Below are 115,343 nucleotides of genomic sequence, written 5' to 3'. Positions count from 1 at the left end.
ATCAACTGGCCGAGCCGGTCGAACACGCCGTCCGGCGTGTAGAGATCGGCAAAGGCATCGGCCTGGCCGCTGTCGGCCAGCTCGCCATAGGCGTTGCACAGCGCCACGCACTCGGCAACGGCCTGTGACCTTGCGGGTTCTTGCATGATCCAGTTCTCAGCGGGGAAACCAGCCCCATGATGCCGTGCGGGACTCGCTAGAGCGACACAGTGACGGCGGCGTTGGCCCAATAGCCGTGACTTGCGCAGTGCCGGTGACCGCACCGCCCGGAGAAGGCCGGCGACTCGCGGACGGGTTCTGGCGACAAGCACAGCCCTTAGCGGCCTTCGGCTCCAGCGTTTAGGTGTCGGAGAGAGGACGCTTCCATCAACTTCGTGAGACCGCTCACTTTTCCTGGCGATTTCGGATCGCCGCGCTACTCGATGCACTCCCGCTCTCCAGCAACGTCCATCACGCGAGTCCCCGTTCCAGACCTTCGACGAACCGGTGCAGACCGCGCTTGACGCGGCTATGGAAGTCCGGGTTCACGTAAGGGGCCAAGGTCATCGCAATCTGTTCCAGCCCGTGAGCGATCGCGGCCGGGCTGACGCGGGCGTCCACCCGGTAGTGCTCGGCATGGCGCGGCCAGCCGTTCCACAACACCCACATGTTCTCCGCGAGGTTCTTGCAGTCGCGCGGGCTGGCTGCAACCGGACCCGGATGATGCTTGACCACATTACGGATGATTCGATTGACCCAGTCGATGCCCGCGATCGTGAATTTCCGGTAGTCGGCTTCCAGCTCGGCATTGCCCGTGGTCAGTTCCAGCGCCGATGACACCATGAACCGGTAGCGCCACAAGACCATGGCGCCATTCGAGTAGTAGCCCACCAGTCGAGCCACGTCGACGATCTCGTCGGGGTCGATCGCCAGCGTCTCTTCCAGCTCCTTGTGCAGACGCAGCAGGATCTCGTGGACGATCGCCTGCATGTTGCTGAAGTGGTAGTAGAGATTGCCGGGGCTGATGCCCAGGTGCTCGGCGATCTGGGTCGTTCCAATCACGTTGCCGCGCGCGTTCATCAGCTCGATCGCCGCCTCGACGATGCGCTCGCGGTTGCCGACCCGCTTGGCCCCCGGACGGGTCGTCGCGGTGACTGTTGAACCTTTGTCTAGAGTTTCAAAGACGGTCATCCAATTCATTCCTTCGGGTCTCTCGTCGCCGGCAATCGCGGGGACTTGACAGCCCCGCAATAATAGATGAGATACTCTAATAGACGAAACACTCTAATAATCGACAAGCTCTGATTTGTCAGATCGAAGGTAGCGCGGTACGGAGAAGAGAATGAGCAACGAGCTGCAAGGGAAACGCGTCGTCGTGACCGGCGCCGCAACCGGAATCGGTCGGGCGAGCGCACTCCGGCTGCTGGAGGCAGGCGCGCGCGTGGCGCTGTGGGATCGCAATGCAGCCGCGCTCGGCGACACCGTTCGGGACGCGGGTAGCCGAAGATCAGCAGCGGTCCCGATTGAAGTCGACGTCTCCAAGGCGGATTCGGTGCGGGAGGCGTTCATCAGGACGCTGGATCAGCTAGGCGGTGTGGACAGTGCGTTCAACAATGCCGGCATCGGCGCGCCGACAACCCCCATCGAGACGATCGACGAAGCCGATTACGACGCGGTGCTGGGCGTCAACCTCAAGGGCGTCTGGCTGTGCATGCGCGAGCAGATCCGCCATTTCAAGGCTCATGGCGGCGGCGTCATCGTCAACAACGCATCGGTGGCCGGCCTCGTGGCGCTGCCCATGCAGGCCGCCTATGGCGCGGCCAAGCACGGTGTCGTCGGCCTGACCAAGGTCGCCGCTGTCGAGGGTGCCGCCTTTGCGGTGCGCGTCAACGCGATCTGTCCCGGCGCGGTGCAGACCCCGATCCTCGCCCACCTCGAAAAGGTAGGCATCGATCAGGCCGCGCTGTCGGCGATGTCGCCACAGAACCGCATCGCCGACCCGCGCGAGATCGCCGAGGTGGTGCTGTTCCTGCTGTCCGATGCATCGAGCTTCATCACCGGTGCTGCCGTCCCGGTCGACGGTGGCTGGAGCGCTCAATGAGCAACGAGGAATCGAACATGAACGAAGTAGCTAATGCTGTCCCGGTCGGCGACTGGTGCGGAGCCGACCCTTTCGAGCCCAGCTTTCGCGACGATCCATATCCGGCGCTGCACGGCCTGCGCGAACGCGATCCGGTCAACCTGACCCCGGTCGGCACCTGGCGCATCAGCCGCTACGACGATGTCGCCGCCATCTTTCGCACGGCCAAGACCAGCCAAACGCTGTCCACCGGCGAGTCGCCGAATTTCGACCCGCTCGACAAGCGCGGGAGCTTCCTCGAGTTCATGCTCAACAAGGATGACGCCGAGCATCTGCGGCTGCGCCGCCTTGCCACGCTGACCTTGAATCCGAAGACCGCGCGTGTCATGGAGGACGAGGTCAAGCTGACCGTCAAGGACGCGATGGACGACGCGCTCAAGCGCGGCGGCATGGACGTGGTACCGCACATGGCGCACAACGTGCCCTCGCGCATGGTGTGCAAGATCATGGGCATTCCGGAGTGCGACCGGGAAAAGTTCAACGAATGGACGGCGGCGCGCACTAACGCCTTCTTCGCCAAGTTCCTCCCGCCTGAGGTACAGCAGCGCACGCGCGACGCCGGCAACGCCATGGCGGACTATTTCGAGGCGCTGATGCGCGAGCGCCGCAAGCAGCTCGGCGACGATCTGATCAGCACCATGATCCGCGCCAACGACTCGGCGGATCAGCTCGGCGACGACGCGCTCGTGATCCAGGCGATTGGCATCATCATCGCCGGCTACGAGACCACGATCGGACTGATCGGCAACGGCATGCGTGCGCTGATGGACCATCCGGAGCAGATGGAAAAGCTGCGCGCGCGCCCTGAACTGATCGACAACGCGGTCAACGAATGCTTGCGCTACGACACGCCCATCCTGTTCAACTGGCGTGTGCTCAGGGAGCCGTTTGAAGTCAGCGGCAAGACCCTGCCCGCCGACGCCGTGATCTGGCAGATGCTCGGCTCGGCAAACCGCGATCCGGCGCGCTTCGAAAATCCCGACGTGTTCGACATCGAGCGCCAGGATGTCGCCCACCAGGCCTTCGGTGGCGGCGTTCATTTCTGCATCGGCAATGCGTTGGCACGAATGGAAGCGCGCCATGCCTTCAACGAATTTGCACAACGCACGACCGGGCTGCGCATTCAGCAGGGCAAGCTCGAATGGTCACATTCCTTCTTCCGCGTGATGGCGTCGCTGCCGATCACGTTCCACTAGCGGGCGACACCAAGATAACCCTGCTCACATCTCAAGTGCCGCTTTTGTACTGCGTCCTGAACTGGCCGAGAACGCCGCGCGCTGCATCCCGAAATCTGCCGTTCAATCGAACGAATCAAGGAGAGAGAACATGTCCGAACCCACGCTCGATACCCGCTGGCTGATGAGTCTGCACGGCAGCATTCCGCAGCCGGTGGTCATCTCGCCGTCCCTGATGATCTTCAATGTGCTCGATGCGCGGATGGAAAGCCCGCGCATCAAGGCCAAGGTGCTCGGCCCCAGCGGCGACTGGGTGCAGGTGCAGGAGAACGGCAACTGGAAGCTCGACGTGCGCCTGCTGATGGAGGCCGATGATGGCACGCCGATCTATACCAGCTACAGCGGCGTGCTGCGCATGGACCCGGGTCTGGGCGAGCGCCTGGCTTCGGGCCAGGAAATTCCGGGCGAGCAGATGTACTTCCGCAGCGCGCCGTATTTCCAGACGCCGTCGAAGAAGTACGCCTGGCTCAACAACATTCTCGCAATCGGCAAGATGCGCAGCTTCGGCGGCGGCAACGTCGTCTACGACATCTTCGAAGTCCTGTGAGCGACACACGCGATCCGCGAGTGCTGATCGTCGGTGCCGGCATGTCCGGCATGCTGATGGCGATCAAGCTGCGCGAGTCGGGGAAGCAGAACTTCCAGATCGTCGACAAGGCCAGCGAGATCGGCGGCACCTGGCGTGAGAACACCTACCCGGGCATCGGCTGCGACGTGGCCGCGCATTACTACACCTACCAGGGAGTCCCCAATCCGGAGTGGAGCACGCGGCTGCCGCAGGGTGCCGAGATCCAGCAATACCTGCTCGGCGTGGTGGAAAAGCACGACCTGCGCCGGCGCATCGCGTTCAACAAGGAGGTCGTACAGGCCGATCACGACGGGCAACGCTGGACGGTGCGTTTCAAGGACGGCGAGGTCGAAGTGGCGGACTTCGTGGTGGCCTGCTGCGGCCTGCTGCATCACCCGCGTTATCCGGACATCCCCGGCCTGAAGGATTTCGATGGTGCCGTGTTCCACTCCGCGCGCTGGGATCATTCGGTGCCGCTGGAGGGCAAGCGCGTCAGTCTCATCGGCACCGGCTCCACCGGCGCGCAGATCAGCTCGAAATTATCCGAGCGCAAGCTGGATCTGAAAGTGTTCCAGCGCACGCCGCAATGGGTCTTTCCCTTGCCGGACCGGCGCTACACGCAGGTCGAGAAATCGCTGCTGCGCGTGTTCCCCTGGATCGCGCGCGTGGTCCATCACGTCTATCGGGTGGCCTTCGAAAATCTGTTCGCCGCGGCCGTGATCAAGCCCTGCTGGCAGCGCCGCCTGATGGGCTGGCTGTGCCGATGGAATCTGAGCACGGTCAAGGACCCGGAGCTTCGACGCAAGCTCACGCCGGACTATCAGCCGCTGTGCAAGCGGCTGGTAATGAGTATGGAGTTCTATCCAGCCATCCAGCGCCCGAACGTTCAGCTGATCACCGAGGGCATCGATCACATCGTGGCGCGCGGCGTGGTGACGAAGGATGGCGTGCTGCACGAAGTCGATGTGCTGGCCCTGGCCACCGGCTTCGACGCGCATGCCTATTTCAGGCCGCTCGAACTGCGCAACGCGCAAGGCCGAACCTTGAGCGAGGTCTGGGAGCAAGGCCCCTACGCGCTGCGTACCGTCGCCGTTCCGGGCTTTCCCAATTTCTTCTTCACGCTGGGTCCGCAAAGCCCCATCGGAAATTTCTCCGCAATCAGCATCTCCGAAACGCAGATCCACTACATCCTGCGCTGCATCGAGATGGTGCGGAGCGGACCCTGCCAGACCCTGAGTCCCACCCCCGCGGCCACCGAGAAATTCAACGCCTTCGTGCGCGCGGCCATGCCCGACACGATCTGGGTGACGGGCTGCACGAATTGGTACATGAGCAAGAACGGTGTGCCGTCCGCGTGGCCGTACAGCGGCGCGCGCTTCCGCCGGGAACTGCGCGAGCCGGACTTGAGCGAATTTGACGTGGCGGCCTGATCCATCCATCGAGAAAGCGAGATGAACAATCAACGCGTTGTATTGGCGAGCCGTCCGAGGGGCGCGCCGAGCCTGGACAACTTCCGGGTCGAAAGCGTGCCAGTGCGAGACCTGAAGGACGGCGAGGTGCTGATCAAGAACTTGTATCTGTCGCTCGATCCTTACATGCGCATGCGCATGAACGACGCCAGTTCCTACGCGGACCCGGTTCAGATCGGCGAGGTGATGTTCGGCGGAACGGTTGGGCGAGTTCTCGCGTCGCGGCGCCCGGGATTTTCCGAGGGCGATCTCGTCACCGGCTATACCGGTTGGCAATCCCTTGCGGTGACCGATGATCCGACCCTGGCCCGCCTGCCGCGCAACATGGCGCAACCCTCGCTGGCCCTGAGCCTGGTCGGCATGCCCGGATTCACGGCGCACTACGGACTGCTCAATCTCGGCAAGCCGCGGCCGGGCGAGACCGTCGTCGTCGGTGCTGCAACCGGCGCGGTCGGGTCGGTGGTCGGCCAGATCGCGAAGCTCAAGGGCTGTCGGGCCATCGGCATCGCAGGCGGAGCGGAAAAGTGCGCCTACGCCGTCAATGAACTCGGCTTCGATGCCTGCCTGGATCACGGCTCGCCGAGCTTCTCATCGGACTTGGCCGCCGCCTGTCCCAAGGGCATCGATGTCTATTTCGAGAACGTCGGTGGCGATGTCCTGCGCGCGGTGCTACCGCTGCTCAATGACTTCGCGCGGATGCCGCTATGCGGCCTGATCGCCTGGTACAACGGCGATCGTTCGGCCAAGCCTGTTCTCGCTGCCGAAGTGCTGCCCGCGCTGCTGGTCAAGCGCGTACAGATGCAGGGTTTCGTGATCATCGACCAGTACCTTGAGCACCATGACGGCTTTCTGAAGGACATGCAGGGCTGGCTGGCCGCAGGAAAGATGAAAGTCCGCGAGGACGTTGTCGAGGGCATCGAGAACGCGCCCGCAGCTTTCATCGGCCTGCTCGAAGGGAAGAACTTCGGAAAGCTCGTGGTGCGCGTGGCGCAGGACGACAACAGCGACTGAAGAGGGTGTTGCAGATGGTCCACGTGACTTTCATCGATCACGATGGCAGTAGCCACGCCGTCGAAGCCGAAAGCGGGCAGACGCTGATGCAGGCGGCCACCGCAAATGGCGTGCGCGGAATCCTCGCCGAGTGCGGCGGCTCCCGCGTGTGTGGCACCTGTCACTGCTACCTCGACGCGCCCTGGATCGACATTGCCGGTGCGCCCAGCGAGGACGAGAAGATGCTGGTGGAGTTCTCCGAGCATCACCGCCCCAGCAGTCGCCTGAGCTGTCAGATCCAAATCTCCGACGCGATGGAAGGCATGGTGGTGCATCTCCCGCGTTCGCAGCCCTGACCGAGCACACTCCATGACCGGCACGACCTCTCTGCTGCTGTCCCGACGCGATCTTGAATTCATGCTGTATGAGTGGCTGGATGTCGGTGCGCTGACCCGCGCATCGCGCTACCAGGATCACAGCCGCGAGACTTTCGACGCGGTGCTGGAAACCTACGAGCGCATCGCGACCGATCTGTTCGCAACGCACTACCAGAAGTCTGATCGCGAGGAGCCGGTCTTCGACGGCAAGACGGCACGCGTGATTCCCGAGGTCGCCGTCGCGCTCAAGGCGGTGGCCGAGTCGGGCTTGTTTGCGGCGACGCAGGATTACGCGCTCGGCGGGATGCAACTGCCCTGTGTCGTCGAGAAGGCGGGGATGGCCTACCTGCTGGCCGCCAATGTCGGCACCGCCGCGTATCCTTTCCTAAGCATCGGCAACGCCAACCTCTTGCTCGCCCACGGTAGCCCGGCGCAGATCAAGACCTTCGTCGAGCCGACCTTGCGCGGGACGTTCTTCGGCACGATGTGTTTATCCGAGCCTCAGGCCGGGTCTTCGCTTGCCGATATCGCCACGCGCGCCGACTACGAGAATGAGTCTGCCTGGGGCCCGCAGTACCGCCTCAGCGGCAGCAAGATGTGGATCTCGGCGGGCGAGCACGAGCTGTCTGACAACATCGTGCATCTGGTTCTGGCGCGGACCTGCGGTTCGGACGGCAAGCCGATCGCCGGCATCAAGGGGTTGTCGCTATTCATCGTGCCGAAGGTCCTGGTCAACGAAGACGGATCGCTGGGGGAGCGCAATGACGTGGCGCTGGCCGGCCTGAATCACAAGATGGGCTGTCGCGGCACCACCAACTGCCTGCTCAATTTCGGCGAAGGCACTCAATACCGGCCGGGCGGCCGCGCGGGCGCGGTCGGCTATCTGGTGGGGCGGCTGCAACAGGGCATGGCCACGATGTTCCACATGATGAACGAGGCCCGCATCGGCGTAGGGCTCGGCGCGTCCGCGCTCGGATACACCGGCTATCTGCACGCGCTGGATTACGCGCGCAATCGCCCTCAGGGCCGCGCGAGTAAGGATCCGCAGACGCCGCAGCAGCGCATCGTCGAGCACGCCGATGTGCGCCGCATGCTGCTCGCGCAGAAGGCCTACGCCGAAGGTGCGCTTGCGCTGAATCTGTATTGCGCGCGACTGATCGATGAGATGGAAATCGAGTCCGACGACAAGGCGCGCGCGGACCTGAACCTGCTGCTCGAACTGCTGACGCCGATCGCCAAGAGCTGGCCTTCGCAGTGGTGCGTCGCGGCCAATGATCTGGCGATCCAGGTACACGGCGGCTATGGCTATACCCGCGAATACAAGGTCGAGCAGATCTACCGCGACAACCGCCTCAATCCGATTCACGAGGGCACGCACGGAATCCACGGCCTCGATCTGCTCGGGCGCAAGGTCGTGATGCAGGGAGGCGCCGCCTTGGAGCTTCTGTGCGGACGCATCCAGCACACGACTAATAGGGCCCGCTCGGCCGAGTCCGCCGAACTGATCGAACCTGCCGAGAACCTGGAACGTCGAGTGGGACGGCTGATGCAGGTGACGCACCGACTCTACGAGTCGGACGAGATCCGCGTGACCTTGGCCAATGCCAGTCTCTATCTCGAAGCCTTCGGCCATGTGGTGATGAGCTGGATCTGGCTCGAACAGCTCGTCGCAGCGCAAGGCAAGGACGGCGACTTCTACAACGGAAAGCGCGCAGCGGCGGGCTACTTCTTCCGCTGGGAATTGCCGAAGGTCGATGCGCAGTTTGACCTGCTCGCGAGTCTCGATACGACGGCGCTGGACATGGCGGACGCCTGGTTCTGAGTCCCGGCCGACAAGACCTTCGTCCTTCCTGCTGCGCTCATTCTGATGTCCGACAAGCAACGCCATGAATAACCGACGATCCCCTTTCGATCTCAACGGAAAAACAGCCCTCATCACCGGTGGCTCGCGCGGTCTGGGGTTGCAGATGGCGGAAGCATTGGGCAGTCACGGTGCCCGGATCCTGCTATCGGCCCGAAGATCCGAGGAGCTGCGCAGCGCGCAGGCGCAGCTCGCATCGCAGGGTATCGACGCCGACTGGATCGCTGCCGACGCGTCTAGGGAAAACGATATCGTCGAGCTTGCCGAGCAGGCCATCTCCAAGTTCGGTCACGTCGACATCCTCATCAACAATGCAGGCGCTTCCTGGGGCGCCGCAGCAGAGGACTATCCGATCACGGCCTGGGACAAGGTATTCAATCTGAACATCCGCGGCCCCTTCCTGCTCACGCAGCTGATCGGCAAGCACTCGATGATTCCCAACCGCTACGGACGGGTGGTGAACATCGCATCCACCGCCGGCTTGCAGGGAACGTCACGCGACGTGCTCCAGGCCATTGGATACAGCAGCAGCAAGGGCGCGCTGGTTAACTTCACCCGGGCCTTGGCTGCCGAATGGGGCCACTACGGCATCACCGTCAACGCCCTGGCACCGGGCTTCTTCCCGTCAAAACTGACCCACGGTCTGATCGACTCGGTAGGCAGCGACCGGATGGCGGCGCTGTCGCCGCTGAACCGGCTGGGTGACGATGAAGATCTGAAGGGCGCGGTGCTGCTCTTCGCTTCCGATGCCTCCAAGCACATCACCGGACAAGTTCTGGCCGTGGATGGAGGGGCGACCATCGTTTGATATCAAGCATGCGACGCGAGGGGCGCGCAGCGGTGTTGAAGCATGCAAAAAACCAGGGCAGCAGAATTGGTGACAAGGTCCAGTAAATTACCTTCGCAAAGCCGCCCGTCTTGACCGTCATGGACTTCCGCTGTTGACACAGAGCCGCCGTCACGATGAGCGCAATTCGACCTGCATGTATGCCGCCAGTTGCCGACCCGCGGCGACGACGGGTGGCCGGCGACCCCGGCGTCAACGCCCTTTGAACGCCGCCTCTCGACGCTCCATGAAGGACCGCACGCCTTCTTGCGCGTCCTCGCTGCCCATCACTTGGGTCATATCGTCGAAGATGTGTTCGGCGGCTACGGCTTCGCCCTGGGTCAGGGCCAGGCGAGAGGACTTCAGGATCGCGCTGACGCCGAGTGGCGCGGCGGCGGCGATCTTGTCCGCCACCGCGCGCGCGGCCCGGTATTGCTCGCCAGGTGCGACCACTTCCTGCACCAGGCCGGTCCGGTGCGATTCGGCGGCGCTCCAGGCGTCGCCGGTGAGCAGGTAACGCTGGGCATTGGACCAACCCATCTGCTGCGGCAATCGCAGGGTCGCGCCACCGCAGGGATAGATGCCGCGCTTGACCTCCAGCATCGCAAAACGAGTGTCTTCGGCAGCGATGCGCACGTCGGTGGTCAGCATCATCTCCACCGTCCAGGTGTAGGCGTAGCCCTGCACCGCCATCACCAGCGGCTTGCGACAGCGCGGACCCGACAGCGCGAACAGGTCGATGCCGCCCTCGGGCAGCGGAAATCCGCCGCCAGCGGCGAAGATCGGCGCCCACTTGTCCAGCTCGATTCCCGCGCTGAAGTGCTTGCCTTCGGCGTGGATCAGGCCCACGCGCAGATCGGGCGAACGGTCCAGCTCGCCGAGCGCCAGGCAGATGTCGACGTACATCTCCGGCGACAGCGCGTTGAGCTTGGCAGCGCGGTCGACCTTGATCTCAAGTACGTGGCAGTCGGCAAAGGTCTTGATGTGGGACATGCGGATTCCTCGGTCGGGCGTCGACACCGATGCCGGCTGACGCCGACTTGGGCAGCAGAACAGTAATGGACCGGCATTGTCGCCGCCTGTGGCCGTTCAGTGCATCCACGGCGATGGCGACGCGCGCCCGCGCTAGATTGATCGCTGATTCACGCGCTTCGATAGCGCCTCGGCGGATTCCCGGCGTTCGCTGTAGCGATCGACCAGGTAGTCGGCCACGTCGCGCGTCATCAGGGTGAATTTCATCAGTTCTTCCATGACGTCGACGATACGGTCGTAGTACGCCGACGGGCGCATGCGGTCGTTGTCGTCAAACTCAAGAAAGGCCTTGGCTACCGAGGACTGGTTTGGAATCGCGATCATGCGCATCCAGCGCCCCAGCACGCGCATCTGATTGACGGCGTTGAACGATTGCGAGCCGCCACTGACCTGCATCACTGCCAGCGTCTTGCCCTGCGTTGGCCGCACCGCGCCGAGGGCGAGCGGAATCCAGTCGATCTGCGCCTTCATGATGCCGGTCATCGCGCCGTGCCTTTCCGGCGAGGTCCAGACCATGCCCTCGGACCACGCCGCCAGTTCGCGCAGCTCCTGCACCTTGGGGTGCGATTCCGGCGCCCCATCCGGCAGCGGCAAGTCTGCGGGGTCGAACACGCGGGTTTCAGCGCCCAGCGCCTGCAGCAGTCTCTGCGCCTCGTAGCTCACCAGGCGGCTGAACGAGCGCGGGCGCAGAGACCCGTACAGCAGCAGGATGCGCGGCGGATGCGCGGCTCGCAGCGGCGCGTGCAGCTTGGCCAGATCGGGCCGCGCGAACAGGGCGGGATCGACCTGCGGCAGATCAGCGAACACGACGGCCCTGGGTGTCGATCACCACCTCGCCGTCTTCCTTGGCGAACGCTGCTTTCTGGTCGGCTGGCAGCAGGTCGAGCACGGCTTCGGACGGACGGCACAGTCGCGCGCCCAGCGGCGTCACCACGATCGGTCGATTGATGAGGATGGGATGCTGCAACATGAAGTCGATCAGCTCGTCGTCGCTCCACTTCGGATCGGCCAGTCCCAGCTCGGCATAGGGCGTCCCCTTCTCGCGCAGCGCTTCGCGCACGGCGACTCCCATGCGCGCGATCACTGCCCTGAGCGTGGCGCGGTCCGGCGGCGTCTTCAGGTATTCGATCACCGTGGGTTCGATGCCGGCGTTGCGGATCAGGGCCAGGGTATTGCGCGAGGTACCGCAGGCGGGGTTGTGATAGATGACGATGGACATGGCATTGCGGACCAGGTGAGAAAAACGGGTGGCTTGTCGGCGGGCTTTTCCGACCGTTGGGCAGCGCTGAGGCGAGCATTGATCTCGACCTGATCGCCATCCGGGTCGCTCAGCGATCGCTCGTGCAGCGGTGTGCCCTTCCAGGTGGTGCGCGGCGGCTTCTCCATCGCGGTCACCGCCAGCGGACTGAGTCGCGTGGGTGTGGCCCTGGCCCCGGCCCTGGCAACCTCGAATTCGGCGCCGACCAAGGCGCGCGCCGGATCTTCGGCCATCTGGCTGCGGGCCGCATTGGCCAGGCGGAGAAAGAGGATCTTTCCGAAATCCACGATCAGCCTCTTGTGTCGGGCGGCGCCGCGCAGATGCCGGGCTTGCGCTCATACCAGCTCTGCGAGGCGTTGACGATCTTGACCACCGACAGCATCACCGGCACCTCGATAAGCACACCGACCACGGTGGCGAGCGCCGCACCGGACTGGAAGCCAAACAGGCTGATCGCAGCAGCCACTGCGAGCTCAAAGAAATTGCTGGCGCCGATAAGCGCCGACGGCCCGGCCACGCAGTGCGCCTCGCCGGCGGCGCGATTGAGCAGGTAGGCCAGACCGGAGTTGAAGTAAACCTGGATCAGGATCGGCACCGCCAGCAGCGCGATGACCAGCGGCTGCTCGACGATCTGCTGTCCCTGAAATCCGAACAGCAGCACCAGGGTGGCAAGCAGCGCGAACAGCGACAGCGGCTGCAGGCTGCCGAGCAATCGGGCGATCACGGCTTCGCCGCCCCGTGCCAGCAAGTGCCGACGCAGCAGCTGCGAGACGATCACCGGCACCACGATGTACAGCCCCACCGACAGCAGCAGCGTATCCCAGGGCACCACGATCGCCGACAGTCCCAGCAGCAGCGCCACGATGGGCGCAAAGGCCACGATCATGATGGCGTCGTTCAGCGCCACCTGGCTCAGCGTGAAGTGCGGCTCGCCGCGGCACAGATGGCTCCACACGAACACCATCGCGGTGCAGGGCGCCGCCGCCAGCAGGATGAGCCCGGCGATATAGGATTCGATCTGATCCGCCGGCAGGTAGGGCCTGAACCAGTAACCGATGAACAGCCATGCCAGCGCGGCCATCGAGAACGGCTTCACCGCCCAGTTGATTGCCAGGGTGACGCCGATGCCGCGCCAGTGGTCGCGCACTCCCCCCAGTGCGCCGAAATCGATCTTCAATAGCATCGGCACGATCATCAGCCAGATCAGGCCGGCCACCGGCAGGTTCACCCTGGCCACCTCGGCCGCACCCATCGACTGAAAGAACCCCGGCAGGGCGTGGCCCAGAACAATGCCGACAACGATGCAGGCTGCGACCCACAGGGAAAGATAGCGCTCGAAGATGGACATGAGCTACCGGCAATCCTGCGGAGCGCAGGTGCTCTCGACGCAGCAGTTCTCGGTGAGATAGTCGACCAGACTGCGCATGGCCTTAATGTCGGGGAAGTAGTAGATGTAGCGGCCTTCCTGCCGCGACTTCAGCAGACCGGCATGGCTCAATTCCTTGAGATGAAACGAAAGTGTCGCCGGCGGAATCTTCAGCTTGGCGGCGATCTCGCCGGCTGGCAGACCCTCCGGCCCGCGTCGCACCAGCAGTCGGAACACCGCCAGCCGGGAGTCCTGCGCCAGCGAAGCCAGCTTGATCACGGCAGATGCTGAATTCATGTTTCCAAGTTTATCGAACTAATGCACGATGACAACGGGCGGCCCTGGCATCCATGACCTCGGCGGCCCGGATCGACGCCGCCGGATGGCCGGGAAAGCTCCGAGCCGGCATAGTCCGGTCTTCGCCCCGGTTCGTATGCCCATTCAATGATGCCTTTCGAGCCCGTCGTCGCCGTCGAGCAGATCACGCCCGAGTGGCTGACCCAGGTCCTGACCCACGCGGGACGCCTGCGCGGCGCCCGGGTCGCGAGTGTGCAGCGCGAAACCTGCGGCACCGGCCAGCTCGGCGACAGCTATCGATTCACCCTGACCTACGATCCGCCTTCCTCCGGACCCGCCACCCTGGTGGGCAAGTTCGCGTCCAAGGACCCCACCAGCCGCGAGTTCGGCAGCCGCTCCGGTTACTACCGCAGCGAGATCGGCTTCTACACCGACCTGGCGCCGCAGCTCGCGATGTCGATTCCCACCGCGGTGCACGCCGCGCTGGCCGACAACGTCACCGACTTCGTGCTGCTGATGGAGGACTTGGCGCCGGCGCGACAGGTGGACCAGTTGCTCGGCTGCGACGCCGACGAGTCGGCCCGGGTGCTGACGCAGGCCGCCGCGCTGCATGCCGCCAGCTGGCACGACCGCAAGCTGGCCGCACTCGATTGGCTGCAGGGTCCGGTCGGGATCTTCGGTCAGGTCACCGACAACTTCGCTGGCGTGCTGAAGACCTTCCCGGACCTCTGCGCCGATCTGGTGCCGGACGCCGACCTCGCCGTGGCGGCGGGGCTGATCGACCATGCGGCGGCCTGGAAAGGCGTGTTCAGCGAACCGCGATGCCTGTGGCACAGCGATCTGCGCGCCGACAACGTGCTGTTCGACGCCGTTGGCGGCACCCGGCCGGTGGTTGTGCTCGACTGGCAGGGCCTGGGGTTTGGCTGCGGCAGCATCGATATCGCCTACTGGATGGGCACCAGCATGACGGTCGAGCAACGTCGCGTGCACGAGCGTGCCCTGGTCCAGCACTACCATCGCGAACTGGTGGGACTCGGGGTGAGCGGCTACAGCGCCGAGCGTTGCTGGGACGACTACCGCCTCCACGCGATTCACGGACTGCAGGTCGGCGTGTTTGGTCTTGGCGCGGTCAAGCGCACGCCGCGCGGCGACCGCATGTGGAAGCTATGGATAGAGCGCACCGCCGCCCAGGTGCGCGATCTGGACAGCTTCGAGGTGCTCGGAAGAATCGGATAAGCCACCCGAAGGCAGCGCTCATCCCGGCGGGTCAGGCCTGGTGGTCCGCACCGCCTCCAGCACCGCGTCGAGGCTGGACGCATCTTCCAGCCCGGTGGCGTCGCCGGTGATGCGGCCGGTCTCGACCGCCTCGCGCAGCAGTCGGCGCATGGTCTTGCCGGCGCGGGTCTTGGGCAGCGCGCGACAGGGGATGATGCGCGCCAGCCGCGCGATGGCCCCGATCGACGCGATCACCGCCTGGTCGATGGCGCGCAGCACCGCGTCGCGATCCGCGTCCGCGCGCAGCACCACGAAGGCCACCGGCACCATGCCCTTGAGCGCATCGTTGACGCCGACCACCGCGCCGTCGCCGACACCGGTCTGGCCGCAGACGATGGATTCGATCTCGATGGTGCTGATGCGATGCGCGGCGACATTGATCACGTCGTCGGCGCGGCCGAGCACCCAGAGATGACCGTCGGCGTCCTCGACCGCCTCGTCGGAGCTGCTGTAGTGACCGGGGAAGCGCTCGAAGTAGGCGCTGCGATAGCGCGCCGGATCGTCCCAGATGGTGCGCGCGAGCGTCGGGAAGGGATGGCACAGCACCAGATTGCCCTTGTTGCCCGGCGGAACCGGCTGACCGGCGTCGTCGAGAATCGCGTAGGCGTGGCCAGGCACCGGCGTGCCGCAGGAGCCGGGTTTGAGCGGCTCCACGCCGTAGACCGGATAGGTCCAGGTGGAACCGGTCTCGGTCTGGCCGTAGGCGTTAACCACCGGCACGTCGAAGGCCTCGACCGTCCATTGAAACGTGGCCGGGTCCAGCGGCTCGCCCTGCACGGTGATCAGGCGCAGTTGCGGCAACGGGTGTGCGCGCCGCATGTCGTCGCCCAGCGCACGCAGCATGCGCAGCGCGGTCGGCGCGCTGAGGATCTTGGTCACGCCGTGTTGCTCGGCGATGCGGTAGAAGCGATCCGGCGTCGGCGTGTCGAACGCGCCCTCGTAGCAGACCAGCGTCGCGCCGTGGGCCAGACCGCCGACCGCGGCCTGGATCGGAAACGTGAGCCAGCCGATGTCGGTGGCGCACCAATACACGTCGTCGTCCTGCGGCCCGATCTGCCACTGCACGTTGGCCCAGGCCCCGAGCAGAAACCCGGCGCTGCTGTGCACCACGCCCTTGGGCTTGGATTCGGTGCCGCTGGTGAAGATCAGGAACGCCGGTTCGTTGGCCTCCATCGGCTCGCAGGGGCAGTCGGCGGACTGGCTGTCGACCCGGTCACGCCATCCATGCTCGCCGGCTTGCAGGTTCGCGGCCTCACCGCTTCGCTCGACCACCAGCACGTTCTCCAGCGCCGGGCACGAGGGCCGGGCCTTGCGTGCCTGCGCCAGCAAGGGCAGGGCACGACCGCGGCGCCAGCAGCTGTCCGCCGTGATCAGCAGCTTGGCGCGTGCGGTCTGCAGGCGCAGGGCCACAGCCTCGGGCGAAAATCCGGCGAACAGCACAGTGTAGATCGCGCCGATGCGGTTGCAGGCCTGGATCGCGACGATGGCCTCGGGCAGGTTGGGCAGGTACAGCGCCACCACGTCGCCCTTCGCCACGCCCAGCGACTTGAGCGCATTGGCGCAGCGCGCGACCTGGTCACGCAGCTCGGCATAGCTCAGGCGAACGACGTCGCCCGGCTCGCCTTCCCAGATCAGCGCGGTGCGACCCTTTCGCGCCGGGTCTTCGGCCCAGCGATCGACGCAGTTGTCGCAGACGTTGAGACGGCCCTCCTCGAAATAGCGGAAGTCCGGAAAGCCGCCACTGACCACGCGCGACCAGGGCTGCATCCAGCGCAGATGCCGCGCCGCCCAGGCCCAGTAGCCGTCCATGCCCTCGCGTTCCTGCACCGCGCGCGCTTGCGTGAGCAGGGCTTGTTGCGAGGGGACCTGCCAGTTCGCCTTCAGCGGGACCAGGGGCTGGGAGATCAGTTTCTGCAGGGCGTCGTCGGTGCTCACGCGGGCTCCGGGGTCGGGGTGTGGGGGCGGTTTTCCTGCGCGCGGATCGTCAGCAGTCGCTGGTGCTGGCTCACGCTGTCGCCGACGGCGCAGGCAAGGTCATCGGCGCAGCCGTCGTGCGGGGCGTTCAAGGTCAGCAGCAGCTTCATCGCTTCCATCTCCAGCACAGGCGCGCCGGCGCGCACGGCTTGGCCGCGCTGCACGTGGACGCGGGTGACCACGCCGGGCATCGGTGCGCTCACTTCGCCGCTGCTCGTCGCCGTCGCGCCGCCGACGCATGCCAGCGAGTCGAGCAAGGATTCGCTGCGCAGCCGACACTGCTGGCCGAGCCGCCCGATCAGCCATTCGCCGGCGGCCAGCGGGGTCAGCGCGTAGCGATCCGGGGTCTGGCCGCGGATGCCCAGCGCCCAGTGCCAAGCGTCGAGGCGCTCGATGTGCCAGCGCTGCGGTTCGCCGTCGAGTTCGATCAGCCAGTCGTCGCCGTCCGGTGCGAGCGCGACATCGAGCGGGCGGCCATCGGCCATGTTGTACACGCGTCGGCGCGCAAGGCCCTGCCATCCGGCACCGCCCAGGTTTCGGAACGCGGCCGTGTGCGCGCTGCCCTGCGCGCGAAGGTCGAGCCCCGCATGCGCTGCGAGCACCGCCGCCGCATGCGCGTGACGGGACTCGCCGGTCCAGCCCGCCCCGAAGGCCTCGTCCAGATACCCGGTGTGCAGCGGCGCGGCGAGAAACGCCGGCCGCCGCAGCAAATCGAGCAGGAAGGCTTGATTGGTACCGGGGCCGCTGATCTCAAGCTGTTCGAGCCCGCGGCACAGCCGTTGCAGCGCGGTGCTGCGGCTCAGACCCGCGCCGATCAGCTTGAGCAGCAGCGAGTCGTAGTGCGGCGAGACGGTGCTGTGCGCGTCGATGCCGCTGTCCACGCGCAGGCCCTCGAACTGCGGCTCGCGGTAGTGCAGCACGCCACCGGGGCGCGGGATGAAGCCGTCGGCTGGGTCCTCGCAGTTGACGCGCGCCTCGACGGCCCAGCCCTTCGGCTGCATCGGCTGCGCCATAGGCAAGGCCTCGCCCGCGGCCAGGCGCAGTTGCAGCTCCACCAGGTCCAGCCCGGTGACCTGCTCGGTGACCGTGTGCTCCACCTGCAGCCGCGTGTTCATCTCCAGGAAGTAAGGCGTGTCCGCGCCGGCTTCGAGAATGAATTCCACCGTGCCCAGCGAGTCGTAGCCGATCGCGCGACCGAGCCGCAACGCGGCCTCGTGCAGTTGCTCGCGCACCGAGGCGTCGAGATGCGCGGCCGGGCTTTCCTCGATGAGTTTCTGGTAGTGACGCTGCACCGAGCACTCGCGCTCGAACAGGTGGATCAGCGCGCCGTGGCGATCACCCGCGAGCTGCACCTCCAGATGGCGCGGCCGCAGGATGCAGCGTTCGAGCAGCACGCGCGCATCGCCGAAGGCACGCAACGCCTCCTGCTGCGCAAGTTGCAGTTGCGCTGCGAAATCCTCGATGCCGTCGACGCGCCGCATGCCCTTGCCGCCACCGCCGGCGCTGGCCTTGATCAGCAGCGGGAAGCCGACGCGCTGCGCCTCTTGCCGCAAGCGTTCGGGATCCTGCTCGTCGCCCTCGTAACCCGGCACGCAGGCGACGCCCGCGGCCTGCGCGATGCGCTTGGATTCGATCTTCGAGCCCATCCGGCGGATCACGTCCGCACGCGGCCCGACCCAGATCAGCCCGGCCGCGACACAGGCCTGCGCCAGCTCGGCGCGCTCGGAGAGAAATCCATAACCCGGATGGATCGCGCGCGCACCGCTGTCCAGCGCGGCCTGCACGATGCGCTCGACGTCCAGATAGCTCTGCGCCGCGGCGGCCGGGCCGATGCACACGGCGTGGTCGGCTTCGCGCACATGGCGCGCATCGCGATCGGCCTCGGAGTACACCGCGACCGTGGCGATGCCCAGGCGTCGGCACGTGCGGAAGATGCGACAGGCGATCTCACCCCGGTTGGCGACCAGCAACGTGTGCATCAGCGGCGGGGTGTGTCGTTCGTCCACGTTCAAGGCCGGGCTCACATCCGGAACACCGGCGAGGGGCCGGTGTTCGGCGGCAAGGCCGCGGCGAGCGCGAGGCACAGGCCGATGACCTCGCGCGTGTCCGCGGGTTCGAGGATGCCGTCGTCCCACAGCCTTGCGGTCGCGTAGTACGGGTCGCTCTGCTGCTCGAACTGCGCGTGCGTGCGGGCGCGGATCGCCTCGATCTCGGCTTCGCTGCCTTCGCCCTTCAAGCTGGCGCGGCGCAGGTCGGTGAGCACCGAAGAGGCGATCTCCGGGCTCATGGTGGCGATCCGCGCATTGGGCCAGGCAAACAGGAAGTTGGGCGCAAAGCCGCGGCCGCACATGCCGTAGTTTCCGGCACCGTAGGAGCCGCCGATGATCACGGTCAGGCGCGGCACGCGCGCGGTGGCCATGGCGTACACCAGCTTGGCGCTGTGGCGTGCAATGCCGCCGCGCTCGGCGTCCACGCCGACCATGAAGCCGGTGATGTTCTGCAGGAACAGCAGCGGAATCTGGCGCTGGTTGCACAGCCCGATGAAGTGCGCGCCCTTGACCGCGGACTCTGAAAACAGCACGCCGTTGTTTGCGAGAATTCCGACCGGATGGCCGCACCAGTACGCCGTGGCGCAGACCAGCGTCGAGCCAAAGTCCGGCTTGAATTCCTGGAAATCGGAATCGTCGACCAGGCGCGCAATGAGCTCGCGCACCTCGTAGGGCTGGCGCGGATCGGCGGAAACGATGCCGGCGATGTCGCTGGCGTCCAGTCGCGGCGGCCGCGATTCGCGCAGTGCGCCAAAGCGCGGCGTCTGCCGGTTGAGCTTGTCCAGGATCTCGCGCACGCGCAGCAGGGCCTGCGCCTCGTTGTCGGCGAGGTAATCGCTGACGCCGGAGACGCGCGTGTGCATCTCCGCACCGCCGAGCTGCTCGCCATCGACGACTTCGTTGATCGCCGCCTTGACGATCTGCGGCCCGCCGAGATGGATGCGCGCCTGGCCGCGCACCATCACCACCTCGTCGGCCAGCGCCGGAATGTAGGCACCGCCCGCGGTGCAGCCACCGAACACCGCGGCGATCTGCGGGATGCCGGCCGCCGACATGCGGCACTGGCGGTGGAAGGTGTTGCCGAAATGATCCTTGTCCGGAAACACACGATCCTGTTCCGGCAGGTAGGCGCCGCCGCAGTCCACCAGGTAGATCACCGGCAGACCGTGCTGCTCGGCGATCTCTTGCGCGCGCACGTGCTTCTTGACCGTCTCGGGAAAGAACGACCCGCCCTTCACCGTGGCGTCGTTGGCGATCAGCATGCAGGCCACGCCGCGCACATGCCCGATGCCGGTGACGATGCCGGCCGCCGGCACTTCGTTGTCGTACAGGCCCCAGGCCGCCAGCGGCGAGAGTTCCAGAAACGGTGACAGCGGATCGAGCAGCAGATCGATGCGCTCGCGCGCCAGCAGCTTGCCGCGCTCGCGGTGACGCCGCGCCAGCGCCTCGCCGCCGCCGCGCAGCACGCGCGCATGGCGCTCGCGCAGCGTCTGCAGCAAGCCGTCGTGATGGACACGATTGGCCGCGTAGACGGGGGTGTCGTTTGCAACGCGGGTTTGCCACTGCGTCATCGGTGCGGCTGTCTCCCTCAGATCCGTTCACGCCGCAACTCGATACCGCGATACCGCTGCAGCCGGTTGCGGCGAAGCCCGGCAGGCGTTAATTTCTACCTAACGACTGTTAGAAGTCAACGACGGCCCCGCTCATGAAACCGCCAAGCGACGACGCTTTCTCCCCCGCGACCTTCCCCTTCGGCGCCGAACACGAGCTGATCCGCAGCTCGCTGCGTCGCTTCGTGGAGCAGGAGGTGAAACCCCACGGCGAGCAATGGGAGGAACAGGGCTTCGTGCCGCGCGAGGTGCTGCGACAGATGGGCGCGCTGGGCTTTCTGGGCATGCGCTACCCGGAAAGATACGGCGGCGCCGGCATGGATACGCTGGCCACCCTGGTGCTGTCGGAGGAGCTCGGCCGTTCCACCTTCGGCGGCTTCGCGGTGACCGTGCTGGTGCATACCGACATGGCCTGCCCGCACCTGCTGCACGCGGGTACGGAGGCGCAGCAGCAGCGCTACCTGCCGGCGCTGATCGCCGGCGAGAAGATCGCAGCGGTCGCGATGACCGAACCCGACGCCGGTTCGGATCTGGCCGCCATGCGCAGCACCGCGCGCCGCGAAGGCGATGATTGGGTGCTGAACGGCTCGAAGATGTTCATCACCAACGGCGTCCACGCCGACATTTATTTTGTGGCCGCCAAGACCGGCGATGCTGGCCGCTCGCATGGATCGATCTCGATGTTCGTGGTGGAGAAGGGCGCGCCGGGATTCCGCGTTTCGCGCGCGCTGCGCAAGCATGGCTGGCTGTCGTCCGACACCGCCGAGCTGGTCTTCGAGGACTGCCGAATTCCGGCGCAAAACCTGCTCGGTGAAGAGGGCAAGGGCTTTCTGGCACTGGTCAAGAACCTCCAGAACGAGCGCCTGACCCTGGGTGCGCAGGCACTGGGTGAATGCGACGCGGCACTGTCTCTGGCCTTGTCCTGGGTCACGCAACGCAAGGCCTTCGGCGGGCTGCTGTGGGACAAGCAGGCCATTCGTCAGCGCCTGGCGATGCTGGCTTCGCGTGTCACAGCGGCGCGCTCGCTGCTGTATCTCACCGGCTGGCGCGTGGCGCAGGGTGAATCCATGGTGCGCGAGGTGTCGATGATCAAGGCGCTGTGCGGCGAACTGGTCAACGAGGTGATGTACGACTGCCTGCAGTTCCACGGCGGCGCGGGGTACCTGCGCGACAGCGCCATCGAACGCATGAGCCGGGATGCGCGGGTGCAGTCGATCGGCGGCGGTGCCACCGAGGTGATGCTCGAGGAAGTGGCCAAGCGGATGCACGCATGAGCTTCGCGCGGCGCAAGGGCGGCGCCGAGCTGTCGCGGCGCCATATCCTGGATACCGCGGCGCGCCTGTTCCGCGAATCCGGCTACGCCGCGGTGTCCTTGCGCAGCATCGCGGCGGCCTGCGACATGAAGGCCGGCAGCCTGTACTACCACTTCGAGTCCAAGGACGAGATCGTGTTGGAGATCCTGCGGCTGGGGGTGGAGCACGTGTACCTCGCGGTGCGCACCGCGGTGGACGCGCTGGGGCCGGAGGTGCCGCCACAGCAGCGCATTGCCACTGCGGTTGAAACCCATCTGCGCGTACTGCTGGAGCTGCAGGACTACACCTCGGCCAACATCCGCATCTTCGGCCAGGTGCCGCGGGCGGTGCGCGAACGCCACATCGGCCTGCGCGACGAGTACGAGGCGTTCTGGACTTCACTGTTGCGACGTTATCTGAAGGACAGCGGCCAGGGCGGTCGCCGCTCGCTGGCGATGACGCGCTTCTTTTTGATCGGCGCGATGAACAGCACGCTGGAATGGTACCGGCCGGCCGGCCAGCCGATCAGGAGTGTGGCACGCGAACTGACGCGCATCCTGCTGCACGGGCTGCACGGCGCCACGACGGAGCCGGTGGCGAAGCGCCGGTTGTCGCGCCCATCCGCAGGATCGCCCGGGCCGAACCGCTTGGCTGCGGGCTAGCAAGGCGCCGCGCCCCCTTCGCAAGGGTCCGGCTCAGCGGCCCAGGATTCGAGCCCGGTACTCGCTCGGCGAGCAGCCCGCGTAGTCGCGAAATACCCGGCTGAAATGCGCAAAGTTGTTGAAGCCGCTGTCGAGCGCGATCTGGCTGATGCGCAGGCCCTGCAGTGCCGGGTTTGCGAGCGCCAGCCGGCAATGCTCGCTTCGTCGCCGCAGCAGATAGCGCCCGAAGCTGAGCCCGTCGAGCTGAAACAGGCGGCTGATCTGGCGCGTACTCACGCCGGCAGCGGCGGCCACCTGTTCCAGGTCCAGGCCCGGCTCGTGCAGGTGGGCGCCAACGTACTGCTTGATCCTTGCCAGCAATACCGCCTGATGGGTGCCCACGTCCGGGCGCTCACCCATCTCCTCGGCGAGCACGCTGGAGAACAGATTGAGCGCCATATCGGCGAGCAGCGGACGCTGGCCGGGCGACAAACTGGCGGCCTGCGCCAGACAGGACTGCAGGAAATCGCCCGCGACGCGGCTCAGGCCGCTGGATCGGCCGAGCTTGCGTCCGCGCGCGCGCGCTCGGGAACCCGGAAGCGATCGCGCAGCACATCGTGAGGGACGTGCAGCACCAGGGACGTCACCGAATCTTCGTACTCGGCAGAATACGGCTCGCAGTTGTCGAGCAGGATCATGTCCCCCGGGCCCAACAGGTTTTCGGCGTGACGCTCGCGATACCGCGCATGCCCGCTGGCGTGGTAGCACAGGTAAAAGCGCGGCTTGCATGTCCTGGCGATGTCGACCGCTCGCCGGTGTATCCGCTGCGGTCCGGCGTCGATCCGCGAAATCTCGGTGCGGTCGAAAGTCTCGGTACTGATGGTGGCGCGAAACGCCTCGCCGACACTGGAGTCGCAATGCGCCTGGACAAAGGTCTGCGACACCATCTCCTGCCAGAACGCCACCCTTTGGCGTGGCGCCACCACATCGGTTGTCAGGACTTGGGTCATGGGCGAACTCCAGTGCGCTCGACCGGAACACCGGCGCAGCCTTGCAAACGCTACCGAGTATCGCTCCATCGCCAGGCGGACAAAAGCGCTGAATGCCGGCTCGGAACAGCAATCGGTCCACCTCGGGCAAGCACATGCCGGTCGATTTGCCGACCCTGTCGGAGCTCACCCATGGGCGCGCGCTCGAGCGCGGCCCTTGAAACCCCGACAACACAAGCTACAGACCAGGAGATAACCATGGGCGTCAACGACAACGTACAGGTGGATTCCACCGCCAATCACAAGGTCCACGGCGGCACTCAGAATCCGGCTCCGGATCAGTGGGTGCCGTTTGAATGGGAAGAGCCGCGTCTGGGCAAGCAGGTGCAGGGCGAAATCGCCGTGATCCGCACCCACGGCACCTCGGGCACGCTGATGGCCGGGTTCTGGCGCACCGGCCCGACCTCGCCTGGCGGCGCCAAGGACGGCTCGCACACGGTGGTCTACTCCGCGCCGCTGGGCGACGAGACCGCCTGCGTGATCGAGGGTTCGGCCACGCTGACGGTGAACTCCACCGGCCAGAAATTCCACATCGCACCCGGCTCCATCGTCAGCAGCCCGAAGAATCTGGAAGTGACCTGGGAGATCAACGGCCCCTACTTCAAGAAGTACTGGTGCATCTTCAATGGCACCCAAGCCACTGCTGCGCCGCCGGGCGAGCTGCTGGTCACCAACATGAACGACAACCCGGCGGATTGGGAGGCGTATCACTTCGTCGAGCCCAAGGAAGGGCCGCAGGTGGCCGGCGAGCTGTTCTTCATCCGCCCCAGCGGATCGACCGGCACCATGATGAGCGGCATCTGGAGGTCCGGAAAAGGCATCCCCGGGACCAACGTCGATGGCAAGGGCGCGCTGATCACGCCCTACACCGGCGTGCTGGGCGACGAGACCATCCTGCTGCTGGAGGGCGAGGTGGATGTGGTCGAAACCCTGACCGGCAAGCAGCACCACTTCCGCGCCGGCGACGTGATCGGGCTGTCGTCGGGCATGCACATCACCTGGACCTCGCGCGGCCCGTTCTCGAAGAAGCTCTGGGTCATCACCAGGGATCAGCTGCCCGAGTAAGTTCACCGCAATCGCGTCGGCAGCTGCCGCAGGGTCGAAAGGCTCTGCGGCAGTTGCCATTGATTCCGGCCGCCCAGGCTCCTAGGCCGCCGCGCGGTTCACCTGTCGACGCGGGTCGGCCGACCGCCGCGGATCGCCCGTTCGTTTCTCGGCTTGCTGGAAGGCCTCGAACTCGGCCTTCATGCGCAGCACGGTAAACACGCTGAGCATGATGCGGCTGCCCGCCTCCGCCATGGCCGCGCGTTCTTCGACCGGAAGATCCGCCTCGATGCGGTTCTGGAACAGCTCGATTTCCGCGAAAGCGAGTTCGCGGGCTGCCTTGAGATACATCCCGACCGTCGTGGCATCGAAGCCCCGCGCCTCGGTGTAACCCGCGGCGCGCGCCTCACCCCAGAGCCCGACCACCTGCGCGTCCATGCGCGACAAAAACGCGCGGCCGTTGCGTTGATGGATCTGGATGGCGCCGATCTCCTGCAGGACCTTGGCATCGGTCTGCGCCATCGGGCTTTGCGTCTCCAGCGAATCCAGCGCCACCAGCTGGGTGTCGACACCGGTGCGCAGCGCAAACAAGGTATCCAGGTGCGGCAACGACGCGACGTCGTTACGCAGCGCCGCAGCGGACCCGTTGAGCGCCTGCTTGATCTCGTTGATCTTCAGCCGGCCCTCGGTCTGCAGGCGCCGGATGGCCTCGATGGCGCGCACATGCTCCTCGCTGTACTCGGCCACATTGGGCTTGGGGCGCACCGGTTCGGGCAGCAGTCCATGCGCTAGATAAAACTGGACCATCTGCCGGGTCACTCCGGTACGGCGTTCAAGTTCCCGCATTTTCATGGGCTTGGACCTGGATTGCGACAAGGGTGCCGCGCTTGTACGAACTGTACGTTAGCGCATTATTCATTGTTGCCTACCCGGCGCAACGCCATTCGTCCGCCGTTCGTCGGCAACTTAAATTGCACTATTGATTTATGCATTATCTCACTGTACGTTAATACCAGACCCGCGGATGACTTCCGGTCGGACCCGGGCATCAACTCAGCAGGCAGTGCAACTGGAGGAATGTCATGGACTACTTGAAGTATTGGACCCCGGTGGCGGTATTGGCCGCGAGCATCGCGGGTCTCATCGCTGGCGGGCAGTGGGTGTGGGTGGGCATTGCCTCCTTCCCGATCCTGGCCATTCTCGACACCATCGTCGGCCCCGATTTCAGCCAGCGCCGCATGTCGAACGGCTTTGTCGCCAACCTGCCGATCTGGATCTGCTCAATCGGCCCGCTGGCGCAGTATTTCGTGCTGGCCTGGGCCGTGGTTGCGCATGACCTGACCGCCTGGCAAATGCTTGGCGCGGTATTGAGCGTGGCCTGGTTGGGCGTGGTGCCGCTGGTGCCTGCCTCGCACGAGCTCTATCACATGCGCGGCAAGCTGCCACGTCTGGTGGGCCACTACGTGCAGCTGTGCTACCTCGACTGCACCCGCGACATCGGCCACGTGATCAATCACCACATCGACGTGGCGACCGAGGAAGACGGCGATACCGCCCGGCGCGGCCTTGATCTCTACACCTTCACCGGCCGCTCGCTGGTCGAGAGCACCCTGTTTGCGCAGCGCATGGAGGGCAAGGCGCTGAAGAAGCGAGGCCTGAGCGCGTGGAACATCCGTCACCGCGGCTATCGCGCGCTGTTGGCCCTGGGTCTGTTCCACATCGCGATCTTTGCCGTCGGCGGCTGGATGGCGGTGGGACTGGCCCTGGCGGCGCAGCTGGTCGCGCGGCTGTGGGTGGAATCGTTCAACTACTTCCAGCACTACGGGCTGATCCGGCTCAAGGGTGCGCCCATCGGCCGTCGGCACGTATGGAATCACCTCGGCTGGTTCTCGCGCACGGTGGCGTTCGAGATCACCAATCACGCCGACCATCATCTGAATTCCTACCAGGTCTATTACAAGCTGCGGCCGCACAAGGAAGGCATCGTCATGCCCAGCGTGTTCGTGTGCTTTCTCACCGCGCTGATTCCGCCGCTGTGGCACGAGCTGATCGTCAAGCCGGCCCTGAAGCGCTGGGATCTGGAATTCGCCACCCCGGAGGAACGAGTGCTTGCGGCGAAGCAGAACGAAGCTGCCGGCTGGCCGGATTGGCAGCATGAATCCGGCGCCGCGGTTGGCAAGGCCGCCACGGTCGGGATCTGAGAACGCGACCACACCGCGCGAGCCCGCTCCGACCCCCAGCAGCCGCGTAGTCGGATGCGGGCCGCGCACGAAGAACGGAGTCGCCCGGGTTGCCGCCGCCAGGCTGTGCCGGCAATCCGGGTGGCGTGCGGCACCGGCGGCGCCCGCCGCAGCGCGCTCTGCGTCGATCCACGATGGTCTGCCGCGCCGCTCGCAGATAATCGGGCCGCACTCAACCAGACGCCCGCGGGAGGAGAACCCGATGTCGGAAACCCAGGACCCGAGCAGCCCGCGCATCCATCCCGAAGGCCTGGCCGAATGGCTGCGGCGCCGCGCCATGCGGGCGCCGGAAAGGCCGGCCCTGAGCTTCCAGGGACAGACCTGGTCGTACGGAGAATTCCAGGCCCGTATCGAACGCACGGCCGCGATGCTCGCCGCCGGCGGAGTCGGACGCGGTGATCGTGTGGCTTATCTGGCCTTCAATCACCCCTGCATGCTGGTGACGCTGTTCGCGACCACGCGCATCGGCGCGGTGCTGGTGCCTTTGAATTACCGTCTCTCCGCGGTGGAACTGCGCGACATCGTCGCCGACGCCGGTGCCCAGACCCTGATCGTGGACGAGCGCAACCGTGCCGCGATCGAGACCGTGCGCGACGCCATGACCTGCACACGCTATCTGCTGTTTGGCGGCCAGAGCGGAAACTGGGAGTCCCTGGACGCCGCGCTGGATGCGGCCCCCGCCTCGGTGCCGCCGGTCGACGGTCAGCCCGACGACATCGCGGTGCTGATGTACACCTCCGGGACCACCGGGCGGCCCAAGGGCGTGATGCTGTCCAACCGCAATTTCTGGATCAACAACGTCAACTGGCTGCTGAGCTCCGACTACACCTCGCGCGACGTGGCGCTGAACATGGCACCGCTGTTTCACGTCGGCGGACTTTGCGTGGTGCTGCTGGTCACCTTCATGGTCGGCGGCCACAACATCCTTCACGACGGTTTCGATCCGCAAAACTTCCTGGCCGACATCGAGCGCTACGACGTCACCGTCACCTTCACTGTACCGGCGATGATGCTGTTCGCTTCACAGCATCCGAAGTTCGCGCAGACCAACCTGTCCAGCCTGCGCATGATCGTGGCCGGTGGCGCACCGGTGCCCGAGCCGCTGCTGCAGACCTACGCCGCGCGGAAGGTGCCGGTCAGCCAGTGCTACGGCATGACCGAGGCCACTGCTGGCGTCACCTTCCTGGAAACCGAGCGCGCCACCACCAAGCTCGGATCCTGCGGCCGGCCCGGCGTGCTCACCGAGGTCAAGCTGATCGATGCCGAAGGCCGGGAGATCGTCGCGGCCGATGTTCCCGGCGAGCTGTGCATGCGCGGCGGCAATGTGACCCCGGGGTACTGGCAGATGCCGGAGGCCACCGCCAACGTGCTCAGTGCCGATGGCTGGTTTCGCAGCGGCGACGTCGCGCGACGCGACGCCGAAGGCTTCTACACCATCTGCGATCGCACCAAGGACATGATCATCAGCGGCGGCGAGAACATCTACTCCGCCGAAGTGGAAAGCGCGCTCTACGCGCACCCGGCGATCGCCGAAGTGGCCGTCATCGGCATTCCCGACGACAAATGGGGCGAGACGGTCCTGGCAATCGCGGTACTCAAGACGGGACAGACGCTGAGCCTGGAGAGCCTGCGCGATTTCGCCGCGCTCAGCCTGGCGCGCTTCAAGCTTCCGCGCGCGCTAGAGATCGTCGATGCAATGCCGCGCAACTCCAACGGCAAAGTGCAGAAACCCGAACTGCGCCAGCGCTTCGCCAAGGCACGGCTCCAATCCACTTCTGCCCCACCACCGCTTCGGTAGCGGGATACACACGACCGGCCGGAGTAGTGCGCAAACGGTCTGACGCATCCTGCTGTCACGATCTGGTGCCTCACTCCAGCCCAGGCATTCCGCGCCGCGGAGCAACACGTTCGGCATGAAAGCCTGGCGCTGCCGGGAGCCGTCGACGCCGCCAAGCTTCGTGCTGCGGGGATGGTCAGGCGCGAAGCGACATCGTCCTACTGCATCGCCACTTCCGGCAAGGGACACAGAATTCTGCGCGTGGCTTCAGGATCGGGATCGAGCTTGGACAGCGCGATCTTGGTGCGGTACATGGCCGCTGCGCGCTGCTCGGTGTTCACGATATGCGCCGACACCCGGCGCAACCACCGGTTGCGCAGCTTCTGCGAACGAATATCGCGGCGATTGCAGGCCCACGCCGTTTGCTGCTGCCGCCACGCCGCATGCAGGGACTCCCGCTGTTGCGGGTCGGCCATCATGATGGCGGTCTCCTTGATGGCGTAGAACTGCAGCGTATTGACCACGCGCGCGTCCTGCGACAGCGAAGCGATGTACGCTTGCACGTCGTCGCGCAGTCCGTTGCCGTCCCGATCCGCACCGAGCAACGTGGTGTCGTTCTCCGACAGCGCCACCGAACGCGGGCGGGTGAACCTGACCTTGACCAGCACCGGCGTGCCGTCCTCGGTGAACTCGGCCACCTCGACCACGTGACTGGCGATCTCGTCCGGATTCGGCGGGACCGGGCAGGCCAGCTTGGCGTTGGTCTTGCCGGCACGCACATTGTGGCGGTCGGCCTCCTGGATGCGGTGCCAGGTCTCGCGCAGTTCCGGCCCGATGATCGCAGCATCGATCTTGGTCATCAGCGCCTGCTGGTACAAAAAATCGTCGACGTCGCGCGACACGCAACCTTTGGCCAGGAACACCTGATCCAGCGCGCGCTTCACTCCCTGTGTATCGCGGGGGCTGACGCGCAGCGCATCGAGTTTGGCGGTGGCATAGAAACGCAGGGATTTTTCGATCTGCGGGTCCTCGGAGATCGACGCGATCAGGTCGCTCAGCGTTGGCGACAGGCTCACCGCATCGCCCGCCACTTCGCTGGCGGCCTCCGCATCCACCGAGCTTTCCACAGCGGTAGCGGTCGCGTCATCGGCCCGGCTTCCAGCCGACACGTGGAGCGCCACCGCGCCTAGTGCGTAAAACAGCAAGACTGCTTTCGATGTCATCGGTAAAACCCGCAAGCCCCCGAGCCGTCTCGGCTCGCCAAAAAAATAACCTTGACGCTTCGTCCTCGACCCCGTCGTGTGCAGCCGCTAGCCCGCATTTCTCACCGGGGGATCGAGCGAAGGCCGTAGGGCGAGGACGTGCAGGGCGCCGGGGTGGAGCGAATCCCATAGTGGTTCTATGGGGTGAGTGAACCCCAGGCCCTGCGCGCCGCAGACAGGCCAGCGCCGATCCAGCCGGAGAATCCTTCGACAGTCTGTATTCCGAGCAAACTCCAACAACATTGTGAGGATGGGAAATGGCAATGGATTCTCCGGCGACCTGTGAGAAATGCGGGCTAGACCGTCGATGTTGTGGCTCGATCGAAGCTAAACGTTGCGCGCATCGAACCGCCCACCGCGGATGAACACCGTCATGCAGAGCACTTTCAACAGGTCACGGCGCCAAACCGCGGTCCCCGGCGCCGCACAACTGCGAACCCTGCGGATTCAATCCTGCCCGAGCCGCAGCACGTTATCCATGCCGCCGACTGACCTGCTGCCCATGCCCTTGGCCACTCACTCGGCCAAGCACCCGAACCGTGGTCCAACCGACTTTGAACGTCAGCCTCGTTGAATCGCTTCCCGTTCCGTTACCTCCTCTGACCGAACAACACCATATAGTCGCCAAAGTCGACGAACTGATGTCCCTCTGTGACCAGCTCGAAGCCAGCCTGGCCCACGTTGAGAACACCCGCAGCCGCCTGCTCGACGCGCTGCTACGCGAAGCGCTCGCGCCTGCGAGCAGCATCACGGAAATGGAGGCCGCCTGATGCTCACCCACGCGCCGTCGCCCACCGACACGGTCGATATCGTGGAAGTACCCGGCCGGGCCGAGCAGGGTCTGTCTCGTCCGCTCAGGTGTGTGGGTGCCGATGGCTATCTGTACTACGTCAAGGGTCAGCAGCCGAAACGATCCAGTCTGTGGCGAGGGTGGATCTGCGGGCATCTGGCACGGGCCTTGGACGCCGACCGGGCTGGACTGCATACCCCTTCCAGAAGGTCTTCGAGGTCGAGGCTGAAGTCGATATCCGGCCGATCCAGATCTTTTCGTACGTAAGGCAGTCGCGCTGACGGGCGGCTCAAGCTGGCACGAGCCGGGACCGGGCCCTGTCGCAGCCCAATTAGGTACCGCCGGCGGCAGTGCTCGACGCGGCAGGCTTGCTGTCTGCCTTGGGCGCGGCCTTGCTCTCGGTCTTGGCTTCGGCCTTGGTCTCAGCCTTGGCCTCACCCGTCGGCTTGGCGTCACCGCTCCCCGCCTCTCCGGCCAGATTGCGCTTGCCGCCCGACTTGAAGTCGGTTTCGTACCAGCCTTCGCCCTTGAGGCGGAAGCCGGCAGCGGAGATGAGCTTGCTCAATTGCGGCGCGCCGCAGGCGGGACAGTCCACCGGTGCCGGGTCGGCCATGCGGTGATTGATCTCGGACACTTCACCGCAGGCGCCGCAACCGTATTCGTAAAGAGGCATGGCTGTTGTTCTCGACCTCGGAATCAAAGCGGCGCAATGGAGGCCGCCGCGCAGTTTTCAAGTATTGCGGCGGCGGTGCAAATCCGGGAACAGCCTGAATGCAGCCGGCACCGACGGCTGAACCCTGCGGCGATCAGCGCACCAGCATGCTGGAAGCTGGCGACGACGGGGCCTTGCGCAAACGTTTTGCGGCGCCCTGACCTACCGGGATTTGCCTCGATCCGCCGTCAGGCGCCCGTCCTCGAACACCAGGGTGCGACGCCGCTTGCTGCCGGTGCCATAGGTCCAGGTTTCGCGGCCTTCTGCGCGCTCGATGTCGTCGGGGCTGCCCAGCGCGCGGCGCACGTGATCCACCCCCATGCCTTTGAGCACGCGCTTTTCGCGAACTGCGGCATCGAAGCGGGCCGTCTCTTCCTTGCGCGCACGATGCGACTGCAGCCAGCGTGCATCTTCGCGCTTGCGCGACTCGCGTCGACGGTCCATCCGCTCATCGTAGGCGTCGGCCAGGTCGGACGCCTCGCCCGCCGGCACGCGGCCCAGCGGCGGCAGTGCCACCGGCTCGGCGCCGGCCGCGCAGGGTTGGTCGGTGTACACGGTCTTGCCGTCGGCCTCGCAACGGTAGACCTCGGCCAGTACCGGCCCCCTGGCGATCCCGATCAGGATCAAGGCCAGCGTCGCGGCGATCATCGGCTTGCGGGTGAGAATCACGGCCTGCTCCGGCTGCACTGCGCTTGGAGCTTACGCCCGCTCACCCAGGGATCAAGCCGCTGGCTGACGGCAAATGGGCGATAATTGCCGACCTTCCCCAGCAGCCGTGAATCCGCCGTGGCCCAGTACGTCTACACCATGAACAAGGTGGGCAAGATTGTCCCGCCGAAGAAGGAAATCCTTCGCAATATCTCGCTGTCTTTCTTCCCCGGCGCCAAGATCGGGGTGCTCGGCTACAACGGCGCGGGCAAGTCCACCCTGCTCAAGATCATGGCCGGCATCGACCCGGATTTCGTCGGCGAGGCGCGGCCGCAGCCGGGCCTGAAGATGGGCTATCTGCCGCAGGAGCCGCAGCTCGATCCCACCAAGAACGTGCGCGAGAACGTCATGGAGGCGCTGTCCGACGTCACCGACGTGCAGGCCGAGCTGGACGCGGTGTACGCCGCTTACGCCGAGGAAGGCGCGGACTTCGACAAGCTGGCCGCCAGGCAGGCCGAGCTGGAAGCCAAGCTCGCGGCCGGCGGCGGAGAGAACATCGATGTGGTGCTCGACAAGGCCGGCGAAGCGCTGAACCTGCCGCCCTGGGATGCGGATGTCACGCGCCTGTCCGGCGGCGAGCGCCGTCGCGTCGCGCTGTGCCGGCTACTGCTGAGCAAGCCGGACATGATCCTGCTGGACGAACCGACCAACCATCTGGATGCCGAGTCGGTGGCCTGGCTGGAAAAATTCCTCAAGGACTTTCCCGGCACCATCATCGCGGTCACCCATGACCGCTATTTTCTCGACAACGTCGCCGGCTGGATCCTGGAGCTGGATCGCGGCCATGGCATTCCCTGGCAGGGCAACTACTCGTCCTGGCTGGAGCAGAAGGGCAACCGGCTGCAGACCGAGCAGAAACAGGAGGACGCCCACGCCAAGGCGATGAAGGAAGAGCTCGAATGGGTACGCAAGAACGCCAAGGGCCGGCAGTCCAAGTCCAAGGCGCGCCTCAAGGCCTACGAAGAAATGGCCAGCCAGGAATTCCAGAAGCGCGCCGAAACCCGCGAGCTGTACATCCCACCCGGACCGCGTCTGGGCGACCTGGTGATTGAGGTCAACGACGTCGGCAAGCAGTATGACGGCCGCTGGCTGTATCAGGGACTGAACTTCGCGGTGCCCAAAGGCGCCATCGTGGGCATCATCGGCGCCAATGGACGCGGCAAGACCACCCTGTTTCGCATGCTGCTCGATCAGGAAAAGCCGGATAAGGGTTCGATCCGCATCGGCGAGACCGTCAAGCTCGGCTACGTCGACCAGAGCCGTGATGCCCTCAATGGCGACAACACCGTCTTCCAGGAAATCTCCGGCGGCAGCGATCTGCTGCGCATCGGTAACTTCGAGATGCCCGCGCGCGCCTACATCGGCCGCTTCAACTTCAAGGGCGAAAGCCAGCAGAAGCGCGTGAAGGATCTGTCCGGCGGCGAACGCAACCGCCTGCACCTGGCCAAGATGCTGATGAGCGGCGGCAACGTGCTGCTGTTCGACGAACCCACCAACGATCTGGACGTGGAAACCCTGCGCGCACTGGAGGAAGCGCTACTGGACTTCTCCGGCTGCGCGCTGGTGATCTCGCATGACCGCTGGTTCCTGGATCGCGTTGCCACCCACATCCTCGCGTTCGAAGACTCCGGCGAGATCGTGTACCTGGAAGGCAACTACCGCGAGTACGAGGACGACTTCCGCAAGCGCACCGGCAGCGAGCCCGGCGTGAACCGCAAGGCGCGGCACAAGAAGCTGGCCTGATGCCGTAAGCGGCATCAGGAAGCTGGCCGGAGCCGCCTGGTTGGGGACTTGTTTCCGATCAGCGACAGACGTAATGTCGTAATACCGCATTACGGAATACCGATCATGGACTCTTCATCGAGCCGACTGACCGTCAAATATCAAGCCACGATTCCGGCACCGGTTCGGGAAGCCCTCGGCTTGTCGTCTGGAGACTCGGTGGTTTTCGAGGTCCGGGAACCCGGTGTCGTGGTCCTGCGCAAGCAGCAGCCAATGGACCTCGATTACCTGCGCGCCGTCTCCAGCACCCTCGAATCCGAGTGGCTGTCGGACGAAGACGAGGCGGCTTACGCCCATCTCTAAGGCCGCGCCGCGCCTGCCATGAGCTACGAGTGCGGGGAAATCGTGGTCGTCCCTTTCCCGTTCGCCGACCGCAGCGCAAGCAAACGCCGGCCTGCGTTGGTGCTGTCGTCCAGGCGCTGGTTCAACGAACCCTGTGGCCACTCCGTCATGGCCATGATCACGAGTCAGCGCGACGGCAAAACTGCGTGGCCCCTGGACATGCCGATCAAGAGCCCCGCCACCACCGGCCTCACGGTGCCTTCACTGGTGCGTTTCAAGTTGTTCACGCTCGATCATCGGCTGGTCGTTCGCAAGCTGGGGTATCTGTCCGGCGACGACGGCTCGGAACTCGATCGCATCCTCCACAAGTGGCTGTTCCGGTAGCTGCGGCAGGCGTTTTTTCCGATGCCACTGAGCTGGAACGAAATCAAGAACCGCGCCCCCGCCTTCTCGCGCGACTGGACGGACGCCTCCGAAGAGCGCGCTCAGGTGCAGGGCTTCTGGGTCGAGTTCTTCAACATTTTTGGGGTTTCCAGCCGCCGCGTCGCGAGCCTCGAGGAGCCGGTGAGGAAACTCGGTGAACGTCGGGGCTTCATCGATCTGTTCCGGGAAGACACCCGCTCAAAATTCCCCGAAGCCTCGCTCGCCGATCTCCACAACCGGCTGACCATGACGCCGCCCCTGATCAAGGCGCGCCAAGCACTGGTCCGGACGCTGGACGCGGCCTACGTCCCGAGCGGTGGCAAGCGAAACTGGACTTCGGATGCCGGGCGCCTGGCCTTCCTGTTCACTCTCTACCAGCGACTGACCAGCCTGCCGTCTGCTGCAGCATCGGCGAAACCGGCGCGCCGTCGGCGCCCGCAGCCCAGGGGCGCGGAGTGAGCAGGATCGAGTCGCCGCTGATCGATCTCAACGCCGATCTCGGCGAGGGCTTCGGCCGCTGGACCCTGGGCGATGACGAAGCGCTGCTGGACGTGGTCACCAGCGCCAACCTGGCCTGCGGCTTTCACGCGGGCGATCCCGGCATCATGCGGCGCGTGTGCCGTCAGGCATTGCTGCGCGGTGTGCGCATCGGCGCGCAGGTGAGCTATCGCGATCTCGCCGGCTTCGGTCGGCGCGAGATGGAAGTGCCCGCCGACGAGCTCGCCGCCGAAGTGCTGTACCAGATCGGTGCGCTGTCGGCTTTCGGGGAGGTGGCCTACGTCAAACCGCACGGCGCGCTCTACAACCGCTGCATGCGCGATGCGGTGCAGGCGCAGGCGGTGGTCGACGCGCTGGTGGCCTGGCGTCAAAACATTGCCGTGCTGGCGCTGCCCGGCTCGGAGTTGCAGCGCGTCGCCGTCGCTGCCGGCCTGGTGTGCGTCGCCGAAGGCTATGCCGATCGCGCCTACACCTCCGCGGGCCGCCTGCTGCCCCGCGACCAGCCGGGGGCGGTGATCGAAGATGCGGAAGAAGCCGCGCGATCGGCGCTGAGACTGGCGCAAAGCGGCCTGGTCAGAACGCTGTGCGTACACGGCGATACGCCCGGTGCTGTGCAGATAGCGCGGCGGGTGCGCGCGCACCTGCAGGCTGCGGGCATCCGCATCCAGGCGTTCGCCTGAGTGACGGCCGCGAACCGATGTCCGGCCCCTCGCCATCGCTGACTTGCCGGCCTGCCGGCCGCGACGGCTTGCTGGTGGAACTGCACGATCCTGCCGACGTCATGCCCCTGTACGCCGAAATCCACCGCCGCAAGCCGGACGGCATCATCGAGGTGGTGCCGGCCGCGCGCACCGTGCTGATCGCCGGCCCTGGCGCCGCGGCACTGGCACGTGAACTGCCGCACTGGACTCTGACGCCGGATGCGCAGGTTGAGTCACGCGAGATCGAAGTGCCGGTGATCTACGACGGCACCGACCTGCAGTCGGTGGCGACAGCCACCGGTCTCACAACCGCGCAGGTGATCGAACTGCACAGCCAGGCCGACTATCGCGTCGCGTTCTGCGGTTTCGCGCCCGGTTTCGCTTATCTCAGCGGCCTGCCGCAGGCCCTGCATCTGCCGCGGCGAGACACGCCACGGACTGCGGTCCCGGCCGGTTCGGTCGCCATCGCCGGAACCTACAGCGGGGTGTATCCGCGCGCCCTGCCGGGCGGCTGGCAGCTGCTGGGCCGCACCGACCTGGCGTTGTGGAACGCGGCGCGTCAACCTCCGGCCCTGCTGCTGCCGGGCACGCGAGTGCGCTTTGTCCCCCGCACTGGGTAATGGGTACGCCATGAGCCTGCGCGTCCACAAGGCCGGCCCGCTGACCACCGTGCAGGACCTGGGGCGGCCCGGCCACGCCCACCTCGGCGTGCCGGTGTCCGGCGCGGCGGATCGCCCGGCCCTGATCCGCGCCAACCGCCTGGTCGGCAACGCCGACGGCGACGCCGCGCTGGAAATGACCCTGCTGGGCGGACGTTTCGAGTTCACCGTCGCAGCACGAGTGGCGATCAGCGGCGCGGCCATGCCCGCCACGCTGGACGCGACACCGGTGGCGCCGGAACAGGCCTTCGAGGTCCGGCCCGGACAGGTGTTGAGCCTGGGCGCCGCCCGCCGCGGCGTGCGCGGCTATCTGGCGGTGCGCGGTGGCATTGACGTGGAACAGACCCTGGGCAGCCGCGCAACGGATTTGCTGTCGGGCCTGGGGCCACCGGCGCTGCGCGATGGCGACGAGCTGCCGCTGCGCTCCTGCAGGTCAGTAGCCCGCGAGCCGGCCGCCGCGGCCGCCGACATCGTCGACGAAGCGGTCCTGCACTTCATGTCCGGGCCGCGTGCGGACTGGTTCGAGTCGGCTGCGTTGCAGGCGCTCACCGCCACGCCCTATGCGGTCAGTCCGCACAGCAATCGCATCGGCGTGCGCCTGGAAGGTACGCGCTTGGCGCGATGCGTAGCAGGCGAGCTCGACAGCGAAGGCCTGCTGCCGGGTGCGATCCAGGTCCCCGCAGACGGCCAGCCGCTGGTGTTCCTGTACGACCATCCCACCACCGGTGGTTATCCGGTGATCGGCGTGGTCGACGCTATCGACCTGCCGCGGCTGGCGCAGGCGCGGCCGGGCAGCCGGGTGCGTTTCGTTCAAGTCTGACGGCGGGCACGGCCGCCCGACACCGCGAACGGCAGGGCAGTGGACTTGCACAGGGCTGAGATTGAGCCGCACAGCGTTCCGTGGCGGTCGTGTGCACTCAGCCCAGGCCGAGCATCCGCCGCCGGCTGGCGCCTGTGTTTACCACACCCAGTTCCTGCAGCAGTTCGCGCGCGGTGGTTTCGCCGGATTCGACCGCACCTTCCATAAAGCCCTGGTTGTCCCCCGAACAGTGCTCGCCGGCAAAACGCAGGCGTCCGACCGCCTCGCCGATGGCACCGCCCAGCCGTGTCCACTGGCCGGGCTTGGGACACACGTAGCTGCCCCGCACCCAGGGATTGCTGGGCCAGTGAAAGCGCGCTTCGGTCATGTCCTGGCGTTGTGCGGCGATGCCGGGAAACACCTGCTCCAGGTCGGTCACCGCCCGCCGCGCCTGCTCGGCCGCACTGCCCTGGCCGACTTCCAGGCCATGACGGCCGCCGGTGAAGTTGGTGAGGATGCCGGCCTCGCCCACCTGCTGGCGACTGGTTTCCCAACAGCTCTGGTAGCGCAGATCGGAGAATGTACTGCCATCGCATCCGGCGCCCTGCGTCCAGGTGCGCCGGGCAAAGCCGATCATCAGCTTGGCATTGCTGCCGTACGCCAGCTCGGCGATGGCCAGGCGTTTGATCTCGGGCAGCTCCACGTCCAGCTTGACCTCGCGCAGCAGACTCACCGGCAGCGCCAGCACCACATGACTGGCGTGCACGTCCGTGCTCGCGCCGTCGCGACGCAGGCTCAGGCGATAGCGACCGTTGTCGGACTGCGCCACCGCTTCCAGCACCGCGCCGGTCTGAATTGCGCCCTCGAGCCTGCGCGCCAGTTCGGACACGAAACGGTCGTTGCCGCCACGGGTATGAAAGCGCTCGTCGCTGTCGCCGAAAACGTGAAAAGGGTCGGCCTGGGTGGAAATGAAGGTGAGCAGATTGAGCGAAGATTGTTCGCTGGTCTCCAGGCCCATCTCGGTGGTGTAGGCCACGCTCAGCAAGGTGCGGATCCAGCCGGACACGCCGTGACGATCAAACCAGTCGTCGATGCTGAGCCGGTCCAGGTCTTGTGCGTTCTGCGGCTCGCGCCAGGAAATGTCGCCGCTGCCCAGACGCCCGAGGTCGGCGTCGATCAGCGCCGCGATCGGCCGGAATGCTTCCACCACTTCGGCCTCGCTGCGGCGCCGGCCCTCGAACCAGTACAGCGCCCGCGCCAGCTCGGGGCGGTAATCGTTGAAGTCGTCCAGCTCCAGGCTCAGCTCGACCGCCAGTTCGCGCATGTGGCGGTGACCGGTGTCGATCAGTTCGGCACCCAGTTCCGCCACTTGCCGATCGGCGAAATGATCGCGCAGGCTCAGCACGCGACCCCCCAGGCGCGTCTGCGCTTCGTACAGGCTGACCGGCACCCCGGCCTGCCGCAGCCGCCATGCCACGGTCAGTCCGGCCAGGCCGGCGCCGATGACCGCCACCTCGGCGCCGCTACTTGGCGCGGTCGGCACTGAGGCGTCGCGCAGGCCGGCGCAGCCCGCCGCCGCGCCGGCCGCCGCCAGGGTGGCGCTGCGCAGAAAAGCGCGCCGACCGCGGTCGGGCGCGGCGTGCTCCCAGCGTTGCAGGGCTTCGGCGGCGCCGAACCCGGCGTGATTGGACGCATGCGCCAGGCGCATCGCGCGTCTCAGGCGATGAAACAGATCGGTGTTGGCCATGCCGAAGCTCCTTTGGTCAGCTGCGCCGGAGCATGACGGGGCGCCCCTGCGCTGTCATGCACGTGTCGGCGAGTGCGGGCGCCGTCCCACCTTAGGGCGGCGGGCTTGCGGCGGGAGAAAAGCGTTTCAGCCACGGATCGCGCGGATCGCGCCGATTGAATCGAGCGCTTGTCGCAGGCAACTCATGCGCCCGTCGGGTGATGCAATGAGTCTCGGCAACCCGTTCGACGTATGCGTGTTCGTCGGTGTAATGGGTGGCTGAGCGGCTTCTTGATTCAGACCACCAGTCCCATCGCGCGCGCCGCGTTGGTCGCTTGCAGGCGGCTGTTGACGGCCAGCTTCGAGTAGATGTTCTTGAGGTGAAACTTGACCGTGTTGCGCGACACGAACATGCGTGCGGCGATGTCGTCGTTGGTGGCGCCGTTGGCGAGCAGGATGAGAATCTTGCGCTCGCGTTCGGTCAGGGGCTCCAGCGCCTGGAACTCGGGAAGCTGGGCGGCGGGCCGTTCGCGGCCGGCAAGTTGCAGCAGGCGCGTGGCAAAGCGCAGCGTGTCGGGTCCGACGCGCTCGCCTTGGGTCTGCAGGCGCTCCAAGAGGCCAACCACCGCCTTGCCCTCGTCCAGGATGCAGCGCACCAAGCCGCCCGGTCGCGCCTTTTCCAGCGCGATCGCGAGCCTTTGCTGCGCCTGCGCAGTGTCGCCCTGGAACTCGTGGGCCAGCGCCAGCAGCACGTTCAACTTGACCTGGCGCCGCACCCATACCCCTTCCGGATCGGCCGCGCGTTCGGGTTGCAGAGTCGCCAGCGCCTCCAGCGGCTGCTGCTGGTGGATCGACAGGCGCGCACGGGCGAATCGCTCGCCTTCGTGGTCTTCAGAAAACACGATCCATCCAGCCGGTAGCGGCAGGCTCGCGCTCGCCATGCGGCTGGCGGCGGCCATCGCGCGATCGACCTCGCCGCGCAGCAACCAGCGCCGCACGCGCTCCCACTCCACCATCCGCGTCAGCCGCGGCCAGCCGCTGGCCAGTGCGACCTGTTCGGCCTCGTCGAGCATTTCCACCGCCTGCGACGGCCGCCCGCGCAGCTCGTGGATGCGCGACATCGTCAGCAGCGCCAGCGCGCTGAAGTCCAGCGGCGCGAACTGCAGAATGGCCTCGTGCGACTGTTCGAATTGCTGTTCGGCGGCACCGACGTCGCCAGCCTCGTAAAGCGCTTGCACATAGCTGGCGAGAATCACCGCCGAGGCCACCGAATCGTCCAGGCGCATCCATGGCAGCAGGGCCGCCTGGCGATACAGTTCCAGCACGTCTGCCAGGCGCCCCTGGACCAGCAGGCTCATGCCCTGCAGCGCGATCGAATAGCCCAGGCTGAACCCCGATTCGGCGATCTCACCGTGGCTGCGCGCCAGCGCCAGATACTGCCTGGCGCCCTCGAAGTCGCTTTGGAAAATGGCCAGATAGGCGCGCAGATTGGCGGCCGCAGCGATCTCGAACGCACGGAAGCCGGACAGCCCGGTCACCTGCACATCCACAGTCCGGATGATGTCGCGACTGGTTTCGAGTCGGTCGCCGAGCAAGGCCAGCATCGCTCGCACGATGTCGGGCTGCACCTCGCCATCCGCGCTTGGCGCCACCGTCTTGAGCAGCGCGGCGATCGGCGGCAGCTTCTGGCTGCGGCGCAGGAAACACAGCGCCCAGGCGATCTTGACCACCAGCTCCGGGCGCGCGCCGACCTCGTCCAGCGGCAGCGCCTCGTACCAGTGTTCCACCGTGACCAGATGTCCCAGCGCCACCAGGCGCGAAGCCCAGACATCGAGCACGTCGGCCGCCAGCGCATGCTCGCCAGCGGCCATCGCGTGGCCCATGGCCTCTTCGTAATGCCCGCGTGCCTTGAACCAGCGTGCTGCGCGCTCGTGAATTTGCTGCAGCCGCGCCGGCGCCTGTGCGCGCAACTGATCCTCCAGAAACGAGGCGAACAGGGCGTGATATCCGAACCAGCCGGCCTCGGCATCGAGACTGCGCACGAACAGTCCGGAGCGCTCCAGTTGCAGCAGGATGGCCTGGGAATCGCAGCGTTCCAGCACCTCATCGCAGAGCGGACCGCTGAGGCGTCGCAGCGGCGCGCTGTGCAGCAGAAACTCCTGAACCTGCGGCGTTTGCAGCGCCAGGACGTTGTCGGCCAGGTAGTCGGCCAGTTCGCGCGGCCGGTACACCGACAGGTCGCGCAGCGAGCCGCGCACGTTGGGACTGGCCAGCGACAGGCGGAACAACTGCAAGGCCGCAGGCCAGCCCTCGGTCTTCCGGTAGATGGCCTTGAGCTCGTCTTCGCGCACGCTCAAATCCTGCGCACCGGCAAAGAAGCGGCGCACTTCCACGGGCGAAAAGCGCAGCTCTTCGGCGCGCAGCACCAGCGCCTGATGATTCACCACCTGTCGCGCCAGACCGATGTCCGGCACCGAACGCGACCCGAAAAACATCCGCACCCGTTCCGGCAGGTGATCGATCAGCTCCTTGAAATAGGCCAGCACCGAGCGGTTCGAAACGGCCTGGAAATCGTCGAAGAACAGCGCCAGGGGGCGCTTGAATTCCAGCAGACGGGCGATGAAACCATCGGCACGCGAGCCCTGATCGTCGCGATCCTCGGCCGCCGGCGTCGACTCGGGGCGATCGGTCGCCTCGTCTTCGAGCATCGACAGCATCGCCTGCAGATGCATCGACAGACGGCGCAGATCGTTATCGGCTTCGTCCATGTTCAGCCATGCGGTGAGCATCCCGGAACGCCGGCACTGCACCATGGCCTGCTGCAGCACGGTGGACTTGCCATGCCCGGCAGGGCCCTGCACCAGCACGATGCGCGCCGGTTCGCGTCCGAAGATACGGCTCAGCAGGTCATCGCGACTGATGGCACCGGCATAGGCACGCGGCTCGTACAGCTTGTGGCCGTAGCGATAGACGGGAGGATCGGGATCGGCGTGCGGGGTGCGCATGACCGGAACGAGGTTAGCAATTTCCACGCGCGGGCACGGCACCCTCGGGGCCGGTCAGGAGCCATCAGACGGTCGCGCGTGGCGAACGACCTCAGCGCTGGTCGCGGATGGCGCCAGTGCGCAGGCGCAGGTCGTTGAGGCGGATGAAGCCCTCGGCGTCCTTCTGGTCGTGCGAGTTGCCGCACCCGGCGGGGTCCTTTCGCGACAGCGAAGGGTCGACGGCAGCGGCAACACGCGTGGCGTACAACCTCAGCGCTGGTCGCGCAGGGCCCCGGTGCGCAGACGCAGGCCGTTCAATCGGATGAAGCCCTCGGCGTCTTTCTGGTTGTACGCCCCCCGGTCATCTTCGAAGGTGGCGATGCTGGCGTCGAACAGGCTGTCCGGCGAGCGCCGCCCGGCGTTGTAGACGTTGCCCTTGTAGAGCTTGAGGCGTACCTCGCCGTTCACGCGCTCCTGCGAGGCGTCGATCATCGCCTGCAGCATGCGGCGTTCCGGGCTCCACCAGTAGCCGTTGTAGATCAGGCTGGCGTAGCGCGGCATGAGTTCGTCCTTCATGTGCGCGACCTCGCGATCCAGGGTCAGCGACTCGATGGCGCGATGCGCCTTGAGCATCAGGGTGCCGCCCGGGGTCTCGTAGCAGCCGCGCGACTTCATGCCGACGTAGCGGTTCTCGACGATGTCGAGGCGGCCGATGCCGTGACGACCGGCGATCTGGTTGAGCCGGGTCAATAGCTCGTGCGGACTGAGCTTTTCGCCGTCGATCGCGACCGGATCGCCCTTGGCGAACTCCAGGGTCAGGTATTCGGGCGCATCGGGTGCGTCCTCGGGGTTGGCGGTCCAACGCCAGATGTCGTCGGGTGGGCACCACCAGGGGTCTTCCAGACCGCCGCCTTCATAGGAGATGTGCAGCGAGTTGGCGTCCATCGAATACGGACTGCCGCCATCCTTTTTCTTGGCGATGGGAATGTCGTGCTGCGCGGCGTAGGCCAGCAGCTTTTCACGCGAGTTCAAATCCCACTCGCGCCACGGCGCGATGACCTTGACCTCCGGCCACAGCGCATAGGCGCCCAGCTCGAAGCGCACCTGGTCGTTGCCCTTGCCGGTGGCACCGTGGCTGATGGTGTCGGCGCCGGTGAGCCGGGCGATCTCCACCATGCGCTTGGCGATCAACGGCCGGGCGATTGACGTGCCGAGCAGGTATTCGCCCTCGTAGATGGCATTGGCGCGGAACATCGGGAAGACGAAGTCGCGCGCGAATTCCTCGCGCAGGTCGTCGATGAAGATTTCCCTGACGCCGAATTGCTCGGCCTTGGGCCGCACGTGGTCGAGTTCTTCGCCCTGGCCGATGTCGGCGGTGAAGGTCACCACCTCGCAGGAATAGGTGTCCTGCAGCCACTTGAGGATGACGGAGGTGTCCAGTCCACCGGAATAGGCGAGGACGACTTTGCGGGTCTTGCTCATGAGGCGCGAGGCGTGAAGAGGGAGGAGTGAGGCGCGAAGGAAGCGCGGATTATAGAGCCGCTTCCGCTATAGTTCCGCGCCCATGAGCGATCCCTCCTCCCCCCCCGCGCCACGCGTCGGCCATCGTTTCCGCGGCTTTCTGCCGGTGGTCGTGGATGTCGAGACCGGCGGGTTCAACAACGCCACCGACGCTCTGCTGGAAATTGCCGCGGTGATCCTGGGGGTGGACGAGCACGGTCAGCTGGTCCGCCGCCAGACCGTGTTCGCCCACGTGGAACCCTTTCCCGGTGCCAACATGGAAAAGGCCTCGATGGAGGTCAACGGGATCAGAATCGACAACCCGCTGCGTCTGGCCAAGCGGGAAACCGAGGCGCTGTCGCACATCTTCAAGCCGATCCGCCAGGCCATCTCCGAGAACGGCTGCACCCGCGCCGTACTGGTCGGTCACAACGCGCATTTCGACCTGGGGTTTCTCAACGCTGCGGTGACGCGCACCGGCATCAAGCGCAACCCGTTTCATCCGTTTTCGTGCTTCGACACCGTGACCCTGGCCGGCAGCCTGCTGGGCCAGACCGTGCTGGCGCGCGCGGTCGAGGCCGCCGGCTTGACCTACGATCCGCGCGAGGCGCATTCGGCAATCTACGACGCCGAGATGACTGCCGACCTGTTCTGCGTGCTGATCAACCGGGTGCGGCCCTTGTTCGAGGCCTCGGCCACCGCTGCACCGATTCCCGACTGAGCGGCCCGGATCAGGGCCCGCGCTCTATCGCGGTGAGCATCACCCCGATCACGCGCAGATACAGGCGCTTCAGAGTCGGCTTGAGGCCGCGCTGGCGCCCTTCGCCGAGAAAGTGATCTTCGGTGAATGCGCGCCAGTTGGCGCGAGATACCGAATTCCAGGTAATAGCCAGCGACGGCGACAGGGTGCGCGTGAAATGCCACCAGCCGCTCGGGACAAACACCGTGTCGCCAGCATTGACGCGGAAACGGATCGGCGTCGCATTGGCGAAACGCGGGAAGCGGGCAAGGTCCACGGGATCGAAGCAATCGATGCGCGACACCTGCCTACGGTCTTCGCGCGGGTACAGATTCTCGGCCTCGCCGGGCGGAAACACCGTGAATTCCTTGTCTCCCTGTAGCTGGGTGATGAACGCGTGCAGGTGATGCAAGTCGTAATGCAGAACCGGGAAGAACGTGCCCGGCCCCGAGATGAGCAGTTCCGGCGGCCCGGCCTCGTTGCGGTACGCGTCCCCCAGCGGCACTAGCCGGCTCTGCGTACGGTTGCGCGGCTGCCCCGGAATCGGACTCAGCTCGGGCAACACCTCAGGCAGCACCTTGGCCAGGTAGCACTCGCGCAGATAGCGGCAGGGCCGTTCCGGGGTCGCTGCGAGCACCTCGTCAATGAAGGGTCCGAGCGCCACCATGCTCCCGTCCACGCGCACCTGGAACCGCGGGAATCGGTCACGCAAGTACGGCAGCGTCCAGGTCTTGAATGCCGGCCAATCCGCGCACAATCCGGGCACGACCACCGGGCGCAGCGGCCACTGGTACTCCCGCTCTATGTCTTCGTAGCGCAAACCTTCACGACGTTCGACGACAATCGCTGGCATAAAGTCTCCTCGTCATTTTTACCGCGACTCGCCTTGATTAGCGTGCCACCGGCCTGCGGAGCCGAAGGGCGCGCGTGCTTGCTATGAAGGTGTCCTCATGCCGTCGGGCCGGCAACTGCGATCAATCGCAGCCAGCGCTGCGCGGCGCCGTCGCGGTAGTCGGTCTGGTGCAGGATCGAGAATCCAGCATCGCGCAACAGCGCGGGATACGGATGGGAGAACGACTGCTCTATGCCGTAGGTTCGTGATCGGGTGTCGGCCTCGAGATCGTGATCCGGGCTCAGCGGCTCGACCAGCGCGATGATCGCCGGTCGCAGCGTGCCGTAAATGTGCGCAAACAACTCGCGCAATCGTTCCGGAGAAAAGTACTCGTACACGCCGCCGTTAGTCAGGTAGACGCATCCGGGCTTGCCGCTGACTCGCAGCCAGCCGAGCGCATCGTTGCAAGCGTAGGAAATGCGCGGGTCGATCGTCGCTGCGCGCGCTATCGCGAGCAGCCCCGCGCTTAGATCGACGCCGATCCCGGCCGCGAAAGGGCCGGTGCGAAGGAAATGCTGCAGAACCTCGCCACGTCCACAGCCGAACTCGACGAGAGATTCGATGCCGTGCACCATCGCCGCAGCGCAAACCTCGTCGACTACGTCCACATGATGCATCAGGAATTCGCCGCTGTGGCGATTCTCATGGTGGCCGTAATGCAGCACGCCTTCGCGGCTTTGCCAGAACCGCCGGTGAATCGGCTGCAGCATGGCCAACCGCCCGGAACGCGCGCCAACCCAGCCGAGCGCAGCGAGCATCCAGCGACCTGATCGACCGAGGGTAGCGAAGTCGTCAATGTCTCCCGCCAAAAGGCGCGACCTTCGTGCCGGGCACAGCGCGAGCAGGCTCAGCCCCATGCACAGCACGAGACCGCGTTTGAATGGCGACGACGGCAGGGCAAACGGAAACCAGTCCCGCCCACCAGCGTTGACCCCCGGACGATCCGCTTCGACGGCCGCTTCTCGCATCAACTTTCCCCAGCGCGACACGCCACGCTCGGCGCGTCACCCGCGATAACGATCCTACCTGTTTGTTCCGGGCGTAAACCAGCCGCCGCCCAGCGCGCGATACAGCTCCACCGAGGCCAGCCGCGCATTGAGCCGCGCCGCGGCCAGCGCCAGCTTGGCATTGAACAGGTCGCGGTCGGCGTTGATGACGTCGAAGTAGGACGAGTAGCCCCCCTTGTAGCGCGCGGTGGCGATCTCTTCGGCGCGCTGCTGGGCTGCCACCAGTTGCTGTTGCGCGCGCTCGATCTCGCCCAGCTTGTGGCGCGCCACAAGCGCATCGGCGACCTCGCGAAAGCCGTTGCGTACCGCCTTCTCGTAGGCGGCCAGGGCCTCGGCCTTGCGCGCATCGGCGAGATCGACGCGATACCCGTTGCGGTCGGCATCCAGCAGCGGCTGCAGCAGCCCGACGCCCAGCGACCAGGTCTCGGCGCCGCTGCTGAACAGGTCGGTCATCGCGGCGCTGAGCGAGCCGAAGCTGCCGGTCAGCGACAGGGTGGGAAACAGCGCCGCCTTGGCGCTGCCGATGCGGGCATTGGCCGCCACCAGCGCCTGCTCGGCCTGCAGGACGTCTGGGCGCCGCTCCAGCAGGCGGCTCGGCAACCCGGGCGGCACCGGCGGATTCATCGCGGCGGTGGTCTGCAGGTCGGGCGGCTCGAACGCGCCGGGGTTGCGCCCCAGCAGCAGCGACAGCGCGTGGCCGGTCTGCGCCAGCTGGCGTTCGAATTCGGGAATGCTGACGCGGGCCTGCGCCAGCTGCGCCTCGGCAGTGGCCACGTCCAGCCCGCTGACCACGCCGCGCTCGAACTGGGCGCGGGTGAGTTCCAGAAACTGCTCGCGCGTGACCGCGGTGGCGCGCGTGACCGCGAGCTGTTCGTCGAGGCTGGCCAGGCTGAACCAGGCGGTGGCGACCTGCGCCACCAGGCTCACCTGCACGCCGCGTTGTGCGTGCTCGGCCGCCAGCAGCTCGGCCTGAGCGGCCTCGTTCTCACGTCGCAGGCGGCCCCACAAGTCCAGTTCCCAGGACAGGCCCAGGCCCGCCGATTCGGTGGTACGCAGGCGCTCGCCACTGCCGATGGCGTCCACGCTGAGCTGTTCGCGCTCGACTCCGGCTTCGGCGGATATCTGCGGCAACAGCGTCAACCGCGTCGACCCTCGCAACGCCCGCGCCTGCTCGACGCGCGCCACCGCCATGCGCAGATCGAGATTGCGCGTCAGCGCCTCGGCGATCAGGGCCTGCAGCGTCGGGTCGCGGTACAACCCCCACCACGCCAGATCACGGTCCGAACCCGGCGCATCGAGCGCCGCGGCGCTGGGATAAGCGGCCGGAATCTCCAGCGGCGGCCGCGCGTAGTCCGGGCCCAGCGCACAGGCCGATAACAAAAGCCCGGTCAGGGCCGGCGCCAGCGTCCTCACAGGTTCGCCTGCGGCAGCGGCCGCCGTCCACGCCAGCGATCGACCGTGCCCTGCAGCAGCACGTAGAAAACCGGCACCAGGAAGATGCCGATCAAGGTTGCGCCGAGCATGCCGAACACCACCGTGGTGCCCAGCACCTGGCGCGCCGCGGCGCCGGCGCCACCGGCCAGCACCAGCGGCGTGGTGCCGAGAATGAACGCAAACGAGGTCATCAGAATCGGCCGCAGGCGCTGACGCGCACCGGTCACCGCCGCCTCGGCCAGCGGCACGCCACGCTCGTAGGCCAGCTTGGCGAATTCCACGATCAGGATGGAGTTCTTCGCAGCCAGGCCGATCAACATCACCAAGCCGATCTGCGCGTAGACGTCGTTGGCCATGCCGCGTGCGGTCAGCGCGGCAAAGGCGCCCAGCACGGCAAAGGGAATGCCGAGCATGACCGAAAACGGCACCAGCCAGCTCTCGTAGAGTGCCGCCAGCACCAGGAACACGAACACCAGACTGCCGGCGAAGATGTAGACCGATTGCCCGGCCGCCTTGCGTTCCTGGTAACTGACGCCGCTCCAGGTATGTTGGTAGCCCTCGGGCAGTTCGTCGCCGACTCTGTCCATCGCCGCCATCGCCTCGGCCGAGCTGTAGCCGGCCTGGGCACTGCCGTTGATGGTCACCGCGCGAAAGATGTTGAAACGCTCGATGTAGTCGGGCGTTATCCGCGAGCGGATCGATACCAGCGTCGACAGCGGAACCATGTCGCCGGCCGCCGAGCGCACGTAAAGCTGGTTGACCGCGTCGGGCGCGGCGCGCGCGGCGCCATCGGCCTGGGCGGTGACGCGGTAGGTGCGGCCGTAGAGATTGAAGTCGTTGATGTAGCTGCCGCCGAGAAAGGTCTGCAGCGACGAAAAGATGTCGGAGATCGGAATCCCCAGCGTCTTGGCGTGTTCGCGATCGATCACGTACTCGATCTGCGGCGTGCTGGCATTGAACTGGGTAAATACGCGCGTCAGCTCCGGCTGCCGGTTGGCGGTGCCGATCAGAGCGTTGATGTTGCCGGTGAACTGGTCCAGCGTGCCGCCGCCACGGTCCTGCAGCACGAACTCGAAGCCGCCGCCGGTGCCGATGCCCGGAATCGACGGCGGATTGAGCACCAGGAAGTTGGCGCCCTCGATGCCGCGAGTGGCCTCCACGACCTGTTGCAGGATGCGCGCCGCGCTCCGGTCGTCGCCGCGTTCGTCCCACGGCGCAAGGCTGATGAAGGAAAAGGCGGACGCCGGATTGGTGATGCCGGCAAAGATGCTGAAGCCGACAATCTCCACCGCGTCGACGACGCCGGGGATCGCATGCACTTTGCGGTCGAACTCCAGCACCACCTCGTCGGTGCGCTGAAACGAGGCGCCCGGCGGCAATGAGATCGCCACCAGCAGATAGCCCTGGTCCTCCTCCGGCAGAAAACCGCTGGGACGCGACAGCACCAGCCAGGCAGCGACCACGGTCAACACGCCGAATATGCCCAGTGCCACCCCGCTGCGGCGGACGGCGCGCTGCACGGTTTCGCTGTAGCCCTGCGTGGCGCGCGCGAAGCCGCGGTTGAACAGCCCGAAGAAGCGTCCGATCGGTCCCGGTGCCCCCCCTTCGGCACCGGGTCTGAGCAGCAGCGCGCACAGCGCCGGAGTGAAGGTCAGCGCCACCAGGCAGGAGATCATCACCGACACCGACAGGGTCAGCGCGAACTGGCGGTAGAACTGCCCGGTCAAGCCCGGCAGGAACGCGGCGGGAATGAACACCGCCGACAGCACCAGGGCGATCGCCACCACCGGACCGCCGACCTCGGCCATCGCCTCGCGCGTGGCCTCGCGCGCCGACTTGCCGGTGGCATCCATCTTGGCGGTCACCGCCTCCACCACGACGATGGCATCGTCCACCACCAGCCCGATCGCCAGCACCATCGCGAACAAGGTCAGCGTGTTGATGGAAAAGTCCAGCATCACGAAAGCGGTAAAGGCGCCGATGATGGAGATCGGCACCGCCAGCATCGGGATCAGGGTGGCGCGCCAGCTCTGCAGAAAGAGGAACACCACCGCCAGCACCAGCAGGGACGCCTCGAACAGCGTCTCCACCACGCTGTCGAGCGACTGCTCCACGAACTGCGTGGTGTCGAACGGGATCGAATACTCGATGCCGTCAGGGAAACTACGCTCCAGCTCCGCCATCGCCTGGCGGATGCCCTCGCGCACCTCCAGCGCGTTGGCGTCCGGCAGCTGATAGATGCCGATGCCGGCCGAGGCCTCGCCGTTGAGACGGTTGGTGCGCGTGTAGTCGGTGGCGGCGAGTTCCACCCGCGCGATGTCCTTGATCCGCACCAGACTACCGTCGCTGCGTGCGCGCACCACCACGTTCTCGTATTCCTCGACGTCGGCCAGACGCCCGCGTACGTACACCGCGTACTGTTTCTCCTGCCCCTCCGGCGCCGGCTCGGCACCGATGGTGCCGGCCGGTGCCACCACGTTCTGCTCCTGCAGCACCGCGCTGACGTCCTGGGTGGTGACGCCGAGCTGGGCCATGCGTTCGGGGTTGAGCCAGATGCGCATGCCGTAATCGCGCGCACCGAACACCGTCACCTGCCCGACCCCCGGCACGCGCGCCAGCGCGTCGACCACGTTGAGCGTGGCGTAATTGCTCAGGTACAGAAAATCCAGCGCCGGGTCGCTGGCGGTGATCGCCACCAGCAGCAGGATCTGCGGCTGACGCTTGTTGACGCTGACGCCCTGGCGCACCACTTCCTGCGGCAACTGGCGCTGTGCGATGGCGACGCGGTTCTGCACCTGAACCGCGGCGATGTCCTGGTCGGTGCCGATGTCGAAGGTCACGGTGAGCGAGTACGAGCCGTCGTTGCCGCTCTTGCTGCTCATGTAGAGCATGTTCTCGACGCCGTTGACCTGCTGCTCGATCGGCGCCGCCACCGACTGCTCGACGGTGACGGCATCGGCGCCGGGGAACGTGGTGGTGACCACGATCGACGGCGGCACGATCTGCGGGAAGCGCGCCACCGGCAACTGCGTCAGCGAAACGACGCCGGCCAGCGTGATGATGATGGACAGGACCGCGGCAAAGATCGGCCGGTCGATGAAGAAGTTGACCATGCCGGCCTCAGGACTCCGTCGCTGCTTCGCCGCTGGCGGCGTCGGGCGCCACCACCGTCACCGGCGCACCGGGACGCAGCTTCTGCATGCCCTCGATCACCACCCGCTCGCCGCGCTCCAGGCCCTCCTGCACGAGCCACTCGGTGCCGATGCGCGCGCCCATGGTGACGTTGCGCGGCTGCGCGATGTCGTCGTCGCCGATCACCCATACGCTGGTGCGGCCCTGCACCTCCTGCACCGCGCGCTGCGGCAGCAGCAGCGCATCCTTCACCTGCTCGGTCTGCACCAGCACACGGGCGAACTGGCCGCTCACCAGCAGGCCGTCGGAGTTGGGCACGGACAGCCGGATCGGCAGGGTGCCGGTGTCGGCATCGACCGCGGCATCGACGAAATCCACGTGCGCCGGGTGGGGATATTCGGATCCGTCGGACAACTGCAGACGGAACACCCGCTCGCGGTCGGGTTTCTCGCGGGTGATGCCGTAGAGCCGGCCCAGTTCCAGCATGCGCTGCTCGCTGATGCTGAAGTTCACGAACATCGGATCGGTCGCATACACCGTCGTCAGCAGCGAGGTATATGCCGTCACCAGGCCTCCTACGCGCAGTTGCGCGCGACCCATCACGCCGTCGATCGGCGAGGTGACGCGGGTGTATTCCAGATCCAGCTCGGCGGTGCGCACCGCGGCCTGTGCCGCGTCCACGGCCGCCGCACCGGCCTGCTCGCGCGCCCGCACGGCGTCGTACTCCTGACGGCTGACCGCATTGAGTTCCAGCAGCGGCTCCACCCGTGCCAGGTCGCGCTCGGCCTGCACCTGGCTGGCGCGGGCCTGGGCCACCGCCGCACGGGCCTGCGCCAGGGCCTCCAGATAGGGTTGCGAATCGATCTCGAACAGCAGTTGTCCGCGCCGCACGCGCGCGCCTTCTTCGGCCGCCAGCTTTTCCAGCAGGCCACCGACCCGTGGACGGATTTCCACCGTGCTGGAAGCCTCCACCCGGGCGACGTAGCCGGTTTCGACCGCCGCCGGCTGCGGCCGCAGTTCCAGGACGCGCACTTCCGGCGGCGGCGGCTCGGGAGGCGGTGGCTGCGAGCACGCGGCCATCCCGGCCGCCAGCATCGCACCGACCGCGGCGGAGCAGGCACGCAGACGCAACATGGTGGGGTCCCCGGAGAGCAATATTTGTCGGACAATAATTAGCATGCTAGCTTTTCGTCAAGCAGTTGCTTTTTACTATCGTCCCACCCCCACTCCGTCCCTTGCGCACGTGAACCAGCCCTCCCAAGCGCCGGATTTCCGCTTCGTCAGCCTGCTGCGCGAGTCGTATTGGCTGCTGCGCGAAGTGATCGACGCGCGGCTGGAGCCGCTGGGCCTGTCGCAGGCACGCTGGCGCCCGCTGCTGTGCCTGCACTTGAATGGCGGCCCCATGACCCAGGTCGAACTGGCACGCATGCTGTCGGTGGAATCGCCGACGGTGGTACGCCTGCTCGACCGCCTCGGCGAATGCGGTTGGATCGTCCGCCGTGCCTGTCCGCAAGACCGCCGGGCCTATCACGTGGAACTAACCCCGCGCGCGCGGCGTCTGTGCGTCCAGGTCGACCGCATCGTGTCCGAAATCCGGATCCAGGGTCTGACCGGCATCTCAGCCCGCGACCTGGCGGTGGCGATCTCGGTACTCGAACGTGCGCGCGACGGCTACGCGCAAATGGCCCGGCAGGAACTGCCGGGGTCCGCCCGCAAACGCGGCCGCAAGCCGCCCGTTACACGCCGCACAGCCGCCAACGGAAAAGCGCGCGCCATCGAATAGAATTGCAGGATCACGCCACATGACTGGCCCGGATCGTCCCCCAATGAACCTACGCATGCGCCGCGCCGCCGGCGTCTTGCTTGCGCTGCTGATGCTGCCTTGTGGCCAGCTCCTGGCAATCGATTTCGAGTATGTGGCCAAGCGGGCCCAGGACTTGTCCGAACGGCCATACGTGGCGCCGCCGGACACCGCGCTGCCGCGGGAGCTGATCGAGCTGGAACCGAGGCAGTACCGCGACATCCGCTTCAAGCCGGAGCGCGCGATCTGGGCCCAGCGCGGGCTGCCGTTCGAGCTGCAGCTGATCCACCCCGGCCAGCACTATCGCAAGCCGGTGCGCATTCATCTGCTGACCGCCGACGGGGTCGCCCCGGTGGCGTTTCGCGCCGAGGATTTCGACTACGGCAAACGCAACGGACAGCTCGATCCCGGTCGCTATGGCGACATCGGCTTCGCCGGCTTTCGCGTCCGTCACCTCGGCAAGGGCGCGCAAGACGGCCGCGAGGTCATGAGTTTCCTCGGCGCCAGCTATTTCCGCGCGCTCGGCGCCGGACAGCAGTATGGACTTTCGGCGCGCGGTCTGGCGGTGGACACCGGACTGCTGTCGGGCGAGGAATTCCCCTACTTCACCGAGTTCTGGATCGCCTGGCCGCGCGCCGAGGACCGCCACCTGACGGTATACGGCCTGCTGGATTCGCGGCGCATGGCAGGGGCCTATCGTTTCGTGCTGCGTCCCGGGATCACCACCACGGTGGAGGTGACCAGCCGCGTCTACCTGCGTGAGGGCGTCACCAAACTGGGCTTGGCGCCGCTGACCAGCATGTTCCATTTCGGCGAAAACCAGCGGTCCGTCAGCGAGGATTATCGGCCCGAGGTCCACAAGTCCGACGGCCTGATGGTGCATACCGGCAACGACGAATGGGTGTGGCGGCCGCTGATCAACCCCCGTCGCCTGATCGTGACCTCGTTCGCCACCCGCAATCCCAAGGGGTACGGGCTGATGCAGCGCGACCGGGACTGGAACAACTACCAGGACCTGAACCAGCGCTACGACCTGCGTCCCAGCGCCTGGGTGGAGCCGCGCGGGGCCTGGGGGCCCGGTCGCGTCGAACTGGTCAGCATCCCCACCCCCGACGAGTTCAACGACAACATCGTCGCCTACTGGGTGCCGGAAACGCCACCCCCGGTGGGCCCGGGCCTGGACTACAACTACCGCCTGTCGTGGCAGATGGAGGAGGAAATCCGTCCGCCCGGCGGCTGGGTGGTGCAGTCGCGGCGCAGCCGCGGCTGGGTAAGCCAGGCGGACGAATCCCTGCGCATGGTGGTGGACTTCGACGGCCCGCGGCTGCGCGAACTTCCACCGGACGCCAAGCTGTTGGGCGCGATCTGGCTCAACGAAAACGGCGCATTGATGGAACGCGAAGTGATTCGCAACGAGGTCAACGGACAATGGCGGCTGAGTTTCCGTTTTCACCGCCTGAACGCCGCCGAGCCGGTGGAGATTCGCGCTTTCCTGAAGAACGACGAGGACGTGCTGACCGAAACCTGGAGCTATCTGCTGGCACCGTGATGGCCGCCGCACCGCCGCACCGACCGGAAATCCCGTTGCGGATGGGGTGTTCGTGTGGCTTGCTCCGCCGGTACGTCGGCCTAAAACTCGACCTATAAGTCCGACCAACCTGGACCCATGCAGAGTTTCGACACCGCCGCTCCGCCCGCCAACACGCCCCCCGATCCGCCGGTGCGAGCGATCGACTATCTGGCGCGGCTGCCGCTGGACGAGGAACAGCGCCGGACACTTGCCTGCGAAACGGCAGACCTGGGTCCGGAGCAAGGTTTCGAGCACATCCACCGGGTCCTGGCCAACCGTGGCGACACCCCGGCGGCAGACGGCCTGTGCTCGGTGCAGCCGCGTCTGCGCAGACACTGGGCACAGCGTCACCAGCGCGGCGATGCGGGCCTGGAACTGGCCTTGCAGGAGGATGTGCACGGACATTCCCGGCTGGTCACCATGCCGCCGCTGGCGCGCGCGTCGATGACGCCAGTGCCATGGAACACCAACGTGCTGGGCCGCTGGGTCAAGGCGTTGCGCACGCGCTGGTTCGGCCAGCGCGGTCGGTTGGCCAGTCGTCATCCGGATTCGAAGGACCAGCCCGACCAGCCCGAGCGCGAGGTGCACTGGCTGGCCGCGTCACGGCTGCGCCGGTTGTTCCTGGTCTCGCTGGTGCTGGGTCAGACCTGGCTGGCCTCCTACTTCATGACGGCGATCCTGCCCTACCACGGCAACCACTGGCTGGAGATGATCATCCTGGCCATCTATGCGGTGCTGTTCGCCTGGGTCGGTACCGGTTTCTGGACGGCCTTGATGGGATTCTGGGTGCTGGTGCGCGGTCGCGACCGGTTCTCCATCAGCGCCACCGCCGCACCGGATCTGCTGATTCCGGTCGGGGCCCGCACCGGCATCCTGGTGCCGATCTGCAACGAGGATGTCGGCCGCGTGTTTGCGGGCATCCGCGCCACCTACGACTCGCTGGCACGCACCGGCAGCCTGGATCGCTTCGCGTTCTTCATCCTGTCGGACAGCAGCGAGGCCGACACCCGCGTGGCCGAACTGGAGGCCTGGCTGCAGCTGTGTCGCGAGGTCAACGGCTTTGGCCACATCTTCTACCGTCGGCGCACCAACCGTATCCGGCGCAAGTCGGGCAATGTCGCCGACTGGTGCCGACGCTGGGGCAGCCTGTATCGCTACATGATCGTGCTCGATGCCGACAGCGTGATGAGCGGCGCCTGCCTCAAACGCCTGGTGCAGCTGATGGAGGCCAACCCGAAGGCAGGCATCATCCAGACCGCGCCGCGCGCCGCCGGACGCGAAACGCTGTACGCCCGCATCCAGCAGATGGCCACGCGCGTCTACGGACCGCTGTTCACCGCGGGCCTGCATTACTGGCAGCTCGGCGAGAGTCACTACTGGGGACATAACGCCATCCTCAGGGTGGCGCCGTTCATGCGCCACTGCGCGCTGGGCAAGATTTCCGGGAGCGGCCCGCTGGCAGGCGAGATTCTGTCCCACGACTTCGTGGAGGCCGCGTTGATGCGGGCCAAGGGCTGGAGTGTATGGATCGCCTACGACCTGCCCGGATCGTTCGAGGAAATGCCGCCCTCGCTGCTCGACGAACTCAAGCGCGACCGCCGCTGGTGCCAGGGCAATCTGCAGAATTTCCAGCTGTTCACCGCGCAGGGACTGCATCCGGCCCACCGCGCGGTGTTCATGACCGGCGTGATGGCCTACCTGTCGGCGCCCCTGTGGTTTCTGTTCCTGGTGCTGTCGACCGCACTGCTGGCGATCAACGTACTGGCCGAACCGGTGTATTTCCACGAACCCAATCAATTGTTCCCGCTATGGCCCCAATGGCATCCGGAATGGGCCATCCGGCTGTTCGGCGCCACCGCCACGCTGCTGTTCCTGCCGAAGCTGCTGGCCGCACTGCTGCTGCTGATCCGGCCAGCCGAGCTGCGCGGTTTCGGTGGCCCGCTGCGCATGCTCGTCAGCGTGTTTCTAGAGACCGCGTTCTCGGCCTTGCTGGCGCCGATCCGCATGCTGTTTCACACCAAGTTCGTCGCCGGTGCGCTGCTCGGCTGGAAGCTGGTGTGGAAATCGCCGCCGCGCGGAGACACCGAGACCGGCTGGGGCGAGGCCTTGTCCAAACATGGCGGCGGCACTGCGGTCGGCGTGGTGTGGGCGGCGGGCGTGTACTGGCTGCAGCCCGATTTCCTGTGGTGGCTGGCGCCGGTGGTCGGCAGCCTGATGCTGGCGATCCCGCTGTCGGTGTGGTCGTCGCGGGTGAGTCTGGGACGGCGCTTCCGTCAGGCGCGCCTGTTCCTGATCCCGGAGGAATCGATGCCGCCGCGCGAACTGCGCTGGCTGTGGACCGCGGTGAAGAAGCAGAAACCGCTGCCGGGATTTCGCGAGGCGGTGGTGGACCCGGTGGTCCATGCATTGGTATCGGCTCACGGCATCCCGCGACCGCGCCGGCCGCAGGCTCTGATCGAGCAGCGCCAGCAGTTGCTGGACCGCGCGCTGCACGAAGGCCCCGCCAGCCTGTCCGAAGCCTCCCGCAATATCGTGCTGGGCGATCCGCTGCTGCTGAGTCAGCTGCACCGTCGCGTATGGACCGCCAACGCCGCGCACCCCGACTGGCGGGCGCCCTGCGGACCGGCGTGATCCGGACCCGCTCGCGGCTCGGCGCAAATCCAAGGTCCGCGCGCCGGACCGCGACGATGAAGCCGCTGCGATCGACGCTGCGGTCTCCGTAAAACCGCAGGCCTTGCGGGTGTCGGTTTGTTCGCGTGCGCTCATCCCCTGCGTTTTTTGATGTCGCGCATCGGGTCGGCAGTGTCACGCAACCGTCACCGCGACTTCATTTTGCTTCCACGCGCGTTTCATAGATTGGCGGGAGTCGAAATGGAGAAAACACGATGTCGGTCTTCATCGAGAAGTCCACCGTACTCGCCGATACCCCCTTCGCGGCGGCACCGCGATTCGCCGTTGCCTTTGCCCGCACCGCCGAAGAGATTCTGGAAACGCAGCAGTTGCGCTATCGCATCTTCGCCGGCGAACTGGGCGCCGAGATCGATGGTGGCGAACACGGGGCGGACCGCGATCAGTACGATCCTTGGTGCGAGCATCTGACCGTCCGCGATACCGACAGCGGCCGCATCGTGGCCTGCACGCGCCTGCTCACGGATGCCATGGCGCCCAACGCCGGCGGCTTCTATTCGTCGGGGGAATTCGACCTCGCCATGGTCGATTCGCTGCCCGGCAGGGTGATGGAGATCGGTCGCACTTGCGTGGATCGCGATTACCGCAGCGGCGCGGTCATCGCGGTGCTGTGGCAGGGCATCGCCGCGTACATCACCCAGCACGGCTACGACTATCTGTTCGGCTGCGCCAGCATCGGGCTGGAGGACGGCGGAGCGCAGGCACATGCGATCCTGCAGCAGATCAAGGGACGCTACATGGCGCCCGATTACCACCGCGTGCGTCCGTACTATCCGCTGCCAGCGGCAGACGGCCGTACGGCGGAAAAAGTCAGGATGCCGCCGCTGCTCAAGGCCTATCTGAGCCTGGGCGCAAAAGCCTGCGGCGAGGCCTACTGGGACCGCGAGTTCAACTGTGCCGACGTCTTCATGCTGCTCAATGTCAGCGACCTGAATCCGCGCTACGCCCGCCACTTCCTGGACCGTGCCCCCAGCGTGGAAGCCACTGCCGGCCACGCCTGAGCAACGGCGTCGATGATGTCGCTACCGCAGCGGCACCGCCCTGCCGCGCAGACCTTCGCCGTCAATGCGGCGACCTCCTTGCATGGCCATCTCCGATTCGCGTGGCGTGCGGCCCTGTTGTGCGTGCACGTGGCGTACGGACTGCTGCTGGCGCTGGCGATACGCCTGAATGCCGCGCAACGTGTGCGGGCGGAGCGCCTGGCGCAGCAGTGGTCGACGCGGCTGTTGCGCATCCTCGGCCTGCGTCTGCGCGTGCACGGCGTGCCGATCGATGGGGGCGGCCTGATCGTCGCCAATCACGTGTCCTGGCTCGACATCCCGGTGCTGTCGGCCTGCCTGCCGATCCGCTTCGTATCCAAATCCGAGGTGCGCCAGTGGCCGGTCGCCGGCTGGCTGGCCGATGCCGCCGGCACCTTCTACATCCGTCGCGGCAAGGGCGGCTCGCGGCCGCTGCTGAATCGCATGGCGCCCTATCTGGGCGGCGGCGGCGTGGCGGTCGTGTTTCCCGAAGGCACCACCACCACCGGCCAGGAGGTGCTGAGCTTTCATCCGCGCCTGTTCGCCGCGGCGATCGAGTCGCGCACGTCGGTGCAGGCCGTGGCACTGCGCTACGGTCGCGGTGATCGGGGTGCGGAGCTGGCACCTTTTGTCGGCGATGACGATCTGGTCTCGCACCTGCTGCGGCTGTTGCGAAACGCCTCCGGCCTGAGTGTGGAGCTGCATTTCTGTCCCCGCGTGGCGGCGGCCGACCGCTCCCGCGAAGAGCTGGCCCTGCAGGCACACGCGGCGGTAAGCCAGGTTTTGGACCCGGCACCCAACCGCGCAGCCCTGGGAACGGCCGGTCCCTGACTGCTATGAGTCATTGACCTGCGTGGCCCGCGCGCCGCGCGCGACCGCGTCGACGCGGCGTAAAATACGCAGCATGAATACACCCCCACCCCTTGCGCCCGCACCCGTTGTCGCCGGCGTCAAGCTGCGCGGCGCCGAGAAGATGGCGCGCATCCCGGTCAAGTTCGAAGCCACCACCCAGATGCCGCGCAAGCCTTCGTGGATTCGCGCGCGGCTGGGTCATTCCGCCGAGGTGGACCGCATCAAGTCCATCCTGCGCGAGCAGAACCTGCACACGGTGTGCGAAGAAGCCAGTTGCCCCAACCTGAGCGAATGCTTCGGCAAGGGCACGGCCACTTTCATGATCATGGGCGACATCTGCACGCGGCGCTGCCCGTTCTGCGATGTCGCCCACGGCCGTCCCAATGCGCTGGACACCGATGAGCCGCGCAAGCTGGCGATGACCATCGCCGCGCTCAAGCTGCGCTACGTGGTGATCACCAGTGTGGATCGCGACGATCTCAAGGACGGCGGCGCGGCGCATTTCGCAGGCTGCATCCGGGAGTCGCGTGCGGCCTCGCCCACGCTCAAGATCGAAGTGCTGGTGCCGGATTTTCGCGGCCGCATGGACCCCGCGCTGGCGATCTTCAAGGACACGCCGCCGGATGTGTTCAACCACAACCTGGAAACCGTGCCGCGGCTGTACCGGCGCGCACGGCCCGGCTCGGATTACGACTGGTCGCTGGACCTGCTGCAGCGCTTCAAGGCGCTGCATCCCGCAGTGCCGACCAAGTCCGGCCTGATGCTGGGCCTGGGCGAAACCATCGAAGAGATCGAGCAGGTCATGCACGATCTGCGCGCGCATCAGGTCGACATGCTCACCTTGGGCCAGTACCTGCAGCCGTCGAAGAATCATCTGCCGGTGGAACGCTTCGTTCATCCCGACGAGTTCGAGCGACTGCGCATGGTGGGCGAGCAGATGGGTTTTGCGCACGTGGCCAGCGGTCCGATGGTGCGGTCGAGCTACCACGCCGACGTGCAGGCACACGAGCTGGTGGGCGACCGGAACGCGCAATGAAAACGCTCGCGCTGCTCGCGGCCGCGGCGATCGCCGGCATCAGCGGCCTGGCCCGTGCTGCCGAGATCTCCGAGTGCGCCAGGATCGATGACGACATCGTGCGTCTGTTCTGCTACGACCGTGCCGCCGGCCGGCCGATGCCGGCCGCGGCACAGACCGATCCAGATTCTGCCGAGCCCCCGTCGGACGCGGCGAAACCCGAGCCGCAAGCCGCAAGCGGACCTGACGATACGGCCGCGACCGGCGTCATCGGACCGACTCGGCCCGAAGCCGGAATCGAAGTGGAAGCGGCGCCCGACCTGCCGCCGAAGGACCCGATCGACGCCGATGCCGGTGCCGGTTCCAAGGGGGCGACGGCGGCTGACCGTCCCGCCGAGCGCGTCGATGCCCGCATCGTCGGCGCGTTCCAGGGCTGGTCGCCGGGCACGCGCTTCATTCTGGACAATGGCCAAGTGTGGGAAGCGGTGGGCGCCAGTACGCACTATTCGAAGTCCGACGCGCCGGCCGTGACGATCCGTCGCGACTTTCTCGGCCAGTACCTGATGTCGGTGGAAGGCGTGAAGTCCAAAGCGCTGGTGCGACCGGTGGAGCCCTGAAATCCGCAATTGCGGATCGCTCAGCGCACCAGCTCCACCCGCAGCTCGCGGCGGTCGGCGCGGCCGCGCTCGTCGATGGCGCTGATGCGGTAGACGCCCGGTCCCTGCGGCACCCAGCCCAGCGCCACCCCGGGCGCGGATTGGCCGACGAAGGCATCGTCGACGAACCAATACAGCTTGCGCACGTCGCCCTCGGCATGGGCGTTGAATGCCAGACGCTCGGAACCCAGCCGAGCCTCGCGTACCGGATAGCTCACGCCCGCCAGCGGCGACACGATCTGCGGCGGCGCGCCGGCCGCAGCATCGTCGGCGCAATCGCCAGCGGCAGGCGGCGGTCGCCGCGGAATGCCAGCCTGCGCGAACAGGCGCATCAGGTCGGACGACCAGAATTCATGCAACTCCCAGCGCACATCCGCCGGGTCGAAGGGCGGACAGGCGCGGCGGCCGCTGCGCCGATCCACTGCCACCCGGCGATGCACCTGCGACAGGCGGATCGGCGATGTGCCGGGGATGAACCACGTCGTCACCCGCTGCGGACAGTCCACGTTGGGTAGATCGCCGGACGCGGCGCAGACCTCGACACTGGCCAGATCGGACGGCTGCGTCGGCGCCGGCTCCACGTAGCCGGGCAGCGCACGCACGGCGTCGACCATGCGGAAGAACAGCGGCGTGGCAGCGCGCACACCCACGAAGGCGGGATTGGAGCGACCGTCGAACTCGCCGACCCAGACCGCCAGCACATAGGGCCCGAACACGCCCGCGGTCCAGGCATCGCGATAGCCCCAGGAGGTGCCGGTCTTCCAGGCTACACGGCCGCCGCCGCCCACACCCTGGATCACGAGGTCGTCCGGCCGCGGATTCTGCCGCAGCATGTCCAGCAGCATGAAGCTCGCGGCCGGCGACAACAGCGGCGCGCCGTCGGCAGATTCGGCGTCGCCCTGAAGGTAACGCAGGGCACGCAGGCGACCGCGATTGGGCAGCAGCGCGTACAGGCGCAGCATTTCCGCCATGGTCACCTCGCCACCGCCCAGCACCAGAGCCAGACCGTAGTGCTCGGCCGAGGCCAGCCGGGCCACGCCACCGGCGCGCAGAAAGCCGTGAAACCCAGGCGGCTGCAGCCGCGAGGCGAGTGTGACCGCCGGCACGTTGCGCGAGCGGATCAGCGCTTGGGTGGCGTCGATCGGCCCCACGAAAGCGCCGTCGAAATTCTCCGGCGAGTAAGGGCCAAACGCAGTCGGAGCGTCCTTGAGGACCGAACGCGGATGGATCAGACCCTGGTCAATGGCCAACCCATAGATGAAAGGCTTGAGCGCCGAACCCGGCGAGCGTTTGGCCAGGGTGCCGTCGACCTGTCCATGCAGGTCGGGATCGAAGAACGCCGCCGAGCCCAGCACCGCGCGCACGCTCATGTCGCGCCAGTCGACCAGCATGGCCGACGCATTGCGCAGACCCTGGCGGCGCAGGCGTGCAAGGTAATCGCGCATCTCGCGTTCGAGCGTACGCTGCAGGCCCAGGTCCAGCGTGCTGCGGATTTCGCGCGCCGCGCCGGCCTGGGCCAGCAGGCGCGTGCTCAGATGCGGCGCGTGGAACGGCAGGTCCGCCACCCGCCCGTAGCGCAGCGGCAGCGCGACAAGACCGCGTTCGCGCTCGTCGCCGGGCCGGGTCTGCACCCAGCGTTCGAACAGGCGGCGACGCGCGGCACGCAGGTTGGACGGCTCGTCGCGCGACGGCGCGCGGGCGCCGGGCGCCTGCGGGATCAGCACCAGACTCAGCGCCTCGGGCAAACTCAGGTCGGCCGCGGACTTGCCGAAATAGATGCGCGCCGCGGTGCCCACGCCCTGAACGTTGCCGCCGTAAGGCAGGAGGTTCAGATGCGCCTCCAGCAGCTCGTGCTTGGAGTAGCGCGCTTCCAGCCACAGCGCGTGCGCGATCTGGCCCAGCTTGCCGGGGATGCTGCGCGTATCCAGCCCGTAATACAGGCGCGCCAGCTGCATACTCAGCGTGGAGCCGCCCTGCCGCGCACCGCCGCTGGCCAGGGCCCAGGTTGCGCGCAGCAGCGCCGCCGGATCGACTCCGGGGTGAAGATAGAAGTGCTGGTCCTCGTGCAGCAGCAGCGCGTCGAGCAGGATCGGCGACACCTGCTCCAGATCCGCCCACAAGCGATATTGCTGGTCCGGCGCCAGGGTCAGCCGCAGCAGCCGGCCGTGAACGTCGAACAGCGCACGCGACTGCCCGATGCGCTCAGCCAGCGGCGGCCTTGGCCAGTAGCGCACTGCGACCAGCAGCAGCGCGACCAGCAGCAGACCCAACGCAAAACGCCGCCCGATCCCGAACAGGAGCGCGCGGCGTTTCGAAGCAACCGGGGTCGCCGCCCGCGGATCGGCGGCCGGCACGGCGAGGACTCAGACCGAGAACGAGGATCCGCAGCCGCAGGTGGTGGAGGCGTTGGGATTGCGGATCACGAATTGCGCGCCTTCCACGCTTTCCTTGTAGTCGATCTCGGCGCCGGCAAGGTATTGCATGCTCATCGGGTCCACCACCAAGCGCACGCCGTGATTTTCCACCTGGACGTCGTCCTCTTCGGCGGCATCGTCGAACTTGAAACCGTACTGGAATCCCGAGCAGCCGCCGCCGCTGATGAACACGCGCAGCACCTGCTGGGGATTTTCTTCCTCGTCCAGCAGCTCGCGCACCTTGCGTGCAGCCGAATCGGTGAACAGGACGGGGGTTTCGGTAAGGGTTTCAGCTTCCATGGGACTAAACCTTCAATGAATCGTTCAGGACGCGATGACCTTGGGCCGGCGCAGGTCATGAATGGCGCCACTGGCACTGGCAGCTTCCCCGCGCGGCTCGCCGATGGCGGACGGCGCACGATCGCCGGAGGGATCATGCACCATCTGACCGTTGACCTCCGCTCCGGGTTGCACTTCCAGCACGCTGTAATACACGTTGCCGGTCACCCGTGCGCGCGCGGCCAGCGTCATCTTCTCGCTGGCGTAGACGTTGCCGGACACCGTACCGTTGACCGTCAGAATGGGGACGCTGATGTCGCCTTCAACTGCGCCCTGCTCGCTGATCGACAGCGAGGCCGGCTCGCCGACGGTTGCAATCACCTTGCCGCGGATGCGGCCATCCACGTGCAGGCCGCCGGAAAACAGCACATCGCCGCGGATTTCGGTCAGTTCGCCCACCAGGGTGTTGACCGCAGTGGCCTTCTTGCGCCCGGAGGCGTCGCCGCTGCCGAACATGCTCATCGCCTTTACTCCTCGCCGGCTTCCACCAGCCGCGACCAATCGTAGGGTTCCTTGACCACGCCGCCCTTGGGGCCGTCGTTGTCCAGGGACAGGGTAACGGTTACTCGCGACGGCAGGAAACCTTCGGGCAGCCTCATCCGGCCGCCGAACTCCTGGAATGCGCGAAACGAGAACTTGCGGACGTCCTTGTCCGCCTCGCCGACCTGCAGCTGGTCCAGCCGATAGGTCTCCAGGGTGCCGTCATCCAGGCCTTCGACCGCAAAGTCGTAGGTGCCGCTGGCGGTGCGATCGCGCTGCAGGGGCTGCACCAGGATCAGGTCGTAGCGCCAGATCCGCGCGCCGTCCTCGGGTCTGAGTTTGAGTTGCAGCACGCGAATCCCGGTGCTGGCCTGCTCCGGCGACAGGATGTTGCGGTACAGCGCCAGTTGTTCGCGCAACTCGGCGTTCTGGGATTCCATGCTGGCCACGGTGTCGCGCAGCGCCTCGCAGGCCTGTGCGTCGATCTCGCAGGAGCGCGCCGCAAAAGTGCTCTGTCCGCGCAGATCGTCGAGCTCGTTGCGGGCCGCCCGCAGATCGCGGACCAGCCGCTTGCGCTCGTCGCGCAATTGCACGATCTCGCTGTCCGGATCGCGAAACCAGGTGGAGTTGGGATCGGTGGCCTGGTGATAGATCACGTAGCCGATCACCACCACCGCCACCGCGGCCAGCGCCCACAGCAGCAGGGCCTGCCGCGAGCGCTGGCCGCGGACGACGACGTGATGACGCTTCACCGGGCCGCCATCATGGCGCCAGCGGCGGCGATTCCAGTCCCTGCGATTCGGGGAAGCCGAACATCAGGTTGAAGCACTGCAACGCCTGCCCGGAGGCGCCCTTGATCAGGTTGTCGATCACCGACAGCACGATCAGGGTCTTGCGATCCGGCGCACGGTGCAGCGCGATGCGGCAGACATTCGAGCCGCGCACGCTGCGCGTTTCCGGATGCTCGCCGGTCGGCAGGATATCGATGAACGGCTCGCCCTGGTAACGCTGCTCGAACAGATTCTGGAAGTCGTAGTCCGGATCCTTGGGCCGCACGTAGATCGTCGCGTGGATACCGCGGCTCATCGGCACCAGATGCGGGACGAAGGTCAGTCCCACCGGTTGCTCCGCGTACAACGCGAGTTGCTGCTCGATTTCCGGCTGGTGCCGATGTCCGGACACACCGTAGGCCTTGAAGCTGTCGGTCGCCTCGCAATACAACGACCCGATCCTGGCCTCGCGCCCCGCGCCACTGACGCCGGACTTGCAGTCGGCGACGATGCCGTTCAGTTCGATCAGGCCCATCTCCAGCAGCGGCATCAGCGCCAGTTGAACGGCGGTGGGATAACAGCCGGGACTCGCCACCAAACGGGCGTTGGCGACCGCAAAGCGCTCCCATTCCGGCAGGCCGTAGACCGCTTCCTGCAGCAGGTCGAACGCCGTATGCGGCTGCTTATACCAGCGCTGGAAGACGTCGCGATCCTTGAGGCGAAAGTCGGCCGACAGGTCCACGATGCGCACGCCGCGCTCGATCAGTTGCGGCGCCATCTGCATGCAGGTGCCGTGCGGTGTGGCGAAAAAGACCGCGTCGCACCGGGCCAGCCGCTCGATGTCGGGCGACTCGAACACGGCGTCGCTGCTGCCGCGCAGAAACGGGAAAAGCTGGTCGGCGCGTTTACCGGATTCCTGACGCGAGGTCAGCACTTCGACATGCGCGGCCCGATGCTGGGCCAGCAAACGCAGCAGCTCGGCGCCGGTGTAGCCGGTGCCGCCGACGATTCCAACCTTGATCATGAGCATTGCACGCTGGGAAAGACGACTATTCTAGCGACCCGCCTGTTCATTCATACGCGCCGCCATGCTGCTTTGGATCAAGGCCCTCCACGTCGTCTTCATGGTGACCTGGTTCGCCGGGCTGTTCTACCTGCCGCGCCTGTTCGTCTATCACACCCAGGTTGCCGCCACCGGCCCGGAGCATGAGCGCATGTGCACGATGGAGCGCAAGCTCTACGCGATCATGACGGTCGGCATGGTGCTGACCTGGGCATTCGGAATCTGGCTGCTGACCTTGCTGCCGGGCTACATGGCGCAGGGCTGGATGCATGCCAAGCTGGCGCTGGTGGTGGCGCTATCGGGGTATCACGGTTGGCTCAAGCTGCACCTGCGCCGTTTCGCCGCCGGCACCAACACCCGCAACCACGTATTCTGGCGCTGGGCCAACGAGGCGCCGGTGCTGGCGTTGTTCGGCGCAGTGATCCTGGTGATCGTCAAGCCGTTCTGAGGGCGCAACCGTTACGGCCGATACCCCCGCGTTCATCGGCGCGCCGGTCAATCCGAGCCGAAGATCACCATCCGTAGGGCGGCCCGTGGCCGCCAACGCGCTTGATCGATGGCCCCGACGGCGGGCGCGGCCCGCCCTACGCGGACCCGGGGCGCCGGCCCACCGGCAGCGACTCTGCAAGCGCCTCAGGCGCTGCCTTCAATCTCGCCGGTGGCGGTCTGCACGTAGTTCTGCAGGCCCATGCGCTCGATCAGGCCCAGCTGCTCTTCGATGAAATCGATGTGCTCTTCCTCGCTTTCCTGGATCTCGACCAGAAGTTCGCGAGTCACGTAATCCCGCACCGATTCGCAATGGGTGATGGCGTCGCGGTACATCGGATGCGCCTCCATCTCCAGTTTGAGGTCGCATTCCAGGACTTCCTTGACGTCCTCGCCGATATAGAGCTTGCCCAGGTCCTGCAGGTTGGGCAGACCTTCCAGAAACAGGATCCGCTTGACCAGCTGGTCGGCGTGCTTCATCTCGTCGATGGATTCGGCGTACTCGTGCTTGCCAAGCTTCTTCAAGCCCCAGTTGTCCAGCATCCGCGCATGCAGAAAGTACTGGTTGATGGCTGTCAGCTCGCTCTTAAGCGCCTGATTGAGGTATTCGAGCACCTTGGGATCGCCGCGCATGGGAATTCTCCGTGAGACCGGCGCGCAGTGTACCTGCCGGCGCCCACCGAGTCCATCGCAACTATTTGAGCCAAAAGACTTTTTAACTGATTTTGCGTGCGATTCTCAGGCGCATCGGACGAGCTTGATCAAGCCGCCACCGAGGCGCCCATGACCATTGCTGGCGCCGCCAGCAAGTCGCCGAGCTTGAGGGTCTGCTCACCCAGCGCACTGGCCACCAGCTCGCGGGCTTGCGGCACGCACTTGCCGCAACAGGTGCCCACCCCCAGTTCGCGGCTGACCTCGCGCAGGGTCGTGGCCCCGGCGTGGACGGCGCGGCGGATGTGCTTGTCGGAGACAGCCTTGCAGATGCAGACAATCATGCCGCCGACGTTAATTTTAATGAGAATGATTGTCAACCATGTAGTTGAATGAGCCGCATCGATGGCTGCGGCAACCGCGCACCGCGTTGTCGCGCAGTCAGAATCGCGAACGCCATTCGAACTCCAGCCGGTCGCGCGAGCGCCGCAACCAGCTCATCTGGCGATACAGCTCGCCCAGCGCGCGCCGCGCGTCCAGGCGTGCCTGGTCGGACAGGTCTTCGGATCGCGCCAGGCGCGATTCCAGCGACACGATGCGCTGATCCAGTTGCGCCATTTCCTGCTCGACATCGTAGGTTTCGCGTCCCAGCGCAAAGGCCGCCAGGAAATCGCGTTCCATGTCGAGCGGGCACACACGGCCGTAGTACATGCCGCGCCGGCCGACGGCATACCCGTTGTCGATGGTGCAATAGGACTCCAGCCCCGCTTCGTAGCCGCGACGCCAGTCAGCCTGCTCGACGCCAAGCCCGAATTCGGAGCACGCCTGGCGGTGATCGCCAATGCGCGTGGCCGCGTAGCCGTCGGCACCGTCGCGCACGCCCAGGTCGAACCAGTCGACGCTGCGGCACTCGGCCTCGTCCAAGGTTGCACAGCCCGCGAGCAGGACTGCGGCGGCCACCAGCGGCAGACTAAACCGCATCCGCCGATGCCGATCCCCGCGGAGAGATATCCAGCAGCGGCGCCAATTCATTGAGCGCGCTGCGATAGACCTCGCGCTTGAACGCCACCACCTCGTCCAGCGGAAGCCACCAGTTCACCCAGCGCCAGCCGTCGAACTCCGGCTGGTCGGTCAGATCGAAGCGTACGCTGCTCTCTGGACCCACCAGTCGCAGCAGGAACCATTTCTGTCGCTGGCCAATGCAGGTACGACCCCGGTTGCCGCGGCGCACGAACTGGCGCGGCAGGCGATAGCTCAGCCAGCCCGAGGTACAGCCCACCAGTTGGACGTCGGAGGCCGACAGTCCCAGCTCCTCGTTGAGCTCGCGGATCATCGCCTGTTCGGGCGTCTCGCCGTGCTGGATGCCGCCCTGCGGAAACTGCCAGGCCTGCTGCCGGACGCGCTTGGCCCACAGCACCTCGCCGGCCGGATTAGCCACGATGATGCCGACATTGGGTCGATAGCCGTCCGGATCGATCACGGGTTGCTGCAAGCGCCTGGAAATTGCCTGAGATTGTGCATGCCCCCCTGAGGATACGAAAGCGGCGCCGGCGGTGGGCCGGCACTGGCGACAAGACTGCTTCAGCGACCGGCCGCGGTGAGTTGGAACGCAGCCCAATGGCTCGACGCCGCGTTCGCCTCGCCACCGCGGTCGAACAGGCTTTCCCAAGCACGCAGGAGACGGTCCAGCCCGTTCGAGCCCGTCGGTACGCGCCCGTCCAGCAGCGCCCGTTGTGCTCGCTGCAGGGCAAGGTCCGGTGTGTCGCCATTCTCCAGATGCCGGTAGAACAACTGCATCAGGTCACTGGCCTGCCGATCCGGCACGCCCCACAGCGTTCCCAGCACCGCGCGCGCGCCGGCGACCATGAACGCACTGTGCAGCCCCAGTTGCCCGACCCCCGCGTAGTTCTTGCCCATCACGGTGTCGCAGCCGGCCAAGGTCACCAGGTCGGCGTCCAGGCGCATCTGCTGGGCCACCTCCCAGGCTTGCAGCAGTCCGTTGTCGCCGTCGCCGGCACCGAGCAGCAGATAGGAGTCCAGCGGCAGCGCCTCCTGCAGCACCGCATGTGTCGCAAAGTGCAGGATGCGCGCCTTGCCGCCGGCCTGTTTAGCTCTGGATTCGCTGGCCTGCGCGTCCAGAAAGACCTGCGCCCGATCACCGTACAGGCCAGCGATCGCCAGGGCCTCCTGCCTGACGTAAGGCAAGGCCGGACGCCGGCCATCGCGTGTATCGGCGACCGCAGACGGCACCGCCACGCCCTGCGCACGCGCGAACACCACCAGCTCGTCGGCGCCACGCGGACGGTGCGCGTCGCCATCGCCTGCAGCGACATGCGCGGCCGCCGACAACGCCAGGGAGATCGGCAGCCGCTCGATCAGATACTCGGGCCGGGCGCGCGTCGGCGAGGCGGGCGCACTCACCAGGGCGGCAAACGGCAGCGCGTGCAGGGGTCCGTCGGCCACGATCACCAGGCGTTGGGCCTGCGCCAGCTCGCCGGCAACCGGCGCCAGCAGGTCCTGAAACAGCCGATGCGCGTTGTCATGCAAGGCCTGCCGGAGCAACGCGTTGGGACGGGTCAGCGCGATCAGGGCGCGTAGCGCGGCGATGCGCGGTTCCAGCGCGGCGCGCCCATGCGGCAGTTCCAGCACGCGCAGCTCGCGATGGCTGAGGCTGAACAGGTAGCTGCGTTCCTGCATCACTGCGTACGACAGCAACAAGGTGCCGGGCTGCAGCGCCGCACGGATCGCTGCGAGGTCCGGCCTGGGGCTCATGCCCATGCTGGCCAGTCGCTGCGGATCGGCGTCGGCCTGCACCTGCCGGTACAACTCGGCCATGTCACGGCGCAGCCCATCGATCTGAAGCAGCAAGGGGCCGGTCCGGGCGTCGTCGGCATCCGGCAGCTCAAGCAGACGACCGGAAACGCGATCATGCCGCTGCTGCAACGCTGCAACACGGCCGGCCAGCGCTGTCGGCAGGTCCAGCGGCAGCGCCGCCCCTGCGCTGGCGTTGATATCCAGCAGCAGACGCGAGCGGTAGCGCTCCAACACTTCGAAGGCCTCGGCGTGGCGCCCCTGTTCGGTCAGGACCCGGATCAGGCGGCGATACAGCCGCGCATCGCCTGCCAGAAAGCCGGCCTGTTCGGCCAAGCTGCCGCCGAGCAGACCCTGGGCCGATTCCAAGGCGTCGATAGCGGCGAAATAGCGTCGGCTGGCGGTTTCGATCCGCCCTTGCGCCTCCGCCACGCGGCCAAGCTCGAACTCGGTGAGCGCCACGAAGCGGCTGTCGGGCGCCCGCCGCCGGGCGATCTTCAGTGCAGGTTCCAGATGCTCGCCGGCCGCGGCGCTGTGCTGCTGCTGCAACGCCAGCCGTGCCAGGCCGATATGGCTACCCCACACCCGCAGGCTATCGGGTGCCGCGCGTTGCTCGCGCTGCAAGGCTTTTCGATAGAGCGTCCCGGCCTGCTCGAGACGGCCGCTGTCCAGCGCGACACGCGCCTGGATGTTCCACAGCGGGGTCAGGGCGGTATCTGCGGACTGCAGCGACTGCAGCACCTCCAGCGCGCGGTGGGCATAGTCGTCGGCGCCGGGAAGATTTCCCTGTTGCACCGCGTTGTCGGCCAGATTCTGCAGTGCCAGACCGATGTCGGGTCGCAACTCCAAGGCCTCGAACGACGCCAGCGCCTGTTCGTAGTGACGCTGCGCGCCGGCATAGTCGCGTCGCAAGGTCTTGAGGTAGCCGAGCGAGTTCAGAATGTAGGCGCGTCCCTGCGATTGCGGATGATGCTGGTCCAGATGCGCGAGCGCGCGCTGGTGGAACGCTTCGGCCTCGCGAACGTGGTGCTGGCGCGAGGCGATCACCCCGAGTTCGAACAGCGCATGATCCAGGCCGGTCTGGGGATCGCGCCGCTCGATCTTCTCCAATGCGGCCTCCGCATAAGTGCGCGCATGGTCCAGCGCGTCGGCCTGACGGTGCGCCAGCGCCAGCCGCAGCAGGCACAGAATCTCCTCGCGCCCGCCCGGCTCGATCCGCCGAAAAATCTTCAGCGCCTGGGTCAGGTTCACCAGGCCGGCGGCATTGTCGTTGCGCCACAGATGCGCCTGTCCTTGCAGGTAGATGCCGCTAGCGCGACCGAACTCGTCGGCCATCGCATCGCTGACTTCGATGGCCGCCGCGAAATGCGCCTGCGCCGCTTCGGTCTTGCCCAGATACAGTCGGGCGCGGCCGAGTTCGTGTAGCGTCTCGGTATACAGGCGCGACCGCGGCCAAGCCGCCTCGAGCGGCGCCAGCATGCTCTGCAGCTGATGCTCGGCCTCCACCAACTCGCTGGCGTGAGCCAGATCGGCGGCGACATCCAGGCGGATCGTTTCCGCCACCGGCAGCGCCACCGACGCCTCCGCAGCCAGCTCGATCGCGTGAAGGCTGGCCTGCAGCGCCCCCGGCACATCCGAGTTCCGGGCACGCCGACGTGCGATCTCGTACTGCACCCAGGTGGCCGCACGGCGGTGCTCCATTGCCAGCAGCCGATCGCGCAGGGGCCGCAGCGGCTCGTCGCCGGCCTCGTCCAGTGCCGCCACCAGTTCCTCGGCAAGGGGCGCGGGCAACCGCGGACGCAGTCGGGCGCCGAGGGTGCCGGCGGAAAGTTCGAGCTGCAGGCGCGCGCCGCCGCGTAGCACTTGCAGGCGCAGGTCCTGCGGACCGGCGCGCGCGAACTCGGCCGCACGCACCTCCAGCGGTGTCGCTACCGCCTGGCGGTCGCCTGCTGCGCCGCGTGCGCCGACCACCTGCACCTGCTCGATCACGTCCCCGACGCGCAGACCGCCCCGCGCCCCCGCGGCGAGCGGGTCGGTGCCGATCACCTCGACTCCGCGCTCGCCTGCAACTTCGGCGGCAAGGGCGGGCGCGCCGCCCAGCGCCATCGCGGTCGACACCGTCAGCAGCCATGACCGCATCGACATCAGACGCTCAGGGTCGAATCTCGAACCAGAAATTGCCGGCCGGCACGGCACCGCCGGGACGCTCGGCCGTTACCTGCCACAGGAACGTGCCGCCCGCGACCAGCCGCGCGCGAACCTCGGGCGGCAGCTCGATGCGTTCTTGCTCGATCTGCGCGGCCTGCCACAGCAGCTCGCCGCTGGCATCGCGCAGGCTCAGCGTATAGGCGTCGGCGCCGTCCACCGGCGGCCAGGCCAGAGACTCGGGGGCTTGCGCAAGGACGGCCTCGTTGGGCGGCGTCGCCTCGCCCACCGCCGCGCCGCCACGCAGGATGAGCGGTTCCGGTCCCGCTCGCTGTAACTGCCAGGTGACCCCGACCGCCAGCACCAAACCCGCGGCCAGGGCCATCGGTGCCTGCCAGCGACGCCGACGCCGCTGGCGGATGCGCGAAGCGCTGGCCGCCGCCGCGCGCAGAATGTCGGCGTCGTGGGCCGCGCCGGGCACTGCGGTGCCGGTGGATCCGGTACGCAGGCGACGTTGCAGCATGGACTCGAAAGATGGGTCCTCGGGGGGCGCCGGGTCCTGCTCGGAGGTGTTCATGCGTCACTCCATCGGATGCCAGCGGCATCCAGCTGCGCACGCAGGTGCGCCACCGCATAGCGTTTGCGGCCGATGACGGTATCCACCGCCACGCGCTGAATCCGGGCGATGTCGCGGTAGGGCACCCCGTCCGCCCACAAGGCGATGACCTCGCGCTGCTCCACCGGCAGCGCCTGTATGGCGCGCTCCAGCGCCTGATCGATCTGCGCCTGCTCGAGTGCGCGCTCCTGCGGCGCGCCGTCCTCCACCTCGGGTTCGGGCACTTCGCCGCGAAATTCCAGCCGTGCGCCGCGACGTTCCAGATCCAGCCAGGCGTTGCGCGCCAAGGTGAACAGCCAGGTGCGGAACTGCGCGGTCGCACTGGCCCGGTAGGTGCCGCGTTCGGCGGCTTCCAGCAGCTTGATCCACACGATCTGCGACACCTCCTCGGCCTGTACCGGCGACGCAGTCAGACGCAACAAGAAGCGCAGCAGGCCGTCTTTGTGCCGCTCGAACAACCGCGCAAAAGCCTGGGAATCGCCGTGCTGCTGGAAGCGCAGCATCAACGCCTGATCGTCATCCGCTTTCATTGAAACGCAGGGGTTGGCGGAATCGGCATGGCCCGATCCGAAACGACTGCCATGCAGAACCGCTGAGTACGGCGTCACACCGATGTTCGCCGCAGGGAATGCCGATGTTAGCCGCTCGGGCGTTAAAGCTTCACGAACCGCCCCGAGGAAGCCGTCATGCCTGCTGCGTCCCTACATCTTTCTCCCACTGTCCGACCCTGCGCCCGCAGCCTGATGTCGATGGCTTTGCTGCTGGCCTTCGCGGCGCCTGCCCAGGCCCAAAGCGTCTGCGACGGCAGCAACGATGCCGGCGAGCAGACGCTGGGCAGCACAGCGGCCGGCGTCGATGCCTTCGCCTGCGGCCCCGACAACCAAGCAGCCGGCGCCGGCAGCAGCGCGCTCGGCAGCAATAACCTCGCAACCGGCAACAGCAGCAGCGCCGTCGGCGCCTTCAACGACGTTCACGGCCTGGATGGCAACGCCTTCGGCTTCGACAACCAGGTCGGCGATCCGCTGGACCCGCTGTCCGGCGATGAAGCCACCGCAGTAGGCAGCTACAACCGCGCCTTCGGCGACGAGAGCGGCGCGTTTGGTTACAACAACCAGACCTACGGCAGCTTCAGCACCGCTGTCGGCTACGACAACACCACGGGCGACGCCGGCGATCCGGACCTGGGACTCAACGCCAGCGCAGTCGGCAATACCAACACGGCCGAGGGCGAACGCAGCAGCGCGCTGGGCTACGACAATACCGTCGGCGCCGACGGCACCGGCTCCACTGCGGTCGGACACGGCAATCAGGTCATCGACGGCGCCTTTGCCGCGCCCATCGATCAGTCCAGCGCCTTCGGTTACAACAACACGGTCGGCAACACCAACGCCAATGCGCTGGGCTCGCGCAACGTGGTGGACAGCTCGCGCAGCAACGCGGTCGGCGATCTCAATCTCGTGAATGTCGGCAACGTCAACTTCCCCAGCGGCACCAATGCTTTCGGCACCAGCAACACAGTGACGGGGTCCGATGCCACCGCGGTGGGCTCCAACAACACGGTCGACAGCTTGGGCGAGGGAGCCAGCCACGCCTTCGGCAATTCCAACGATGTCACCGGCGGCTTCGACGGCATGGGCGGCACGCTGGCGGCCAGCCAAAGCCTGGGCGCCGGCACCAACAACACGGTGGAGGGCAGCAACAACACCGCCGTCGGCAACAACAACCAGACTTATGGCGCGTCCAACAGCGCCATCGGCAGCTCGAACGAGGTCAGCGGCGATGAAGCCGCGCTGCTGGGCAGTCGCAACCACGTAATCGGCAAACGCAACCTCGCGGCCGGTCACGGCAACGTGGTGGAAGGCGACCACAGCGTGGCGCTGGGTTCCAACAACCAGAACTTCGCCGATCACGCCATTGCCATCGGCAGTGGCGATGACCTCAACAGCGCGGCGCGCATCGGTGCAGGCGCCGACAGCTCGGTGGCCATCGGGCGCAACACGCAGGTGATGCCCAACGTCACCAACGCGGTGGCCCTGGGCAGCAACTCGGTGGCCGACCAGGCCAATACGGTGTCCGTCGGCAGCACCGGCAGCGAGCGGCGCCTGGTGAATCTGGCCGCTGGCGTGACCGACACCGACGCGGTGAATGTCGGGCAGCTCAATGCGGTCGGCCAGAGCGCAGCCAATGCCCTGAGTGTGGCCAACAGCGCCAATAGCCGCGCCAACCAGGCATTGAGCGCCGCCAATGGCGCGCAGTCCACCGCCAACCAGGCGCTGGGTGCGGCCGCATCGGCGCAGGACACGGCGGACACGGCGCTGGAGGCGGCCAACTCGGTACAGGGCATCGCCACCGATGCGCTGGCGGTGGCCAACGCTGCGCAAAGCAGCGCCAGCCAGGCGCAGCAATCCGCCACTGCCGCGCAGACCACGGCCGGCAGCGCGCTGTCGGCGGCGGGCACGGCACAGGCGTCGGCGGACCTGGCACAGGACCGCGCCGACGGCGCGATGGGCGCAGCCGGCATGGCCCAGGCCACGGCGGACAGCGCGGTGAATCTGGCCGGCACGGCGCAGGCCGCCGCCGAGGCGGCGCAGAGCACGGCGGACCAGGCGCTGAGTGCGGCGGGTCTGGCCCAGGGTTCGACTGCCGCGGTGCAGACCCGTATCGATGCCGGCCAGCTGGGCCGCAACGCACAGGTCAGCGGCGATGACAGTGTGGCCCTGGGGGCCGACTCGGTGGCGGATCAGGATCGCACCGTGTCGGTGGGCGCTGCGGGTAGTGAGCGTCGCGTGGTCAATCTCGCCGACGGCAGTGCGTCCACCGATGCGGCCACCGTCGGTCAGGTGCAGAGCGCAGAGGCGCAGGCGCGCAGCTACGCGCAGAGCCAGGATCAGCAGATCCTGCGCAGCGCGATGGATTACACCGATACCCGCTTCGACGCACTCAGCGCGCAGGTGCAGGGCTTTTCCGCCGATGTCACCCGGCGCGTGGACCGCCTCGACGGCCGCGTTGATCGCATCGGCGCGATGGGCGCGGCAATGGCGCAGATGACGGCCTCGGCTGCCGCCATCGATGCGAAGAATCGCATCGCGGTGGGCTACGGCCATCTGGGCGGTGCCAGTGCCATGGCCATCGGCTACCAGCAACAACTGACCGACACGCTGTCAGTGACCCTGGGCGGCTCCTTCAGCGGCAGCGAAACCACCTACGGCGGCGGCTTCGGGTTCGGGTGGTGAGGCCACTCGCCGCATCGAACCGCAAGCCCCCGCAACTCCGTACTTCCCGACACGAGCCCGCCATGAGCCCCTACCGACCCTACGCACGAACCCTCGCCATCGCCCTGCTGCTGATCCCGACCATGAACCTGCAAGCCGCAACGCCACCACCGAGCGTCGATTTCGAGTCCATGCTCGACAGCCCCTTTCACGCCGGCGGCCGCCTGCGCGTGGACGAGTACAACCTGGTCTTTGCGCCGCCTGCTCCGGTGCAGGCACAGGCCGAGGTCGTTGACGCCAGCGGCAAGGTGCTCGCCAGCCATGCGTTCTTCCCCGAATACCGTTTCACCGACAAGGCTTTCGGTCGCCTGCAGGTCAGCGGCCCGGGCGAAGTGCAGCTACCCGGTCCCGGCGATTACGCGCTGCGCTTCACCGTCAACGGTGCACGCGCCGGCGAGCTGCCATTCACCGCCAGGACCCGCGGCAGCGGCGATGCGTTCGACGGCAGCCAGACCTGGACCTACGGCGGACCGTGGTCGCAATGGGGCTACCTGATCCTGCGCCCTTACAAGGAGATTCAGGCGGTGGACGTGGTGTTCTGGACCGGCGCCGACGACCTGCCCGCTGGCGCGCAGAAAGACGGCGTGGAGGCGCAACTGTTGCGCGGCGGCACGCTGGTGGCGCAGAGCCGGCGCAACGTCGGCCAGATTTCCAACCAGCATTTCAAGCGCGAAAAGCTCAGCCTGTTTCATCCGCACGAGATCAAGAACGTCAACCCGCTGCCGTTCTCGCTGGCCGACCTGATGGTGGACGGCAAGTACGAACTGCGCCTGTCGCGCAAGGGCGACCAGGCGAGGCTGCGCAGCTTCCGGTTGCAGATTCGCGACGGCAAGCCGGTGGCGCATCCGCGGACCGCGTTCGGCTACACGCCGGCCCACGGCTACATCGCGCCGCGGGTGCTGCAGAAGAACGTCAATCTCTACGGCTTTCAGGAGGCGATCTGGATGGAGTCGCAATAGGAGTCGGGCACCGACGCGACCGGCTGCGGTGCGTGCCGGTCGCAGCCTTTCCCGGAATCGAGGCGCGTAACGCGCTTTTTCGGTGTGCCCTGCTGGCGTTGCAGCGGTGCAATACCGAAACTAGCTCGCATGCAACTGACCATCTTCGATCTCGATCACACTCTGCTGGCGGGCGACAGCGATTACCTGTGGGGGCGCTTTCTGGTGGAGCGCGGACGGGTGGACGCGGCCGCCTACGAACAGCAGAACCAGATCTTCTACGACCAGTACCGCAACGGCACCCTCGACATCCGCGAGTTCTGCCGCTTCTCGTTTGCACCGCTGGCCGCGCATCCGCTGCCCGAACTGCAGCGCTGGCGCGCGCAGTTCGTCGCCGAGAAGATCGAACCGGCGATCGCACCGCTGGCGCCGCGGCTGCTAGAGAAACATCGCGCCCGCGGCGACCATCTGATGATCATGACCGCCACCAACCGTTTCATCACCGAGCCGGTGGCGGCGCTGTTGGGAGTGGAGACGCTGATCGCCACCGACCCGGAATTCGTCGACGGCCGCTACACCGGTGCGCTCGCCGGCACGCCCAATTTTCGCGAGGGCAAAGTGCTGCGTCTGCAGCAGTGGCTGCAGGAAACCGGCGCGACGCCGACGCGCGTGCGCTTCTATAGCGACTCGCACAACGATCTGCCGCTGCTGCGTCGCGCCGACGAAGCGATCGCGGTGGACCCGGACGATGCCTTGCGCGAGGAGGCGATGCGCAACGGCTGGCCAGTGATCAGCCTGCGCGGCGCGCCGGCAGACGCAGACGCTCTGGCTGCTCTGTAGGGCGGCCCGCCGTACCCAAACACGTCGCGCCGACGCGGCGATCGAAGAGATTCCCGATGATGCAGCGCGTTCGTACAAGGGCGGGCGCGCGCCGGACCCGCTCAGTACTTGGCGACCCAGCCCGGCAGCGTCGGCCGACGCGTCTGCAATTCCTGCAACGCGGCATCAGCACCTTCGCGGGTTGGGTAACGTCCCAGGCCAACTCGATAGCCCTGGCGCTCGCCCACCCGATACTCGCGCGCCTCGGGTTGCAGCCCCAGCTCGCGCAACCGCTCGACTTCGTTGGCGGCGGCTTCTTCGGTGCTCATGGAGGCCAGCACCACGCTCCAGCGACGGCCGTCATCCGCTTCGCCGGTCGCGCCGGTTGCCGCGACCGCGACTTGGACGTCCGCGCCAGCGGGTTCGGCGGCGTCGACCATCGCTGGCACCGCGGGTTCGACCGCGGTCGTAGGCATGTCGACGGCCGGCGGGGGAGACGCATCGGGCTCGGCAGCGGCCGGTTGCATGGCCTGGGCTGGCGTCACTGCAGTGGCTTGGGCATCGGGCGATACCGCCGCCGCACGCGTATCGGCAATTTCCTCGGCACGCGCCAGCGTCGCCAGCAACTCGGCCTCGCGCTGCGCGGTCTGGCGTTGGGTGGCCTCGCGCTGTTCCTGCGCGGCGCGGGCGGTCTCCGGATCGACCGTCAGTACCAGCGGGGGCGGCCCCGCGGCAGCCGCTGGCGCCGTGGCTTCAGGCGCGGGCACTGCCGGGCGGGCCGGCGCATCGGAAGCCGCCGCCACCGCTGCAGAGGGTGCGGCCGGAGTTGGGGCCGGGGCTGGGGCCGGGGCTGGGGCCGGAGACGGACTTGGGTTTGGTGCCGGGATCGGGGCCGGCTTGGGCGCCGCCGCGACGGTGGGTGCCGCTTCGAAGATCTCGACCTTGGCCACCGGCGCGGCGACCTCGTCCGGCAACTCGATCTGCTGCAGGCGCGCGCTCAGCACCTCGGGCGGCACCAGGGTCCAGGCGGTCTGGCTGCCGACACGTCGCACGCACTGCCCGGGAAAATCCAGACGATCGCGTCGCGATTCGAGCTGCAGTTCGGCGGCGCCGGCCACCGAGCACACCTGGGTCTCGGCTTCGGACTGCTCCAGCCAGACTTCGCCGCCGGCAATCTGCAGGCGCATGTCGCCGACGTTGAGTCGCAGGTCGCGTCGCGATGCACTGCTGCCGGCACGCGTGTCGACACGCATCGTCCCCTGCAGCAGACGCGCACGCAGCACCTCGCCATCGGCACTGTGCAGAAGCAGTTGCGATTGCGGTCCGACGAACAGGCTGGGCACGCCGGCCAGCTTCAGTTCCACCCGTCCATCGGCACCGGTGTGGATGCGGGTGCCGGCCTGCGGGCCGTCGCCGGTCGGCACTTCGCCGCCCTCGGGCGCCTCCTGCACCACGGCGACCTCGCCCTGCAAACGGCCGACATCAACCGGCAGCTCCGCCGCCAGTACCGCTGCGGGGAGCAGTCCCGCCACGGTGGTGGCAAGCAAACGGCGCAGGTCCAGCAAGGGCATGGCGATCGACCTGGAGGCGGCACAGCGGCTCGGGATGTCGCGACGGTAAGGGCATGATCCGGCAGATGCAACACGTGCCCGCTGCAGCCGCCTGCGGCGGTGGTAGCATCCGCGCGCGGTCCACCCCAACTCCGCAGCGACCGCCCGACATGCCCGAACCCAGCGCCTCAGAACCTCCGATACGCACGGCAGCCGCCGGCTGCACTGTGGCGTCCTGCGGCCCGGTGGCATCACCGCAGCGGACGTTCGAAACCGGTTGGAATGAAATGATCGGATTCTGGATCGGGCGCGGGATCGGCACGGCATCGCGACCCCGTCGCTGCACGCAGCCCCAGTCCAGGGGCACGCGCTCGTGAGCGGTCTGGTTGTGGTTGACGCCCGCACCGACTGGCCGCTGCAGATTCCCGGCATGCAGATCGCCACGGCCTGGGAGTATCTGTCGCTGAAGACCGAAACGGTGGCGCCCAAGGCCCGCGTCTACAACCTGTGCCGCAGCTTCGGCTACCAGACCACCGGCTACTACGTGTCGCTGCTGGCCGGCGCCCGCGGTCATCGGCCGCTGCCGGACATCACCACCATCCAGGACCTCAAGCTGGCGGAATCGCCCAGCGTGCTCAACGACGAGATCGAGGAGCTGATCCAGTCCAGCCTGGCGCGCATCGGGTCGAGCGAATATCTGCTCAACGTGTACTTCGGCGCCTCGCCGTCCAAGCGTCACCAGCGCCTGGCGCGCGCGCTGTTCAATCTGTTTCCGGCGCCGCTGTTGCAGGCCAAGTTCGTGTTCCGCGGCGACGAGTGGCGCGTGGACACGCTGGGCCCGATCGCGCTGGGCGAAGTGCCCACCTCGCATCACGAGCTGATGTTCCAGTCCGCGCGCGATTACTTCACCCGTCGGCGCATGCCGCGCACCCGCAAGGGCTCGGCGCGCTACGACCTCGCCATCCTGATCAACGAGGACGAAAAGGAACCACCGTCCAACGCGCGCGCGCTCAAGCTGTTCGAAAAAGCCGCCGAGAAGCTCGGCTTCGAAGTGGACTTCATCGACAAGTCCGACTACGGCCATGTCGCCGAGTACGACGCCTTATTCATCCGCGAAACCACCGCGGTCAATCACCACACCTACCGCTTCGCCCGCCGTGCCGCGCGCGAGGGTCTGGTGGTGGTGGACGATCCGGTGTCGATCCTGCGCGCGACCAACAAGGTGTTCCTGGCCGAGCTGATGGACCGCCACAAGATTCCGCAGCCACGAACCTTGCTCATCCACCGCGGCAACGTCAGCCACGTGGCGCGCGAACTGGGGTATCCCTGCGTGCTCAAGCAGCCGGATTCGCAGTTCTCCAAGGGCGTGATCAAGGTGGAGAACGAGGCCGAACTCAAGCGCGAGACGCGCGAATTACTCGAACGCAGCGACCTCATCATCGGCCAGTCGTTCGAGCCCACCGAGTACGACTGGCGCATCGGCGTGCTCGACGGCGAACCGCTGTACGCCTGCCGCTACTACATGGCCAAGGGGCACTGGCAGGTGGTCAAGCGCGAAGGCGCCGCCATCCACGAGGGCAATCACGAGACCATCGACGTCAAGGACGTGCCGAAGAACGTGCTCGGCATCGCCGTACAGGCGGCACGTGCGGTCGGCCGCGGGCTGTACGGCGTGGACCTCAAGCAGTTCGGCAACGTGGTCAAGGTGGTGGAGGTCAACGATAACCCCAATCTCGACTACGGCGTGGAGGACCTGTTCCTCAAGGAAACGCTGTACCAGAAAGTCATGGAGTATTTCCTGCGGCGCCTGGAGGCACGCACGCGGGACACGCGCTGATGGAGAGCGTCGGCGCAGGTCGTGAGATCCGCGTGCGGATTGCAAAGCCCGGCGACGCCGCGGCCATGCTCGCGCTGGAGGCGCTGTTTCCCTCGGACCGCATGTCGGCTCGCAGCATCCGGCGCTTCATCGAGGCTCCCACTGCGCGCGTATTCGTCGCGGTGCGCGGCACCGAAGTGCTGGGCAACCTGGTGCTGCTGCTACGCGCAAACTCGCGCTGCGCGCGCATCTACTCCGTGGTGGTCGGCCCGCAGGCACGCGGACTCGGCATCGGCAACCGCCTGGTCGAAGCCGCGGAACGCGCCGCAAAGCGCGAAGGTCGCGAGGCGGTAAGCCTGGAGGTCCGTGCCGACAACAGCGCAGCGCTGGCGCTGTACGCGAAGCGCGGGTACGTCGAGTGCCAACGCTTGCCGATGTACTACGACGACGGCGCCGACGGATGTCGCCTGATGCGTAGCCTGCGATGAGCCAAAGCGAATTGCGGTCCGGCTGGAGCGCCCCGCAATTGGCGGCGCTCAGCGCAGCATCAGCGACGCCAATACCCCCACCGTAACTCCCGCGGCCAGCGCCGGCAGAACCAACCACGCATTGATGCGCTTTGAGACCAGCCCGGTTTCCGAGCTCCGCACCATCCCCAGCGCGATCAGCACGAAGGGAAACAGCATCGTGCTGGCCGGGACCGCCAGCAGCGCCATCCACCAGGCCAGCCCGGCGTCGCGCGCACGCTGGTAGACCACCCAGGCCAGCACCAGCAGCACCGCCGCCATCGCCCACAAGTGGCGCAGCGCACCCGCGGAATCGGTGATGCCGCCACGGGTCTCGGCCTCGAGCAGCTTCAGCGCCAGCGTGAAGAACAGGGCGCCCCAGAAAGCCAGGTAAACCCCGTAGCGGGAGCGGCTCACGACACCCTGCTCAGCGCCGGGTCAGAGAGCCCAGAATGCCGCGCAGCAAGCTGCGCCCCACCGAACTGCCGATGCTGCTGGCAATGCTGCGCGTCGCACTCTTGATCGCGGTGTCCATCATGGTGTCGCGCCGACGGCTGGGCGCGCGCGGCGCGGCGGTCGTGCTGCGCGCGCGCGGGCTGGGTCCGTAGGACGCACGCACATCCTTCTGCCATTGCGCCTGCGCCTTGGCCGCCGCCTTGGCTTCTGCGGCGGCGGCCTTTTCCTGCTCGGCCTGCGCCTTGGCGTCGGCCTCATCCGCAGCGACGCGATTCGCGCGCTGCGTGAGCAACTCGTAGGCGGATTCCCGATCCACCAGCTTCTCGTAGCGGCCGGACACCGGGCTGCGGCTCATGATCGTCTGGCGCTCGGCCGGTGTGATCGCGCCCATGCGCGACTTGGGCGGGCGGACCAGGGTCTTCTCGACCACGCCGGGAATGCCGCCGTCCAGCAGCGTGGACACGAGCGCCTCGCCGACGCCGAGCTGCGTGATGACTTCTTCCACGTCGAGCTTCGGGTTGGAGCGGAAGGTCTCGGCCGCGGCCTTGACCGCCTTCTGGTCGCGTGGCGTGAACGCGCGCAGCGCATGCTGCACGCGATTGCCGAGCTGGCCGAGCACGCTGTCCGGCAGATCGAGCGGGTTCTGGGTGACGAAGTACACGCCCACGCCCTTGGAGCGGATCAGGCGCACGACCTGTTCGATCTTCTCCAGCAGCGCCTTGGGCGCGTCCTTGAACAGCAAGTGCGCCTCGTCGAAGAAGAACACCAGCTTGGGCTTGTCCAGATCACCGGCTTCCGGCAGTTCCTCGAACAGCTCGGCGAGCAGCCAGAGCAGGAAGGTCGAGTACAGGCGTGGCTTCTGGTAGAGCTTGTCGGCCGCCAGTACGTTGACGATGCCGCGGCCGGACAGGTCCACGCGCATGAGGTCCGCGAGTTCCAGCGCGGGTTCGCCGAAGAACACCTCGCCACCCTCCTGCTCCAGCGCGACGAGCCCGCGCTGGATCGCACCAACAGAAGACGTGCTGATCAGGCCGTACTCAGCGCCGAGCGCCTTCGCATTTTCCGCGACGTGGCTCAGCGCCGCGCGCAGGTCCTTGAGATCCAGCAGCATCAGGCCCTGGTCGTCGCAGTACTTGAAGACGAGCATCAGCACCGCTTCCTGCACGTCGCTCAGGTCCAGCAGGCGCGACAGCAGGTCCGGGCCCATGTCGGACACGGTGCCGCGCACCGGGTGGCCCTGTTCGCCGAACACGTCCCAGAACACGGTGGGCGCGGCCTGCGGCGCGTAGTTCGTCACGCCGACTTTCGCCGCGCGCTCGGCGAGACTGGGCTTAGGCAAGCCCGCCATCGCGATGCCGGACAGATCACCCTTGATGTCGGCCGCGAACACCGGCACACCGAGTTCGGAGAAGCCCTCGGCGAGGATCTGCAGGGTGATGGTCTTGCCGGTGCCGGTGGCACCTGCCACCAGTCCATGGCGATTGGCAAAACGCGGAAGAATGACCTGGGGCGTATCACCCTTGCCGATCAGCAGACGGTCCATGAGATTCCAGGCTTGGAGGGTGGCTCGCTTTCTACCCTGCCCGCGCGCGGCCGGCAATTGCCCGCCGGCGCGGCCAGGCCGGTTACGCCTGCCCGCGGTGCATCATCTTGCGGCTTGTTTGGCGTCGTTCGCCTGCGCCTGCGCACGCCGTTGATCGTCGGACTTGAGCTGCGCCGCTGCGTCGGCGTAGGCCTTGGCCACCTCCGGCACCGACAGTGCCAGTCCGCCCAGGCCACCGCCGAGCAGGCCGGTGCAGACCTCCTCGTCCTCGGTGTCGGGTGTCGGCAGCACGTCCTGCACCCAGCTGTCGATCATCGCCACCGCCTCGCCGTGCACCACGCTGCGCGCGATCGGCGGCATCTTAACGCCGGCCGCGGCCGAGGCCATCCGGAACGGTAGGATCGACCCCGCGCTGTCGCCGGGAATGATGTCGAAGCGCTTGCCGCCGGAGCCACGCCCGGCGGCCACCGGCTTCTTGCAGATGCCATAGCGCACGTCGACCGTGCGGTAGGCGTCCAGGAACAAGCCGCTGTTGGAACCGGAGCCCGCCGGCTGATGACAGTGCATGCAGTTGACCTCCAGGTAGGCGCGGGCACGCGCGTGTACATCGGCCGCCGAATCCGGCAACTCGCCGCTGGAACCCGGCACGTTCCAGCGTGCGCTGCGGTCCACCATGGCGATGTCCGCCGGCAGACCGCTGAGCAGGCCCTGGTCGCGCAGGTACTGCAACTGGTTGACCACACCCATGCCGGCATAGCTGTGGTCGCGATTGAGCAGTCGTGCCTTGGGCCCGATCGGCGCACTGCCGGCTTCGCGATCGTCGCCGGCGTGGCAGGTCAGGCAGTTGAGGGCCGCCGGCACGCGATACGCGGCGACCGCGCCGGTATAGCGCTTGCGGTTGCCGCCGGCGTCGCGCACTTCGGGATCCGGATCCAGATAGTCGTAGGTCACCGAGGCACTGCCGCCCTCGACCTGCAGTTGCGCCACCCGCGCATCGCTGCTGCCGCTCCACACGTACGGCAGTCCCCCCCACACGGCGCTGCCGTCGGACTGCTGGCGCTTGATCAGCAGTCGGGTTTCCACCACGTCCTGCGACAACAGGTTGCCGGCGCCGTCTTCGCGCCGGAACGCGAAGGTCTTGGCGATGACGGTGCCGACGGGGAAGTCCAGCGTCTCGGTCGCGCCCGCGCTACGGTCGCGGTAGACCGCCTGCTGGCCGGGCGGAATGAACAGAAAGCGGTATTTGCTGGAATAGTCGCTGAACAGGGCGGAGTTGAGTTCGTAGGGCACGCCACCGCCGTTGGCGTTGCGGGTGGGATCGGCAGCGTCGGCGAACAGGCCGTACTGGTCCAGACGCGGGCAGTTGTAGTCCAGCGCCGCGCGATTGACCTGCCCGGGCGAACCGCCGGTGCAGGCCGCTTCCACCACCGCCGGGTCGGGCCGCGCATCCGCGCCGGTGGGGTCGGGCAGGAACGGCAGATCCAGCACCGGGTCGGCGCGCGCCGGCAGATCGCAGCGGTGCGGCGTCAGGTTGGTCGACGCCGGCTTGAGCAGGTCCAGCACCAGCTGCGCCGGATCGCTGGAGGTGATGTTGGCGCGCAGGAACTCGGTGGTCAGCAGGGTGGAAAGACGGGTGTTCTCGAAGGTGTTGTCGGTAGCCACGCACAGGCCGTTTTCCGGCTGTTTGAGCGCGCCATCGGGCTCGAACTTCCAGGCGTTCCACTTGCACCCAGGGTCGGGGTCGTCACGGGTGACGTTGGGCCGGCCGCGCTCGTCGCTGCGACCGCCCTGCTCTTCATGTGCACGCGCGCTGTTCGGCTGATCGAGCGGCACGCCGTCGGCGTCGCGCGGAATCTGCGTGCAGTCGTTGGGCGCGTCTTCGGCGCCATCCCAGACGATATGCGCGGAGCGTCCCAGGTTCTTGAGCTTGAGCAGCAAGGGCAGCAGCGAGGCTTCGCCGCGCTCGACGCTGGGCAACTGCACATTGCCGCCGTTGTCGCGGAACGCGTTGCCGCGAATCTCGATGCCCTCGGGAAAAAAGTCGTAGCGCGGATCGGGCTGGTTGGGATCGGCCAGCCCGTAGTTGATGACGGCGATGCCGAGGGTGTCGTGATCGTGAATCTGGTTGTCGTAAATTTCCAGCTGGTCGGAGGCTAGGATCAGCATGCCGGTGCCGCGCGGCACCAATCCGACGATGTTGCCCACCGGGGCGAAATTGTCGGTGTTGTTGTCGAACGCGCGATTGCGCCGCACCACGTTCTTGGCACCATACTGGCGCAGGTCGGGCAGATCGAACACCAGGAAACCGCCGGTGTTCCGGGTCGCCACGTTGTCCTCGAACACCGCGCGGAAAGTGTTCTCGAACTCGTAGCCGGCAACGTTGTAGGTGGCCAGGCACCGCCGCACCAGCACATCGCTGGTCTGACCGACGTAGATACCGGCGTCGCTGGCGCCATGGGCCTCGCAGTCCTCCATCAGCACGTGACGCGATTCCACCGGATACAGGCCATAGGCGCCGTTCTCGGCGCTCGGCGCGTAGCCGGCCTGGGTCTCGTCGCGGCCCTGCGCATCGCGCCATCGCGCGCGCACGTCGCGCAGCACCACCTGCTGCGAGCGAAAGATGCGGATGCCGTTGCCGGGCGTGTCTTCCACCGTCAGCCCCTGGATGACCAGACCGTCGGCTCGGGTGGCGTTGATGCCCTCGGCGCTGTCGCTGTTCTTGAACGACAGGATGGTGCGGTCGCGACCGGCACCCTTGATGGTGATGCCGCGCTTGTCGCTGACGATCAGCCCGGTCGGCAGCTCGTAGCGGCCGGCACAGAATTCGATGGTGTCGCCCTCGCGCGCGTCGAAGAACGCGATCAGCGCATCGCGCGAGGTGGTCGCGGGGTCGCACACCGCGTAGGTGCGCGCCTGCGCATCGACAGGGCCGTCGCCGGCGCCGGGCGGAATGCTCGGCGACTGCGTGCTGCCGCCGCAGCCGGCGAGCATCGACAGCGTGGCGCTGAACGCGACCAGAATACAGCGGGCAGTTGCGATCTTCATGACGGTCGAAGTCCGGCTCGTGGGACGGCTTTCGGGTTTTGATTCCCCCCGGCAGAACCTACCGGCCCTGAAATTCTGCCGTCAGTAGTAGGAATACCCTGCGCCGATCGGCCCGTGCGTCGCAATTCGACGCCAGGGGGTCGACAATCCGCTGCATCTGGTTGCGTCTGCGGGGAACGCGTGTCGCTCAAGTACAGCTTTGCCTTTGCCGTCCTCATCGCCACGGTCGTTTTTGGCATGGGGCAGCTTGGCCTGCTGTCCGACGTCGGTTCCGCCCTGCCCTATGTGCTGGCCGCGCTGGTGCTGGTAGCCGCTGCCGGCGCGTGGTTCGTCGATCTGCTGGACCGGCGACTGTCGGCGATGCAGCAGGCGGTGCAGAAGCTGGCCGGCGGCGAAGACAGCCTGCGCCTGGACCTGGCCAGCCGCGGCGCACCGGACCACCTGGCGCGACCCTTTGCGGACATGGCCCATGCGGTCAACCAGCGGCTTTCGGAACTGCATACGGTGATCGCGCAGCAGCGGGCGATCGCCGAGCACGGTCCCGACGCGATGTGGGTGTTCGATGTCGAGAGCTTCCGGCTCATCGATGCCAACGAGAATTTTGCCAAGCTCACCGGGCATCCGCGCAGCCGGCTCATCGGCATGTCGCCGATGGATATCGCGCCGGCCGAGCAGTCCGGCATGAGCACCGAGGCTTATGCGCATCAACTCATCGAGCGCGCGCTGGCCGGCGAGAAGCTGGAGGTGCCCTGGATCGTGCGCCACGTCGACGGCACCGACGTGCCCTGCGAGCTGCGCGCCATTCATCTGCCCTCGCCCGGCCGTTACACCGCGCCCGGATACGGCGACGCCGGCGCCTCCCGCACCCGCTTGCCAGGGCAAGACACCGTGTCGGCGCCGGGCCGCAACATCATGGCAACGAACGGCGGGGCCAGCACCGACGCGGCCTTCTCCGGCGCCTCCCGCACCCGCTTGCCAGGGCAAGACACCGTGTCGGCGCCGGGCCGCACTCTGATCTGCGGTCTGCTGCTGGACGTGTCGGAGCGTCATCGCACCTTGTCCGAACTCGACCGGCGCATGCGCTTCGAGTCGCTGGTGACACGCCTGTCCACCGGCTTCATCAGCCTGCCGATCGAAGAGGCCGACGAGGCCATCACCGATGCGCTGGGCGAAGTCGGTCGCTTCGCAGCGGTGGATCGCGCCTACCTGTTCGAGTTCAGCGCCGGCCGCGAACGCGTGAGCTGTACCAACGAATGGTGCGCGCACGGCATCGACTCCAAGCGCGGACACACCCAGGACCTGCCTGCCAGCCGCTACGTCTGGTGCCTGTCGCGCCTGCAGCGCGGCGAGGTGGTGGCGGTGGAGCGCATCACCGACCTGCCGCGCGAAGCCGCCGCCGAGCGCGAACAATGGGAGGGCGAATCGATCCGCTCGGTCCTGCTGGTGCCGATGCGTGCCGACGGCGGCGTGATCGGCTATGTGGGCTTCGACTCGGTGCGAACGGAGGTGCAATGGCCGGCGCAGATGACCACCCTGCTCAAGCTGTTCGGCGAAATGGCGAGCAATCTGCTGGCCCGCAAGCGCTCGCAGCTGCGCCTGCAGGAGCAAAACGAAACCCTGGCGCGCGCCAACACCGAACTCGCGCGCAGCAACCAGGAACTGCAGCAGTTCGCCTACATCGCCTCGCATGACCTGCAAGAGCCTTTGCGTGCCATCGGCGGATTCTCCGGTCTGCTGGCGCGCCGCTACCGCGGCAAGCTCGACGAACAGGCCGAGGAATATCTGAGCTTCCTGACCGAGGCCGCCACCCGCATGCAGCGCATGATCGTGGACCTGCTCGACTACTCGCGCCTGGGTCACGAGCCCAAGCCGTTCCAGCCGGTGCGCCTGCGCGACCCGCTGGATGCCGCGCTGAATCTGCTGCAGGCGGCGGTGCAGGAACTGCGCGCGGAATTTCTGATCGGCGATCTGCCCACGGTGCAAGGCGATGGCCAGCAGCTCACCCAGCTATTCCAGAACCTGATCGGCAACGCCCTCAAATTTCATGGCGAGTCGCCGCCCAGCATCATGGTGTCGAGCCGGCGCAGTGGCAACGAGTGGGTGATCCTGGTGCGCGACAACGGCATCGGCATCGATCCCGACAAGGCTGCCGACGTGTTCCAGATTTTCCGGCGCCTGCACGCTCAGGAACAGTACCCGGGCACCGGCATCGGCCTGGCGGTGTGCAAGCGCATCGTCGAGCGTCATCGCGGTCGCATCTGGGTGCAGCCCAACGACGATCGCCCCGGCACCACGTTCGCATTCGCCCTGCCCGCCAGCGCCGAGTCGACGACCGAAGAGCTGACACCGCGCTGGCCGGAGGTGGAGGCGATGGAGCGCGAGTGACGCCGCTGCCCATGGCGACCGGCAGCAAGTCGATCAATCGGAGAGGACGGGGCCATCCATCGAGAGCGCACGGCGGCCGCGGGCCGCCCTACTCTGCGGCGGCACAAAACGATCAGTGGTAGCGCAGCGCCTCGATCGGCTCCAGGCGTGCGGCCTTGCGCGCCGGGTACCAGCCGAAGAACACGCCGACCGACGCCGACACGGCGAAGGCCAGCACCACCGAGCCGCTGCTGACGATGACGGGAATGTCGGCGATGCGGCGCACCAGCTCGCTGCCGACAAAACCCAGCAGCACGCCGATCAGGCCGCCGAGCAGGGCCAGCGCCACCGACTCCAGCAGAAACTGCAGCAGCACGTCCTGCGGCCGCGCGCCGATGGCCACGCGGATGCCGATCTCGCGCGTGCGCTCGGTCACCGACACCAGCATGATGTTCATGATGCCGATGCCGCCGACGATCAACGAGATCGAGGCGATGGCGCCGAGCAGCAGCGACATGATGCGCGCGGTGGCGGCCGCGGTCTCGGCCACCGCGGTGAGATTGCTCATGCTGAAGTCCGGCTCCTGGCCGGCGCCGATGCGGTGACGCTCCATCAGCAGGCTGGTCACCTCCAGCTCGGTCTGCGGCATGGCCGCCTCGCTGGCGCTCTGCACCATGATCATCCGCAGGCTGCCGCGAAAGCGGCTGCCGAACAACTTGCGCTGCGCGGTGGTGATCGGGATCAGTACGGTGTCGTCCTGATCGCGGCCGTCGAAACTCTGGCCCTTGGAACTGAGCAGGCCCAGCACCGTATAAGGCCCGCCGTTGATGCGTATGGTCTTGCCCACCGGATCTTCAAGGCCGAACAACTGCGCAGCCACCGTGGTGCCGATCACCGCCACACGACCGGCGGAACGCACGTCGGAGTCGCCGAACATGGTGCCGGACAGCAGACTCCAGTTGCGCACGTCCAGGTACCCCTGGGTGGTGCCGTAGATCTGCGTACCCCAGTTGTAGGAGCCGTAGACCAGTTGCGCATTGCCGAACGCCAGCGGCGCCACTGCCCGCACCGAGGGTTGCTCGCCGATGGCTTCGGCGTCGGCCAGGGTCAGGGTGGAGGCGTTGCCGCCGCCCAGGCGCACGCCGCCGCTGCTGGCACTGCCGGCGAGCACGATGAACAGGTTGCTGCCCATCGATTCGATGGAATCGCGGATCGACTGCTGCACGCCGCTGCCCACCGCCAGCATGACGATCACCGCCGCCACGCCGATGACCATGCCCAGGGTGGTCAGAAAGGTGCGCATGCGGTTGGAGGCCAGCGCCTGCAGCGCCTCGGCCAGCATGGCGCCGATCATGCGGCCTGCTCCTGCAGCGGCGCGAGGCGCGGCACCTGACGGCGATCTTCCACCACCACGCCGTCGTTAAAGCGGATCAGGCGACTGGCGTACGCGGCCACGTCGGGTTCGTGCGTCACCACCACCAAGGTGATGCCGTCGTCGCGGTTGAGCTGCGAGAACAGCGCCATGATCTCGTCGCTGGTGTGGCTGTCCAGATTGCCGGTGGGTTCGTCGGCCAGCACCACCTGCGGACGATTGACCAGCGCGCGCGCAATGGCCACGCGCTGCTGCTGGCCGCCGGATATGCGCGAAGGCAGGGACTCGGCGTAGGGTTGCAGGCCGACCTTGCCCAGCAGCGCGCGCGCGCGTTCGCGTCGCTGCGCACGCGGCATGCGCGCGTAGACCAGCGGCAGCGCCACGTTGTCCAGCACGCTGGAGCGCTGCAGCAGGTTGAAGCCCTGGAACACGAAACCGAGGCGGCTGTTGCGCACCGTGGCCAGTGCATCCGGCGGCAGCCGCGCCACGTCCTCTCCGGCCAGCCAGTAGCGCCCGCGGGTGGGCGAATCCAGGCAGCCCAGCAGATTCATGAACGTCGATTTGCCCGAACCGGACGGCCCCATGATGGCGACGAACTCGCCCGCACGAATGTCCAGGCTCACGCCGCGCAGGGCCGGATACGGGCCGGCGGCAGTCTGGTAATCCTTGGCCAGGGCCTCGACACGGATCAGCGCGGGCGACATCAGAACATCCTCATGCGCATCGGCCGCTGCGACTGCGGATTGGCGCTGGCGGTGCGGTCGCCCACGATCACTTCATCGCCGGCCTGCAACTCCTGGGACGCCACTTCGGTGTAGCGGCCGTCGCTGCGGCCCGGCTCCACCGTCACCGTCATCCGCTGGCCGCCGCGCAGCACATAGACCTTGGGCAGCCGCGCCTCGCGCGTGCGCACGTCGCCGACCTTGGCCGCCTGGGCATCGGCAGGCTGATAGCGCAGCGCGCTGTTGGGCACCCGCAGGGCGTTCTCACTGCGGCTGAGCACCACGTTGACATAGGCAGTCATGCCCGGCAGCAGGGACAGGTCCGGATTGTCCACGTCCACCACCACGTCGTAGGTCACCACGTTCTGGTTCACCGTGGGATTGAGCCGCACCTGGCGCACCTTGCCGGCGAACTCGCGGTCCGGATAAGCATCCACGGTGAAACGCGCTTCCATGTCGGGCTGGATACGTCCGACATCGGCTTCCGCGAAAGTGGTGTGGATCAGCATACGGCGCAGATCGCCGGCAATCTTGAACAGCTCCGGCGTCTGGAAACTTGCCGCCACCGTCTGGCCCACCTCCACCGTGCGCGCCACCACCACGCCGGAAATGGGCGAACGGATGATGGAATTGCGCAGATCGACATCGGCGTCCGCCATCTGTGCGCGGGCCTGCTCCACCTGCGCCACCGCCGACTTCAGCACCTGCCGGGCCTGGTCCAGTTCCTGGCGCGGGATGTAGCCCTTCTCGAACAGGTCCTGTGAGCGCTTTTCGTTGGACTGTGCCAGCTCGCGGCTGGCGACGGCGGATTCCAGCGCCGCGCGGGTCTGGCGCACGCGCGCCTCGTAGGCGGCCGGGTCCAGTTCCAGCAACACCTGGCCCTGCTCCACGGTGTCGTTGAAGTCCGCGTGCACCGCCACCGCGGTGCCGGACACCTGCGTGCCGATGCTGACCAGCGCCACCGGGTCCAGGGTGCCGTTGGCGGACACCGTCTCGGCGATTTCGCCGCGGCTGACGGTTTCGGTGAGATAGGTAGAGCCGTCCGGCGTGCGCCAATGCTGAAAGCCGTAGGCCGCCGCCGCCACGACCAGCAGCAGCAATGCCATCCAGGCGATCGGCTTGAGGCGGTTCTTTACCGTGTTCATGGCTTTAGCGGCTCACGCCCGTGGGCTGCGGCGAGGCCGCGTTGGATCCGACGAACGCCGTGGGGTCGGACACCGGGTCCAGCGTGCCCACGGCCTGCGCCAGGCGGGTCCTGGCCGACGCCCAGTCGCTGCGTGCCTGCAGCAACTGGCGGCGCGCATCGGCGGCACTGCTCTGCGCGTTGAGCAGATCCAGGATGGTGCCGACCCCGGCTTCGTAGCGGCCACGCGCGACGCTTTCGGACTCTTCGGCCGCCTGCACCAGCGCCTTTGCGGTGAACACCGACTGCGTCTGTGTGGTGAGTTCGCTGTGCGCCTGATACACCTCCAGGCTGACCTGGTTGCGCAGGCGTGCCAGCTCCGCCTTGCTCGATTCCAGTTGCGCTTCGGCCGCACGCACGCGGTAGGTATTGGCAAAGCCGCTGAACACCGGAATGGACACCGACACCCCGATCGAAGCGCTGTCGTTCTCGCGATCGCCGCGCTTGGAATAACTTTGCGAGGCCTGTGCCGACAGGCTGGGACGGCCTTGCGCCCTGGCCGCGTCCACATCGCTTTCCGCGGCTTGCCGGCTGGCCACCGCCGCCGAAAGGTCTGGGCGCGCCTCGGCGGCGCGATCGACCAAGCCATCGAGCCGATCGACGAAGTCCTGTGCGGGCTCCACCAGCGGCGCCGGCGCCAGCTCGAAGTTGGCGTTAGCCGACAGGCCCATGCTGTTGGCCAGGCTGCCCAGCGCGGTGCGCAGCGCGCCCTGCGCCTGCACCCGGGTCAGCTCGGCCTGTGCCAGCGCAGTCTGTGCCTGCAAACGGTCCGCGCGCGTAGCGGTGCCGATCTGCTCGCGCGCCGTCGCCGCTTCCAGGCTGGAACGCGCGGCCCGTTCGGATTCGGCCGCCGACTCCAGGCTCCCAGCCGCGGCCGACCAGTCGTAGTAGCGCGTCACCGCTTCCAGATACACGCTCTGCAGGGTGGCATTGCGCGTGTAGCGGGCGGCATCGAGCAGCGCCCGCGAGGCATCGAGTGCCGCGCCGCGACCGCCGAAGTCGAACAGCAGATAGCTCAGCGAGATCGACGCCGAGGTGCGCGTGGTGTCGTCGGACGCGCTGCTGGAAGAAAAGCCACCACCGCCGACGCTGCCGGCGCCGAAGGTGGAGGTGCTGTCGCCGGTGAGGTCTTCGGTGATCGATCCCGAGATCGACAGATCCGGCAGATAGGCCGAGCGGGCGCTGCCCACCGCCGCGGCGCGTGCCCTGGCGGTGGCCCAGCTCAGGGCGGTCTGCGGATTGCGGCACAGCGCGGTGTCCACCACGTCCGCCAGGGTCAGCGGCCGCGCCGGCAAAACCTCCGGGCACGGCCGACCGGTTTCCTGCAGCGAAGGGATCGCCGCCAACTCGCCGAAAGGATCGGACAGCGTGGCCGCCATCGGTACAGCCGGCAGCACACCTGCGAGCAGCGCAATCAGCGATAAGGGTCGGCGCACGAGTCTGGGGTCCGCTAGGAGAAGCCAATGGACTGGCTTTGTACCCGGTTCGTTCAGGCAGCGGAGAATTCGTTACACATCTTTGCAACGGTGGCGGTGCGCGGTTGGCGCGTGCCGTCGCGGTTCCGGCAGGCGTGGTGACGATCATGGTGACGATGGGGATGCGTGCACACCTGCGGCGGGCACGGCCTGCTCTACCCTCAATCCGAACGCAAAAACCCGGGAGGCCCGCCTTGCAGCGAGCCTCCCGGGTTGCAAACCGCTACAACTGTCGGAGCGTCAGTTGGCCGGGCTGCGATCCCGCGTGCGAACTTCGGCGCGTCGGTTCTGGGCACGACCGGCGTCGGTCTCGTTGGTCGCGGCCGGGCGGGTTTCGCCGTAGGAGTTGGCCGAGATGCGCGATGCCGCGATGCCCTTGCGTACCAGGTACTCCTTGACCGACAACGCGCGGCGTTCGGACAGCGCCTGGTTGTAGGCGTCGGTACCGCGACTGTCGGTGTGACCGGACACGTCCACTTCCAGGTTCGGGTAGCGCTGGATCAGCTCGTTGATCACCGGCGTGGCGTTGTCCAGGATCTGCTGGGCACGGGCGGTGAGCTGGGCACGGTCGTACGGGAACAGCACGTGCTCGAACTCGCGCTCCGCTGCCATCGCGGCGGCGGGCTTGTCGGCGATGGGGCAACCGTTCTCGTCGACCTGCGTACCGGCCGGCGTGTTCGGGCAGTTGTCCTTGTCGTCCGGCACACCGTCGCCGTCGGTATCGACGACCTGCGCGACCGGCTCCGGCGGCACCACCGGCGCCGGCACCGCGCGCGGGCTGCCGAACGGAAACACCACGCCCAAGGTCACGATGTGATCGCCGAAATCTTCCGGATCGAGCTCGACCGTGTGGCGATAGCGATAGTCGCCGCGCACGCCCACCGTCAGCGTATCGAACAGGCGTCCGTAACGGATGACACCGAGGCCGGCATTGACGAAGCCGTCTTCGGACTCATCGCCGGTGTTGGTGTTTTCCGTCTTCATCGCGCCGAAGCCGGTGGCGATGTAGGGCGCCCAGTTGGGGGAATCGCTCAGGTACACCAGCGCTTCCAGGCGTGCCCCCAGGTCTTCCCAGCCCACCCCGGTGGAGCCGTCGGCGTCGAAGTCGGTACCCAATCCGCCGAATTCCAGGCCGAAGTAGCGCCCGAATCGCTGACCGACCAGCACATTGAAATGCGTGCCGTCGTCGGAATCGCGCGCCGAATCCGCAAACGCAAGGCCACCGCTGAGCGAAACGTAAGGACGGGTCTCGTAAGCATGAACCGCTGGAGCTGCGGACGCCATCGCCGCGGACGCCGCGACCGCCATCACTCCCCAAATCTTCTTCATGTCTTGGCCTCTTTGTATGGAACTTAGAAACTGTGACTCGAGTCTCGGCCCGCAGTATAGCCTGCGAATCCGTGGGATTACCGCTCGTTTATGTGTCGATTTCGAACCTGCGGGGGCGGCTGCCGCCGGCCATGGCCGCGCTGATTCCCGATCCGCCCCACTTCCCGTAGGCGCGAAGCGTGCCATGTTGAAGATGAACGCTTGATGCACGGCGGGCACGGCCCGCGGCCGCAGTGGCGAAAAGCGCCGTAGTTTCACCCGGACTACTCGCTACTCGCTATCAAGGCGGCAACTATTCTGACGCGGGGGCCTCCATGGGATCGGCCTCCAACAGAATTGCTGCGGCGGATCAGGCTGGGGCAATGGGCGCATCTTGCCTTCACAAGATATTGACGGCTCGATCAGTCGCTTCGAGCCGGAGGGCAAACGTCTGTCCATTTGCCCAAATCTGGGTTTGAACCCACATCCATGGAAGCTGCCGGCTATTTACGCCCCTGCCGGGAAGCGTCGTACACCACCATACACACTGCGCCCACCAAGGCGGCCAACGCCACGATCACAGTCCATTCCATTACGCGTCCTCCAGTTCGGCGATGCGCCGGAACGCGCGCCTATTTATCGCCACTACGCCAAAGGCAATCACGACGGCCGCCAAAGCAGCAGCCGTTGAAATGATCGGCGAGGCGGGGCCGCGTAGTTCTGCGCGAGCCAAGCGACCAGAGATGCGTCCAGGGCCACGGCCACGGCGAACGCCACTCCGAGCCAGCCAATCTCCTCCTTGAGCCGATCTGCTTTGGACTTTGGTTGACTTCTACGCCTGGCCTGATTTCAGGCCCAAAGCGTCTTCGCCTTCGCCGATGACGCTGCATCACATGCCGACGCAGCCCCGGAATCCGGGCGAAACCCGGGGTTCCGCGTGGCCGCCCTGCCCAACCCCGGGTCGCATCCTGGCCGCTTGCTTATCGCTAAGCGTACTACGCCGAGATTCAGCTACCGCCGGAGCCCGGTGATCCACGGGTTTTTTTGACCGAGTCCGACGGCGGGCACGGCCCGCCCTATCGGAAAGCGACGATTTCGCTGATGGTTGGCCGGTCCTCAGCCGCTACGGCAGCTCAGGCTTCAGTGCTGAGTCGCGGTTTTCTGCGCTCGGGCAGCGCTACGACGCCTGAGCCGGGCCAATTCCACCAGCGCCGGCAGGTTCTGTTCGGACAGCAGCATCAGGTGCGCCAACGCGATGGCGCCGGCCTTGCGCAGCTTGAGGAAGGCCTCGTCCGGCAGTTCGTTCAGCGCCTTTTCGTCAACGTGGAACAGACCTTCCAGCGCGAGCTTCCGGTCGCCGTCCTGCAATGACAACTTCCAAGGAACGACCACGCCGGCCTCGACCAGGGCCGCCACCGCCCGGTCGGTCTTGCCGCGGCTCTGCTCCATCTCCAGAAGAAACTTGAGCAGCTTGTCGACTTCCGGGCTGGGCTTGCCATCCTCGCCGAACAGGGGCGTGCCGTCCGGACCATCCACGATCACGTCGTTCTGCGTCTGCACGCACAGCACCCGCTTGCCCTGATCCTTCTCATCACCGGAAGGACGCGCCAGCACGAAGGGGTAGGCGCGCAGGGACGCCGGGGTGTAGCGCCCCACCCATTTGTGGTCCTTGTCCAGCAGCAGGTTTTCACCCGGCGACAGACCCAGCACCGCCGAAGGCGCGTAGCTGCTATCGCCACGCTTGAGAAAAGCCAGCGGCAGCACCATCGCTGCCCGCGGGATTTCGTCGGCCAGCAGTCCGACGGCGTTGGACTTGGCAGCGAAATGCAGGTTGGGACTGGGCTTCCAGCGCTTGGCGCCATGAAGATCGCGGGAAAGAGCTTGAATCGTGTTGGTCATCTGCGGGAATTCTCTGAAAGCATGTTTTGGGGAATGGCGCCGAGCGACGCGCTCAAGGCAGCACGCGATTGTACCCGAGCGGGTCCGGTTGAAGGGTCGAACGGTTTGCGCTTGCGGTCAGGTCGAGGGAATGCGAAAGGCAGTCAAGTGGTGAAGGTAAAGTGCAGCTCAGACCGCAAGGCCCCACGCACTTGCCGGCCGCACCAACAAAATTGCCCTCGCGGAATAGCCGGGGCAATGGGTGCACCTCACTTTTCACGAAGCCTTGGTGGCCCGTTCAGCGGCATCAAGCCCGCAGGCAAGCGACAAGCCGCTTGCAAAATCGACACTGACTATCGCGCCTGACCCGATCAACCCCAGAAGAAATAAGGGGACTTAGTAAGCTGTCACCGTAATTCGGACGGTTGGGATGTACGCGGGAGTGCCTCAAAGGCACTCCCGCGCTGGGACCCAACCGCCTGCAGCAGTCCGGAATGACGGTTGATGGGCATGGGCATGTCACGACGAACCACCAGGCCAGTCGACCTTGACCCCCAACCCCGTCATTCCGTGGCGCCGAAGACGAACCCGGAATGGTCTCCTTCTCCGAAGAAATAAGGTGACTTAGTATCCTGTCACCGTAATTCCCGCGTAATTCCCGGTCACCGTAATTCCCGGTGTCTTGAGCCTAGCCACAGCTACGCTCAATGACTGACGCTCAAGCGGCGTGCTGCTGCACCGGGACGGCGCCGCACGCGCGTGCATCCAGCACAACGATCTCGACCACGGTTCCGTCGGCCGCATAGCTGACATGCGTATTCCAGTCCTGCGACACCTCACGCACGATGGGCTTGTTGTCCATGCGCAGGACCAGAATGTCATCCGCCTCGTAGTAAGTCGTCTTCATCAGCATCTACTCCTCAGAGAAACGGTGCATCACAGTCTTTACCACAAGCGCATTTTGAATCACTGCAGCGACACAGAGCAGGTTGTCGTCACGATTCTCATAATGTTTGAACAGCCAAAGATGGGTGTCGTCCTTGTAGCGGACACTGCCCGTTTCCACTAGATCAAGGAGCAAGGATTCGTCGATTCCACGATCTGCCATGCGCAGCCGCGCGTGGCGTGTAACGTGAACCTCCATCTGAAATCGAGCGCTGAACATGGACGGTATCGTACGCGCTGGTCGCTGGAGCCGCCCTTTTCCACGATGTTTAACCCCATGACCGCAATGTGCAGGGTGGCGAACCGGGCAATGTGAACTAGCCCGCCAGTTCCAACCGCTGCTCGATGCGGTCGATTCGCGAGCCGAGGCGGTCTACACGACCAGACAGGCCTGCAAAATCTTCGTGTAGACCCGCCATCTCTCTACGCATCAGCGAAATTTCGGTTTCGACTCTATTCGTGCGGGCCTTGAGTTCTGAAACGTCCTCCGCAACACGGTCGATACGTCCAGGGATGTAGCGAAGAAGCTCCAGCACCAGATTCTCAACCTTCTCAACCTTCGTCGGTTCGTCGCTCATGCGATCTCCAGGTCCGCGCAAGTATGTCAGACATCGCAGAGCGTTACGTCTGCGCCTTGCAGTGGCACCGACCAAATCGCCTCTTCTATTTGGAGTCTGACCCATTGAACCCCCACAAAATTGCCGCCGTGGTTTAGGCGGGAGCAATGGGCACAACTCACTTTTGTCACGGGCTCTTGACGGCTTGATTAGCGGCTTCAAGCCGGTGGGCGAGCGACAAGCGGATTGCAAAACCAACACCGGCTATCGCGCCCGAGCCGACCAATCTCCGAGGAAATAGGGGTGAGAAATAGGGGACTTATTATCCTGTCACCGTAATTTGCGCGGTTTATTACGCAGCCGAGCGCAGATAGACCGTGTCCCAGCTCAGATCGATCTCGCCGGGCCATTGAATGGCGCCGTTCACGACCACGACTCCGGCGAAAATCGCCGGGTCGCGCAGCGCGCGAAAGACACCGACATCGAGATACGGGGACGCATCAAAGATTCTGCGCTCGCCGTTCACGAATTCAACGTCGAGACGGTGACCGGACAGAGCCTGCGCCGACTTTATTCGGGGATTCATTCTTACCTCAGCGGCTCGATCCGGAACGGCGCCTCGCCCTTGACAGCAAGCGCCCAGTCCGCCACCAACTCATCGTGATGCAGCTCCATCCAAGCCAGCACCAGCCGGGTCTGCTTCGACGGCAGCGCGCCGGCCAGCAGTTCACCATCATCCAGCGCGAACACCGCCGCGTCATCGGCATACTGCTCATGAATGTGCGGCCGTTTGTGCTGATCCACGTCCATGAAGTACATGCGGACGATGATGCCGTAGAACATGGCGATCACAGGCATGGTCGTGAACCTCTGCGGCGGAAGAGGCCGGATTTTAAGGAGTCTTGCGCCTCATCACAGCTAAGCTCAATGACTGCGCCTCCCATTGCCGTCATTCTTAACCCTCTCCATGAACAAGATGCAAGGCTTGACCATTAGCTTCAAGCCGGTGGGCGCGCAACAAGCCGCTTGCAAAATCAACAACGGCTATCGCGCCCGATCCCACCAATCTCCGAAGAAATTAAGGTGAGAAATAGGGGACTTAGTATCCTGTCACCGTAATTCCACTGTCACCGTAATTCCAGAGCGCGCACACCATTTCGCTTCCTGCGGATATGTATGCAACTAACTAGAACGCGCTCTAGCCACAGCTACGCTCGATGACTGCGCCATGACTGCGCCCCTGGCAGCGTCTTCTCAACTGTCTCCATAAGCAAAATTGCCCCCGCGGATTAGGCGGGGGCAATGGGTGCAACTCACTTTTATAGGGTTTTGTCGGCCTGATCGATAGCTTCAAGCCGGTGGGCAAACGAGCATCCGTTTGCCCACCCTAAGTTGGCTGATTACGGCGTGAAGTTCACGTTGTCGATGTCGAAGTTCGCGATACCAGCGCCATCAAACCCGGCCAGCACGATCACCATGTCGTTATCGGCGTTCCACAGGCCATCGCCATCGGCATCCACAGCCGCGAAGCCGTTGGTGCCATCCGACCCGGCGAACACGTCGATGTCGACGCCGCCACCCGTGAAGGCCGCATCCGCCGCTGCGAAGAACGCCTGCAGGTTGGCGAACTCTGTGGCGGTGGAGGTCACCGTGCCACCCGCAAGGCCGGTCAAGGTAGACAGCACACTGAAGTCCAGCGTGTCGTCAACCAACACCACACCGTCGTTGATCGAGAAATTGCTGATCACGTCGGTGGAATCGGCCGTCGATTCGCCTGCATCGGTGTAGGCAAAGGTGTCTTCGCCATCCGCAAAGGCAGCCACGACCGTGCCAGCATCGCTGTTGTCGTTGACAACCAGACCCGGCGCAAGACCTGCGCCCGCCTGATCGCCCGCTGCCGGGTCGAATGTGACGATAAGACTCTGACCGTTATTGTCGGTTTCGATGTCGATCACGTCGTCGAAGGCAACGTTATTGAACACGGCCGCGCCGGAATTCCAAAGTCGAACGATCGCCTCGTTGATCGAAACGCGTGCGACTTCGATAGCTCCAGCAGGTCCGTCCAGAACTTCCGAGCCGAGCACGATATCGCCGACATCGAAGCCTAGATCGACTCCTCCGAGGAATACGCCTTCACCGTCGACAATGATCGTTCCCAAATCGAGGGTGTAGGAAACCACCTCCGACTGGATGCCGCCGTCCAGCGCATCCGCGCCGGCGCCGCCGAAGATGATGTCGTCACCGCCGCCGCCGCTGAGGCTGTCATCGCCGTTACCACCGGCAAGCAGGATTCCCGCTGCGCCGGTATCAATCACGGACACGTTGATGGCGGCATTCACCGTCGGCACGTAGCTGCTGCCGATGGGGAAGGTTTCACCGATCAGACCCGTTGCGCTGAAGGCCAACAAAGGCCCGGTAAAGCCGACGGTGGTCGAACCCTGAAGGACCTGCCCGTTGTCGATGTCGACCACGATGGTGTTGCCGTTGGCCACGGTGGCCTCAGTCACCACCAGCGATTCGAACTCACTGAAGTTATCGATCAGGGCGAGGTCACCCACCACCAGCTCGTCGGTCATGCCGTCGCCCATGGGGAACAGACCCAGGACCGGCAGGAGGGCGTCGTACTGCGGAGGATCGCCGGCCGAAGTGCCGATCAGTGTGAGGTTCGGGCGGGTCACTCCGGTGACGTCGAGCACGTCGAAGTCGAAGTTGAAACCGCCGGTCGCCGTGTTGATCAGGGCGAGATCGATGGTATCCAGACCTGCGCCGTTGAAGCCCATGCCAGCGCCGTCGAAGACCGAGTTGTTGACCACGATGGCGTCGTGGTCGTTGACACCCGCGGCATCGAGCAGATCCAGGGTCAAGGCCGCCGTCGCCAAGTTGGCAAACACGTAAGCGTTGTTGGAAGTGCCGTCGTCCATCAACTGCTCGAACCCTGTGAACACGACGATATTGTCGACAGGGTTGCCGTCGTCGTCCGGAGTGCCGGCCTGGATCACGCGGATTTCGCCGCTGCCGCCGACGCCGGTTGCACCGACCACCACCGTGGAACCATCGAGCAGGTTGGTCAGGCTGATGATGTCGTTACCGCTGACGGCACCTTCGATCAGCAGCTGACCCGCCGCATCCTGGTTGTCCTGCGTGTTGCCGGTGATCATGTGCATCGAACCGGGAATCGCGACGCCGTCCAGATCGCGGAAGGTTGCGCTCAGCTCGAAGAAGCCGGTCGGGCCCATGGCGGTCGGATCGAATGCCGTGGTGTTGTCCAGGGTGACGGTAACGCCGCCAGCCTGCAGGTCGTAGCCGCCGTATTGCACGGAGTTGCCCTGACCGATGGTGCCGGTGACACGGCTGCCACGCAGGTTGAAGCTCATGTCTTCAGCCAGACGGGCAACCACCGCTTCGGAACCATCGCCACCGACCAGCACCCGCTCGTCGTTGTTACCGCCTTCGATGCGATTCCAAGCAGCGGTGACTTCATCGACGGTGGTGCTGCCCAGCTGCGTATCGGTGAAGCTGGTCGCGGCGCTGAGATCGCGGTACTCGCCGTAGGTGCGCACGTTGGTCGATGCGCCGTTGGCCTGGCCCACGTTGACGTTGACGTCGTAGCCCTGGCGGTCGATGGCGTTGTTGTTCAGCGCCGGGTTGACGCCACCGTAGACGATCTGGAAGTTCTGCTCGCCGGCCAGGAGCTGCAGGCCGGTGAGGTCCAGAATCGAATCGCCTTGCGAGGCGATGACCTGTTCAACGCTGTCGAGCTGGTCGACGCGGTCGTTGGTCGAGCCGGTCATGACGAAAGCATCACGGTCGAAGGTCGCCATGCCGCTGGCATCGACGATCACGAACTGCGGCACGTTGGTGCCGCGGGTCACGGCGAGCGAGATGTTGTCACCTGCGTCGCTGTAATCGACCAAGTCGCTGCCACCCATCAGGTCGAAGGTGAACTGACCGACGTTGTTGAAGATATCGCGCTGAGCAAGCGGCTCGTCGAACTCGATCCAGGTCAGCGTGGGCAGGACCGAGTCTTGGTCGATGCCCAGGATGATGTCGTTGCGGGGGCTGGTGGTGGAGTTGGCCATGACACTGGCATCGGCCACCAGCACGGTGTCGTTGCCGGCCGAGCCGTCGACGTTCTCGAGTTCGTTGATGTTCTCGATGGTCAGCAGGAAGTTGCCAGCCGCGTCGTACACCGATTCCGGCGCAAACGGGAAGGCCGGCTGGTCATCGTATGGATGCGTACCAGAGCCATCCAGATAGTTGACCACGCCGCCATTGAGGTTCATCAGGTCGATGAAGTCGGCCTCGCGAATGCTGCGCGCGGACTGCCCATCCAAAGTGATGGCCTGCACGCCCATCAGCGTGTCAGTCGCCTCGGTCTGACCGTTGTTACCGACGGTCTGCTCGACGAAGTGAGTGATCGCCGGATCAGCGGCGAAGGCGCCAACGATGACGCGGAAGTCGGTGGTTTCGTCGACCTGCGAGTTGCCGTTGCCGCCGACGGGCACCCCATCACCGTACTGCTCGAAGTAGATAACGCGGTCAGAGCCCGCGCCCATCATGAAGACGTTGTCCTTGTTGGAGTGGCCTTCGTCAACGATGACAATGTCATTGCCATTGCCAGTGGTGACGTTCTCGACGCCGTCAACCCGCAGACCGTAGACCTGCTCAAAATCACCGCCTTGCGCGCGATCGGCAACAATCTGGTCGTCCGAGCTGTAGCGAATCTGACCAGCCAAGAACGTCTGGGGGGGCAACGTCGGCAACATGCCGCCGTCGATGTCTTCACGCTCCAACTGTCGAGCGGTCCCACCGTCGGTGTCGTAGTTATTGGCGCTGAGGTTGTAGAGCACACCGATGCTGCCCGGGATCGGGCTGAGGGTGTCGGAGATGACGGACAGGTCCAGCGTGTCGCGACCCTGTCCACCGCTGGCATCGGCGCGGCCGGTGCCGGAGATGGTGCGAACCGCTTCGAACTCCTGGAAGTCGGTGGTGCCAGTCTGCACGCCGTTTTCGAACACGCGAACTTCACCGGAACCGCCGGTGCGCAGCTCGAAGACACGGTCGCTGTTAAAGACGAAGTCGCCGTCGGTGATCGCCACCGTGAAGGTGCTGCCCGGGGCGAAGTCTGCCTGCTGAGCTTGCAGCACGTCGCTGAAGGCGATCAGACCTTCGACCGCGTCCAGGCCGGCCAGGCCGGAGCCGGTCTCGGTCTGCTGGATGGGCAACAGCGAACCGGGCACAAACTCGGCCATGTCGGGGGCACGGTCCAGCACCTGCTGCGGTACGTCCGCCACCGAGGTGGCATCACGCAGGGCAATGGCCTCGAACAGGTTCAGTTCGATGACGCGGAACTGGCCCAGCGGGTCAGACTCGATGCGCACCGAGAACAGATCGATACCGCCGTTGGCGCTGTCCATGCCACGACCGACGATCACGCGGTCGTCGCCGGTGCCGGTGGTGATGGTGTCATCGCCGTCGCCGGCGAAGAACTGGTCGTCACCGTGGACGGTGTAGTTGTTGACGCCGGACAGCGGAGCGTTGGTGTTGATATTCACAAACGCGGCGGTGAAGCCGGTTGCCGGCGTGTTACCGGTGGCGGCACCGTTGCTGTCGAGGTCGGAGACGTTGTTGTCGATGACCACGGCATCGGTCCCGACCAAGGTGTCGCCGGCGTTGTCGGCCGTCTCGAAGATGGCGCGGCTGATCTCGGTATCACCCCAGAACAGCACGTTCTCTTCGTTCAGGTTGTTGTTGCGACCGTCGAAGCCGAGCAGGAACACCTCGTGCTCGGAGAAGTTGGTCACCAGTGCCGTGGCGGGCTGGCCGCCGGAGGTGTTGGTGATCTCGACGGTCGGCTCCTGCATGAAGACCGTTTCTTCACCGATGTAGCTGGTCTGCGACAGGGCAATGGTTGCGCCGTCGCCGACGTAGGTGGCATTGACTTCGCCGGCGGCGGTGTCGGTGTCGTTGAAGGCCTGGATGAAGCCGGCCAGTCGGGTAAGAAACGCGGTTTGGATCGCGGCCTGGGTCGCGCCGCTGGCGGTGTCTTCCCCGGCAACGATGCTGCCGTCCTGGAAGCGGCCCACGGTCAGGGTGTAGTCCACACCGTTGACGGTGATGACCACGGTGTCCTGGGTGGTGAGGTTGTTGAAGGCAACGGTGTAGATCTGGTCTTCGGCCAGGCGGGTGCCGTCTTCACCGAAGAACGCGACCAAGTCTTCTGCATAGGCATCGAGGCCCAGCGAGATGAGCGAGCCGTTCTGGGTATCGTCGTTGGTGCGCTCGCCGTCGAAGCGGTCCTCGTAGGACTGGTAGATCAGGCGATCCTGATCCAGATCCTGAACGACGTTGGCGGTGGGCTGGGTGAGCAGGATGACGTTGTTGACGTTGACCGGATCGACCAGATAGCCGTCAAAGTCGGCCTGGAACTCGCGACCCTGGATGCCTTCGCCGGGGTTGTCCTCGATGACGATGCTGTTGCCTTCCACGCGCACCGAGACATTCGGGTCGGGGTTGCCGTCCGGATCGACCAGGTTGGCGGCGATAGTGTCGGCCAGGTCCTGCAGCGTCGCGTACACCGCGCCACCCAGGTCGGCGGTGTAACGCTCAGTACCGATGGTCACTTCAAAGGTGTTCAGCGCCAGCGGCGGGTTTTCGAACGCGGTGCCGGTGAAGTCGATGCTCAGGTTGGTGACCGTGGTAAGCGTGCCGTCTTCGGCGTTGAAGTCCTGCTCGAACAGGCCGTTGCCGTCCTCGTCACGCGCCCACAGGTTCAGGCCGGCATTGGTCTGGCGGTGGACCACGTCCACGCCGTCGCCGCCTTCGCCGAGATCACCAGCAAACAGATTGAAGATGAAGTCGTCGTTGCCGGTGCCGCCGGACATGAAGTCATCGCCTTCACGGCCTTCGATGGTGTCGTCGCCCGAGCTGCTGTAGAGAACGTTGGTCTCGTCGCTGCCGCGGATATCGAGATCGCCGTCGTACTGGAAGACGTTCTGCTGATTGTTGAAGCCGAGTTCTGGCGTGTTGCTGCCCGCCGCACGGTAGTCCGCCGCACCGAGACCGGTGGCGATGAAGTTCTCCATCAAGGTGACGTCGACGCGGAAGCCGCCAGCGCTGTAGTTGCTCTGGTCGGCAGTGAAGCCGACATCGGCGCCGCCGTAGCCGCGATAACCCTGGATGCCAGCGCCCTGGGCACTACCGGCAACGTCACCGGCCTGCAGGTCGAAGCGCAGCACGCCGTCGTCGGTGATGTCTTCGGCTGCGACCGGGCTGTTGTCGTCCGGGTTGCGGCCGAGGCCGTATTCGGTCAGGTACAGGGTGTCGCCGGTGGCGGCCTGGGCCTCCACGACGCGGTTGTCACTATCGCCGCGGATGGTGCCGCCGTCCGCCTCGAACACGATGCTGTCGTCGTCATCGCCACCCAGCAGGGTGTCGATGCCGTTGTTGACGATGTTCTGCAGATTGGGGTTGGGCACGAAGCCGCGGTTGTTCAGGAAGTCGAAGCGACCACCGAACAGGATGTCGTTGCCGTCAGCACCGTCGATGATGTCGTTGTCAAATCCGCCGATCAGGATGTTGTTGGCGTCTGAACCCAGGATGTCGTGCTGCGCCGAGGAGCCGATACCGTAGTTCTGCTCGCCGATGGTGTGGGTTTCTTCGAAGGCCTGACGACCACCGACGATGACGTCGACGCCATCGAGGAAGCCATAGAGGTTGCCCGAGGCATCGTAGTGCTCGATCTCGTCGATCTCGATGCTGATGCCGTTGTCGGAGATGATGCGGCCGTCTTCACCGGTGGTGGAAGACGTGCCCGAACCTGGCTGGCCGGTCAGGCGCACCACGATGGGCTCGTCGTCGTCGGAGAACTCGCCCAGGAACATGTCGCTGTCCTGCGCAGAGTTGTTTCCGGCCGCCAGATCGTCGGAGGTGGAGCCACCGTTGACGAACAGAGCGTCGCCGTCGACGCTGCTCAGCAGCGAGCCTTCGCCGAAAAAGAAGTCGCCGTTACGGCCGCCGGACAGCACATCGCCACCGCCGCCCGCCAAGGGGCCTACGCCGCCGCCGGTGAGGAAGTCGTTGCCGATGCCGCCGAGTGCGGTGTCGGCGCCGAAGCCGCCTAGGAAGATGTTGCCGTCGGTGGACACGCCGTCACCGTCAAAACCGGTGCCGTCGAAGTCGATATCGCCGTAGAAGTTGTTGGCGTTGTCACGGGTGGAGAAATTGCCACCGGCGTTGAGCGGGTTGCGCGAGTAGGCATCGACAATGCCGTAGCCGCCGATGTCGGCACCGCCCAGGGCGGCGATGAAGTCAGCGTTGGCAGGATTGTTTTCACGGCCGTCGGCAGCGATGGCGCCGTTGCCGTTGAGGTCCAACCCGACGATCTGGCGCGCAGGGTTGGTGAAGTCAATGCGGATGTCCTGGTCGCCCGTGAGGCGCGCAGCCGGAAGATCCGAACCGTCGACATCGACGCTGGTGATGGTCAGGTTGGTCTGCGGATCAACCGTGGTGCCGGAATCGACGATGTCGACCGTGGACGTGGCCAGGGTCACGCCGTTCAGGCGCAGAGTCAGCGTCAGGTCTTCCGGTCCATCAACGACGTTGTCGTTGTTGACGGTGATGGTCAGCGGCGCCAGGTTGCCGTTGGCGTCGGTGGTCAGGAAGCCGCTGAGCTGGACCGGTCCGTTCTGGCCAGAGATGGCAGCGATGTCACCGGTGACCAGATTGTTGCCAGAGATGATGAATTGAACGTTCGCATTTGCCGGCAGGTTGGAGGCGTCGAACGCGAAGGTGACGGCCTGGCCTTCGCCCACCGCGTTGTCGGCACCGGCGTTGGAACTGATCTCGACCGCGGGATCGCCACCACCGGGATCGCCGACCGAAGTGTCGGTGACCGCAACGGAGGCCGACACGACCGCGTCGGAGCCGGCGGTTCCGGTCACGCTGAGGGTGAAGGACTCGGGGCCTTCAGTGACGCCATCAGCCGCCAGGATCACGGTGACGAAGGCGCGGCCGCTGCCGTCGACTTCGGTGGTGCCGGTGATCTTGTTGGAAGAGCTGTTGTTGGTGCTGGCGATGTCGTTAGCCGAAAGACCAACGATTTCGAAGTTGACCACGCCCCCGGTGCCATCGGTCTGGATGGTGAAGGTGACCGAGTTGTCGTCGCCGCTCTCGTTGACCGTGGTGACGTCGGGCGTCACGGACTGCACGTTGGGGTTGACGGGCTGACCGCCGCCGTCACCACCGCCGCCGCTGTCGCTGTCGGAAGCCACCACGATGGCGGCAACACCCACGCCGGCCGCGGTGACAGGAACGACCCAACCGGGCAGGCCGCTGGCGCCGCCGGTGGTGCCGCCACCGGCCTGGGCGACCAGGGTGTGGCTGGCGGTGCTGGTGAATACGGTGTCGGAGCTTGCGAGCAGCGCGGCGTCTGCGCTGGAAACTTCTTCGGCGTCCTGGGCGGGCGCCTGTTCGGCGGAGGCCTCTGAGGCAGCCTGTTCGGACTCTTCAACGCCCTCTTCGATCTTCTTCTTCAACGTGGCGAGTGCGTCGACCTGCTGAAGATTCAGGACTGCCTCGTCCGCGCCTTCGGGAGCCGCGCGGTCGACCTTGTGCTTTGCCATTTGTTTTATCCCCTATGGATAAGTGAGTTACAAAACTGAAAAGAGAGAGAGCGGTGGTCCCCGCCTGCTCGGTAAACGCCCGCGAACGCCGTCACGAAGCTACACCTCGCCGAAGCGTAATGAGCCCACATGACAGTGTCAACGGTATTTTGGTGAAAAAAGTGTATGAAGATGTTCCTGAAAGCAACGGACGGTAAAAGAGTTTTAGGGCTTGCCCTCATTCAGCTTCAGCGCTCCGTAAGCGCCTCTGCAGAACCCCGCCGCAGCGGTTTAAGCAAATACTGAGCCACCGTACGCTTGCCGGTGATGATCTCGGTGGTAGCGGTCATGCCCGGCAGCACTTCGATGGGCGGACGCCCGTCGCGCTCGGGAATGTGATCGATGACCAGGTGCACCCGGAATTTCGGTTCTTCGTCGCGCTGCGGGTATTCTTCTTCTACGGTGTCCGGGCTGATGTAGGTGACCTTACCACGCAACGACCCGTAAATGGTGTAGTCGTAGGCATCGAGTTTGATGTTGGCGGGCAGATCCATGCGCAGGAAGGCCACGTCCACCGGCGATACCTCGGCCTCGACGATCAGTGGGTCGTCGGAGGGCACAATCTGCAACAGTTCGTCACCTGGACGCAAAACGCCGCCGGTGGTCGTCACTTCGATATTGTTGATGGTGCCGGACATGGGCGCGCGCACCTGGGTGGCGTCCAGCGCTTCCATACGCTGTGTGAGCTGCTGCGAGGCCTCTTCCAAAGCGCTGCGGCTGGAGGCCAGTTCGCCCTGCGCTTCCTGACGAAAGGCGTTGCGCTTGTTGACGGCGGTGGCCAGCAGTTCGCTGACCTCGCGACGCACGCGAATCACCTCGGTGCGCGCGGCGTCGCCGGTCTTTTCCAGCTCTTCCAGCGCCGCCAGCTCCTGTTTTGCCAGGTCGGCGCTGCGCGCGATGGCGTCCAGCTCTTCGCGCTGCAGCTCCACCCGGCGCTGGTACAGGCGCAACTGCGAGCGGACGATGTCCGGGTATTCCTTCTGCAGCTTGGCGGGGAACTTGGGATCGGTGCCTTCCAGTTCGGCTTCCAGTCGCTCGATCGCGGCCTCGTGGGTGGCGACGCGGCCGGCGATCTCGTCGGCACTGGCCAGAAAGCGCGTGGTCTGCAGCTCGGCCAGCAGGTCGCCTTCCTTGACGCGCTGGCCCTGACGCACGTGCAGCTTGGCCAGCACGCCGCCATCCACCACCTGCACCACTTGGGTGCTGCTGGAGACGATCACCTTGCCGCGCGCGCGAATCTGTTCTTCCAGCTCGGCCCAGCTGGACCAGGCGACGAATGACAGCACCGCAAAGGTGAGCAGGTAAATCAGGCGCGCAACCGCGCCAAGCTTCAGTGGCTGGGTACGCGCAAACAGGCGTTGACGAAGATTCATCCTGCGATTTGATCCTTGGAACTATCGGCACGGCGGCGGGCATGGCCCGCCCTACGTTCGAAGCAATCAGCGGCGCACGGGCCGGCAAATTTTCCGGGCGCGAGTCTGCGCGGATTCGTTGCCGGCGTCATCCCCGTAAATCCGGGGGGCAGCGGCGCGTGCAACCGTTGCGCATGGTTGGAGCGGCGTAGCCCTGGCAACGCCCGGGGGTGTCCGGCACGACCCCGGGTTGCACCCGGGCTACGGGTGCTGTGCATGGTTGGAGTGTGGCGGCCACGGGCCGCCCTACGGCTTCGGTTCATGCCCATCGCGGCGGGCACGGCCCGCCCCACGGGTTCGCGCGACGCGGGCACCGCCCACCATAGTGGTTTGGCGCCATGTAGGGCGGCCTGTGGCCGCCGGCTTTGCGGGTGGAACACGCTCAGGCCGATCCCGCGCTGGCCTTGACAGCAGGCACCACCGGCCGTGGGCCGCCGGCACGAGCGGCAGCTTGCGCACGGCGCACTTCTTCGGCGGGTGCATCGACCTTGACGCTGCCGTTCTCCAGCATCACCACCCGATCGGCCAGATTGAGCCATGCCGGACGGTGCGAGGTGAACACCACGGTGTGATCGCGCGGCAAGGAATTGAGCGTGCGGATCAGGGCGTCTTCGGCGTCCTTGTCGAGACTGGCGGAGGGCTCGTCCAGCAACCACACCTTGGGCCCTTGCAGCACCAGACGCGTTACGCCCACCAACTGGCGCTGTCCGCCGGACAGGCCGGCGCCGCCCTCGCGGATCATCAGGTCCAGGCCTTCGGGATGCCGAGCCAGGGTCTTGGCCAAGCCGGTCTTTTCCATGGCCTCGTGCAAGGCCTCTTCGTCGGGTACCGGCAGACCCAGGGTGAGGTTTTCACGCAGGGTGCCGGAGAACAGGCGCACGTCCTGGGGAAGATAGCCGATGGTTTCGCGAATCCAGCTTGGCCGCGCGCGTTGCAGGTCCAGACCGGCCAGGGTGATTTCTCCGGCGCTGGGTGTGCCCAGTCCGGCCAGCAACTTGAGCAGGGTGCTCTTGCCGCTGCCGTTGTGGCCGATGACGGCAACGCGGGTGCCGGCAGCGATGGTGAGCTTGGGAATCTGCAACTGCGGGGTCTGCGAACCTTCGTAGGCGTAGGACAGATCGAACACGTTGTACTGCAGCGGCACGACGCGGGTGTTGGCCTGGCGGGTGGGATCCTCGTCCGTGGGCATGGAGAGAATCTCGTTGAGGATGCGCAGCGAATAGCGCGCGTGATGCCACTGCAACATGAGCTGGGTGACCTGCCCGATGTTGGCGAGCGCGCGGCTGGCCAGAATGGAGCAGGCGATCAAGCCGCCCATGGTCAGGTTGCCGGCCTGGATCACGTACACGCCCACCACGATGATGGAGATGTAGGCCATCTGCTGGAAGAACGCGATGGTGAACTGCGAATAGCCGGTGACGCTGCGCAGATCGCTGCCGACGCGGCCGACCGCGCGGGTGGAGCGCTGCCACACATCGGAGAAACGCGGTTCGGCGGCGGTGGACTTGACGATCTCGCCGCCGGCGACGGCTTCGAAGATCAGGCCCAGACGACGCGCGGACTCGTCGGTTTCCTCGCGCTGCAGGCGCGCGATGGGCTTGTACATCACGATGCCGACGATCAGACACACCACCAGGAAGGCCAGCAGCACGTAGGCGATGGGCCCGCCAATCATCCAGATCACGGCGATGAACAGCGCGATGAAGGGCAGATCGGCCACCACATACAGCGTGCTGGAGGTGAAGAAATTCTTGATGGAGTCGTAGTCGCGGAACTGCGCGACCAGCGAGCCCACGCGCGACGGTCGCCGGTCCACCTTGAGCGACATGAGCTTTTCGAAGAAGTACAGGGACAGCGCCTCGTCCAGGCGCACTGCCGAACGTTCCAGCAGCTTGAGCCGCAACAGCTTGAACAGCAGTTCCAGGCCCAGCGCCAGCAACACGCCGCTGGCGAGCACCCACAGGGTGGCCTCGGCGAAATTGGGGATGACGCGATCGTAGACCTGCATCGCAAACAGCGAGGTGGTGATGGCCAGCGAATTCATCACCACCGTGGCCACGCCCGCGCGCATGAACAGCGGCATGTGGTCGCGCAGCGCGGCACGGATGGCGCTGCTGGCGGGCCCGACCTTGTCCGAGGTGGCGCCGACGCGCTCGGGGGCCAGGGCCGGCGGAATCGGCACCAGCAGCTCCTTGGGCTTGCCGGTATCGTCCGGTGCGCGGCCGATCCAGGCGATCTCCAGCTCGCTGTCTTCCTCGCCGGGCAGCTTCATCACCAGGCCGACACAGCCGTCGGCCATGACCCAGGCCGGCAACTGGCCGCCGTGGGCGAGTTCCATCGGCACGCTGTGTGCGGTGTGACCTTCGAACAGGATTTCCCACACTGCGGTGATCTGTGCCTGCGCCTCTTCGGCATGCACCTGGCCGAGTGCGGTCTTGACCTCCAGCCGCGAGGCGTGCAGGCCGCGGCGCGACGCCATCTCCAGGATGGCGTTGGCGGCGGCGTTGGGCTCGACTTTACTCATCAATTCACGACTCGATAGATGTTGCTTCGTACAAAGCGATCTTGTGCCTATCAGCGGCCAGCGGGGTGGGGCCGGCCGTCAACCGCATCACACTCTACAGGCCGGCGGCCATGGGCCGCCCTACGTTGCCCGGCTTTCAAAGTCACCTTGCCGTCCATTTGCGGTTGGCAGTGCGGGCCGTGCCCGCCGTCAGGCCCGTCCAGCGAGCGCGGACGGCGGCCATGGGCCGCCCTACGGGCTCTTGATCTCCACTTCTCCCGGCTCCTGCTGCTCGGGCGCGGGACGGGGATAGTCGTCGGGCAGAAAACCCGCCACGTCCAGTCGCTCCCATTGCATGCCCTGCAACACCAGACGGCTGTTGATCTGCCAGAACGCGCGGCGCAGGGCCAGGGTCTGCAATTGCTGGTCGTGCGATTCGCGCAGCGCGTTGAGCAACTCCAGCCACGACTTACGACCCACTTCGAACTGACGGTAGTAGCTTTCCACCAATTGCACGGCGGCGTCGGTAGCGCCCTCCTGCGAGCGCATCTGCGAAGCCAGCGCCAGCAATTGCGCGGTGTCGCTGCGCAACTGCGCGGTGAGCTGTGCGCGCGCCACTTCGCCCTGCTGGCGGGCCGACGATGCACGCGCCCGCTCGGCCTGGGCACCGCGATAGCCGCGCAGACCGCTGGAGGTCTGGTACTGGAACACCAGCAGGGTGGCGTCGTTGGTCGGGTCGAACTCCACGCCGTCGACCTGGCGACGGTGCTGCAGCGACACCGTGGGCCACAACGAGGCGGCGGACTGGTCAGCCAGTGCCTCCTGCACGCGGATGCCGGCGTTGCTGGACTGCACCACTGGGTGCCTGGACAGATTGGCGGTCAGCGATTCCAGGTTGTCCGGTTCCAGGATGGAGTCGGAATTGGGCCAGCGCAGCTCGGGCGGCCGCGCGGTGACCAGGCTGCTCAGGCGCGAACGCCCGGTAAAGCGCAGCGCGTTGGAGCTTTCACGCCCGGCTTCGGCCTGGCGCAAGCGGGTGATGGCCGTCTGCACGTCGGCCTCGGGTGCCACGCCACGATCCGAGCGTCGCCGGATGGTATCGGTCAGGCTCTCCAGACGGGTGACGTAGTTGTTCCACAGCTTGACCTGCTCGGCAGCTTCCAGGGTATCGAAGTAGGCGCCGAGCAGTTCGTCGGACAGCGCCAGCCGCGCCAGCGTGATCTGCAAGGTGGCGCCCAGATGCTGAGCCTCGGCCTGATCGAGCTCTGCCCGGGTCTGGCCGCCATCCCACAACGGCTGCACCAGGTAGAGCGTGGAGCTGCCGTCGGAGCTGGAGTCCGCCACCGAGCTGGAAAGCTGCAGGTAGGGATACCAACCGGTGCGGGCGGCGGCGATATCGTAGCGGGAGGCCTCCACGCCGGACTCAGCGCCCAGCACCTGCGGGTGGGTGGTCCACACGCGCCGAAGCAGGGCGCCCAGATCGTAAGTGCCGCTGCTGCCCCATTCCAGGTCGGAGCCCTCGGGCGCGACGTTGACGATGGGGTCGGGGTTGACGCCGATCCCGAAGTCGCGAAAGCCCTCCGAGCTGCCGTCCTGGGGATCGGGCTGGGGGTCAGGCTTGGCGTCGGAGTGCGGGAACAGCGGGTCCATGCGCAGGCGCGGATCGGGCGAACTGCGCTCCGAAGCGGGGATCGTCGCGGCAGGCGTTTCGGATGTCGTTTCCTGCGCGGCCGCCAGTCCGGTAGCGGCCGCCAACAGGACGCTCAGAACCAACGACAAAGGGGTGCGTGCACGGGGCTTCTGCCACCGCCCTGCATGCCGGACGGGTCCGATTCGTATGGGAATGAAACGCATCCCGCCATTATACGCAGGATCGAGAACCGGTCCGCCGGCTTTTCGGAGGTGCTGCGCACGTGTCCGGTGCAGGTTCGAGCAGCCAGCGCAGGGCGGGCAAGCATCTTCCCGTTTGTACCAGACCGCGCCATCGCCGCCCTCAAAAGTAGCCCGGGGGCAACCCGGGTTTCCGCGCCACCCGCCCGACCGCAACCCCGGGCTGCGGCCGGGCTACGGCTCCGGTCTACACCCTGGGTCCGTCCGGACTGAACCCCTCTCCCCCTGGGAGCGAGGCTGGGGTGAGGGCCTTTCAGGACGTGGGCTCACTGAATTTTACGGGTCGCCCACGCACTGCAAGACCCTCATCCGCCCCTTCGGGGCACCTTCTCCCGCTTGCGGGAGAAGGAAAGACGCTGCCTGAAGCCCGGGTGAAACCCGGGTTTCGGCACCACCCGGTCAAGGGCAGCCCCGGGCTGCGCCCGGGCTACGGTCCTTGGGATCAGGGCTCGCGCAGCCTCAATGCCGCGGCTTGAACACTGCGATCTCGCCCGGAGCCAATTGCTTCTCCTTGAGGATGAACGAGGCGATCGCGGGCAGGATCAGGATGGCGCCGAACATGTTGCCGGTGAACATGAAGACCAGCAGCGCCCCCATGTCGCGCTGGAACTGCAGGCCCGACCACAGCCAGGTGGCCACACCGAAGCCCAGCGTGATGCCGGTGAACACCACCGCCTTGCCGGTCATGCGCAGGGTCTTGTAGTAGGCGTCGCGCATCTTGAAGCCGCCGGCCAACGCGTCGGACATGGTGGCGTAGACATAGATGCCGTAGTCCACACCTATGCCTACCGCCAAGGCCACCACCGGCAGCGTTGCGACCTTCATGCCGATGCCCAGGACCGCCATGACGCCGTAGGCCATCCAGGAAACCAGCGCCAGCGGCAGCATGATGCAGAAGATCGACTGCCATTCGAAGAACGACAGATACACCGCGATGATGATCGCGATATAGACGTAAAGCAGGATCTGCTTTTCGAGCCGATGCACTTCTTCGTTGGTGGCCGCCATCACGCCGACGTTGGCGGTCGCCAGCGCGAAGTTGACCGGGCACTCCTTGTCGAAGCCGGCCAGCCGGGCGTTGGCCTCGTCCACCCGTGCCCGTGCGGCGATGACTTTCTCGTTCTCGTTGACCCCGGTTTCGCCGATCTCCGGATCGCCTTTCTTGAGATCGTCGATCAGCTTCTGCACTGCGTGGCGCTCGTTGCCGACCGCGCGGCGGGCGGCGAGCTTGTCCTCGCAATACGCGGCATCGACGTTGGTATGCGTTTCGAAGAAGGCGGCGCCGTTGGTGCGGTTGAAGTCCTTGGTGGCATCAACGACCCGTTCGATGGTGGTGGCCTTGTGATCCCTCATGAACACGAACACCGCCATCGCCGAGCAGTTGGGATTCAGCAGGCCCGAGGAGGTGGGGATGGGCGTGATCGACTGCACCATGGTGTACTGGTTGCGCGGCAGCACCTTGAAGCGCGGGTTGGCTTCGGAGAACGCGGAGTTCACGGTCTTGGCCACCTGCGGCAGCGACAGACTGGACTGCACGCCGTAAGTGTTGTCCATGGTCCAGGCGAAGCGGTCGATCTGCTCCATGACCTCGTACTTGACGCAGGCTTCGGGGTCGGTTTCCGCCACGACTTTCAGAATATCCAGGCCGATGGCGAAGTTCGCCACCACCGCGGCGGTATCGTTGTTGTAACGCGAGTCGGGCAACAGTTCCGGCACGCCGGCCTGGCTGTCGCCGACCTGCAGGGCCTTGCCCTGCCAGATGCTCCAGCCGAACAGCGCGCCCATGACCAGGATCGCGGTCACCGCGGGCACCGGCTTGACCATGCCCGAAATCAGGTACCACAGCGGGTTGAAGATGCCGTCCCGCCGCTCCTGCTTTTCCATGAAAGTCTTGATGTCCTTGACCTCGATCCAGGACAGGAAGATCGGCATCATGAACTTGTTGGTGACGACGATGGCCAGCATGCCGAGGCAGGCGTTGATGGCCATCTCGCGCACGATGTCGATGGGAATCAGGCCGATGACGGCAAAGCCGAATACATCGGTCATGATGGCCATCGTTCCGTAGATGGCCAGGCGCCGCCAGGTGAACAGCGAGGCGTCGAAACTGTCGCGCCCGTTCTCCGCGATCTCGCCGACCCAGGCGTTGACGAACTGCACGCCATGCGACACCGACACCGCCAGGATCAGAAACGGCACCAGGATGGCGAACGGGTCCAGACCGAAACCGAGCAATCTGAGCAGGCCGAACTCCCAGATCACTGCCGTCACCGAGCAGATCAACGGCAGCATCGCCAGCTTGAAGTGGCCGATGTAGAGCCACAGCAACACGCCCGTCATGACCAGAGTGAGCATGAAGAAGCCCACCACCTC

Annotated in this window: 95 protein-coding genes (2 of these 95 only partly in view); 38 read left to right on the top strand and 57 right to left on the bottom strand. The window is 66.2% G+C overall.

All coding sequences use genetic code 11. The annotated features are described in order from the left end of the window. Together ACOOHP_RS19785 and ACOOHP_RS19780 are read right to left on the bottom strand one after the other, a co-directional pair. Positions 1-146, bottom strand: partial view of a nuclear transport factor 2 family protein gene (locus ACOOHP_RS19785; RefSeq protein ID WP_420468196.1) — the start only. The gene continues 256 nt to the left of window position 1, outside the view; only the first 146 of its 402 coding nucleotides appear in the window; it begins with the start codon at positions 144-146; its stop codon lies beyond the left edge, outside the window. A 304-nt stretch (positions 147-450) separates the two neighbouring features. Continuing rightward, positions 451-1,170, bottom strand: a complete 720-nt coding sequence (locus ACOOHP_RS19780; RefSeq protein WP_420468195.1) for a TetR/AcrR family transcriptional regulator — start codon at positions 1,168-1,170, stop codon at positions 451-453. A 151-nt stretch (positions 1,171-1,321) separates the two neighbouring features. On the opposite strand from ACOOHP_RS19780, the gene ACOOHP_RS19775 reads away from it, so the two are divergent. The 8 genes from ACOOHP_RS19775 (at position 1,322) to ACOOHP_RS19740 (ending at position 9,427) form a co-directional block, all read left to right on the top strand. Continuing rightward, on the top strand, positions 1,322-2,080 hold the full coding sequence (locus ACOOHP_RS19775) for an SDR family NAD(P)-dependent oxidoreductase (RefSeq protein ID WP_420468194.1): 759 nt from the start codon (positions 1,322-1,324) through the stop codon (positions 2,078-2,080). 17 nt (positions 2,081-2,097) lie between these two features. Further along, a complete protein-coding gene (locus ACOOHP_RS19770; protein ID WP_420468193.1) occupies positions 2,098-3,315 on the top strand; it encodes a cytochrome P450 in 1,218 nt (405 codons plus the stop codon). Between the two features lie 130 nt (positions 3,316-3,445). Beyond that, on the top strand, positions 3,446-3,901 hold the full coding sequence (locus tag ACOOHP_RS19765; protein ID WP_420468192.1) for a DUF3237 domain-containing protein: 456 nt from the start codon (positions 3,446-3,448) through the stop codon (positions 3,899-3,901). Then, positions 3,898-5,352, top strand: coding sequence for a flavin-containing monooxygenase (locus ACOOHP_RS19760; RefSeq protein WP_420468191.1), 1,455 nt, complete (start codon positions 3,898-3,900; stop codon positions 5,350-5,352). Before ACOOHP_RS19765 ends, ACOOHP_RS19760 begins: the two co-directional genes overlap by 4 nt. 21 nt (positions 5,353-5,373) lie before the next feature. After that, a complete protein-coding gene (locus tag ACOOHP_RS19755) occupies positions 5,374-6,402 on the top strand; it encodes an NADP-dependent oxidoreductase (protein ID WP_420468190.1) in 1,029 nt (342 codons plus the stop codon). A 14-nt stretch (positions 6,403-6,416) separates the two neighbouring features. After that, the gene (locus tag ACOOHP_RS19750) at positions 6,417-6,737 is read left to right on the top strand and encodes a 2Fe-2S iron-sulfur cluster-binding protein (protein WP_420468189.1); all 321 of its coding nucleotides are present in this window, start codon (positions 6,417-6,419) and stop codon (positions 6,735-6,737) included. 13 nt (positions 6,738-6,750) lie between these two features. After that, positions 6,751-8,580 carry an acyl-CoA dehydrogenase gene (locus ACOOHP_RS19745; RefSeq protein ID WP_420468188.1) on the top strand — a complete coding sequence of 610 codons (1,830 nt, stop codon included), beginning with the start codon at positions 6,751-6,753 and terminating at the stop codon, positions 8,578-8,580. A gap of 64 nt (positions 8,581-8,644) precedes the next feature. Further along, positions 8,645-9,427, top strand: coding sequence for an SDR family oxidoreductase (locus ACOOHP_RS19740; RefSeq protein ID WP_420468187.1), 783 nt, complete (start codon positions 8,645-8,647; stop codon positions 9,425-9,427). A gap of 231 nt (positions 9,428-9,658) precedes the next feature. On the opposite strand, the gene ACOOHP_RS19735 is transcribed toward ACOOHP_RS19740, so the two are convergent. From ACOOHP_RS19735 to ACOOHP_RS19715, 5 genes are all read right to left on the bottom strand, one after another. Continuing rightward, the gene (locus ACOOHP_RS19735) at positions 9,659-10,438 is read right to left on the bottom strand and encodes a crotonase/enoyl-CoA hydratase family protein (protein WP_420468186.1); all 780 of its coding nucleotides are present in this window, start codon (positions 10,436-10,438) and stop codon (positions 9,659-9,661) included. A gap of 132 nt (positions 10,439-10,570) precedes the next feature. After that, entirely contained in the window at positions 10,571-11,284 is a 714-nt protein-coding gene (gene arsH / locus ACOOHP_RS19730; RefSeq protein WP_420468185.1) for an arsenical resistance protein ArsH, read from the bottom strand. Further along, positions 11,274-11,696, bottom strand: coding sequence for an arsenate reductase (glutaredoxin) (arsC, locus tag ACOOHP_RS19725; RefSeq protein ID WP_420468184.1), 423 nt, complete (start codon positions 11,694-11,696; stop codon positions 11,274-11,276). The genes arsH and arsC overlap by 11 nt, the downstream gene beginning before the upstream one ends. A 328-nt stretch (positions 11,697-12,024) precedes the next feature. Then, positions 12,025-13,083 carry an ACR3 family arsenite efflux transporter gene (arsB, locus tag ACOOHP_RS19720; protein ID WP_420468183.1) on the bottom strand — a complete coding sequence of 353 codons (1,059 nt, stop codon included), beginning with the start codon at positions 13,081-13,083 and terminating at the stop codon, positions 12,025-12,027. A gap of 3 nt (positions 13,084-13,086) precedes the next feature. Then, positions 13,087-13,398, bottom strand: coding sequence for an ArsR/SmtB family transcription factor (locus ACOOHP_RS19715; RefSeq protein WP_420468182.1), 312 nt, complete (start codon positions 13,396-13,398; stop codon positions 13,087-13,089). A 147-nt stretch (positions 13,399-13,545) separates the two neighbouring features. Between ACOOHP_RS19715 and ACOOHP_RS19710 the strand changes: the two genes are divergently transcribed. After that, complete coding sequence (locus ACOOHP_RS19710) at positions 13,546-14,634, top strand: phosphotransferase (RefSeq protein ID WP_420468181.1); 1,089 nt, start codon at positions 13,546-13,548, stop codon at positions 14,632-14,634. Between the two features lie 18 nt (positions 14,635-14,652). Here ACOOHP_RS19710 and ACOOHP_RS19705 read toward each other — a convergent pair whose 3' ends face one another. The 3 genes from ACOOHP_RS19705 to ACOOHP_RS19695 are packed head-to-tail and all read right to left on the bottom strand — an operon-like array spanning position 14,653 to position 20,266. After that, on the bottom strand, positions 14,653-16,608 hold the full coding sequence (locus ACOOHP_RS19705; RefSeq protein WP_420468180.1) for an AMP-binding protein: 1,956 nt from the start codon (positions 16,606-16,608) through the stop codon (positions 14,653-14,655). Continuing rightward, positions 16,605-18,671: an acetyl/propionyl/methylcrotonyl-CoA carboxylase subunit alpha gene (locus ACOOHP_RS19700; protein WP_420468179.1), complete on the bottom strand. Its 2,067-nt coding sequence runs from the start codon at positions 18,669-18,671 to the stop codon at positions 16,605-16,607. The genes ACOOHP_RS19705 and ACOOHP_RS19700 overlap by 4 nt, the downstream gene beginning before the upstream one ends. Further along, on the bottom strand, positions 18,668-20,266 hold the full coding sequence (locus ACOOHP_RS19695; protein WP_420468178.1) for an acyl-CoA carboxylase subunit beta: 1,599 nt from the start codon (positions 20,264-20,266) through the stop codon (positions 18,668-18,670). The genes ACOOHP_RS19700 and ACOOHP_RS19695 overlap by 4 nt, the downstream gene beginning before the upstream one ends. A 134-nt stretch (positions 20,267-20,400) precedes the next feature. Between ACOOHP_RS19695 and ACOOHP_RS19690 the strand changes: the two genes are divergently transcribed. After that, entirely contained in the window at positions 20,401-21,579 is a 1,179-nt protein-coding gene (locus ACOOHP_RS19690) for an acyl-CoA dehydrogenase family protein (protein ID WP_420468177.1), read from the top strand. Continuing rightward, complete coding sequence (locus ACOOHP_RS19685; RefSeq protein ID WP_420468176.1) at positions 21,576-22,259, top strand: TetR/AcrR family transcriptional regulator; 684 nt, start codon at positions 21,576-21,578, stop codon at positions 22,257-22,259. The genes ACOOHP_RS19690 and ACOOHP_RS19685 overlap by 4 nt, the downstream gene beginning before the upstream one ends. A 33-nt stretch (positions 22,260-22,292) precedes the next feature. Here ACOOHP_RS19685 and ACOOHP_RS19680 read toward each other — a convergent pair whose 3' ends face one another. Next, complete coding sequence (locus tag ACOOHP_RS19680; RefSeq protein ID WP_420468175.1) at positions 22,293-22,697, bottom strand: helix-turn-helix transcriptional regulator; 405 nt, start codon at positions 22,695-22,697, stop codon at positions 22,293-22,295. Positions 22,698-22,780: 83 nt separating this feature from the next. Next, on the bottom strand, positions 22,781-23,248 hold the full coding sequence (locus tag ACOOHP_RS19675) for a hypothetical protein (protein WP_420468174.1): 468 nt from the start codon (positions 23,246-23,248) through the stop codon (positions 22,781-22,783). Positions 23,249-23,485: 237 nt separating this feature from the next. Between ACOOHP_RS19675 and ACOOHP_RS19670 the strand changes: the two genes are divergently transcribed. Beyond that, a complete protein-coding gene (locus ACOOHP_RS19670; RefSeq protein WP_420468173.1) occupies positions 23,486-24,352 on the top strand; it encodes a cupin domain-containing protein in 867 nt (288 codons plus the stop codon). An 81-nt stretch (positions 24,353-24,433) separates the two neighbouring features. Here the strand turns inward: ACOOHP_RS19670 and ACOOHP_RS19665 are convergent, their stop codons facing one another. Next, complete coding sequence (locus tag ACOOHP_RS19665) at positions 24,434-25,183, bottom strand: MerR family transcriptional regulator (protein ID WP_420468172.1); 750 nt, start codon at positions 25,181-25,183, stop codon at positions 24,434-24,436. 230 nt (positions 25,184-25,413) lie between these two features. Here ACOOHP_RS19665 and ACOOHP_RS19660 point away from each other — a divergent pair, with 230 nt between their 5' ends. Next, on the top strand, positions 25,414-26,532 hold the full coding sequence (locus ACOOHP_RS19660; protein WP_420468171.1) for an alkane 1-monooxygenase: 1,119 nt from the start codon (positions 25,414-25,416) through the stop codon (positions 26,530-26,532). A 241-nt stretch (positions 26,533-26,773) separates the two neighbouring features. Next, positions 26,774-28,369, top strand: coding sequence for an acyl-CoA synthetase (locus ACOOHP_RS19655; RefSeq protein WP_420468170.1), 1,596 nt, complete (start codon positions 26,774-26,776; stop codon positions 28,367-28,369). Between the two features lie 197 nt (positions 28,370-28,566). On the opposite strand, the gene ACOOHP_RS19650 is transcribed toward ACOOHP_RS19655, so the two are convergent. Next, positions 28,567-29,571, bottom strand: coding sequence for a hypothetical protein (locus tag ACOOHP_RS19650; protein ID WP_420468169.1), 1,005 nt, complete (start codon positions 29,569-29,571; stop codon positions 28,567-28,569). Positions 29,572-30,251: 680 nt separating this feature from the next. On the opposite strand from ACOOHP_RS19650, the gene ACOOHP_RS19645 reads away from it, so the two are divergent. Together ACOOHP_RS19645 and ACOOHP_RS19640 are read left to right on the top strand one after the other, a co-directional pair. Next, complete coding sequence (locus ACOOHP_RS19645) at positions 30,252-30,380, top strand: hypothetical protein (protein ID WP_420468168.1); 129 nt, start codon at positions 30,252-30,254, stop codon at positions 30,378-30,380. Beyond that, positions 30,380-30,667 (top strand): HipA family kinase, encoded by a 288-nt coding sequence (locus ACOOHP_RS19640; RefSeq protein ID WP_420468167.1) that lies wholly within the window; start codon positions 30,380-30,382, stop codon positions 30,665-30,667. The genes ACOOHP_RS19645 and ACOOHP_RS19640 overlap by 1 nt, the downstream gene beginning before the upstream one ends. 64 nt (positions 30,668-30,731) lie before the next feature. On the opposite strand, the gene ACOOHP_RS19635 is transcribed toward ACOOHP_RS19640, so the two are convergent. Both ACOOHP_RS19635 and ACOOHP_RS19630 read right to left on the bottom strand, forming a co-directional pair. Further along, positions 30,732-31,073, bottom strand: coding sequence for an FmdB family zinc ribbon protein (locus tag ACOOHP_RS19635; RefSeq protein WP_420468166.1), 342 nt, complete (start codon positions 31,071-31,073; stop codon positions 30,732-30,734). A 201-nt stretch (positions 31,074-31,274) separates the two neighbouring features. Beyond that, positions 31,275-31,781, bottom strand: coding sequence for a DUF4124 domain-containing protein (locus ACOOHP_RS19630; protein ID WP_420468165.1), 507 nt, complete (start codon positions 31,779-31,781; stop codon positions 31,275-31,277). Between the two features lie 117 nt (positions 31,782-31,898). On the opposite strand from ACOOHP_RS19630, the gene ettA reads away from it, so the two are divergent. The 7 genes from ettA (at position 31,899) to ACOOHP_RS19595 (ending at position 36,985) form a co-directional block, all read left to right on the top strand. Next, the gene (gene ettA, locus ACOOHP_RS19625) at positions 31,899-33,563 is read left to right on the top strand and encodes an energy-dependent translational throttle protein EttA (protein ID WP_420468164.1); all 1,665 of its coding nucleotides are present in this window, start codon (positions 31,899-31,901) and stop codon (positions 33,561-33,563) included. Positions 33,564-33,668: 105 nt separating this feature from the next. After that, on the top strand, positions 33,669-33,905 hold the full coding sequence (locus ACOOHP_RS19620) for an AbrB/MazE/SpoVT family DNA-binding domain-containing protein (protein ID WP_420468163.1): 237 nt from the start codon (positions 33,669-33,671) through the stop codon (positions 33,903-33,905). A gap of 18 nt (positions 33,906-33,923) precedes the next feature. Further along, positions 33,924-34,268, top strand: a complete 345-nt coding sequence (locus ACOOHP_RS19615; protein WP_420468162.1) for a type II toxin-antitoxin system PemK/MazF family toxin — start codon at positions 33,924-33,926, stop codon at positions 34,266-34,268. A 21-nt stretch (positions 34,269-34,289) separates the two neighbouring features. After that, positions 34,290-34,766 carry a type IIL restriction-modification enzyme MmeI gene (locus ACOOHP_RS19610; protein ID WP_420468161.1) on the top strand — a complete coding sequence of 159 codons (477 nt, stop codon included), beginning with the start codon at positions 34,290-34,292 and terminating at the stop codon, positions 34,764-34,766. 5 nt (positions 34,767-34,771) lie between these two features. Beyond that, positions 34,772-35,485, top strand: a complete 714-nt coding sequence (locus tag ACOOHP_RS19605) for a LamB/YcsF family protein (RefSeq protein WP_420468754.1) — start codon at positions 34,772-34,774, stop codon at positions 35,483-35,485. Positions 35,486-35,502: 17 nt separating this feature from the next. Next, positions 35,503-36,126 (top strand): 5-oxoprolinase subunit PxpB, encoded by a 624-nt coding sequence (pxpB, locus tag ACOOHP_RS19600; RefSeq protein ID WP_420468160.1) that lies wholly within the window; start codon positions 35,503-35,505, stop codon positions 36,124-36,126. Between the two features lie 10 nt (positions 36,127-36,136). Further along, the gene (locus ACOOHP_RS19595; protein WP_420468159.1) at positions 36,137-36,985 is read left to right on the top strand and encodes a biotin-dependent carboxyltransferase family protein; all 849 of its coding nucleotides are present in this window, start codon (positions 36,137-36,139) and stop codon (positions 36,983-36,985) included. 97 nt (positions 36,986-37,082) lie between these two features. On the opposite strand, the gene ACOOHP_RS19590 is transcribed toward ACOOHP_RS19595, so the two are convergent. The 4 genes from ACOOHP_RS19590 to ACOOHP_RS19575 form a co-directional block, all read right to left on the bottom strand. Continuing rightward, a complete protein-coding gene (locus ACOOHP_RS19590; RefSeq protein WP_420468158.1) occupies positions 37,083-38,711 on the bottom strand; it encodes a flavin monoamine oxidase family protein in 1,629 nt (542 codons plus the stop codon). Positions 38,712-38,986: 275 nt separating this feature from the next. Further along, entirely contained in the window at positions 38,987-41,695 is a 2,709-nt protein-coding gene (locus tag ACOOHP_RS19585; RefSeq protein ID WP_420468157.1) for a LuxR C-terminal-related transcriptional regulator, read from the bottom strand. A 91-nt stretch (positions 41,696-41,786) separates the two neighbouring features. After that, entirely contained in the window at positions 41,787-41,942 is a 156-nt protein-coding gene (locus ACOOHP_RS19580; protein WP_420468156.1) for a hypothetical protein, read from the bottom strand. Positions 41,943-41,944: 2 nt separating this feature from the next. Further along, entirely contained in the window at positions 41,945-43,156 is a 1,212-nt protein-coding gene (locus ACOOHP_RS19575) for an argininosuccinate synthase (RefSeq protein ID WP_420468155.1), read from the bottom strand. A gap of 82 nt (positions 43,157-43,238) precedes the next feature. On the opposite strand from ACOOHP_RS19575, the gene rnt reads away from it, so the two are divergent. Next, the gene (gene rnt / locus ACOOHP_RS19570) at positions 43,239-43,895 is read left to right on the top strand and encodes a ribonuclease T (RefSeq protein ID WP_420468154.1); all 657 of its coding nucleotides are present in this window, start codon (positions 43,239-43,241) and stop codon (positions 43,893-43,895) included. A gap of 10 nt (positions 43,896-43,905) precedes the next feature. On the opposite strand, the gene ACOOHP_RS19565 is transcribed toward rnt, so the two are convergent. From ACOOHP_RS19565 to ACOOHP_RS19545, 5 genes are all read right to left on the bottom strand, one after another. Beyond that, complete coding sequence (locus tag ACOOHP_RS19565) at positions 43,906-44,766, bottom strand: cupin-like domain-containing protein (protein ID WP_420468153.1); 861 nt, start codon at positions 44,764-44,766, stop codon at positions 43,906-43,908. A gap of 95 nt (positions 44,767-44,861) precedes the next feature. Continuing rightward, a complete protein-coding gene (locus tag ACOOHP_RS19560; RefSeq protein WP_420468152.1) occupies positions 44,862-45,794 on the bottom strand; it encodes a class I SAM-dependent methyltransferase in 933 nt (310 codons plus the stop codon). A gap of 33 nt (positions 45,795-45,827) precedes the next feature. Beyond that, on the bottom strand, positions 45,828-47,225 hold the full coding sequence (locus ACOOHP_RS19555; RefSeq protein ID WP_420468151.1) for an efflux transporter outer membrane subunit: 1,398 nt from the start codon (positions 47,223-47,225) through the stop codon (positions 45,828-45,830). Further along, positions 47,222-50,359, bottom strand: a complete 3,138-nt coding sequence (locus ACOOHP_RS19550) for an efflux RND transporter permease subunit (protein ID WP_420468150.1) — start codon at positions 50,357-50,359, stop codon at positions 47,222-47,224. The genes ACOOHP_RS19555 and ACOOHP_RS19550 overlap by 4 nt, the downstream gene beginning before the upstream one ends. A 7-nt stretch (positions 50,360-50,366) precedes the next feature. Further along, entirely contained in the window at positions 50,367-51,512 is a 1,146-nt protein-coding gene (locus tag ACOOHP_RS19545) for an efflux RND transporter periplasmic adaptor subunit (RefSeq protein WP_420468149.1), read from the bottom strand. A gap of 109 nt (positions 51,513-51,621) precedes the next feature. On the opposite strand from ACOOHP_RS19545, the gene ACOOHP_RS19540 reads away from it, so the two are divergent. The 7 genes from ACOOHP_RS19540 to ACOOHP_RS19510 all read left to right on the top strand — a co-directional run bounded on the left by ACOOHP_RS19540 (position 51,622) and on the right by ACOOHP_RS19510 (position 59,940). After that, a complete protein-coding gene (locus ACOOHP_RS19540; RefSeq protein WP_420468148.1) occupies positions 51,622-52,161 on the top strand; it encodes a MarR family winged helix-turn-helix transcriptional regulator in 540 nt (179 codons plus the stop codon). Between the two features lie 43 nt (positions 52,162-52,204). Next, on the top strand, positions 52,205-53,728 hold the full coding sequence (locus ACOOHP_RS19535; RefSeq protein WP_420468147.1) for a glucan biosynthesis protein G: 1,524 nt from the start codon (positions 52,205-52,207) through the stop codon (positions 53,726-53,728). A gap of 117 nt (positions 53,729-53,845) precedes the next feature. Next, positions 53,846-56,380, top strand: a complete 2,535-nt coding sequence (gene mdoH, locus ACOOHP_RS19530) for a glucans biosynthesis glucosyltransferase MdoH (protein WP_420468146.1) — start codon at positions 53,846-53,848, stop codon at positions 56,378-56,380. Positions 56,381-56,634: 254 nt separating this feature from the next. Then, complete coding sequence (locus ACOOHP_RS19525) at positions 56,635-57,438, top strand: GNAT family N-acetyltransferase (RefSeq protein WP_420468145.1); 804 nt, start codon at positions 56,635-56,637, stop codon at positions 57,436-57,438. 12 nt (positions 57,439-57,450) lie between these two features. Continuing rightward, complete coding sequence (locus ACOOHP_RS19520; protein ID WP_420468144.1) at positions 57,451-58,287, top strand: lysophospholipid acyltransferase family protein; 837 nt, start codon at positions 57,451-57,453, stop codon at positions 58,285-58,287. A gap of 73 nt (positions 58,288-58,360) precedes the next feature. Continuing rightward, positions 58,361-59,344 (top strand): lipoyl synthase, encoded by a 984-nt coding sequence (gene lipA / locus ACOOHP_RS19515; protein WP_420468143.1) that lies wholly within the window; start codon positions 58,361-58,363, stop codon positions 59,342-59,344. After that, positions 59,341-59,940, top strand: a complete 600-nt coding sequence (locus ACOOHP_RS19510; RefSeq protein ID WP_420468142.1) for a hypothetical protein — start codon at positions 59,341-59,343, stop codon at positions 59,938-59,940. Before lipA ends, ACOOHP_RS19510 begins: the two co-directional genes overlap by 4 nt. Before the next feature lie 20 nt (positions 59,941-59,960). On the opposite strand, the gene pbpC is transcribed toward ACOOHP_RS19510, so the two are convergent. The 5 genes from pbpC to argC form a co-directional block, all read right to left on the bottom strand. Continuing rightward, entirely contained in the window at positions 59,961-62,249 is a 2,289-nt protein-coding gene (pbpC, locus tag ACOOHP_RS19505) for a penicillin-binding protein 1C (protein ID WP_420468141.1), read from the bottom strand. A 93-nt stretch (positions 62,250-62,342) separates the two neighbouring features. Continuing rightward, positions 62,343-62,693, bottom strand: coding sequence for an iron-sulfur cluster insertion protein ErpA (gene erpA, locus ACOOHP_RS19500; RefSeq protein ID WP_420468140.1), 351 nt, complete (start codon positions 62,691-62,693; stop codon positions 62,343-62,345). Between the two features lie 24 nt (positions 62,694-62,717). Beyond that, positions 62,718-63,194 carry a bactofilin family protein gene (locus tag ACOOHP_RS19495; protein ID WP_420468139.1) on the bottom strand — a complete coding sequence of 159 codons (477 nt, stop codon included), beginning with the start codon at positions 63,192-63,194 and terminating at the stop codon, positions 62,718-62,720. 5 nt (positions 63,195-63,199) lie between these two features. Next, entirely contained in the window at positions 63,200-63,964 is a 765-nt protein-coding gene (locus tag ACOOHP_RS19490; RefSeq protein ID WP_420468138.1) for a DUF6776 family protein, read from the bottom strand. A gap of 10 nt (positions 63,965-63,974) precedes the next feature. Further along, on the bottom strand, positions 63,975-65,006 hold the full coding sequence (gene argC, locus ACOOHP_RS19485) for an N-acetyl-gamma-glutamyl-phosphate reductase (protein WP_420468137.1): 1,032 nt from the start codon (positions 65,004-65,006) through the stop codon (positions 63,975-63,977). A 64-nt stretch (positions 65,007-65,070) separates the two neighbouring features. On the opposite strand from argC, the gene ACOOHP_RS19480 reads away from it, so the two are divergent. Beyond that, positions 65,071-65,493, top strand: coding sequence for a CopD family protein (locus tag ACOOHP_RS19480; RefSeq protein WP_420468136.1), 423 nt, complete (start codon positions 65,071-65,073; stop codon positions 65,491-65,493). Between the two features lie 185 nt (positions 65,494-65,678). On the opposite strand, the gene bfr is transcribed toward ACOOHP_RS19480, so the two are convergent. From bfr to ACOOHP_RS19445, 7 genes are all read right to left on the bottom strand, one after another. Next, complete coding sequence (gene bfr, locus ACOOHP_RS19475; protein WP_420468135.1) at positions 65,679-66,164, bottom strand: bacterioferritin; 486 nt, start codon at positions 66,162-66,164, stop codon at positions 65,679-65,681. Positions 66,165-66,292: 128 nt separating this feature from the next. Next, positions 66,293-66,526: a (2Fe-2S)-binding protein gene (locus ACOOHP_RS19470; RefSeq protein WP_420468134.1), complete on the bottom strand. Its 234-nt coding sequence runs from the start codon at positions 66,524-66,526 to the stop codon at positions 66,293-66,295. Positions 66,527-66,623: 97 nt separating this feature from the next. Beyond that, positions 66,624-67,163 (bottom strand): DUF2799 domain-containing protein, encoded by a 540-nt coding sequence (locus tag ACOOHP_RS19465; protein ID WP_420468133.1) that lies wholly within the window; start codon positions 67,161-67,163, stop codon positions 66,624-66,626. After that, the gene (locus ACOOHP_RS19460; RefSeq protein WP_420468132.1) at positions 67,153-67,662 is read right to left on the bottom strand and encodes an RNA pyrophosphohydrolase; all 510 of its coding nucleotides are present in this window, start codon (positions 67,660-67,662) and stop codon (positions 67,153-67,155) included. The genes ACOOHP_RS19465 and ACOOHP_RS19460 overlap by 11 nt, the downstream gene beginning before the upstream one ends. Positions 67,663-67,763: 101 nt before the next feature. After that, the gene (locus tag ACOOHP_RS19455) at positions 67,764-71,138 is read right to left on the bottom strand and encodes a CHAT domain-containing protein (RefSeq protein WP_420468131.1); all 3,375 of its coding nucleotides are present in this window, start codon (positions 71,136-71,138) and stop codon (positions 67,764-67,766) included. Positions 71,139-71,145: 7 nt separating this feature from the next. After that, on the bottom strand, positions 71,146-71,715 hold the full coding sequence (locus ACOOHP_RS19450) for a hypothetical protein (protein WP_420468130.1): 570 nt from the start codon (positions 71,713-71,715) through the stop codon (positions 71,146-71,148). Next, positions 71,712-72,284 carry a sigma-70 family RNA polymerase sigma factor gene (locus ACOOHP_RS19445; RefSeq protein WP_420468129.1) on the bottom strand — a complete coding sequence of 191 codons (573 nt, stop codon included), beginning with the start codon at positions 72,282-72,284 and terminating at the stop codon, positions 71,712-71,714. The genes ACOOHP_RS19450 and ACOOHP_RS19445 overlap by 4 nt, the downstream gene beginning before the upstream one ends. Positions 72,285-72,497: 213 nt before the next feature. On the opposite strand from ACOOHP_RS19445, the gene ACOOHP_RS19440 reads away from it, so the two are divergent. The 3 genes from ACOOHP_RS19440 (at position 72,498) to ACOOHP_RS19430 (ending at position 76,804) form a co-directional block, all read left to right on the top strand. Next, on the top strand, positions 72,498-74,987 hold the full coding sequence (locus tag ACOOHP_RS19440; protein ID WP_420468128.1) for a YadA family autotransporter adhesin: 2,490 nt from the start codon (positions 72,498-72,500) through the stop codon (positions 74,985-74,987). Between the two features lie 62 nt (positions 74,988-75,049). Beyond that, the gene (locus ACOOHP_RS19435) at positions 75,050-75,985 is read left to right on the top strand and encodes a hypothetical protein (RefSeq protein WP_420468127.1); all 936 of its coding nucleotides are present in this window, start codon (positions 75,050-75,052) and stop codon (positions 75,983-75,985) included. Between the two features lie 129 nt (positions 75,986-76,114). Further along, positions 76,115-76,804, top strand: a complete 690-nt coding sequence (locus tag ACOOHP_RS19430) for an HAD family hydrolase (RefSeq protein WP_420468126.1) — start codon at positions 76,115-76,117, stop codon at positions 76,802-76,804. A 101-nt stretch (positions 76,805-76,905) separates the two neighbouring features. Here the strand turns inward: ACOOHP_RS19430 and ACOOHP_RS19425 are convergent, their stop codons facing one another. Further along, positions 76,906-78,354, bottom strand: a complete 1,449-nt coding sequence (locus ACOOHP_RS19425; RefSeq protein WP_420468125.1) for an SPOR domain-containing protein — start codon at positions 78,352-78,354, stop codon at positions 76,906-76,908. A 352-nt stretch (positions 78,355-78,706) separates the two neighbouring features. On the opposite strand from ACOOHP_RS19425, the gene ACOOHP_RS19420 reads away from it, so the two are divergent. Together ACOOHP_RS19420 and ACOOHP_RS19415 are read left to right on the top strand one after the other, a co-directional pair. Then, positions 78,707-80,170, top strand: coding sequence for a RimK family protein (locus tag ACOOHP_RS19420; RefSeq protein WP_420468124.1), 1,464 nt, complete (start codon positions 78,707-78,709; stop codon positions 80,168-80,170). 32 nt (positions 80,171-80,202) lie between these two features. After that, the gene (locus ACOOHP_RS19415) at positions 80,203-80,637 is read left to right on the top strand and encodes a GNAT family N-acetyltransferase (RefSeq protein WP_420468123.1); all 435 of its coding nucleotides are present in this window, start codon (positions 80,203-80,205) and stop codon (positions 80,635-80,637) included. 48 nt (positions 80,638-80,685) lie between these two features. On the opposite strand, the gene ACOOHP_RS19410 is transcribed toward ACOOHP_RS19415, so the two are convergent. From ACOOHP_RS19410 to ACOOHP_RS19400, 3 genes are all read right to left on the bottom strand, one after another. Then, positions 80,686-81,072, bottom strand: a complete 387-nt coding sequence (locus tag ACOOHP_RS19410; RefSeq protein WP_420468122.1) for a hypothetical protein — start codon at positions 81,070-81,072, stop codon at positions 80,686-80,688. A gap of 10 nt (positions 81,073-81,082) precedes the next feature. Next, positions 81,083-82,654, bottom strand: coding sequence for a helicase HerA-like domain-containing protein (locus tag ACOOHP_RS19405; RefSeq protein WP_420468121.1), 1,572 nt, complete (start codon positions 82,652-82,654; stop codon positions 81,083-81,085). 102 nt (positions 82,655-82,756) lie between these two features. Continuing rightward, positions 82,757-85,699 carry a parallel beta-helix domain-containing protein gene (locus ACOOHP_RS19400; RefSeq protein ID WP_420468120.1) on the bottom strand — a complete coding sequence of 981 codons (2,943 nt, stop codon included), beginning with the start codon at positions 85,697-85,699 and terminating at the stop codon, positions 82,757-82,759. A 180-nt stretch (positions 85,700-85,879) separates the two neighbouring features. Between ACOOHP_RS19400 and ACOOHP_RS19395 the strand changes: the two genes are divergently transcribed. Continuing rightward, positions 85,880-88,084: an ATP-binding protein gene (locus ACOOHP_RS19395; RefSeq protein WP_420468119.1), complete on the top strand. Its 2,205-nt coding sequence runs from the start codon at positions 85,880-85,882 to the stop codon at positions 88,082-88,084. A 112-nt stretch (positions 88,085-88,196) separates the two neighbouring features. Here ACOOHP_RS19395 and ACOOHP_RS19390 read toward each other — a convergent pair whose 3' ends face one another. The 16 genes from ACOOHP_RS19390 to ACOOHP_RS19315 form a co-directional block, all read right to left on the bottom strand. Then, positions 88,197-89,417: an ABC transporter permease gene (locus tag ACOOHP_RS19390; RefSeq protein ID WP_420468118.1), complete on the bottom strand. Its 1,221-nt coding sequence runs from the start codon at positions 89,415-89,417 to the stop codon at positions 88,197-88,199. Next, positions 89,414-90,139, bottom strand: a complete 726-nt coding sequence (locus ACOOHP_RS19385; RefSeq protein ID WP_420468117.1) for an ABC transporter ATP-binding protein — start codon at positions 90,137-90,139, stop codon at positions 89,414-89,416. Before ACOOHP_RS19385 ends, ACOOHP_RS19390 begins: the two co-directional genes overlap by 4 nt. Continuing rightward, the gene (locus ACOOHP_RS19380) at positions 90,139-91,302 is read right to left on the bottom strand and encodes an efflux RND transporter periplasmic adaptor subunit (protein ID WP_420468116.1); all 1,164 of its coding nucleotides are present in this window, start codon (positions 91,300-91,302) and stop codon (positions 90,139-90,141) included. Before ACOOHP_RS19380 ends, ACOOHP_RS19385 begins: the two co-directional genes overlap by 1 nt. A gap of 4 nt (positions 91,303-91,306) precedes the next feature. Further along, positions 91,307-92,776: a TolC family protein gene (locus ACOOHP_RS19375; protein WP_420468115.1), complete on the bottom strand. Its 1,470-nt coding sequence runs from the start codon at positions 92,774-92,776 to the stop codon at positions 91,307-91,309. Positions 92,777-93,055: 279 nt separating this feature from the next. Continuing rightward, on the bottom strand, positions 93,056-94,144 hold the full coding sequence (locus tag ACOOHP_RS19370; protein ID WP_420468114.1) for an OmpA family protein: 1,089 nt from the start codon (positions 94,142-94,144) through the stop codon (positions 93,056-93,058). A 1,119-nt stretch (positions 94,145-95,263) separates the two neighbouring features. Next, positions 95,264-96,022 carry a SapC family protein gene (locus ACOOHP_RS19365; protein WP_420468113.1) on the bottom strand — a complete coding sequence of 253 codons (759 nt, stop codon included), beginning with the start codon at positions 96,020-96,022 and terminating at the stop codon, positions 95,264-95,266. 697 nt (positions 96,023-96,719) lie between these two features. Beyond that, complete coding sequence (locus ACOOHP_RS19360) at positions 96,720-96,908, bottom strand: DUF2283 domain-containing protein (protein WP_420468112.1); 189 nt, start codon at positions 96,906-96,908, stop codon at positions 96,720-96,722. Between the two features lie 6 nt (positions 96,909-96,914). Continuing rightward, positions 96,915-97,166 (bottom strand): DUF4258 domain-containing protein, encoded by a 252-nt coding sequence (locus ACOOHP_RS19355; protein WP_420468111.1) that lies wholly within the window; start codon positions 97,164-97,166, stop codon positions 96,915-96,917. A gap of 97 nt (positions 97,167-97,263) precedes the next feature. Further along, positions 97,264-97,524, bottom strand: coding sequence for a hypothetical protein (locus ACOOHP_RS19350; RefSeq protein WP_420468110.1), 261 nt, complete (start codon positions 97,522-97,524; stop codon positions 97,264-97,266). Between the two features lie 331 nt (positions 97,525-97,855). Continuing rightward, a complete protein-coding gene (locus ACOOHP_RS19345; RefSeq protein WP_420468109.1) occupies positions 97,856-98,089 on the bottom strand; it encodes a DUF2442 domain-containing protein in 234 nt (77 codons plus the stop codon). A gap of 2 nt (positions 98,090-98,091) precedes the next feature. Next, positions 98,092-98,361 (bottom strand): DUF4160 domain-containing protein, encoded by a 270-nt coding sequence (locus ACOOHP_RS19340; RefSeq protein ID WP_420468108.1) that lies wholly within the window; start codon positions 98,359-98,361, stop codon positions 98,092-98,094. 542 nt (positions 98,362-98,903) lie between these two features. Beyond that, positions 98,904-107,126, bottom strand: a complete 8,223-nt coding sequence (locus tag ACOOHP_RS19335) for a beta strand repeat-containing protein (RefSeq protein ID WP_420468107.1) — start codon at positions 107,124-107,126, stop codon at positions 98,904-98,906. Between the two features lie 227 nt (positions 107,127-107,353). After that, positions 107,354-108,538, bottom strand: coding sequence for an HlyD family efflux transporter periplasmic adaptor subunit (locus ACOOHP_RS19330; protein ID WP_420468106.1), 1,185 nt, complete (start codon positions 108,536-108,538; stop codon positions 107,354-107,356). Positions 108,539-108,959: 421 nt separating this feature from the next. Beyond that, on the bottom strand, positions 108,960-111,101 hold the full coding sequence (locus tag ACOOHP_RS19325; RefSeq protein ID WP_420468105.1) for an ATP-binding cassette domain-containing protein: 2,142 nt from the start codon (positions 111,099-111,101) through the stop codon (positions 108,960-108,962). A 231-nt stretch (positions 111,102-111,332) separates the two neighbouring features. Continuing rightward, positions 111,333-112,835, bottom strand: a complete 1,503-nt coding sequence (locus tag ACOOHP_RS19320) for a TolC family protein (RefSeq protein ID WP_420468104.1) — start codon at positions 112,833-112,835, stop codon at positions 111,333-111,335. A 594-nt stretch (positions 112,836-113,429) separates the two neighbouring features. Further along, positions 113,430-115,343 carry the 3' portion of an efflux RND transporter permease subunit gene (locus ACOOHP_RS19315; RefSeq protein WP_420468103.1) on the bottom strand. It continues 954 nt past the right edge of the window, so the window shows 1,914 of its 2,868 coding nt (coding positions 955-2,868); its start codon lies beyond the right edge, outside the window; the stop codon is at positions 113,430-113,432.

The organism is Panacagrimonas sp., assembly GCF_965216805.1.
In the GTDB taxonomy this organism is placed as follows: domain Bacteria; phylum Pseudomonadota; class Gammaproteobacteria; order Nevskiales; family Nevskiaceae; genus Panacagrimonas.
The sequence above is the reverse complement of the archived record's forward strand: the minus strand, read 5'-3'. Positions and strand labels throughout refer to the sequence as shown.

What these genes read in the sequence shown, in the direction of transcription:
- ACOOHP_RS19495 (WP_420468139.1), bottom strand. Translation starts at nt 63,194, where the DNA reads ATGAGCATGTTCGGCAGCGGCGACGCCTCCGGGCGCAAGAAGGCCACT.
- ACOOHP_RS19520 (WP_420468144.1), top strand. Translation starts at nt 57,451, where the DNA reads ATGATGTCGCTACCGCAGCGGCACCGCCCTGCCGCGCAGACCTTCGCC.
- ACOOHP_RS19650 (WP_420468169.1), bottom strand. Translation starts at nt 29,571, where the DNA reads ATGACATCGAAAGCAGTCTTGCTGTTTTACGCACTAGGCGCGGTGGCG.
- ACOOHP_RS19575 (WP_420468155.1), bottom strand. Translation starts at nt 43,156, where the DNA reads ATGAGCAAGACCCGCAAAGTCGTCCTCGCCTATTCCGGTGGACTGGAC.
- ACOOHP_RS19550 (WP_420468150.1), bottom strand. Translation starts at nt 50,359, where the DNA reads ATGGTCAACTTCTTCATCGACCGGCCGATCTTTGCCGCGGTCCTGTCC.
- erpA (WP_420468140.1), bottom strand. Translation starts at nt 62,693, where the DNA reads ATGGAAGCTGAAACCCTTACCGAAACCCCCGTCCTGTTCACCGATTCG.
- ACOOHP_RS19535 (WP_420468147.1), top strand. Translation starts at nt 52,205, where the DNA reads ATGAACCTACGCATGCGCCGCGCCGCCGGCGTCTTGCTTGCGCTGCTG.
- pxpB (WP_420468160.1), top strand. Translation starts at nt 35,503, where the DNA reads ATGTCCGGCCCCTCGCCATCGCTGACTTGCCGGCCTGCCGGCCGCGAC.
- ACOOHP_RS19645 (WP_420468168.1), top strand. Translation starts at nt 30,252, where the DNA reads ATGTCCCTCTGTGACCAGCTCGAAGCCAGCCTGGCCCACGTTGAGAAC.
- ACOOHP_RS19770 (WP_420468193.1), top strand. Translation starts at nt 2,098, where the DNA reads ATGAACGAAGTAGCTAATGCTGTCCCGGTCGGCGACTGGTGCGGAGCC.
- ACOOHP_RS19380 (WP_420468116.1), bottom strand. Translation starts at nt 91,302, where the DNA reads ATGAACACGGTAAAGAACCGCCTCAAGCCGATCGCCTGGATGGCATTG.
- ACOOHP_RS19755 (WP_420468190.1), top strand. Translation starts at nt 5,374, where the DNA reads ATGAACAATCAACGCGTTGTATTGGCGAGCCGTCCGAGGGGCGCGCCG.
- ACOOHP_RS19390 (WP_420468118.1), bottom strand. Translation starts at nt 89,417, where the DNA reads ATGATCGGCGCCATGCTGGCCGAGGCGCTGCAGGCGCTGGCCTCCAAC.
- ACOOHP_RS19640 (WP_420468167.1), top strand. Translation starts at nt 30,380, where the DNA reads ATGCTCACCCACGCGCCGTCGCCCACCGACACGGTCGATATCGTGGAA.
- ACOOHP_RS19685 (WP_420468176.1), top strand. Translation starts at nt 21,576, where the DNA reads ATGAGCTTCGCGCGGCGCAAGGGCGGCGCCGAGCTGTCGCGGCGCCAT.
- lipA (WP_420468143.1), top strand. Translation starts at nt 58,361, where the DNA reads ATGAATACACCCCCACCCCTTGCGCCCGCACCCGTTGTCGCCGGCGTC.
- ACOOHP_RS19440 (WP_420468128.1), top strand. Translation starts at nt 72,498, where the DNA reads ATGTCGATGGCTTTGCTGCTGGCCTTCGCGGCGCCTGCCCAGGCCCAA.
- ACOOHP_RS19740 (WP_420468187.1), top strand. Translation starts at nt 8,645, where the DNA reads ATGAATAACCGACGATCCCCTTTCGATCTCAACGGAAAAACAGCCCTC.
- ACOOHP_RS19345 (WP_420468109.1), bottom strand. Translation starts at nt 98,089, where the DNA reads ATGAATCCCCGAATAAAGTCGGCGCAGGCTCTGTCCGGTCACCGTCTC.
- ACOOHP_RS19350 (WP_420468110.1), bottom strand. Translation starts at nt 97,524, where the DNA reads ATGAGCGACGAACCGACGAAGGTTGAGAAGGTTGAGAATCTGGTGCTG.
- ACOOHP_RS19385 (WP_420468117.1), bottom strand. Translation starts at nt 90,139, where the DNA reads ATGTCGCCCGCGCTGATCCGTGTCGAGGCCCTGGCCAAGGATTACCAG.
- ACOOHP_RS19435 (WP_420468127.1), top strand. Translation starts at nt 75,050, where the DNA reads ATGAGCCCCTACCGACCCTACGCACGAACCCTCGCCATCGCCCTGCTG.
- argC (WP_420468137.1), bottom strand. Translation starts at nt 65,006, where the DNA reads ATGATCAAGGTTGGAATCGTCGGCGGCACCGGCTACACCGGCGCCGAG.
- ACOOHP_RS19445 (WP_420468129.1), bottom strand. Translation starts at nt 72,284, where the DNA reads ATGAAAGCGGATGACGATCAGGCGTTGATGCTGCGCTTCCAGCAGCAC.
- ACOOHP_RS19635 (WP_420468166.1), bottom strand. Translation starts at nt 31,073, where the DNA reads ATGCCTCTTTACGAATACGGTTGCGGCGCCTGCGGTGAAGTGTCCGAG.
- ACOOHP_RS19590 (WP_420468158.1), bottom strand. Translation starts at nt 38,711, where the DNA reads ATGGCCAACACCGATCTGTTTCATCGCCTGAGACGCGCGATGCGCCTG.
- ACOOHP_RS19510 (WP_420468142.1), top strand. Translation starts at nt 59,341, where the DNA reads ATGAAAACGCTCGCGCTGCTCGCGGCCGCGGCGATCGCCGGCATCAGC.
- ACOOHP_RS19330 (WP_420468106.1), bottom strand. Translation starts at nt 108,538, where the DNA reads ATGAATCTTCGTCAACGCCTGTTTGCGCGTACCCAGCCACTGAAGCTT.
- ACOOHP_RS19465 (WP_420468133.1), bottom strand. Translation starts at nt 67,163, where the DNA reads ATGCGGTTTAGTCTGCCGCTGGTGGCCGCCGCAGTCCTGCTCGCGGGC.
- ACOOHP_RS19360 (WP_420468112.1), bottom strand. Translation starts at nt 96,908, where the DNA reads ATGAAGACGACTTACTACGAGGCGGATGACATTCTGGTCCTGCGCATG.
- bfr (WP_420468135.1), bottom strand. Translation starts at nt 66,164, where the DNA reads ATGCGCGGCGATCCCAAGGTGCTCGAATACCTCAATCAGGCGCTTAAG.
- ACOOHP_RS19710 (WP_420468181.1), top strand. Translation starts at nt 13,546, where the DNA reads ATGATGCCTTTCGAGCCCGTCGTCGCCGTCGAGCAGATCACGCCCGAG.
- ACOOHP_RS19620 (WP_420468163.1), top strand. Translation starts at nt 33,669, where the DNA reads ATGGACTCTTCATCGAGCCGACTGACCGTCAAATATCAAGCCACGATT.
- ACOOHP_RS19735 (WP_420468186.1), bottom strand. Translation starts at nt 10,438, where the DNA reads ATGTCCCACATCAAGACCTTTGCCGACTGCCACGTACTTGAGATCAAG.
- ACOOHP_RS19340 (WP_420468108.1), bottom strand. Translation starts at nt 98,361, where the DNA reads ATGCCTGTGATCGCCATGTTCTACGGCATCATCGTCCGCATGTACTTC.
- ACOOHP_RS19675 (WP_420468174.1), bottom strand. Translation starts at nt 23,248, where the DNA reads ATGACCCAAGTCCTGACAACCGATGTGGTGGCGCCACGCCAAAGGGTG.
- ACOOHP_RS19525 (WP_420468145.1), top strand. Translation starts at nt 56,635, where the DNA reads ATGTCGGTCTTCATCGAGAAGTCCACCGTACTCGCCGATACCCCCTTC.
- ACOOHP_RS19680 (WP_420468175.1), bottom strand. Translation starts at nt 22,697, where the DNA reads ATGGCGCTCAATCTGTTCTCCAGCGTGCTCGCCGAGGAGATGGGTGAG.
- ACOOHP_RS19585 (WP_420468157.1), bottom strand. Translation starts at nt 41,695, where the DNA reads ATGCGCACCCCGCACGCCGATCCCGATCCTCCCGTCTATCGCTACGGC.
- ACOOHP_RS19690 (WP_420468177.1), top strand. Translation starts at nt 20,401, where the DNA reads ATGAAACCGCCAAGCGACGACGCTTTCTCCCCCGCGACCTTCCCCTTC.
- ACOOHP_RS19595 (WP_420468159.1), top strand. Translation starts at nt 36,137, where the DNA reads ATGAGCCTGCGCGTCCACAAGGCCGGCCCGCTGACCACCGTGCAGGAC.
- ACOOHP_RS19480 (WP_420468136.1), top strand. Translation starts at nt 65,071, where the DNA reads ATGCTGCTTTGGATCAAGGCCCTCCACGTCGTCTTCATGGTGACCTGG.
- ACOOHP_RS19400 (WP_420468120.1), bottom strand. Translation starts at nt 85,699, where the DNA reads ATGAAGATCGCAACTGCCCGCTGTATTCTGGTCGCGTTCAGCGCCACG.
- ACOOHP_RS19405 (WP_420468121.1), bottom strand. Translation starts at nt 82,654, where the DNA reads ATGGACCGTCTGCTGATCGGCAAGGGTGATACGCCCCAGGTCATTCTT.
- ACOOHP_RS19615 (WP_420468162.1), top strand. Translation starts at nt 33,924, where the DNA reads ATGAGCTACGAGTGCGGGGAAATCGTGGTCGTCCCTTTCCCGTTCGCC.
- ACOOHP_RS19715 (WP_420468182.1), bottom strand. Translation starts at nt 13,398, where the DNA reads ATGAATTCAGCATCTGCCGTGATCAAGCTGGCTTCGCTGGCGCAGGAC.
- ACOOHP_RS19545 (WP_420468149.1), bottom strand. Translation starts at nt 51,512, where the DNA reads ATGTTGCGTCTGCGTGCCTGCTCCGCCGCGGTCGGTGCGATGCTGGCG.
- ACOOHP_RS19425 (WP_420468125.1), bottom strand. Translation starts at nt 78,354, where the DNA reads ATGCCCTTGCTGGACCTGCGCCGTTTGCTTGCCACCACCGTGGCGGGA.
- ACOOHP_RS19775 (WP_420468194.1), top strand. Translation starts at nt 1,322, where the DNA reads ATGAGCAACGAGCTGCAAGGGAAACGCGTCGTCGTGACCGGCGCCGCA.
- ACOOHP_RS19765 (WP_420468192.1), top strand. Translation starts at nt 3,446, where the DNA reads ATGTCCGAACCCACGCTCGATACCCGCTGGCTGATGAGTCTGCACGGC.
- ACOOHP_RS19365 (WP_420468113.1), bottom strand. Translation starts at nt 96,022, where the DNA reads ATGACCAACACGATTCAAGCTCTTTCCCGCGATCTTCATGGCGCCAAG.
- ACOOHP_RS19470 (WP_420468134.1), bottom strand. Translation starts at nt 66,526, where the DNA reads ATGATTGTCTGCATCTGCAAGGCTGTCTCCGACAAGCACATCCGCCGC.
- ACOOHP_RS19660 (WP_420468171.1), top strand. Translation starts at nt 25,414, where the DNA reads ATGGACTACTTGAAGTATTGGACCCCGGTGGCGGTATTGGCCGCGAGC.
- ACOOHP_RS19325 (WP_420468105.1), bottom strand. Translation starts at nt 111,101, where the DNA reads ATGAGTAAAGTCGAGCCCAACGCCGCCGCCAACGCCATCCTGGAGATG.
- ACOOHP_RS19450 (WP_420468130.1), bottom strand. Translation starts at nt 71,715, where the DNA reads ATGAACACCTCCGAGCAGGACCCGGCGCCCCCCGAGGACCCATCTTTC.
- ACOOHP_RS19610 (WP_420468161.1), top strand. Translation starts at nt 34,290, where the DNA reads ATGCCACTGAGCTGGAACGAAATCAAGAACCGCGCCCCCGCCTTCTCG.
- ACOOHP_RS19670 (WP_420468173.1), top strand. Translation starts at nt 23,486, where the DNA reads ATGGGCGTCAACGACAACGTACAGGTGGATTCCACCGCCAATCACAAG.
- ACOOHP_RS19745 (WP_420468188.1), top strand. Translation starts at nt 6,751, where the DNA reads ATGACCGGCACGACCTCTCTGCTGCTGTCCCGACGCGATCTTGAATTC.
- ACOOHP_RS19455 (WP_420468131.1), bottom strand. Translation starts at nt 71,138, where the DNA reads ATGTCGATGCGGTCATGGCTGCTGACGGTGTCGACCGCGATGGCGCTG.
- ACOOHP_RS19430 (WP_420468126.1), top strand. Translation starts at nt 76,115, where the DNA reads ATGCAACTGACCATCTTCGATCTCGATCACACTCTGCTGGCGGGCGAC.
- ACOOHP_RS19780 (WP_420468195.1), bottom strand. Translation starts at nt 1,170, where the DNA reads ATGACCGTCTTTGAAACTCTAGACAAAGGTTCAACAGTCACCGCGACG.
- ACOOHP_RS19335 (WP_420468107.1), bottom strand. Translation starts at nt 107,126, where the DNA reads ATGGCAAAGCACAAGGTCGACCGCGCGGCTCCCGAAGGCGCGGACGAG.
- ACOOHP_RS19655 (WP_420468170.1), top strand. Translation starts at nt 26,774, where the DNA reads ATGTCGGAAACCCAGGACCCGAGCAGCCCGCGCATCCATCCCGAAGGC.
- ACOOHP_RS19750 (WP_420468189.1), top strand. Translation starts at nt 6,417, where the DNA reads ATGGTCCACGTGACTTTCATCGATCACGATGGCAGTAGCCACGCCGTC.
- arsC (WP_420468184.1), bottom strand. Translation starts at nt 11,696, where the DNA reads ATGTCCATCGTCATCTATCACAACCCCGCCTGCGGTACCTCGCGCAAT.
- ACOOHP_RS19565 (WP_420468153.1), bottom strand. Translation starts at nt 44,766, where the DNA reads ATGCCAGCGATTGTCGTCGAACGTCGTGAAGGTTTGCGCTACGAAGAC.
- mdoH (WP_420468146.1), top strand. Translation starts at nt 53,846, where the DNA reads ATGCAGAGTTTCGACACCGCCGCTCCGCCCGCCAACACGCCCCCCGAT.
- ACOOHP_RS19665 (WP_420468172.1), bottom strand. Translation starts at nt 25,183, where the DNA reads ATGAAAATGCGGGAACTTGAACGCCGTACCGGAGTGACCCGGCAGATG.
- rnt (WP_420468154.1), top strand. Translation starts at nt 43,239, where the DNA reads ATGAGCGATCCCTCCTCCCCCCCCGCGCCACGCGTCGGCCATCGTTTC.
- ACOOHP_RS19695 (WP_420468178.1), bottom strand. Translation starts at nt 20,266, where the DNA reads ATGACGCAGTGGCAAACCCGCGTTGCAAACGACACCCCCGTCTACGCG.
- ACOOHP_RS19355 (WP_420468111.1), bottom strand. Translation starts at nt 97,166, where the DNA reads ATGTTCAGCGCTCGATTTCAGATGGAGGTTCACGTTACACGCCACGCG.
- arsB (WP_420468183.1), bottom strand. Translation starts at nt 13,083, where the DNA reads ATGTCCATCTTCGAGCGCTATCTTTCCCTGTGGGTCGCAGCCTGCATC.
- ACOOHP_RS19370 (WP_420468114.1), bottom strand. Translation starts at nt 94,144, where the DNA reads ATGAAGAAGATTTGGGGAGTGATGGCGGTCGCGGCGTCCGCGGCGATG.